This is a genomic window from Paenibacillus ilasis, assembly GCF_043195395.1.
Lineage (GTDB): Bacteria > Bacillota > Bacilli > Paenibacillales > Paenibacillaceae > Paenibacillus_AQ > Paenibacillus_AQ lautus.
Genome location: NZ_JBHDJG010000001.1, coordinates 2349684 through 2465026, shown reverse-complemented (window position 1 = coordinate 2465026; position 115343 = coordinate 2349684). Strand labels below are relative to the sequence as shown.

At 47.3% G+C, this 115343-nt stretch carries 99 protein-coding genes and 2 pseudogenes (2 of these 101 cut by a window edge); 24 read left to right on the top strand and 77 right to left on the bottom strand.

The genetic code is table 11. The features are described 5' to 3' along the window. The 6 genes from ACETK5_RS11410 to ACETK5_RS11385 all read left to right on the top strand — a co-directional run. Positions 1-90, top strand: partial view of a helix-turn-helix transcriptional regulator gene (locus tag ACETK5_RS11410; protein WP_394055699.1) — the end only. 759 nt of this gene lie to the left of the window's left edge; 90 of the gene's 849 nt are visible here — the last part of the coding sequence; its start codon lies off the left edge, out of view; its stop codon occupies positions 88-90. 106 nt (positions 91-196) lie between these two features. Continuing rightward, positions 197-1579 (top strand): ADP-ribosylglycohydrolase family protein, encoded by a 1383-nt coding sequence (locus tag ACETK5_RS11405; RefSeq protein WP_394055697.1) that lies wholly within the window; start codon positions 197-199, stop codon positions 1577-1579. Between the two features lie 298 nt (positions 1580-1877). Continuing rightward, complete coding sequence (locus tag ACETK5_RS11400; protein WP_100537300.1) at positions 1878-2336, top strand: LytTR family DNA-binding domain-containing protein; 459 nt, start codon at positions 1878-1880, stop codon at positions 2334-2336. Then, positions 2333-2743, top strand: coding sequence for a DUF3021 domain-containing protein (locus ACETK5_RS11395; RefSeq protein ID WP_394055695.1), 411 nt, complete (start codon positions 2333-2335; stop codon positions 2741-2743). Before ACETK5_RS11400 ends, ACETK5_RS11395 begins: the two co-directional genes overlap by 4 nt. Before the next feature lie 17 nt (positions 2744-2760). Beyond that, the gene (locus ACETK5_RS11390) at positions 2761-3672 is read left to right on the top strand and encodes an ABC transporter ATP-binding protein (RefSeq protein ID WP_394055693.1); all 912 of its coding nucleotides are present in this window, start codon (positions 2761-2763) and stop codon (positions 3670-3672) included. Further along, a complete protein-coding gene (locus ACETK5_RS11385; protein WP_394055691.1) occupies positions 3669-4409 on the top strand; it encodes an ABC transporter permease in 741 nt (246 codons plus the stop codon). Before ACETK5_RS11390 ends, ACETK5_RS11385 begins: the two co-directional genes overlap by 4 nt. 299 nt (positions 4410-4708) lie before the next feature. Here the strand turns inward: ACETK5_RS11385 and ACETK5_RS11380 are convergent, their stop codons facing one another. Further along, a complete protein-coding gene (locus ACETK5_RS11380; RefSeq protein ID WP_394055689.1) occupies positions 4709-5638 on the bottom strand; it encodes a poly(ethylene terephthalate) hydrolase family protein in 930 nt (309 codons plus the stop codon). Positions 5639-5764: 126 nt separating this feature from the next. Then, on the bottom strand, positions 5765-6655 hold the full coding sequence (locus ACETK5_RS11375) for a helix-turn-helix domain-containing protein (protein ID WP_394055688.1): 891 nt from the start codon (positions 6653-6655) through the stop codon (positions 5765-5767). Between the two features lie 153 nt (positions 6656-6808). On the opposite strand from ACETK5_RS11375, the gene ACETK5_RS11370 reads away from it, so the two are divergent. Both ACETK5_RS11370 and csaA read left to right on the top strand, forming a co-directional pair. Then, a complete protein-coding gene (locus ACETK5_RS11370; protein WP_394055686.1) occupies positions 6809-7732 on the top strand; it encodes a DMT family transporter in 924 nt (307 codons plus the stop codon). Between the two features lie 34 nt (positions 7733-7766). Continuing rightward, positions 7767-8098, top strand: a pseudogene (csaA, locus tag ACETK5_RS11365) (chaperone CsaA). A 255-nt stretch (positions 8099-8353) separates the two neighbouring features. On the opposite strand, the gene ACETK5_RS11360 reads toward csaA, so the two are convergent. From ACETK5_RS11360 to ACETK5_RS11350, 3 genes are all read right to left on the bottom strand, one after another. Next, the gene (locus ACETK5_RS11360; protein WP_326113575.1) at positions 8354-8497 is read right to left on the bottom strand and encodes a hypothetical protein; all 144 of its coding nucleotides are present in this window, start codon (positions 8495-8497) and stop codon (positions 8354-8356) included. Between the two features lie 448 nt (positions 8498-8945). Then, on the bottom strand, positions 8946-10256 hold the full coding sequence (locus ACETK5_RS11355; protein WP_326113573.1) for an alkaline phosphatase: 1311 nt from the start codon (positions 10254-10256) through the stop codon (positions 8946-8948). Positions 10257-10542: 286 nt separating this feature from the next. After that, entirely contained in the window at positions 10543-11139 is a 597-nt protein-coding gene (locus tag ACETK5_RS11350; RefSeq protein ID WP_326113572.1) for a TetR/AcrR family transcriptional regulator, read from the bottom strand. A gap of 323 nt (positions 11140-11462) precedes the next feature. On the opposite strand from ACETK5_RS11350, the gene ACETK5_RS11345 reads away from it, so the two are divergent. Continuing rightward, the gene (locus ACETK5_RS11345) at positions 11463-12344 is read left to right on the top strand and encodes an ABC transporter ATP-binding protein (protein ID WP_394055683.1); all 882 of its coding nucleotides are present in this window, start codon (positions 11463-11465) and stop codon (positions 12342-12344) included. A 23-nt stretch (positions 12345-12367) separates the two neighbouring features. Continuing rightward, positions 12368-13981: an ABC transporter permease gene (locus ACETK5_RS11340; protein ID WP_394055682.1), complete on the top strand. Its 1614-nt coding sequence runs from the start codon at positions 12368-12370 to the stop codon at positions 13979-13981. Between the two features lie 518 nt (positions 13982-14499). Here the strand turns inward: ACETK5_RS11340 and ACETK5_RS11335 are convergent. Continuing rightward, the gene (locus tag ACETK5_RS11335; RefSeq protein ID WP_394055680.1) at positions 14500-15924 is read right to left on the bottom strand and encodes a response regulator; all 1425 of its coding nucleotides are present in this window, start codon (positions 15922-15924) and stop codon (positions 14500-14502) included. 5 nt (positions 15925-15929) lie between these two features. Beyond that, positions 15930-17666: a sensor histidine kinase gene (locus ACETK5_RS11330; protein WP_394055678.1), complete on the bottom strand. Its 1737-nt coding sequence runs from the start codon at positions 17664-17666 to the stop codon at positions 15930-15932. Between the two features lie 616 nt (positions 17667-18282). Here ACETK5_RS11330 and ACETK5_RS11325 point away from each other — a divergent pair. The 3 genes from ACETK5_RS11325 (at position 18283) to ACETK5_RS11315 (ending at position 21927) form a co-directional block, all read left to right on the top strand. Then, positions 18283-19983, top strand: coding sequence for an extracellular solute-binding protein (locus ACETK5_RS11325; protein WP_394055676.1), 1701 nt, complete (start codon positions 18283-18285; stop codon positions 19981-19983). Between the two features lie 97 nt (positions 19984-20080). Beyond that, the gene (locus ACETK5_RS11320) at positions 20081-20971 is read left to right on the top strand and encodes an ABC transporter permease (protein WP_394055674.1); all 891 of its coding nucleotides are present in this window, start codon (positions 20081-20083) and stop codon (positions 20969-20971) included. Between the two features lie 65 nt (positions 20972-21036). Continuing rightward, the gene (locus ACETK5_RS11315) at positions 21037-21927 is read left to right on the top strand and encodes a carbohydrate ABC transporter permease (protein ID WP_100537313.1); all 891 of its coding nucleotides are present in this window, start codon (positions 21037-21039) and stop codon (positions 21925-21927) included. A 215-nt stretch (positions 21928-22142) separates the two neighbouring features. On the opposite strand, the gene ACETK5_RS11310 is transcribed toward ACETK5_RS11315, so the two are convergent. The 4 genes from ACETK5_RS11310 to ACETK5_RS11295 form a co-directional block, all read right to left on the bottom strand. Beyond that, positions 22143-22574, bottom strand: a complete 432-nt coding sequence (locus ACETK5_RS11310; protein WP_394055672.1) for a universal stress protein — start codon at positions 22572-22574, stop codon at positions 22143-22145. 5 nt (positions 22575-22579) lie between these two features. Beyond that, the gene (locus tag ACETK5_RS11305) at positions 22580-23812 is read right to left on the bottom strand and encodes a CynX/NimT family MFS transporter (protein ID WP_243390699.1); all 1233 of its coding nucleotides are present in this window, start codon (positions 23810-23812) and stop codon (positions 22580-22582) included. Positions 23813-24021: 209 nt separating this feature from the next. Further along, a complete protein-coding gene (locus ACETK5_RS11300; RefSeq protein WP_100537316.1) occupies positions 24022-24582 on the bottom strand; it encodes a helix-turn-helix domain-containing protein in 561 nt (186 codons plus the stop codon). A 668-nt stretch (positions 24583-25250) separates the two neighbouring features. Further along, complete coding sequence (locus ACETK5_RS11295) at positions 25251-26384, bottom strand: UDP-N-acetylmuramoyl-tripeptide--D-alanyl-D-alanine ligase (protein ID WP_326120830.1); 1134 nt, start codon at positions 26382-26384, stop codon at positions 25251-25253. 390 nt (positions 26385-26774) lie between these two features. On the opposite strand from ACETK5_RS11295, the gene ACETK5_RS11290 reads away from it, so the two are divergent. Continuing rightward, positions 26775-27089, top strand: coding sequence for a hypothetical protein (locus tag ACETK5_RS11290; RefSeq protein WP_326113564.1), 315 nt, complete (start codon positions 26775-26777; stop codon positions 27087-27089). A gap of 253 nt (positions 27090-27342) precedes the next feature. Here ACETK5_RS11290 and ACETK5_RS11285 read toward each other — a convergent pair whose 3' ends face one another. The 3 genes from ACETK5_RS11285 to ACETK5_RS11275 all read right to left on the bottom strand — a co-directional run bounded on the left by ACETK5_RS11285 (position 27343) and on the right by ACETK5_RS11275 (position 29843). Next, positions 27343-28215, bottom strand: coding sequence for a tetratricopeptide repeat protein (locus ACETK5_RS11285; RefSeq protein ID WP_326120831.1), 873 nt, complete (start codon positions 28213-28215; stop codon positions 27343-27345). A 23-nt stretch (positions 28216-28238) separates the two neighbouring features. Further along, positions 28239-29198, bottom strand: coding sequence for an ATP-binding protein (locus ACETK5_RS11280; protein WP_100537319.1), 960 nt, complete (start codon positions 29196-29198; stop codon positions 28239-28241). A 159-nt stretch (positions 29199-29357) separates the two neighbouring features. Continuing rightward, positions 29358-29843, bottom strand: coding sequence for a DinB family protein (locus ACETK5_RS11275; protein WP_394055668.1), 486 nt, complete (start codon positions 29841-29843; stop codon positions 29358-29360). 417 nt (positions 29844-30260) lie between these two features. On the opposite strand from ACETK5_RS11275, the gene ACETK5_RS11270 reads away from it, so the two are divergent. Then, the gene (locus ACETK5_RS11270; protein WP_394055666.1) at positions 30261-30719 is read left to right on the top strand and encodes a DinB family protein; all 459 of its coding nucleotides are present in this window, start codon (positions 30261-30263) and stop codon (positions 30717-30719) included. A gap of 113 nt (positions 30720-30832) precedes the next feature. Here the strand turns inward: ACETK5_RS11270 and ACETK5_RS11265 are convergent, their stop codons facing one another. The 10 genes from ACETK5_RS11265 to ACETK5_RS11220 all read right to left on the bottom strand — a co-directional run bounded on the left by ACETK5_RS11265 (position 30833) and on the right by ACETK5_RS11220 (position 39278). Next, complete coding sequence (locus ACETK5_RS11265) at positions 30833-31816, bottom strand: alpha/beta fold hydrolase (RefSeq protein ID WP_394055664.1); 984 nt, start codon at positions 31814-31816, stop codon at positions 30833-30835. Positions 31817-32009: 193 nt separating this feature from the next. Further along, positions 32010-32756 carry a MerR family transcriptional regulator gene (locus ACETK5_RS11260; protein WP_394055663.1) on the bottom strand — a complete coding sequence of 249 codons (747 nt, stop codon included), beginning with the start codon at positions 32754-32756 and terminating at the stop codon, positions 32010-32012. Beyond that, complete coding sequence (locus ACETK5_RS11255; RefSeq protein ID WP_394055661.1) at positions 32731-33657, bottom strand: DUF2268 domain-containing putative Zn-dependent protease; 927 nt, start codon at positions 33655-33657, stop codon at positions 32731-32733. Before ACETK5_RS11255 ends, ACETK5_RS11260 begins: the two co-directional genes overlap by 26 nt. Positions 33658-34124: 467 nt before the next feature. Then, positions 34125-34583 carry a DUF2269 family protein gene (locus tag ACETK5_RS11250; RefSeq protein ID WP_326113757.1) on the bottom strand — a complete coding sequence of 153 codons (459 nt, stop codon included), beginning with the start codon at positions 34581-34583 and terminating at the stop codon, positions 34125-34127. Continuing rightward, positions 34580-35326 (bottom strand): NAD(P)-dependent oxidoreductase, encoded by a 747-nt coding sequence (locus tag ACETK5_RS11245; RefSeq protein WP_394055659.1) that lies wholly within the window; start codon positions 35324-35326, stop codon positions 34580-34582. Before ACETK5_RS11245 ends, ACETK5_RS11250 begins: the two co-directional genes overlap by 4 nt. Positions 35327-35672: 346 nt before the next feature. Further along, the gene (locus ACETK5_RS11240) at positions 35673-36005 is read right to left on the bottom strand and encodes a winged helix-turn-helix transcriptional regulator (RefSeq protein WP_100537327.1); all 333 of its coding nucleotides are present in this window, start codon (positions 36003-36005) and stop codon (positions 35673-35675) included. Between the two features lie 218 nt (positions 36006-36223). Continuing rightward, a complete protein-coding gene (locus ACETK5_RS11235; RefSeq protein ID WP_394055657.1) occupies positions 36224-37234 on the bottom strand; it encodes a phytanoyl-CoA dioxygenase family protein in 1011 nt (336 codons plus the stop codon). Between the two features lie 103 nt (positions 37235-37337). Beyond that, complete coding sequence (locus ACETK5_RS11230; RefSeq protein WP_394055655.1) at positions 37338-38255, bottom strand: helix-turn-helix domain-containing protein; 918 nt, start codon at positions 38253-38255, stop codon at positions 37338-37340. Positions 38256-38553: 298 nt separating this feature from the next. Next, positions 38554-38727 carry a hypothetical protein gene (locus ACETK5_RS11225; protein WP_394055653.1) on the bottom strand — a complete coding sequence of 58 codons (174 nt, stop codon included), beginning with the start codon at positions 38725-38727 and terminating at the stop codon, positions 38554-38556. Between the two features lie 179 nt (positions 38728-38906). Continuing rightward, positions 38907-39278, bottom strand: a complete 372-nt coding sequence (locus ACETK5_RS11220; protein WP_394055651.1) for a winged helix-turn-helix transcriptional regulator — start codon at positions 39276-39278, stop codon at positions 38907-38909. A 248-nt stretch (positions 39279-39526) separates the two neighbouring features. On the opposite strand from ACETK5_RS11220, the gene ACETK5_RS11215 reads away from it, so the two are divergent. Beyond that, positions 39527-40105, top strand: a complete 579-nt coding sequence (locus ACETK5_RS11215; RefSeq protein WP_394057398.1) for an NAD(P)H oxidoreductase — start codon at positions 39527-39529, stop codon at positions 40103-40105. Positions 40106-40347: 242 nt separating this feature from the next. Here ACETK5_RS11215 and ACETK5_RS11210 read toward each other — a convergent pair whose 3' ends face one another. From ACETK5_RS11210 to ACETK5_RS11100, 23 genes and pseudogenes are all read right to left on the bottom strand, one after another. Then, positions 40348-40572 (bottom strand): hypothetical protein, encoded by a 225-nt coding sequence (locus ACETK5_RS11210; RefSeq protein WP_326120879.1) that lies wholly within the window; start codon positions 40570-40572, stop codon positions 40348-40350. 396 nt (positions 40573-40968) lie between these two features. Then, the gene (locus ACETK5_RS11205) at positions 40969-41292 is read right to left on the bottom strand and encodes a DUF1048 domain-containing protein (RefSeq protein ID WP_100537334.1); all 324 of its coding nucleotides are present in this window, start codon (positions 41290-41292) and stop codon (positions 40969-40971) included. A 9-nt stretch (positions 41293-41301) separates the two neighbouring features. Next, the gene (locus ACETK5_RS11200) at positions 41302-41649 is read right to left on the bottom strand and encodes a DUF1048 domain-containing protein (RefSeq protein WP_326113551.1); all 348 of its coding nucleotides are present in this window, start codon (positions 41647-41649) and stop codon (positions 41302-41304) included. After that, positions 41649-41972: pseudogene (locus ACETK5_RS11195) on the bottom strand (PadR family transcriptional regulator). The gene ACETK5_RS11200 and the pseudogene ACETK5_RS11195 overlap by 1 nt, the downstream one beginning before the upstream one ends. A 465-nt stretch (positions 41973-42437) precedes the next feature. Then, positions 42438-43712, bottom strand: a complete 1275-nt coding sequence (locus ACETK5_RS11190; RefSeq protein ID WP_394055648.1) for an FG-GAP-like repeat-containing protein — start codon at positions 43710-43712, stop codon at positions 42438-42440. Positions 43713-43740: 28 nt separating this feature from the next. After that, a complete protein-coding gene (locus ACETK5_RS11185; RefSeq protein ID WP_394055646.1) occupies positions 43741-44538 on the bottom strand; it encodes a polysaccharide deacetylase family protein in 798 nt (265 codons plus the stop codon). 191 nt (positions 44539-44729) lie between these two features. Next, positions 44730-46997, bottom strand: a complete 2268-nt coding sequence (locus tag ACETK5_RS11180; RefSeq protein ID WP_394055644.1) for a rhamnogalacturonan lyase — start codon at positions 46995-46997, stop codon at positions 44730-44732. 57 nt (positions 46998-47054) lie between these two features. Next, entirely contained in the window at positions 47055-47789 is a 735-nt protein-coding gene (locus ACETK5_RS11175; RefSeq protein WP_394057396.1) for a DUF1961 family protein, read from the bottom strand. A 74-nt stretch (positions 47790-47863) separates the two neighbouring features. After that, positions 47864-50464, bottom strand: a complete 2601-nt coding sequence (locus ACETK5_RS11170) for an exo-rhamnogalacturonan lyase family protein (RefSeq protein WP_394055642.1) — start codon at positions 50462-50464, stop codon at positions 47864-47866. Between the two features lie 269 nt (positions 50465-50733). Continuing rightward, entirely contained in the window at positions 50734-53058 is a 2325-nt protein-coding gene (locus ACETK5_RS11165; protein WP_394055641.1) for an AraC family transcriptional regulator, read from the bottom strand. Between the two features lie 323 nt (positions 53059-53381). Further along, a complete protein-coding gene (locus ACETK5_RS11160; protein WP_394055639.1) occupies positions 53382-54977 on the bottom strand; it encodes an extracellular solute-binding protein in 1596 nt (531 codons plus the stop codon). Positions 54978-55101: 124 nt separating this feature from the next. Beyond that, entirely contained in the window at positions 55102-55986 is an 885-nt protein-coding gene (locus ACETK5_RS11155; RefSeq protein WP_009595429.1) for a carbohydrate ABC transporter permease, read from the bottom strand. A gap of 24 nt (positions 55987-56010) precedes the next feature. Then, positions 56011-56973 (bottom strand): ABC transporter permease, encoded by a 963-nt coding sequence (locus tag ACETK5_RS11150; protein WP_394055636.1) that lies wholly within the window; start codon positions 56971-56973, stop codon positions 56011-56013. Between the two features lie 47 nt (positions 56974-57020). Beyond that, positions 57021-57305, bottom strand: a complete 285-nt coding sequence (locus ACETK5_RS11145) for a hypothetical protein (RefSeq protein ID WP_394055634.1) — start codon at positions 57303-57305, stop codon at positions 57021-57023. 182 nt (positions 57306-57487) lie between these two features. Further along, the gene (locus ACETK5_RS11140; protein WP_207797461.1) at positions 57488-58795 is read right to left on the bottom strand and encodes an MFS transporter; all 1308 of its coding nucleotides are present in this window, start codon (positions 58793-58795) and stop codon (positions 57488-57490) included. Positions 58796-58819: 24 nt separating this feature from the next. Next, positions 58820-59791, bottom strand: a complete 972-nt coding sequence (locus tag ACETK5_RS11135; RefSeq protein WP_009595427.1) for a zinc-binding dehydrogenase — start codon at positions 59789-59791, stop codon at positions 58820-58822. Next, positions 59782-60903, bottom strand: coding sequence for a flavin monoamine oxidase family protein (locus tag ACETK5_RS11130; protein WP_394055632.1), 1122 nt, complete (start codon positions 60901-60903; stop codon positions 59782-59784). The genes ACETK5_RS11135 and ACETK5_RS11130 overlap by 10 nt, the downstream gene beginning before the upstream one ends. 119 nt (positions 60904-61022) lie before the next feature. After that, positions 61023-62411 (bottom strand): aminotransferase-like domain-containing protein, encoded by a 1389-nt coding sequence (locus ACETK5_RS11125; protein WP_394055630.1) that lies wholly within the window; start codon positions 62409-62411, stop codon positions 61023-61025. Between the two features lie 289 nt (positions 62412-62700). Next, positions 62701-63507: a class I SAM-dependent methyltransferase gene (locus ACETK5_RS11120; protein WP_394055628.1), complete on the bottom strand. Its 807-nt coding sequence runs from the start codon at positions 63505-63507 to the stop codon at positions 62701-62703. Positions 63508-63684: 177 nt separating this feature from the next. Beyond that, positions 63685-64833 (bottom strand): enolase C-terminal domain-like protein, encoded by a 1149-nt coding sequence (locus tag ACETK5_RS11115; RefSeq protein WP_394055626.1) that lies wholly within the window; start codon positions 64831-64833, stop codon positions 63685-63687. Positions 64834-65377: 544 nt separating this feature from the next. Further along, a complete protein-coding gene (locus ACETK5_RS11110; RefSeq protein ID WP_100537346.1) occupies positions 65378-66952 on the bottom strand; it encodes a type 2 periplasmic-binding domain-containing protein in 1575 nt (524 codons plus the stop codon). Between the two features lie 21 nt (positions 66953-66973). Then, positions 66974-67864 (bottom strand): carbohydrate ABC transporter permease, encoded by an 891-nt coding sequence (locus tag ACETK5_RS11105; RefSeq protein WP_326113531.1) that lies wholly within the window; start codon positions 67862-67864, stop codon positions 66974-66976. A 14-nt stretch (positions 67865-67878) separates the two neighbouring features. Beyond that, complete coding sequence (locus ACETK5_RS11100; protein ID WP_394055623.1) at positions 67879-68817, bottom strand: ABC transporter permease; 939 nt, start codon at positions 68815-68817, stop codon at positions 67879-67881. Positions 68818-69003: 186 nt separating this feature from the next. Here ACETK5_RS11100 and ACETK5_RS11095 point away from each other — a divergent pair, with 186 nt between their 5' ends. Further along, positions 69004-69990 (top strand): LacI family DNA-binding transcriptional regulator, encoded by a 987-nt coding sequence (locus ACETK5_RS11095; protein WP_165789644.1) that lies wholly within the window; start codon positions 69004-69006, stop codon positions 69988-69990. 192 nt (positions 69991-70182) lie between these two features. Then, positions 70183-72789 carry a GH116 family glycosyl-hydrolase gene (locus ACETK5_RS11090; RefSeq protein ID WP_394055621.1) on the top strand — a complete coding sequence of 869 codons (2607 nt, stop codon included), beginning with the start codon at positions 70183-70185 and terminating at the stop codon, positions 72787-72789. Positions 72790-72883: 94 nt separating this feature from the next. Here the strand turns inward: ACETK5_RS11090 and ACETK5_RS11085 are convergent, their stop codons facing one another. Continuing rightward, positions 72884-74125 carry a YbfB/YjiJ family MFS transporter gene (locus ACETK5_RS11085; protein WP_394055619.1) on the bottom strand — a complete coding sequence of 414 codons (1242 nt, stop codon included), beginning with the start codon at positions 74123-74125 and terminating at the stop codon, positions 72884-72886. Positions 74126-74249: 124 nt separating this feature from the next. Then, positions 74250-75341, bottom strand: coding sequence for a polysaccharide deacetylase family protein (locus ACETK5_RS11080; protein WP_394055617.1), 1092 nt, complete (start codon positions 75339-75341; stop codon positions 74250-74252). 130 nt (positions 75342-75471) lie between these two features. On the opposite strand from ACETK5_RS11080, the gene ACETK5_RS11075 reads away from it, so the two are divergent. Then, positions 75472-76401, top strand: a complete 930-nt coding sequence (locus tag ACETK5_RS11075) for a LysR family transcriptional regulator (RefSeq protein ID WP_394055615.1) — start codon at positions 75472-75474, stop codon at positions 76399-76401. 189 nt (positions 76402-76590) lie between these two features. Next, a complete protein-coding gene (locus ACETK5_RS11070) occupies positions 76591-78915 on the top strand; it encodes a helix-turn-helix domain-containing protein (protein WP_394055613.1) in 2325 nt (774 codons plus the stop codon). 67 nt (positions 78916-78982) lie between these two features. On the opposite strand, the gene ACETK5_RS11065 is transcribed toward ACETK5_RS11070, so the two are convergent. From ACETK5_RS11065 to ACETK5_RS11050, 4 genes are all read right to left on the bottom strand, one after another. Beyond that, the gene (locus ACETK5_RS11065; RefSeq protein WP_394055611.1) at positions 78983-79999 is read right to left on the bottom strand and encodes a glycoside hydrolase family 130 protein; all 1017 of its coding nucleotides are present in this window, start codon (positions 79997-79999) and stop codon (positions 78983-78985) included. A 172-nt stretch (positions 80000-80171) separates the two neighbouring features. Then, on the bottom strand, positions 80172-81788 hold the full coding sequence (locus ACETK5_RS11060) for an extracellular solute-binding protein (RefSeq protein WP_326113523.1): 1617 nt from the start codon (positions 81786-81788) through the stop codon (positions 80172-80174). 51 nt (positions 81789-81839) lie between these two features. Beyond that, positions 81840-82751, bottom strand: coding sequence for a carbohydrate ABC transporter permease (locus tag ACETK5_RS11055; RefSeq protein ID WP_100537356.1), 912 nt, complete (start codon positions 82749-82751; stop codon positions 81840-81842). 16 nt (positions 82752-82767) lie between these two features. Further along, positions 82768-83757: an ABC transporter permease gene (locus ACETK5_RS11050; RefSeq protein WP_394055608.1), complete on the bottom strand. Its 990-nt coding sequence runs from the start codon at positions 83755-83757 to the stop codon at positions 82768-82770. 537 nt (positions 83758-84294) lie between these two features. On the opposite strand from ACETK5_RS11050, the gene ACETK5_RS11045 reads away from it, so the two are divergent. After that, positions 84295-84810, top strand: a complete 516-nt coding sequence (locus ACETK5_RS11045; protein ID WP_127592891.1) for a hypothetical protein — start codon at positions 84295-84297, stop codon at positions 84808-84810. A 295-nt stretch (positions 84811-85105) separates the two neighbouring features. Here ACETK5_RS11045 and ACETK5_RS11040 read toward each other — a convergent pair whose 3' ends face one another. The 19 genes from ACETK5_RS11040 to ACETK5_RS10950 form a co-directional block, all read right to left on the bottom strand. Then, a complete protein-coding gene (locus ACETK5_RS11040; protein ID WP_100537359.1) occupies positions 85106-85468 on the bottom strand; it encodes a hypothetical protein in 363 nt (120 codons plus the stop codon). A gap of 383 nt (positions 85469-85851) precedes the next feature. Beyond that, entirely contained in the window at positions 85852-86277 is a 426-nt protein-coding gene (locus ACETK5_RS11035; RefSeq protein ID WP_394055606.1) for a DoxX family protein, read from the bottom strand. After that, positions 86270-86758, bottom strand: a complete 489-nt coding sequence (locus tag ACETK5_RS11030) for a phage tail protein (protein ID WP_100537361.1) — start codon at positions 86756-86758, stop codon at positions 86270-86272. Before ACETK5_RS11030 ends, ACETK5_RS11035 begins: the two co-directional genes overlap by 8 nt. A 12-nt stretch (positions 86759-86770) precedes the next feature. After that, positions 86771-87250: a GyrI-like domain-containing protein gene (locus tag ACETK5_RS11025; RefSeq protein ID WP_394057394.1), complete on the bottom strand. Its 480-nt coding sequence runs from the start codon at positions 87248-87250 to the stop codon at positions 86771-86773. A 419-nt stretch (positions 87251-87669) separates the two neighbouring features. After that, positions 87670-88269, bottom strand: a complete 600-nt coding sequence (rplD, locus tag ACETK5_RS11020; protein WP_394057392.1) for a 50S ribosomal protein L4 — start codon at positions 88267-88269, stop codon at positions 87670-87672. A 443-nt stretch (positions 88270-88712) separates the two neighbouring features. Next, positions 88713-88976, bottom strand: a complete 264-nt coding sequence (locus tag ACETK5_RS11015; RefSeq protein ID WP_100537364.1) for a CD3324 family protein — start codon at positions 88974-88976, stop codon at positions 88713-88715. 173 nt (positions 88977-89149) lie between these two features. Further along, the gene (locus ACETK5_RS11010) at positions 89150-90181 is read right to left on the bottom strand and encodes a Cfr family 23S rRNA (adenine(2503)-C(8))-methyltransferase (RefSeq protein WP_394055603.1); all 1032 of its coding nucleotides are present in this window, start codon (positions 90179-90181) and stop codon (positions 89150-89152) included. A gap of 387 nt (positions 90182-90568) precedes the next feature. Further along, positions 90569-91837: a cytosine deaminase gene (locus ACETK5_RS11005; protein WP_394055601.1), complete on the bottom strand. Its 1269-nt coding sequence runs from the start codon at positions 91835-91837 to the stop codon at positions 90569-90571. Beyond that, positions 91806-93083 (bottom strand): cytosine permease, encoded by a 1278-nt coding sequence (codB, locus tag ACETK5_RS11000; protein WP_100537367.1) that lies wholly within the window; start codon positions 93081-93083, stop codon positions 91806-91808. Before codB ends, ACETK5_RS11005 begins: the two co-directional genes overlap by 32 nt. A 295-nt stretch (positions 93084-93378) precedes the next feature. Continuing rightward, positions 93379-93732: a cupin domain-containing protein gene (locus ACETK5_RS10995; RefSeq protein WP_394055599.1), complete on the bottom strand. Its 354-nt coding sequence runs from the start codon at positions 93730-93732 to the stop codon at positions 93379-93381. Between the two features lie 56 nt (positions 93733-93788). After that, positions 93789-95015 (bottom strand): copper amine oxidase N-terminal domain-containing protein, encoded by a 1227-nt coding sequence (locus ACETK5_RS10990; RefSeq protein WP_394055597.1) that lies wholly within the window; start codon positions 95013-95015, stop codon positions 93789-93791. A gap of 287 nt (positions 95016-95302) precedes the next feature. Beyond that, a complete protein-coding gene (locus tag ACETK5_RS10985; protein WP_394055595.1) occupies positions 95303-96310 on the bottom strand; it encodes an SGNH/GDSL hydrolase family protein in 1008 nt (335 codons plus the stop codon). Continuing rightward, positions 96307-97683, bottom strand: a complete 1377-nt coding sequence (locus tag ACETK5_RS10980) for an FAD-dependent oxidoreductase (RefSeq protein WP_394055593.1) — start codon at positions 97681-97683, stop codon at positions 96307-96309. Before ACETK5_RS10980 ends, ACETK5_RS10985 begins: the two co-directional genes overlap by 4 nt. 39 nt (positions 97684-97722) lie before the next feature. Beyond that, complete coding sequence (locus ACETK5_RS10975) at positions 97723-98736, bottom strand: glycoside hydrolase family 130 protein (RefSeq protein ID WP_394055591.1); 1014 nt, start codon at positions 98734-98736, stop codon at positions 97723-97725. 34 nt (positions 98737-98770) lie between these two features. After that, positions 98771-99673, bottom strand: a complete 903-nt coding sequence (locus tag ACETK5_RS10970; RefSeq protein ID WP_394055589.1) for a carbohydrate ABC transporter permease — start codon at positions 99671-99673, stop codon at positions 98771-98773. A gap of 153 nt (positions 99674-99826) precedes the next feature. Further along, positions 99827-100726: a carbohydrate ABC transporter permease gene (locus tag ACETK5_RS10965; RefSeq protein ID WP_394055587.1), complete on the bottom strand. Its 900-nt coding sequence runs from the start codon at positions 100724-100726 to the stop codon at positions 99827-99829. Between the two features lie 72 nt (positions 100727-100798). Next, positions 100799-102202 carry an ABC transporter substrate-binding protein gene (locus tag ACETK5_RS10960; protein WP_394055585.1) on the bottom strand — a complete coding sequence of 468 codons (1404 nt, stop codon included), beginning with the start codon at positions 102200-102202 and terminating at the stop codon, positions 100799-100801. 130 nt (positions 102203-102332) lie between these two features. Continuing rightward, complete coding sequence (locus ACETK5_RS10955) at positions 102333-103958, bottom strand: helix-turn-helix domain-containing protein (protein ID WP_394055583.1); 1626 nt, start codon at positions 103956-103958, stop codon at positions 102333-102335. Next, positions 103945-105708 (bottom strand): cache domain-containing sensor histidine kinase, encoded by a 1764-nt coding sequence (locus tag ACETK5_RS10950; RefSeq protein WP_394055581.1) that lies wholly within the window; start codon positions 105706-105708, stop codon positions 103945-103947. The genes ACETK5_RS10955 and ACETK5_RS10950 overlap by 14 nt, the downstream gene beginning before the upstream one ends. Positions 105709-105883: 175 nt before the next feature. Between ACETK5_RS10950 and ACETK5_RS10945 the strand changes: the two genes are divergently transcribed. Next, the gene (locus tag ACETK5_RS10945) at positions 105884-107335 is read left to right on the top strand and encodes an RNA-guided endonuclease InsQ/TnpB family protein (protein ID WP_326113503.1); all 1452 of its coding nucleotides are present in this window, start codon (positions 105884-105886) and stop codon (positions 107333-107335) included. Between the two features lie 222 nt (positions 107336-107557). Here ACETK5_RS10945 and ACETK5_RS10940 read toward each other — a convergent pair whose 3' ends face one another. Both ACETK5_RS10940 and ACETK5_RS10935 read right to left on the bottom strand, forming a co-directional pair. Next, positions 107558-110623 (bottom strand): 3-keto-alpha-glucoside-1,2-lyase-like domain-containing protein, encoded by a 3066-nt coding sequence (locus ACETK5_RS10940; protein WP_394055579.1) that lies wholly within the window; start codon positions 110621-110623, stop codon positions 107558-107560. A gap of 335 nt (positions 110624-110958) precedes the next feature. Continuing rightward, the gene (locus ACETK5_RS10935; RefSeq protein WP_326120563.1) at positions 110959-111780 is read right to left on the bottom strand and encodes an isocitrate lyase/PEP mutase family protein; all 822 of its coding nucleotides are present in this window, start codon (positions 111778-111780) and stop codon (positions 110959-110961) included. A 181-nt stretch (positions 111781-111961) separates the two neighbouring features. Between ACETK5_RS10935 and ACETK5_RS10930 the strand changes: the two genes are divergently transcribed. Then, the gene (locus ACETK5_RS10930; RefSeq protein ID WP_394055576.1) at positions 111962-112459 is read left to right on the top strand and encodes an SMI1/KNR4 family protein; all 498 of its coding nucleotides are present in this window, start codon (positions 111962-111964) and stop codon (positions 112457-112459) included. 74 nt (positions 112460-112533) lie between these two features. On the opposite strand, the gene ACETK5_RS10925 is transcribed toward ACETK5_RS10930, so the two are convergent. Both ACETK5_RS10925 and ACETK5_RS10920 read right to left on the bottom strand, forming a co-directional pair. Continuing rightward, entirely contained in the window at positions 112534-113103 is a 570-nt protein-coding gene (locus ACETK5_RS10925; RefSeq protein ID WP_394055574.1) for a YdeI/OmpD-associated family protein, read from the bottom strand. Positions 113104-113181: 78 nt separating this feature from the next. Continuing rightward, complete coding sequence (locus ACETK5_RS10920) at positions 113182-113646, bottom strand: VOC family protein (protein WP_009595424.1); 465 nt, start codon at positions 113644-113646, stop codon at positions 113182-113184. 98 nt (positions 113647-113744) lie between these two features. Between ACETK5_RS10920 and ACETK5_RS10915 the strand changes: the two genes are divergently transcribed. Beyond that, the gene (locus ACETK5_RS10915) at positions 113745-114653 is read left to right on the top strand and encodes a helix-turn-helix transcriptional regulator (RefSeq protein ID WP_326113498.1); all 909 of its coding nucleotides are present in this window, start codon (positions 113745-113747) and stop codon (positions 114651-114653) included. 141 nt (positions 114654-114794) lie between these two features. On the opposite strand, the gene ACETK5_RS10910 is transcribed toward ACETK5_RS10915, so the two are convergent. Next, positions 114795-115343: the 3' portion of an extracellular solute-binding protein gene (locus tag ACETK5_RS10910; protein ID WP_326120558.1), read on the bottom strand. Its footprint extends 903 nt past the window's final position; the window shows 549 of its 1452 coding nt (coding positions 904-1452); its start codon lies beyond the right edge, outside the window; the stop codon is at positions 114795-114797.

Genomic DNA, 115343 nt, shown 5'->3' with positions numbered 1-115343 from the left:
CAAAGCCTTCCGACCTTTTACCGTGTTTTTAAAGAGACTGTCGGCCTGTCTCCGATCCGTTATCGGCAATCTAGAGGGATGACGGAATGAGCAAATAATGAGAATAATGCTTTCCTAATTTGAGAAGCCATTGTCGTCATGGCTGGTTATAATCAAGGCATATTTTGATTACATGGATTTCAGGAGGGCAACCTTGATGACGAAATGGATTGGACTGAGGGAATTAGTTCGGGATGAAATCAAACAGCGCGGAGAAGAAGGCTGTCATGTAGAGGGGATGGCTGAGCGTCTGGAAGCAGCTGGCACAGACGAAGCAAAGCTAATGGAAGTATACCAGGCTTTAATGGCTCTTGAACCACATGCGGATTTCAAGTATTTTGAGCCGTCGGAATTGGAAGCCATTCGCGCCGAACGTCCGGATGGACCGAGATTCCTGTCCGGAAACTGGGATGAGCTTAAATGGCAGGATAAATTTCATGGTGCATGGCTCGGCCGTTCGGCTGGCTGCGCGCTCGGAAAACCTCTCGAAGCTCCTGCTTTCATGCAAGGCTCGGGCGGAAGACCCGGCTGGCACAATATTAAGTTGTGGTTCGAAGGCGCAGGGCAATGGCCGATTCGCCACTATACACCGGGCGATTCAACTGCAGAAGCCGAGTACGGTATCGAGATCGCAAGGTGGAGCAGCTTGGCCAGCTGCCGGGAAAACATACGCTATATGGAAACAGACGATGATGTTCGATATACCGTTCTCGGTCTGCTCATGCTCGAGGAACACGGGCTTGATTTCAACTCTTGGGATGTGGGCAAGCTTTGGCATCGTCATTTGTCATTCGGGCAGGTATTCACGGCTGAAGCGCAGTCCTATCTTAATTTCGCTCGTGTCACTTCACATATTAGCGGCGATCAGCCAGACGACTGGGAGAAACATATCCACTGGGGACGTTCTTATCTAAATCCCTACCGCGAATGGATCGGCGCCCAAATCCGTGTAGACGGCTATGCATATGGTGCTGCCGGCCAGCCCCAGCTTGCAGCTGAGCTTGCTTGGCGGGACGCTTCCTTCTCCCACGTGAAGAATGGTATTTACGGCGCCATGTTTTGCTCGGCTATGATTGCCGCCGCATTCGTTGAAAGTGACATGAAGCGAATTGTTGAGATCGGATTGAGTGAAATTCCGAAACACAGCCGTCTTGCAGAAGATATCGCATTAGCGGTCAACATTGCTGAGGAAACGGAAGACACATTAGAATTGGTGAGTAAAATATGGGAAGCGTTTAAGCACTATCACCCTGTTCATACCAACAATAATGCTGCATTATGCGCGGCTGCGCTCATTCATTCCGGAGGCGATTTCGAGAAAGGCATTACGACAGCCGTGCTCGGCGGCTGGGACACCGATTGCAATGGCGCCACCGTCGGTTCCATTCTTGGCGCATCGCTTGGAGCGGCTGTGCTTCCCGAGAAGTGGATCTCGCCGCTAAACGATACGTTGTTTGCCGATGTCAGTGGCTTCCACCCCATTGCCATCTCCGAATCCGCGCAAAGAAGCTATCGTGTCTTCCGACAATTGCAGCATTAAAATGATTAGAGATGAATCGAGTTTAATGTGATGTCAAGTTCAACTAACATGTCTGTTAACTTATAAAGGCAGCTGATCGCTCTGACCAGCTGTCTTCTTTTCTTTATTCAACTATCGTTCTATACCTCCATCAGGTTCATTTGATTAGGGATGGTTACCCTTTTATCCTGCAGGACGGACGCATATACATGCATCTTACGGTCCGCGTCCTACGGGTCGCCTTTGTTTTGATGACAATTGAAAAGTCGCCATCTATACTAAACTTATAAAGCGTACGGAATGGAGGAGCCGTCTTTACATGAAAATTTTACTCGACATCGACCCGCGCAACGAAGAAACCACGGTGACGATTCACTGCAAAGAATTGACCCCAGCCATCCAGGAGATCCTCGACTACCTCAATAAGAATGACACGGATTTGATCGTCGGAAAAGATGGAGAGAACCAGCACTTAATTAAGCACGAGGAAGTACACTACTTTCGTACAGAAGGCGATGTGGTCACAGCCGCCACCTCAGAAGGAATCTTTAAAGTAAAAGAAAAATTGTATGAGCTCGAAAACTCCCTTCCCTCCCACCGGTTTATCAGGATCTCAAAGTCCGTCATTGCAAACCTTTATGCAATGAGCCATTTCGAACCATCATTTAACGGGACCCTTTGCGTTCACTTTAAATCAGGTGAGAAAGAATATGTTTCGCGTCATTACATTGGTCGAATTAAAGAAGTTTTAAAAATGAACAGGAGGGAAACGAAATGAATGCATTTTTTTTCAGAAGTTTGATCGGTATATTCTTCGGCGCCTTTATTGCTGTAATGACTACAAGTGCGCTTATTTATTTTGGAGGTCAATCGGCAATAGACGGACTGAGTTTTATTAAAAATGCATTTGGCTATATATTCTGCGGTTGGTTGTTTACTGTCACCCCCCTCTATTTTGAAATCCGCTCACTTGCCCTGCCCATGCAGACCGCTCTGCACTTTCTAACCGTCACCATCGTCTACTTTATTTTAAGCCTATGGGTTGGCTGGATCCCGTTTGCTGTAAAGAACTTTTTGTTATACCTGGCAATCTCTATTTTCGTTTACGCCATCGGATGGATTGGGTTTTATCTTTATTTTAAGAAGGAATCGAAAAAGCTGAATAACGACCTTCGAAGGCATTGAATCAAAGGAGGATACGCATGGAGAGTGTCATTACAATTAACAATCTATCGAAAAACTTTGGAGGGACCAAGGCAGTAAAGAATCTTTCTTTTGATGTTTACAAAGGAGAAATCTTCGGGATTATCGGGCCGAACGGCGCTGGGAAAACGACCACCCTTGAAATTCTGGAAGGCATCTCTGATCCAAGCGAGGGAGCGGTTGAAGTCCTTGGACTTGTTCCCAATAAGCAGCTCCGGGAACTAAATAAGAGAATTGGTGTCCAGTTTCAAGCCACTTCGATCCAGAAGAAAATGAAAGTAAAAGAAGCGCTGGATCTCTTTTCTTCATTTTACGATAACGCCACGCAAAAAGATTATTTAATAGAATTGCTTGGCTTAAGCGAAAAGCTGAACGTAAAATTCGATGACTTATCCGGCGGATGGAAACAGCGGGTAACTCTTGCTTTAGCTACTCTGCATGAGCCTGAAATCTTATTTCTTGATGAGCCGAGCATGGGGCTGGATCCCTCAACTAGGCGGGAAATGTGGTCATTGATTCAGCTGTTACGGGACCGTGGAAGTACCATTGTGGTAACCACGCATTATATGGAAGAAGCTGAGCAGCTGTGCGACAGGGTGGCGATGATGTACGGCGGCCAATTAAAAGCTTTAAATTCTCCTCGTGAATTATTAAACGAAGTTGCTGCCGGCTGTCTTGCCTTTGTCAGTGAAGAGCTTGGCCCCGAATATTTAAGCTCGCTTCCCGGAGTGGAGCGCGTTGAAAAGAATCAAGACGAATTCAAGGTGTTTTGTGATGACCAACAGACAACGGCTTATCACATTTTCAGCTACTGCCAGGAAAAAAGCATCCCATTGTCCAGCTTCAGGTTTGAGAAAGGCTCTCTCGATGATTTATTTATCCAGTACCTGGAAAAGGAGAAAATCGGATGAAGGCAATCGTAAAACTCGCCAGTTTAGAAACGAAAATGTTCTTTAGAGACCGTTTAAGCATGTTTTGGACATTCCTCTTTCCCGTTGTGATGATTGGACTGTTTGGATCCATGTTTGTTGGAGATAACATGAGCCAAAAGGCTTTTGCGGAATATTTTGTTCCTTCGTGGATTGGCGTCAATATCGTAACCACTTCCTTTTTTACACTGGGAACTGTTTTAACCAATTACCGGGAAACGGGCGTATTAAGAAGATATCAATCAACACCGCTCCAGCCATGGAAAATCCTCGCCGCCCATACCTTTCAAGGGACCGTCATCTTTGCTATATCCGCCATGCTACTTATGGTTTTTGGCATGCTGCTCTATGGCTTAACCCTGCCTGCCTATATCGGAAGCACCCTGATTTCATTGCTTATTAGCATCCTGGCCTTTTTCCCGTTTGCCTTATTTCTGACTTCCTTAGCAAAAAACACTCAGACTGCTTCCGCAATCAGTTCATTATTTCTAAACCTGATGCTGTTCCTGTCAGGGGCGACATTTCCGCTCGAGATGATGCCGACGGTTCTTCAATATGCAGCGAAAATACTCCCGCTTTATTACGTCATTCAGTTGCTTCGTGGGACGTGGACAGAAGCGCCCATTACGGAATATGGCTTTGAAGCTGCTGTTTTGATTGGCATTGCGATTGTATCTGTTGTGCTTGCTACGCGGTTCTTCCGGTGGAGCTGGAAGTAGGAATATTATTAGGAGATTATTTTCAAGGTGAAGGCCCTCTGACCAGCTGCCTTCTGTCTCTATTAGACTATCGTCTCCAGTTAGTTCAATAACAATTGCTTATTGCATACTTGTTGTGCTCAAAATCTATCTTCCAATATATACGAACTCTCATACCAATGTTAACACGACGAGAGCTCTGTTCTTTTCCGCTTGTTTTCGGTAACGAAACATATACACAATTCTCGTCCCATGCTATTTGACCCTGATTACAGGCATCTGTGGATGAGTCCCACGAGGGGATATAACCAACATGTATGTTATGGATGTACGAAATCATTATCATCCATATTAGCTTGTTCAACGTCCACCCAATTTGTATTATGCATCATCTCGGAAGAATCCCCATGAAATGCCTTCATGGCTTCCTGATCATCAAGCAGCCGATATCTCATCCAAGCCGTCAAGTACCCCCTATGATTGCCACCATCACCTTCAATCGCGGTATGAGCCGCACCTTTTGCCATCCCCATCATAACAGGCGTGCCCGCGTTAGTGCTATGTAATGCTAATTGATTCGTTGATACCGGTGAGATTAGAAAATCTCGTGTACCTCCCATAATGAGAAAAGGAACGGTAATACGTGCTGTATCGTACACATCTTCTGGATCACAATGCTTCAAATCCGGGAGAGCGATGGATACAACCGTCTTAATCAACGATCCACTTTTATAGTTGGTATGAGCATTAATAACCCCTGTTGACCCTTGAGAGTGTCCAGCTGCACCAATATGTTCCATTTGTATTTTTTGATAAAACAAGCTGTTTGCTTGTTCGTTTTCATTTGTCAAATAATCAATGGCCTCTAGAATTTCTTTGCCTGTTCCTGTTGTTTTACTATAGGAATCGATTACAATGAATCCCCAGCTTGCTAGATGAGTTAAGAGCTCATCATAACGATCTGGCGTGGCATCTGTTCCATTCCCCCATGAAATAATAGGATAGGATTCGTCTCCTTGAAATGCTGGGTAGTATATTCTAAATAAAGCCTCCCCGCTCATACTCTTAACTTCTTCTACCTTTACATGATGGCTTCCTTTCTGTGCATACCGCTGCTCAATGCTTCCTTCTGCAAGCTCTGGTACATTAGAATGAATGATAATTTGCATGAAAATTGTTATTGGAACTGCAACGATAAGGACAAAAGCTGACAACCATATCATCCACTTTCGTTTTCTCAAAACTGACATACACGTGACCTCACGATAGCCTATCAATTTCTCTATCGTTTCTCTGTTAAAGTATGAAACTGAATGGATATACGTAAAAGATGTCGTTAGGTTTCGTGACAAGCCAAGTTGGCGTTAAACTTTGGACTATTTCATCTCAACTCTATGCTTTCGAAAATCTTTGGGTGTTCTTTCGTGGTACTTTTTAAAAGACTGAATAAAATGATTCACATGATTGAAGCCTACCCTGCCGGCTATCTCGGTTATAGTATCGTCTGTTGATATTAATAATTCGCTGCTTTTCTTTATCCGGTATTTGATCAGGTACTCGTAGGGAGTCATATGAACCGTTTTTTTAAAACACCGGGTGCACTCCGAGATGCTCAGATGCGCAACATCGGCTATTTCTTGCAGCGTTACAGGAAACGAGTAGTTTTGATGTATGAAGCTAAGCATGAATTGCAGTCTCTCCTGTTGCCGCTTCACGTGTTTCGGTCCTTCCTCGGGAGAGACCGACATATTGGAAATCAAGACGAACCATAGCTGTACGGTTTGAATCGAAATCTCATACTCCCATCCCCAGCTTTTTTTTATATTGAACTTCTTTCTCATTTCCCAAAGCATCTCCAATACCTGCTTCTCCCACTCCGCGCCTCCTTTGATCACCAGCGAAACGAAAGAAGAATTGGTAAAAGGGAACACATAATTCTTTTCCATGGCACTGTCCGTGTAGAAGGCGAGCAGTTTTTCAGGAAAATTGAAGCTCACATATTGCCCGTCATGCGTTAGCTGCGTCGTCACATGAAGAACTCCCTTGTTTATCAAAATTGCCTGGCCGGTTTCCAGCTCATGATCAACCCCATTTACTTGAATACTCAGTTTCCCTTTCGTCACCAAAGTGATCTGCAGTTCTTCGTGCCAGTGCAGATCGTTGAATCCTCTGCCTTCGGGAATACTTTTATGAATCGTATGCGTGTACATGATATAAGGAAACGAATCGTCGGGATACGAAATAGTCTCATGCAGCGGCTTAGCCATTCCAAGAAGCTCCTTTCTATGACGATATATCTATATTAATGAAAGATATAATTGCACAAAAAAATAAATTGCGATGATATTATTATATCATGAATTTGGCTTATCACTAGCCTGTGCACAGTCGATCGGATAGGCCCTCTTGGAGGGTTATAATTGAAAAGATATAAATCATCGCTACCGCTTCATCCTTATATACTGCTGTTTATCGCTATTCTGTCGGTATCCGTATCTTCGATCATGATCAAATCTTCGGATACACCAACAGCTGTTGCCGGTATGTACAGACTTTTTCTATCGGCCATCATCATGCTTCCATTTGTCCCTTGGACAACGCTCCGCTCCTCGAAACTGGACTCAAAGGATTGGAGAAACGTTATATTAGCCGGCCTGCTTCTGGGACTGTATTTCCTGTTTTGGATGGAGTCACTGGTATATACCTCCGTGGCGAGTTCCATGGTAATCCTGGCGCTACAGCCTATGTTTGTGATGATCGGCTCGTACTATATGTTCAGGGAACGAGCCAGTATGCTGACCGTTCTCTGCTTGGTTGCCGCCCTGTTTGGCTCGATCATTATCGCTTGGGGAGATATTGGAGTTTCAAGAGAGGCTTTGATCGGGGACGGTTTGTCTCTGATAGGAACCATACTGGTGTCAGCTTATATGCTCGTCGGACAAAAAGTGAGCCAAAAAATCAATGCAAACCTATACAGTGTTGTCGTCTTCTTTATTGGTGGGAGTGTCCTGCTCGTCTACAGTTTGTTGAATAACTTTTCTTTGACCAATTACAACGCTTCAGATTGGACATACTTCCTTCTGCTTGCGATCATTCCCACGATCTTTGGCCAATATGTTTTCAACCTGCTGCTCAAGTCCATTGGCGCAACAACGGTTTCCGTTGGCATTATCGGCGAGCCCGTTTTGGCCATTATGCTGGCTTATCTGTTTTTGGGAGAAACGATCTCCGCATTTCAATTTGTGGGTGGAATGATTACACTGCTGGGTATGCTGACCTATTTTTGGCTGCAGACCTTAAAGTATTCAGCTGCCCAATATACTTCGCATGGATCGGTGCAGTAAATTTAGAAAAATGATGAATGAGGTGAATGTTGAAATGGCAACTTTCGACGATTTTTTGAAACTGGATTTCCGTATCGGCACAATTACCAAAGCTGAGTTTTTTGCAAAAGCCAAAATACCTGCCATCAAGCTGGAGATAGATTTTGGACCGGATATCGGAATTAAAACATCCAGCGCGCAAATTACGAAAAGGTACACGGCTGAGGATATTGTTGGGAAACAGATCATAGGGTAGTTAATTTTCCTACACGCCGTATAGCGGGATTCAATTCGGAGGTTTTAGTTCTTGGCGGCCTGCCAGAACATGGAGATGTTGTTCTATTAAAGCCTGATTTTGAATTGCCCGAAGGTACGCCGATCGGATAAAAACCAAATTAAACCCACCGCTCAAGGCAGACCGCTTTCGGTGGGTTTTGTTTTAAGCGGCTGCCCCCGCTATTGCGGTTCGATTTCCAGTAATGCTGGAATCTTACAATAGGACGAAGTTTACCTGTGTGTGCTATAAATAAGAAACAAGCTACCGATAAACGATAGCTTGTTTTCTTTTATGAACCTTTTTCTATCACTGGAACCCATCCTTATGTCCGCCAAACTGGAAGCCGAACTGACCACTATAACCGCCTAAATGGCCACCGGCATCGAAGCCAAAACCATGTCCCCCACCAAGATGTGCACCGGTATAACCGCCGATACCATATTTTCCACCAAGATATCCACCTGCATGAACTCCCATCCCATGACCACCACCGAGTTGGCCGCCAGCATGAACTCCTACTCCATAGTCACCACCGAGATGGCTGCCAGCATGAACTCCTATTCCATGGCCGCTCCCGAGATGACCACCGACAAAAATACCTGCTCCATAATCACCCCCAAGCTGACCGTCAGCATGAACACCAATGCCATGTCCGAAATGATTAACATTAGGCGAATTTGATCAATCGATTCCCTCAAGAACTCTGATTCCTGCTAATACACCAAGCTGCTTATTAAAAGTATAATAACTATAGCTAAACCAAGACCAAACCACTTTAAAATATCAAAAAAGAAAACGATCCCGGGTTCATTGAAACCAAGAATCGTTCATTTAAAAATATTATTCGTGTACGATTTCAATCTCGCTAAGTGTATCGATAATTACCGTTTGATTTTTGAAATTCGTTACAAAACTTTTTTGACTTCCGCAGCGCCGCATACTATCACCCGATCGATTTTATTTTCCCGGTGTAAAGTTAATTTTCATAGCTTGGGCCATTAACACAGGTAAATCTGTATTTTGATGCAGACCTCTAAAGAGATCAGCGCCCGGACCAAATGCGTAGAGCGGAATATCTACACCTGTGTGATTATAGCTTGTCCATCCTATATTAGCCCGTTCCGAGATCACTTCGTTAATGGCGATATCCGGTTTTTCTGCGGATTTAATTTTTTGAACCTCTGCATCGGTAAGATCAAAGGTTGTATATTGCTTCACTACCTCTTTTAAGTTACTACGGGTTGCATTCAGCTTCGTTACCATAAAATCGCCGGTAGCCGTTACGTTGCGAAGGACTTCTAGTTTCACATCTCCCTGACCATAGCCACCAACTGCCATACCGCCTGTATCATGGTCGCCTGCTACAACAATCAAGGTGTTTTTATCCTTCTTTGCAAATTCCAATGCTGCTTCCAATGCCTGCTCGAATGCTTCCGAATCTTTCATTGCCCAGGCTGCATCATGATCATGGCCTGCCCAATCAATTTGGCTTCCTTCAACCATTAGGAAGAAACCATCTTTATCCTTGTTAAGAACCTCCAATGCCGTTTCCGTCATTTCTCTTAGGCTTGGCTGATTGGTTGTATCACGATCCAATTCCGGTGCCATGGCATCTTCAGCAAACAAACCAATTAGTTTATCAAATTCTTCAGCTTTACCTAAGTCATTTTTGCTCGAAATATACTGGTAGCCCTTTTCTCCCGCCTGCTTTAGAAGCGATTCAGGGAAATACTTTTTTCCTCCGCCCAGGATGACATCCACATCATTATCTATAAGTTGGGGTGCGATACCCGCCTCATCCGCACGGGTAGCCACGTGTGACGCGAACACAGCCGGTGTCGCATGTGTAATCGTTGAAGTTGCAACTAATCCAGACGCTTTACCTTCTTCTTCAGCGGTTTCAAGAATCGTTTTCAGCTCTTTACCTTCAGGGGAAGTGCTGATCATTCCATTATTTGTTTTTACTCCGGCCGCAAATGCTGTACCAGCAGCGGCTGAATCGGTGATCTCAGAGTTTGCAGAATAGGTACGGTGCATACCCACCAGCATGGAGTCCAAAAGGGTTTCTTCACCCTTAAACCAACGGTAATTGGTTGCATAGGAAGCGGAAAAACCATCGGGAACCATGAAGATAACATTCTTAGCTTTGCCTTTATCATTTGAGTTGGCTTTCGCATGTGATAACGGCAAATGGGTCCCGGCAAAAGTTCCTACCGCGATGACAGAAGCTGCCGCGATCATTACTACATTTTTTTTGAATTTGTTCACTATTTACCCTCCCTAAATGTTATTTCCAATTTAATATAACTCTTAAATATAAACTCAGTATTCTTGGAGTGTAAATTATCCTGGGTACTTAAAATAAAAAAAAGCCGCTGATATAGCGACTTTCAATGGGGATATGTCTTTGGCCTCAGGAAACGAATGTCCCCCGTGCAGTCAGTTCCGGGGAATTGCACTAGGGACACCACGGGAGTTTGGCAAGCACCATGTAGATTTTCAATGGTTTGGTCGTTGGACGAAAGCTCCTTTCATGCGGGAATTTTTAAGTCCTTTATTTGCTTGGTGCAACACCTTTTATCAGCAACTCCGTCCATTGGGCGGTGTAAGGGAGAATCTTCGGGTAGATATGGGGGCTGGAGATTCCTTCAACCAGGGCTTGGAAATAAATCAGAAGAAATTCATCCGAATATTTTAGATCAACCTTGCCTTCTTTACGCCCGCGGTGAAATAAATCCAACATTAGACTGTAGCTTTCCTTGACGTATTGCTGCATCATCAGTGATAATCCGTCATCGTCCTTCTTCGTAAAATAATCCATTAAATCCAAATAAAACTGTTTGTTGATTTTTTCCAGATAATTAATTTTGTTCTGGCTCATGGCAATGATCGTTTCTTCGAAAGGTTTATTCTTGGCCATGATTTCTCGGGCCGTTTCCCCCATTTGAGTTAAAAAATACTTAAAAACCTCCTGGATCAGGTTCTCTTTACTCCCAAAATACTTAAAAATCGTCGTTTTACCGACATTGGAATATCTAGCAATCTCATCCACCGTTACATTTTCGATGCCCGCATTGGTATTTATCAAGTTAAAAGTTGCTTCTAGCACTTGATTTTTCTTCTCTTGCGTCCTTCTTTCAAAACCATTCATTCCTTATTCCTGCTTTCTGGCTATTATGACTAAAAAATATTTTAAGGAGGATTTAGTTCGTATTTTTCCTTCCTATTTATTATATCGCGAAATAATGAATTATCAAACGAATCAGAGTTCTTAATTTAGTTTTATTTGCATTGACTATGACCATAATCGGGTGTATAACTGAAACTGTAAATGAACTTTGGTTTAAAACAAAGCAAATAATATAAATATACGAACTTATCATCAATTAATAGTTCGTTTTTTTATTGAAATGAAGCTTTGGTTTAAACTGGAAAGCACGTTACTAAAACTGGATAAGAAGGAGTTTTAGTGCTATGTCAAAAATTGTAAAAGTGCAAGGCTTGCAAAAAAGATTCGGGAAATTCAAAGCGTTGCATGACGTGTCATTTACGGTAAATGCCGGGGAAGTTGTCGGCTTTATCGGGCCGAACGGCGCGGGGAAATCCACAACGATTCGCACCTTGCTCGGTATCATTCATCGGGATGCCGGGGATGCGAAGATCTTTGGCAAGGATGTATGGAAAGACAGCCTTGAGATTCATAAACGAATTTCTTATGTTCCTGGGGACGTGTCTCTATGGGGCAGCTTAACAGGCGGCGAAATCATTGATTTATTTATGAAATTGCATGGCGGCGGAGACAAGAATAAACGCGACCATTTGATTAAACGGTTTGAATTGGATCCTAAGAAGAAAGCCAAAAGCTATTCCAAAGGAAATCGGCAAAAAGTCGGCTTGATTGCGGCTTTATCCGTTAGCTCCGATTTGTATATTTTCGACGAACCGACTTCCGGCCTTGATCCGCTGATGGAAGCCGTCTTCCAGGATGAAGTCGAAAAAATCAAGCTTGCGGGAAAAGCCATCTTGCTGTCCTCTCATATTTTGAGCGAAGTGGAACGACTGGCCGATAAAGTGGTTATCATTCGCCAAGGCAAAGTGGTTGAAACCGGGACTTTGGATGAGTTGCGTCACTTAACCCGTTCTACAGTAACGATGGTAACGCAAGGCAATGTGACTATAATGGCATCCGTTAAGGGTGTCCATGATTTCAAGCAATCCGGCAATCAAGCGACATTCTCCGCGGATAACGAATGTATCAATGATATTTTGTCCGAAGCGGCAAAATTGGGGGTCATGAAGTTCGTGTCCGTGCCGCCTACGCTGGAAGACTTATTCATGCGTCATTATGAAGTCTAAGAGCGGAAACGGAGGAGACTAGGATGCAAGAAAAATTTGCACGTTCGAGTGTACTATTCGTCCAATATCTGAAACGTGATTGGAAAAAAAACATCATCTGGATTTTAGGTTTAAGCTTGTTTTCGGCCGCTTTTGTTCCTGCTTTTGAAGAAATCGGCAAGGGGCAAGGTTTGGAGGGAATGTATGAAACCTTGCAAAATCCTGCCATGATTTCCATGGTTGGTCCGACACCGGTTGAGACCGCAGCGGATTATACTTTGGGTGCAATGTATGCGCACGAAATGTTGTTATTCTGCGGTTTGTTTGCGATGATTATCGCTGCTTTACATGTGGTAAGCCATACTCGCAAAGAAGAAGATCTCGGGCTCACTGAACTTGTCCGCTCTTTTCAAGTAGGCCGTCAAGCCAATTCGCTTGCGGTAATTGCCGAGGTCGTCATGATCAATATTCTATTAGCGCTCGTGATTGGCGGAATGATGACTAGCTATGGCGTAGATACGATTTCGGCCGAAGGATCCTTTTTGTTTGGTGCATCCATCGGGATGGCCGGGATTTTGGGAGCGGCAATTGCCTTAGTCATGGCGCAAATTATGCCGACTTCATCCGGTGCAACCGGTTCATCGCTCGGAATTGTAGGCTTGCTTTATATTTTCCGCGCCGGAACAGATGTGTCGAATGTTGACTTCTCCATGATCAATCCGATGGGGTGGACTTATCTGACTTATCCATTTACTGAAAATAATGGGGCTCCCCTGATGTTGGCTATAGTATTCAGCATCATTGTCGTGATCATTGCTTTTGCCCTTGAAGGCAGTCGGGATATGGGTGCCGGTTATTTGCCTGAAAGAGAAGGCCGGGAATCGGCAAAAAAATCATTGCTGTCCGTACCTGGCCTGTTTACCAAGCTGAACAAAGGCATAATGGTCAGCTGGTTGATTGCTTTCGTCATCATGGGAGCTGCCTATGGTTCGATTTATGGAGATATGCAGACGTTCCTTGAGAGCAATGAAATTATGAGTCAAATGTTTACGATATCCGGCGTTTCCATCGAAGAAGCCTTTACCGGGACCGTTATGATGGTCATGATTGGATTGGTTTCCATTTTGCCGATTGCGATCGTAAACAAACTGTTCACGGAAGAAACACGGCTGCATTTAAGCCAGCTTTATGCTACCAAAGTGACCCGAGCTCAGCTCTATTGGACGAGTGTCATTTTGGCCATTGTTGCTGGATTCGTTGGCATTTTGCTCGCATCAAGCGGACTTGGCGGGACGGCCATTTCTGCCCTGGGTGACGGCTCGCCCATGAATATGTGGGATTTTTTCATTGCTGGCTATAACTTCCTTCCTTCCGTGTTGTTCTTTACCGGACTTGCCGCATTGGCTTTAGGTTGGGCACCAAGACTAGGCAAAGCCGTATATGCGTATCTTGGCTATTCTTTTGCATTAAACTACTTTGGCGGCATTTTGGATTTGCCCGAATGGTTCTCGAAAACAGCCGTTCAAAGTTGGATTCCGCGGATGCCGGTAGATCCTTTTGATGCTGCAACCTTTATGACGATCACAGCGATCAGTATTGCTTTGATGGTCATGGGCTATATTGGATATCGCAAGCGGGATATGGTTGAAGGAGCTTAGCAGGAAAATATATTCATCATTACTTTATCCTTGAAACAAAAATCGAGCAAAAAACGGGCAGAAACGTGAATTTTCGGCCCGTTTTTTTGCATTTTATAGATGGTCACAAGACCGGTTCGCTCTTTATATAGGTCGCAGCCAAACATTCAATACAGGGTTCCACAGCACCCTCATTCCTTCAAGGGCATTAACCAGTGTTTTAAATACTCGCCTCAAATATGAGTTGTAATTACATTGGATTCTCCCGTTTCTTAACAGAATAAAGCAGCCGATTACATTACTAATGACAACCAGTTCATCTTGATTAAATGTTGTGAGTTCTGGGATTAAATTTTGAATTCGCCTCCCCAACTCTCTTGTTAGGGCATCGGTTACTGATTTAATCTCATTTTCAGAAAGCTGTTCACATGAGATATGATTGTTGTCATCATTTTAGTTATACTATTCATACGATTTCCAGCTGCTTGCTGAGCCGATCCAGACATGGCTGCCCATCCCTCCTTATTAAAGCTCTTATTCTACCTCGACTTATACCGCTGTCTATATTCGCTCGGCAGCATGCCTGTCTGTTCTCGAAAAGTTCTGCTGAAATATTTCTCGTCCTCGTATCCGGTTTGCTTGGCAATCCAGACAATGGGCCTGGCCGTCTGCTCCAGATATTCCCGCGCTTTATCGATCCGTACCTTGCGCAGATATTCATTGAAGGAATAGCCTACGATTTCTTTGAAACATTGATAGAAGTAGCTTCGGCTCAGATTGACCCGCTTCGCAACATCGATAGCGAATAACGGAAACTCAAGTTCGTCGTGCACGATCTTGACCGCGGACATAATGCTGCCGCTCACTTCCGGGCTCAGCTGCAGGCTGCCTGAGCGCGTTATCCCATTTTCCCTGAATTGTTTCATCCAGTCCGCAAACTCCCGCCAGCAGGTAAATGTGTCAGGCAGCTTGATATCATCCGGTTGTATCGCTCTATATAGCCGGTTCCAGTCAACCATAAATCCGTAGATCCATTGCATTAGTTTGGAGACGGGGATACGCAGCTCTTTTAATCGACTACAAAGCTTATCAAAGGCCTCATCGTCATGAACCCATGTGAAGCCATGCAGTAATTCCTTCACAGTGTCCGTCTCTTCTTCTCCCGGTTCCGGATGTTCCACCAGCAGCTCCATGACAGACTTCTCAATCGGATAGGTCTCATTGCCGTCGCAGTCGTAGAAAAAATCTCTTCTCCTGTAGACCCGTATCCGTTGATGCAGATCGGATGGAGATAAATCGGCTGTATGCCGCAGCCGCACCATATGCCATCCGGTGCTGCGCGTTCCGTTTGGAAGCGGCGGCAACGGGTCTTCTTTGTCATTGCCTTGAGGCTGAGCCTCCTTGGCAAGATCCGTCAACCACAACAGAATAGAGCCTTCCGCTTCGGCTATCCAGCCCAAGGAAACGCAATCCGCAACCATTCTGCTTGTTAATGGCTCATCCGGGAACTTCAGCAGCGCATAGGCCGTATCGCAAGAGCAAGCCTCTACTATCGAATCCGACTCAATTTTGTGCTTCTGCTTCTCTTCCACAATGCGCGAGTGAATACGCCGAAACACTTCTTCGAACTGTTCTTTTTCAAGCTCTACCTTGGCGATGTAATCAATGGCACCCAGTCGCAGCGCTTCCTGGATGTATTCAAAATCCTGATGAAGCGTCAGCACGGCGATCGCGATATTCGGATATTGCTTGCGTACAACCCGAATTAATTCGATGCCCGACATCACCGGCATGGCTAAATCGGTCATTAACAAATCCACCCGTTTCGCCTTCAGAAACTCGAGCGCCTTCTCCCCGTTAGCGGCTTCGCCTACAACTCTCATTCCGAACGATTCCCAGGGCAAAAAGGACATCAATCCCTTACGTACAAGCTTGTCGTCGTCTACGATGAGAACATGGATCATTTCGTTTAATTCCCCTCCCCGATTTGAATCGAAATGATGATCCGGGTACCTATGCCAAGCTCGCTTGTTACCGTAAGACTCGCTTTCCCTTCGTAATGAAATTCTAACATTCGTTTGACATAATTCAGTCCGATTCCCATTCCCACTCGATGGTGTTCAGCCTGTTCCTGCTCAAGCAATGCCTCAATCGTATCCTTAGAGATCCCCCCACCGTTATCTCGAATTTCGATCTCTAGTCTATCACTCTTTCTAACCTCCACCTCGATCCTGCCGTTGTCATCTAGTCCGTGATACAGCGAATTTTCAACCAACGGCTGCAGAATGAATCTAGGAACTGTCTCTTCGAGCAATGCGTCATCCACGTGAATATGGACATCGAACTGAAAATTGTATCGAATCTGCTGAAGAATGAGATATTGTTTCAATGAGTCAATCTCATCCCTGATCGTCGCGACACTGTTGTCTTTGCGGAGATTGTAGTAAAGCAGTTTGTTCAACGAAGTGACAAGCCTGTCGATCTCCTCTTGACCGTTCATAACGGCAAGCCAGTGTGCGGTATCCAGCGTATTCATTAGAAAATGCGGATTAATCTGATACTGCAGCTTCTCGATCTCCAGATCCGCTCTGCGCTTCTCCTTGGCCTTGACTTCAGAATACAGCTGCGTAATCTGAACCTTCATATGTTGAAATTGATTTAACAACATCTCAAATTCCGGGATGCGCGAATGGGTGGCAGCCGCATTAAAATTGCTGCCCGCAATCGATTTGATCTCCTTATTGAAGTGTGACAGCGGCCGGTACACCATTTTCCATAACAGCCCGCCAATCGTCAGACTGACTACAGCGAACAGCAGCGCCAGCCCCAGCATCTGCATCATCCAGCGATTTTTCTCGCGGTTGTAGTCGGATTGCGCAATAAGTGAGACCACACTCCAGCCCTGATTGCTGACTTGTCGATACCAATAATAGTCGGAAGTAATACCTGTTACCAGCGAAGGCTCTGGTGAGTCCGAAAAAAATGAATTTTCAGGAAAGATATCTTGAAGTTCGCTGTATGAAATTCTTCCGTTGTTGTCCAGAATTAAATGATTGGTATGCTTGCTGACTTCATCCAAATCCAGAATGCTCTGCGTCAGCTTGAAACCGGACTCAATGTAGACATAGGCATCTTCCCTCTCCGGCAAATCAACCTTACGCAAGGCGGAAAGCACATATTGATTGTTGAATCGATCATTACTGATATGCGGTCCAAAATAGGTGATGCCATAATACTCTGCTATGATTGGAAGGTTATCGATATCGAATGGTTGTTTCATGCCTGTATTCTCAAAAAGAGTGGTCTGATCGTCGCGTAAATAATACAGCGTTAACCCGACATTGGGATTCGTGAATGTAATGAGATTCAGCTGATTTTTGATTTCATCCGTCAGATAACTCCGGTCATAGGGCTGCTTCGCCATCAAAAACATCTCAAGCTGCCTACCGACATTCCCCTTAAAGGTCAGTTGTTGGGAAACGTGATTCAGATTGTCCAGCGTGTTCTCAAGCGACAATCTGACCTGCTTTAAATTGCTTTGAATGCCGGATTGCAGCTTCGTATTCAGAATGGATGTAATGGTGTTGTATGAAAGATAACAGGTGCAGATGAAAGGGATCAATGTGGCTGCGGCGAACAGTAAAAGAATTCTATTTTTCAAGGTCAATCGCTTCAGGCGGGATTTCCAATCCTTTTCCGGTTTCATCGTTTCATCCCCATCGATTACTTAATAAAGTGTCTGTAAACTCGAGCGCCCCCCTATGTTGTTTCCCAGGGCCCTGAATCTCATCATCATTACCGCAAAAACGGTGTCATGTCGGGCAAATCGTAACCGCTTCCAATCACTTGTGAAGGTAACTTTTCTGAATTGCATAGCCGCTAATTTCTCTTCCACCGTTTTACGGTAATCCGGAAATTTTGGATCGCGAGACAGGGTCCTGCTCTCATTCTATCTGATCATTCAAAATCTCCTATGAAATGGGCTCCTCCTCTCTTTGAATGATAGGGTCTACGACGTGCATAAATAGAAACAGGTGAAAATTCTTTTTAGAATATAACATAAATAAAGAATGATTATTGAGCAAAGATTTCAATACATCAGGTGCCTAAACTGTTATCCTTCAAATGAAAATCATGGGTAGACATATGTCTGCTCCTTAGTGGGTGAAATGTCCAACAACCCGGAACAGCCGTAAATTTTTGTACATATGACCCCCTCATTTAGAAACCACCTTCTATCCTTGAAGACGGTTTCATTGTGTTACAGTTAAATGGTCCATGAGGATAGTAATTCCATTCAATCTGAAAGAAGGGGTGTAATTATGAAAAACAAGTCCAATATGTTTGCGCTTATACTGGCCTCTTTTCTCGTACTAGGTGCTTGCAGCAATACAACGAATAACACGCCGGCTGCACCGGAGAAAAGCGCGGAGTCAAGCGAACCCGCTGATCCATTTGGCCGCTACGAAGAACCTGTCCAGATCAGCATCAGTATTGAAATCGATCCCACCGATAATGAATTGCCGCCTGGCGACACGCCGCTGGACAATCAATACACTCGTCAGATTAAGGAAGCGCTTAATGTGGACGTCGATCATCAATTTGCTGCCTCTGGCCAGAATCTTCGTCAGAGAATTAGTCTCGCCATTGCAAGTAACGATTTGCCGGATGCTATGGTCGTCAATGCCGTTGAGCTGCGCCAAATGGTCGAAGCCGACCAAATTGCCGATTTAACTGAGGTGTATAAGCAATATGCTTCCCCGGATATAAAGACAATCATTGAAAATACCAACGGTGCTGCCTTGGATGCAGTAACATTCGATGGTAAAATGATGGCCCTTCCGGGTGTGCAAGCCAATGCCGATGGCATTCACCTCATGTGGATTCGACAAGACTGGCTGGATAAGCTGAAACTTGAACCGCCAACTACGATGGCTGAGCTTGAGGCCGTCGCCCGTGCTTTCGTCGAAGATGATCCAGATGGAAACGGTCAGCGCGATACGATTGGGATCACCGGACCGGAGAGTGGTGGCAAGCTGTACGCGAACTTCCTTGAGTCCAAGAACAATTTATACGGTTTTGACGCCATTTTCTCCGCGCATGACTCGTTCCCTGGATACTGGCTCGAGGGCGAGGATGGCAGCCCTGTATACGGCTCGATCCTGCCGGAGACTCGTGAGGCGTTAGCTAGTTTAAGAGATTTGTATTCCAAGGGACTGATCGATCCCGAGATGGGGGTTCGAAACAAAGCGGATGAGCCCATTATCGCCGGAAAATCCGGTATGTTCTTCGCGCCATGGTGGATGGCTTACGGCCCGCTAACCAATGCTGTAAAAAATGATCCTGAAGCCAACTGGCAAGCTTATGCTCTGCCATTAAATGAAAATGGCGAATTTAGACCACATGCTGCTACCCCTTCTACTGAGTTTGTAGTGGTTCGGAAAGATTACGAGCATCCAGAAGTTCCTATGAAATTACTTAACAATTTGTTTAAAAACGAGCAAGAGAACACCTTTGACCCGAGCAAAGGCGGTCCCGGTTACTATCCGCTCCGCGTGGTACACGCTCCATCCGATGAAATTGAATTTACAGTCAAAGCCCTCCGTGATGTGCTGGCCGGCAATAAAACCGCAGAGGATTTTGCGGATGACAAAGCCTACAAACTGCTGCCTTCGGACATCGCCAGTATCAAGACAATCAAAAAAGAGCCTTATGATTCTATGGATCTTTCAACATGGAACCCTGAAGCGAACTGGGGGGCATGGACTCGAGCGTACTCCATCATGGTAGGCGGCAGGCCGCTGGTTGATACCGAGTTTGTGGAGGTAACCAGTCTTCTGTATGAGCAGACGCCGTTAATGGAGAGCCGTTGGGTAAATCTGCGCAAGTTAGAGGATGAGACCTTCCTGCGCATCATCATGGGTGCGGCTCCGCTGGAGACATTCGACTCCTTCGTCGAGAACTGGAAGCGTCAAGGCGGGGACCAGATTACTCAGGAGGTTGCGGACGCGCTGGCAAAGTAAATCTTAAGGCATATAACGAACCATATAGCCAGAGCTCCGGGCACCTGACAGGAGCTCTGGAACATTCGATGTAGGATTCAGGGAAAGGAGTGCTGTCATGCGAATGAAAGGTTTCGCCAAACATTATTATCTGATGCTGATCCCGGGATTTCTATGGCTGTTCGTCTTCAGCATCGTTCCGATGTTCGGCATCGTCATTTCGTTCCAATATTTTAATCCTGGCAAAGGTATACTGGGCTCGGATTGGGCGGGGCTTGAGCACTTCAAGTATATGTTATTGCTGAAGGATACACAGGAAGTCTTTATCAATACGCTTGTCATCGCGTCCATGAAGATTGTCGCTAATCTGATTGCGCCTCTGCTGTTTGCACTCATGCTCAATGAGCTGCGTCTGATGATTCTCAGACGTTGGATTCAGACCATTGTTTATCTGCCTCACTTTTTATCCTGGGTTATTCTGGGGGGCATTGTACTTGATCTGTTCTCCTACAACGGCCCCGTCAATCAATTGACTGCTTTGTTCGGATTCCAGCCCAAGCTGTTCTTTGCCGATTCCCAGCTGTTCCCGTTCCTCGTTGTCGGCAGTGACGTTTGGAAGGAATTCGGTTTTGGTACCATTATCTATCTTGCGGCGCTGACCGGAATTAACCCGGCACTGTACGAAGCCGCCAACATCGATGGCGCGGGACGCTGGAGAAGTCTCTGGCATATCACGCTGCCCGGGATTCGCACGACAGCCGTATTGCTTACGGTACTCAGCTTGGGTAATGTGCTTAACGCGGGTTTCGACCAGATCTTCAACCTGTACAACCCGCTCATCTATTCTACAGGTGATATTATTGATACCTGGGTCTATCGAACAGGTTTGCTCAACCTGCAATATGAACTTGCGACCGCCGTCGGCCTGCTGAAGTCCGTTGTGGGCTTCCTGCTGATATCCGTCTCGTATTATCTGGCATACCGTTTTGTTAACTATCGCATATTCTAAGAATTCATCCGGATGCAAAGCTATTTAAACTCATCCCATTCCAACTAGAGTAGGAGGTGCTGACCTTGGTCAGAGATCGGACGTTCGGCAACCGAGTGACTGATATTATACTGATTGTAGTCCTGATTGGCATTACTTTGTCATGCATCCTGCCGATCTGGTACACGTTCTCCCTTTCGCTTAGCTCCAACTCTGCCGCTGCGGCCGGTAAGGTCTGGCTATGGCCGGTCGATTTCAATCTTAACGCATATGCCCAGATTCTCAATGACAATCAGTTCTTCCGGTCCTTCTGGACCTCGACCCAGCGAGTTCTGCTGGGGGTTATGCTCAATTTTATCACGGTTGTGCTTATGTCTTACCCGCTCTCGCGGACAGCGAGAGAGTTCAAGGGGCGCAATGTGTTCATGTGGATTCTCATTTTCACGATGTTATTTAACGGCGGTCTGATCCCGTTGTATCTGACGGTCAAAGAACTCAACATGCTGAACAGCATCTGGGCACTTGTCCTGGTTGGAGGCGCGCAGACACTCGTCTTCAACGTCATCCTCACGATGAACTTCTTCCGCAACCTGCCCAAGGAGCTGGATGAAGCCGCCCTTGTCGACGGCGCGGGACCCTGGTACATCCTGTTCAAAATCTACATCCCGCTGGCCGTGCCGGTGCTGGCGACCGTCTCGCTGTTCAGTATCGTGTATCACTGGAATGAATTCTTGTACGGTCTGATCTTCATGTCCCGTGAGCAATTCTATCCACTCCAGACGTATATCCAGCAGCTCGTCGTCTCGGTCGATCCATCGACGATGTCCGAGGACCAGTACCGTCGCTTGTCTGAGTTGTCCAACCGGACACTCGATGCCGCCAAGATCTTCATCGCGATGCTGCCCGTCCTCATCGTTTATCCGTTCCTCCAGCGCTTCTTCATCCACGGGATTACGCTGGGTTCGGTTAAAGAGTAGCCGAGTGCGCCCGAATGGCGGTGATCGTTGTGGAACACCGTGTAGTGACTGGCCCTCCCTCCTGTCATCTTCAACGTCAGCATTTGAACAGCTAAAGGGAGATAAAAACAGCGGCATGGTAGGACACAAATATCCTAGAATGCCGCTGTATGTTTCATACTATAACGTCCCTCCGTTAGTATAACTATTCATCATCTCTGCAGTTCCCCAAGGAGTTAATGTACAATGAGGACTGGGCAACTTGATAGCTGTGAAACCTTGTGGCTGACACTTCCAAGCATCATTTCTTTTATGCCCCTTAGCCCACGGCTCCCAATAATAATAAGTTGCTGCTCGGTATCCCTTGAAAAATTCAATATTTCATGTGCAGGATCTCCCTTAAGATGAACTATTTCCGGTTTAATTCCCGCAGATTCTAACTTAGATTTCGCTTGTTGCAACTGTTCCAAACTCGCTTTCTCCATTTCGTTTAATATTTCCTCCAAGAAATTCTCTGGTACATATATCATGCCATTTGATACATATTCCTGGCTGACATTAACTAAGGTAACTTGAGTTTGTTTGTTTTGTGCTATTTCAATGGTTGCATCGAGGAGTTTGTTCGTTATTTCAGCTTTATCAATGGCCACCATAATTTTGTCAAACATATTTATCATCCTTTCCGAGGCAACTCGTAATGATTTCGGCTACCTACAAAACGGTTTCTTGCTGCTCCTATGCCGACTAAAAAGAGTGAGACCGAAGCGCCAAGCAGAATGAAAAGTGGCAGGTTCCAACTATTTGTTGCATCATGCAGATATCCTATAAGGGCAGGACCAATTGCGGCAAGCAGATATCCGATCGATTGCGCCATGCCAGACAGTTCCGCTGCTTGATGCGCATTTTCAGTACGTAACCCGAAAAACATCATGGACAAACTAAAGGCGAAGCCTCCACCAATTCCGAGTATGATGATCCACAACAGAATGATATTGGAGCTTCCATAAAGAAGTCCGAGCGTTCCCGTCAAAAACAAAATGGTTGTGATGACCACTAACAAACGTTGGCTAGACATGCGCCCAGCAATAACGGGAACAATAAAGGTAAATGGAAGCATAGCTAACTGCATGATCGAGAGGTACCATCCTGATTGGCTGGAGTCAATTCCTTGCTCCTTTAAAATTTCAGGCAACCATGCGATCAACACATAGAAAACCATGGACTGTATACCCATAAACAAGGTTACTTGCCAGGCAAGCGGGGAACGCCAAACATTCACATCGTTGCTGGCCATCTGTTGACTCGTCGTGGCTGTTTGCTTCGTTTGATTTCTTAATTGGGGCAACCAACAGAGGATCGATACAAAGCTTAGAATCCCCCACATTCCCAATGCTCCCTGCCATTTTAGCCCTGCGTTTACGGCTAGCGGTACACTGATTCCCGATGCGATTGCTGCACATAAATTCATTGAAATCGAGTAAACACCTGTCATGGAGCCAATTTTATTTGGGAAATCCCGTTTGATTATACTGGGCAATAATACATTACAAACGGCAATTGCAAATCCAAGAACTGCTGTCCCAATAAACAGATTAACTGCGCCAGATAAAGATCGTATTACAATACCAACAGTCAGAAAGATTAGGGCAATCAAAATGATACGCTCAACCCCATACCTTCGTCCTAATTTTGGGACTAGAGGCGATAATAAAGAAAAGGCAAGCAAGGGTACCGTTGTGATCAGGCCTGCTAATGTATTTGTAATATGAACGTCATCCCTTATAAGGCTCACTAAAGGACCAACTGAGGTTAAGGGAGTACGTAAATTAGCTGCAATAACAATAATGCCGAGAATGATTAGCCCTACAGAGGATGGCACGGATTTTTTATTTTGTTTTTTCGGCATCTCTTCATTTCTCCTTCCTGAATTCATACACATTATTTTTTTCTATATGATATTAACATCCGCGCGAACAACAAAAGTATATTATAATATATTTAAATTAACAAGTAATATTTTATAATATACCTTATCTCATCTAAACAACAAAAATACAACTCTGAATTCCCACCATGAATTCGGAGTTGTATTTAATAAGTAGAATTTATCGACTTTTAGAAACCATACTTTAAGGATATATGGAGCACTGTTTCGCTATCCGTATGGTTAGTATAAGAGTGAGGACAATCTGCACGAAAACTGATCGTATCATATTGATTCAATGTATAAATCTCTCCATTGATTTGAATTTCAATGGAGCCCGTCATTACTGTCGCAATTTCAGTTGTATTCACATGATGACCTTCAGGGTGATACGAGCTATTTGGCTGTAAGTAAGCCCGACACATTTCAATATCGTTGCTTTTAAAGACTGGCTCAATGATCCAATTCTTTTGATCATTAGAAAACCGTAGCCCTTCGCCTGCTCGATACAAACTAACAGGGTTTTCTGATTTGAACAAAGCCAATAGCGGTAAAGATATGCCTTTTGAAATTTTCCATATAATTGCCAAAGTTGGATTTGTATCACCACGTTCGATATTCCCCAGTGTAAGTTTGCTTACGCCCGTAATTTCCGCTAAATCGTCTAAACTCATATTTTTTTCTTTTCTATACTTTTTCAAGGCACCGCCCATTTGTAATACAATTTGTTTTGTTTCATCGACTTCATCCATTTGATATTCACCTCAACCTTTAACTTTATAGCTAGTATATTGTTTATCTAGACTCTTTTCCATACGATTAATATTTGATGGTGGACTACACACCTATGCAAATAAATTATGATTTCTATGTAAAATAATCTGCCCGTTCATCGCGCTCGTTTCTGGATTGTCGTAGATCTAAGGCGTAGAACAGTTTATCGTATCGGGCATTGCCGACGGCTTTTTCAATATTGGCATGAGGACTGTGCTGCTTTTTGTACAAACGATAAATTTTCCATGTTTGCTACATCTAAGATACGAAACAACACAGCGTCCGCCATATTATCAACTTCCTCTTACCCTGTAATTCTAACATAACGCAATATTTTCATTTCAGTCGGCATCGTAACGTAAAATTCTAAATTTCTCTTTATCGCCAGTTTTCACGCCATTCGCACACGCGATATCCCCAGTAGCTCGCCTTTATCGACTCAGGCCTGCTTCGATGCGGCAAGGCAAATCCCTTTATAATATGTTGTTATGAGATGTTATAGCTTGATGAATTAGAGCCAGTGATAGTTCGTTTTAGAAAGGCAGCCGATCACTTTGTTCGGCTGCCTTTTTGTTTTTATGAACTATCGTTTCCCGCTAGTTTATATTCTTGTATTCGGGAGCTTACGGCTTACACAGTCTGCCTTTTATCGCTTCTTTCCTGCTTCATTTTTTCTTTCTGCCCGTCTTCTTGTATCTGTCCGGTTTCTGCTCCCTACCTCATTACTAATGTACTTTACAGTTTGGTTCATTCTCATTTTATGCGAGCCTTTGACGAGAATCGTCGTGCTCGGTGTAGTCAATCTGTACAAAGCCGCGTGCAGCGCTCTCCTGTCGTTAAAATGTCTGGCCTGGACGGACGATAACCCTGAACTTACAGCTGCGTTTCGAGCATGTCGGGAGGCTCTGCCGTAGGTTAGAAGATGATGGACCTTATTCCTTGCCGCATAAGCTCCAACGATTTGGTGCCCCTTCTCGGAGTAACGTCCGAGTTCCAGCATATCTCCCAGAACGAAGATCCGTTTCCCCTTGCCGATCTGTGCCAGGACATCGACCGCCGCCTGCGCTGCTTGCGGATTGGCGCTGAAGGTGTCGTCGATCACTTTGACATCTTTTCTAAGCCGGTAGACGACTAGCCGCCGGTCCGGCTTTTGATAGCTCTCCAGCCCTTTTCTTATCGTGTCGACCGAAATGCCGAGCTGCCGTGCAACCCCAATGGCAAAAAGCGCATTGTAGATATTATGCTTGCCGAATGCAGGGATGTGGAAGCGGATCTGTTTTCGGTTAATTTCAACACTGAACGACATCCCGGTTTCCGTGAAGGCGATCCGACTCGCCCGGTACTCCGCTTTTTGATAAAGCGAAACCGTGAATACCTTTCCTCGAAAATCTTTGGTGGTCAAATACCTCGAATTTCGGTCATCCGCATTGAGAAACAGCATTCCGGATTGATTCATGCCTCTGATAAGCTCCGATTTTGCTTGGGCCACTCTTCTGATGCTTCCCCCGAAATTGCCGATATGCGCGGCTCCTACCATGGTGACGACACCGATGTTCGGTTTAATCAGCTGACAGCTTTTTCGGATATGGCCCGCCTTTGACATCCCGTACTCCAGGACGACTGCTCTATGCTTGGACGAAATTTCTTTACTTTGCTTATCAATGTAAGCGGGGAGATTCATATTATCTTTGGTTTTATAGACTTTCCATTTTCTTTCCAAAATCGATGCGATCATTTCCTTGGTCGTCGTTTTTCCGGCGCTACCCGTGACGGCAATCACCGGACGATATTTGGAGCCCAGAATATCATCCCCTTTGCAATCATTCGTACCAAAACATTGTATGTGGCATATGCGGAGCCGTATGGGCCAACTTCCTACCGATTCAGCCCATTTTATGGAAGAGGGATTATGATCGGATTCCGAATCTATGAACTTTTCATAACCTTATTTACCCCACCCGCATTTAAGGTTACTAGAGGGACTTTGGCTCCCGTTTGTCAAACTGGGGTTCGACATGCGAATTTTATTGTATTTGGCATCCGTGGAGATGATTAGGCAGCTTGTCGGATCGCTTCTGTCCAAATTGAGGGGCCTTGGACCTTTAACTCATTCCAATACGATTATGAAATCATATACTGTTTTAACCGCTAGAAAGGAAGTGTTGGATGCATGCAGGAAATTGGCAGAGTTCATTTTCGGGTGGATCATAACGGGGTAGTTAAAGAATTGATATTGTTACAAAATAGAAATGGAAGTATAAACTATATTCCGCTTGAGAAAGAGAGGCACTATTTGAATGCAATAAAGAATCGGGACGTAACAAAAATTTTGACCATTGAACAGATTGGCGATAAATATTATACGAATTACAAAACGCTTCCGGGAAGGCACAGATATACTAAAAAAGATTTGAAGATGATAACCGCTTCGATGTTGAAGCGATTGGAGGGTACGGGCCGACAAAAGATCATCATTCTTTTTTAATGAATGGTTAAAAAAGAATAGTTCGACATGGGAGCCGAAGTATTCAGGGATTAGGATTGTACGATGTGGCCTTTGTATTCGTCTGGAAAACTTTTTCCCACGCGGCTATTCGAAATGAGTCTATAAATTGAAACAGCGACAGCTAAGGACGAGAAATAATGTCCTAGACTGTCGCTGTTTTATTGAACTAACGATCCCGTTAGGTTAAAGGACATCCCAGGTTCTCGAAATCCAAGACTCGGGTATACCATTCCTATACTCCTCTGCGTCTCCACCCAAAGACTTTGACGTGCACGATGGCTTTGGTTACCCAATGCGAGAGCACATACAACACGATGAACAGGATTAGCAAAGGCCTAAATATTAGCACGGCCACAGCCCAGGAAAGCAGAATCTGCCAATTCTTCATTTTTCTCAAAAATTTGCCTGGCCACAAAAATATTTTAAATAACATTTCGTTATGCTGAAGCGCCTCTAGAAATTCATCCTGGTACTGTTTGTCTTCTGGATCTAAGCGAACGGCATTCCGCATATACGTCTCTTTCAGCTTGTATTCCCCACGCTGGCCAGCCGCCAAGCCGAGAAAAAAATATACTTCTGACGATTCCATATTGTTTTTGAGGGCGAGTCTTTCCAACCTAGCAGAATCCTCATAGTTTCTCAGCAACGCTTCCGTATAGCTTAACACAGCCAAATATAATGGTGATTCCGGACGCAGTTCAAGTGCATGCGAAAGTGCCGTCTTCGCTTGGTTTGATTTGCCCTTCTTGTTCAACATATTTGCTTGTAGATAATAATAATAAGGCTCATAGGGATCGATTCGTAAGGCTTCCTGCAGAGCTTCTTCGAAAGCCCGATCCTTATCCGTAGCGTAGTAAACGCTGACCCGCACATACCAGGCCAGCTCCTGCTGCGGCTCCCGGCTAAGCGCCTGGTTCGACCAATGCAGTGCTTTGTCATATTCGTTCATAAATAGGTGAATCTTCGAGATTAGCGCAAAGACATCCGGGTCCTCCGGTTCCTGTCTTATTAGCTGCTCAGCTTCCTTTAATGCTTCTTTATACCGCCTCCATTCAATAAGCTGCTGCGCCTTAGCATAAGCGGCATAATTATGTATGTTCTCCACCTGCGCTATCCCCCCTTATACAATTATGACTTGACACCATGCTTCTTAATGTAATCCAACACGATTTGATAATCACGGTTTACATCACTGAATGTCGCATAATTCTTTGCTGTAGCAAACCAATCCAGCGTCGTTGCCTTGCGGCCTTTTGCCGATCTCTTTAAATCGTCCTGAGTAATAGGCTGGATCTCACCCTTCTCAAAGGTTCGCTCCATGGCTGATTCTACGGCATCCTTGACTAGCTGCTCTAAATCGGCTCCGGAATAAAGCTTCGTCTCTGCAGCAATCTTGGACAGGTTCAGCGAACCCAGCGGCTTGCCGGATAGCTTTAGTTCCAGAATGATTTGCCGCTCTGCCTCTTCAGGCGGCGGTACAAAAACAAGATGGTTAAAGCGCCCGGGACGTCTCAATGCGGAATCAAGGTACCAAGGCGTATTGGTTGCCCCGATGACAAACACGTTATCGTTCTCCGCCTGCAGACCGTCAAGCTCCAGCAATAATTGGTTAACAAGCATGCGGTCATGATGCTGGCGCATTTGATGACGGCTGCCTCCGAGGGCGTCGATTTCATCAATGAAAATAACGCACGGCTTGCTTTCCCGCGCTTTTTCGAATATATCGTGTAAGTTATGCTCGCTCTGGCCAGCATACATGGAAAGAATAGACTGAAGCTCGACATGAAGAAAATTAGCATCGATCTCGCCTGCCACCGCACGTGCCAAAAATGTTTTGCCGCATCCGGGAGGCCCAAACAAGAGCAAGCTCCCTCCAGCTTGTTTGCCGTATGCGGCAAATACTTCCGGCTGCTTCAGAGGCAGTATAAAATTCATTCTGATTTTTTTCTTAACCTCTTCCAGGCCTCCGACGTCGGCAAACGTCTCCTTTGGTTTCTCTGACTCGACAAGCGATTGATCCTCTTTGCTGAAATGAATGAGCTTTAAATTTTTGCGCCTATGCTCTGCTAGTTCATCATGGTCCGACATCCTGCTCTCTCCCCTGTCATATTTTCTCTTAAGAATATCATATTCCCATAAATTAGGGAGTAACTAAACAAAAAAAGACTACTCACAAGAGCAGCCTTTACAGTTAGCTGAACTACTTCCGATAATGATAAACATGAGATACTCATCTAAAAGATGGTTTTATTCTTTAAAATCGAATAATCCTCTGTAAATCAAGTTTGCAGAAACCGGCTTCTTTCCGATTTCTCGTGACCATATAGACAATTGACCGATATGGTGAATTTCGTGGGCGATCACGTGCCGTATCACTTCACCGAATCTAAAGCTTTCCTGCTCCCCGTCTTGGTTTGTATCAAACATGACATGGTCTTCCAAGCTACCATTCCAAGCGTAGACGAAAGGTGCAATTTCCGCATGGCTTCGGGCCGAATAATCTCGTAATCCTTGCACGCTGGCACAATCTTCGAACGAAGGGATATTCAGCTCTCTCCCTTGCAAATCCCCGCACAACCAGGCATATTCGACTGTCACGATGTGATGTAGTGTGTAAAGAATGCTTCCTATGCCGCCGGTGCGCCTTTTCAACAGCTCTTCCTCGCTCACCGTTTCGCACCAGTCAAACCAGTCATTGCGAACTTGCCAGTTATACTCGAATAGTTTCAACATGTCGCCGCCTCCTGAAATAATCAACTTTGTTACTCCTACCATGATTCGCGATATAATCCTGTTATCCTCCGTTTATCGCATAAAGATCTGCAGTGCCCCAACCCAAAATGTTACCGTAACAATCTCATTCACGTTCCCCACCCTCTGCCGGAAGCTGAAACCGTGTCACCTTTGTTAACTGGGATTATTCCTGACTCCTCCACTCGTTAAAAAAATCACTTCAATTATAGGATTGAAACACTGACAGCATAATGTCAGTCTTTAAATGTCCCCGTTAGTTGAAGCTTCTTATGATACAATTACTGTTCAAGACCTTCAAAATTGCGTCGCCAATCAGAACGTCATAACTCTAAAAATAAGTTACAATGACATTTGGTTGTAAGTACCTGTGCCAATCTATATTTCTAGGAGGAATTCATGAAACTCGCTGCCTTTTTTCCTTATCGAAATGATGTAAGAAAGATATTGATCCCTTATTTAAATCAATTGACTGAAGTACAGTGGTATGCATTGCATCCGGATCACCCGAATTCCATCGCTTGGATCGTTGAGCACATCGCTCGCAGCGAAGACGAATGGATTAACGTGATCGTTCTTAAGGAAAAGCAACGCCTGCAACGAGTCTTGGATCACCCTCAGCAAATTTTGCAGGCATATATCGACATTCGGGAGCATACAGACCTTAAACTCAACTCTATGGAATACGATGAACATGAGCCTGCAGTACAGCTACCTCGTTTTTCAGACGGTTGGGAACCGCCTTCACCGCCGACGCTGCGATGGATTTTCCATCATGTTTTTGATCATGAGTCGTATCATGTCGGTCAAATCGGCGTCATCGCACGTTTGAACGGATTCGCCGGCCCCCTCTTCTGAACGTATAGAAGATTTCGTTTTCTTAACAGGAAAGGTGGAGCCCCTGTTGACTCGTGTTTTAGCGACTTATATATTCTTTCTCACGACATCATCAACTAAGAATTGTTATATAATTATTTTAATCCTCTTGTAAAATCCCTTATTTTTTCAGAGATTTCTTTTGGATGGGAACGATATAAATAATGTCCCGCGTCCAACAAGACCATTTCTCCATGTACAGACTCCTCTATTTGCTTCTCATGTTCGGGGATCCATCGGTCCGTCACAGGGTGATTCGCTTGGACAAAGAAAAGGACTGGTAAGTTGGTAGGAAAAGTAAGCTGCTCTGCTGCTTCAAAGTTGGAATACATGCTCACCGCCTCATTTAATTGAGTGCTGTTATACATGTTTTTGCGTATCAACATGTTCAATTGTTCTTTGGTTTGTTGATCATACGGCAGTCCTTCATAAGGGTCAGCGCTTAGTTTCAATTGTAAACGGGCGAAGCCCAAATTGCGGAACCATTTAACCGGTTCTGTGTCTGACGAATCAATCTTCTGTTCACTCAGCGTGGGAACACTGCTATCCAGCCCGATAAACGCTCTCACTTCGTTTGGATATTGGTTTACATAATCCAGACTATAGATCCCCGAAATAGAATGACCCATAAGAATATAACGATTGATATGGAGACTTTGTAACGCTTCATGAATTTCGCTTACGATATTTTCTGTACTGCGCTCCTTCTGGGTTTGATCGCTCAAACCGTAACCAAAAGGTTCAATCACGACGACTTTATAATAAGGGATTAACTCTGATAGAAGTGGCTTAAAATCAAGTGCAGGTGCTGCTGTTCCATAACCAGGAAGAATCACTATGGTTTCTTCACCTTGACCTTGAATGAAAACATTCATCTGTTTTCCATCTACGGATACATGCTGACCGTATTGTTCCATTCTTTTTTGTTCTGTAAGACCGCTGATTTTATTTACGGTATAGACGATTGCGATAAAAAGTAGGATGGCTACAACTACTGCGACGATTACTTTAAGCAAAATATGTAGTACTCTCTTTGTTTTTGTACTATACCTTACTTCCTTTCCTGCTGCTTGTGTCAAACTCTTCAGCTCCTCTTGTTATTGTTATCTGTACAATGCCCTTGTGGTCCACTCATCCAAGTCTAGCCAACCAAGATGTCCTCTCAATGAATGCAATATGAACGGAGCATGAACAAAGTTTTTCGGCAATCGGCAGAAGAAATTTGTACCGATAAAACAAAAAAGCCGCTAAAATAGCGACTTTAATGGGTTATTACCGATTGATATTATGCATAATTGCACTGTACAGAAAATCTGCGAAATCCTCATGACTATATGAATTAAAATAGTTTCTGAAACGTGTATCGAATTTGTAGGTATTAGCCATGCAAGTCAGTAATTCTGCGTCGCAAGTCATGAATTGCATTAGATTTTTTTTCCACTCCTCGATTAATCGCTGAACTTCATTGGAAGAAGGATCCTGATCGACTAAAGACGCGATTTGTTTGAATATTCCTTCCATGGACCGAAAACGTTCCTCTTTTTCATCGAGTGATATTGTATCCAACGTTTCATTAAACTTTTGATACGCCTCTGTTTCACCATAAATGAATTTGGCTTCATTTGCATATTGCTCTTTCAATGGCAGAACGGAAGAATTGTTGAAGATTTGCAAATGACTAATATCATTACCCGAAACATATTCCTCGAGAGCGACCATGATGGTTTCTATTCTTTGTTTTCTTGATTGTAAGGTTTGTCTCTGATTCTTTACTATTTGTTTTTGTTCTTGTCGGGTCAGTTTTAAAATGTCCGCAATTTCTTTCAAGGAAAAATCCAGTTCCTTTAAGAATAAAATGGTCTGAAGTTTTTCCAAACTGCTTCGTTCATATAAGCGATACCCTTTTTCCGTCAGGTGTGTCGGTTTGAACAAATGAATACGGTCGTAATAATGCAGGGTGCGAGCGGTAATGCCGGTAATCTGGACGATATCTTTAACTGCTAATAATGGTTTCTTCATTCCAATACTCTTCTACTTCGTCTAGTATTTGAGCGGCAGGCGTTATCGTAGCCTCGAAAATCGTTTTCCCTGTTTTTCGTAAATAATATTGGATTAAATGATATCCGCAAGCGTATCCGGCACTATAAGGCATGTTGACGGGTTTTGAATTTTGAAGTTTTGCGATCTCGTCACCGTAAAGATACGGAGCAATTTGATCGAACCCTGTTAATTGCAGATGCTCTCTAAGCACTGGCTTTATGCGCCTGTTAAGCGTTTCTGCGTTTGTTTTCGTTACCCAAGGACCGAGCAATTCTTCTCCAAACATGAACGTAGCATAGTTTTCGGCCAAGCCTTCACTTACAATGAGCTCGCCCAAGTTAACGGTGTGATCCCACTGAATAAATTGATATCGCACATTATGGTTGCACTCGTGCGCCAGGGCAGCCTTCATTCGAGGAATCGTGTACTCATTTGGCAAGATTGTACCCCAAATAAACCCGGGAATGCCCCCAAAACCGCTATATCCTTCGTTTATGGTTAAGGCACGGCTTTCCGGATTTCCTAGTTGAATGGTAAACAAATATTCGGAAACGGGGAGGTTAATTTCATGCTCTACAAATAGATGTAGGCTTTTCTTTACAGCATGCTCGCACGCTAACCAAAATGATTCGGACGATATCAGCTCGATCTCTGCCGAAATCTGAGAGGTAATTTGATCAGGAGATCGATGCATCATACTATTGAACGTAATAACGTCAAAACCGTTGTCCTCTTCAGCTTTAAAAGGAATCTGTTGAATTTGCCATTGTTTCTTAAAGGGAGCCATCATTTCGTTTCTGAACAATTCAAGCTTTTCCTCGGGCGAAGCTTGGGCCACTTTTTGATAAATATGATCTGATCGCAGTGATTTAATCTTCATTTCTCTCACTCCTAGTTATGGATTCATTGAGAAATTATGCACTATGACCTAACGTCATAGTCAAGAACTTTTATCCCGACTTTGGGTACATCTTCCGCTGATCGAAAGAAGACCTTAACACATCATCATCATATTTGAAAAAAAGAAACCGATGAAAGGTCGACTTTAGATATATTCATTTATTATATCTCCTCAGCGCGTAACAAAAAAAATAAAACCTCCATGATCCAGAAGTTTTATTTTGTAGAATAATCCTTATTCAACTAAAATTCCCGCCATATATACATCATCAATTTTATCTTTGCTAACATCGCTTACAATAAAACCATGATGGTCAAGACCATAACCCGATTTTAAAATCCTATTTCAATCGCCGCCTTATTTCTTACCCCAGCATTTTCCTAATTATATCACCAAAAAAACATCTGGCCTAAAAAGTGAGTTAAGACGCTCCCATCGGCTTTTTTTCAAAATGGCTTAACGACCATAAGCACCAATATGGCAATCATCAGCAGCTGCGCTGCCGTCTCGACGGGTGTGATCTTTTTTATGAGCAGTCCGAACTCGGCGGGTATTTCATTACCCTGATCTTGACTTTCCGATATGATCTTTATGACCTTTTTTATACGCGGTTCGATCCATCCGTCGATGAGGACGATCATGAGGAGCGATAAAAGGATGGATACATTCAGCCACATTTGGGATAACCCCATCTTGGTTATGATCATAAGCCAAACCCCGGTTACAATAAGTACACTTCCGCCAATTTTAGGCATGATGGCAAGCTTGGTCGTTATACCAAAAGTAAAGTGCAGCTGGCCGACGGTTCTAGCGAATCTACGAATGATGGGCATCACGAAAGCCGGGCCAATGATGGCAATCGAAGCCAATATATGCAAAACGAGCAGTAATCCAAACAAACCTATGCTCCCCCTTCTTCTAAGTGCACCGTAATATTGTTTTGATAGGCTAGACCGACCCTTTTTCTTTTAAACGCTCCCCCGAGCTCAATATGGTCCAGCATACATCTTGCGACATCGTCATAAGTAACATTCAGCTCTTGAAATCGGCTGAACAAGTGACCGGCGATATCTGCCTCGGAATATTCCTTGATCGCCTCTGGAATCGGAACAGGCAAGGTTTCCGTTGTTACATGCAGATGAACCGGCTCTGAATGCTCACTCGAATCCATCATGGTCCCCGGACACATAACGGACCAATCGAGCCCAGTCTGTTGCAGCCTTTCGTAATTCCGATTGTGATTTTTATACTCAGGCGGGAAGCCGGGTAAATGGTTGCCGATAAGATCGGTATATGGAATATCCAGCAGTCCCGCTCCTCCCATCATCCATACCCGCCCAGAGAAACTAGGCTCTAATTCACATTGGCTTATAATGGTATCGACGATACGAACAAACTCTTCTCCCTGGCCCGCATGGCCGGCTGCAATAATAGCGGCGTTTTGATGCGCGAGCGCCTCACCGATGCTGACCGGGTCCATCATATCGTCCACGATCACCTTCACGTGCTTTGCGGAATGCATACCTAGCTGATCATAAAGCTTCTCAGCATTTCGCACATAGGCGGTCATTTCATGCCCCATTTTTATCCCTTGTACCAGCACTCTTTTCCCTGTATTCCCCGTCGCTCCGAAAACAATAATTTTCATTGTTCTTTCCTCCTCATTCATGGCCCCTAATATTTGGTTAACTCAAGCTTAGCATCGCTTCAAAATGATGTTAAGAACCCACTTTAAAGTAGGGTGCTTACTTAAAAGTAAGCATGACGGAAAGGGATGCCCTAAGAATACGCAAGAGCTCGGGAGGTCGGGACGTCGGGAATATTCTAAAGACAGATTGGCGACAATCCCACACTATAAGAAGTTTTATGATCTCAAACCCGATAATTAATTCAGATCAGAAGTGCGACTGCAGGCAAACAAAAGCTGCCCGGAATCCCGTGGCAGCTTTTGTTTTGAGTTGATTGAATTCGTGTACAAGTTCATTGAACCAGCTTTATGACGCTGACTCTTGATATTTCCGCTTATTATGATTTTCTCCCCAAGCACACATGACTTCTGCTACAGGAATCAATGTTCTGCCGTATTCACTAAGAGAATATTCTACTTTTGGAGGGACAGTCGGGTAGACCGTTCGATCGACTATGCCTTCTTGTTCCAAATCTCGGAGATGTTGTGAAAGCATTTTTTGTGAAACATCAGGTATAAGCTTTTCCAGATCGTTGAATCGCTTTTTGGATTCAATCAGATGCCATAAAATCATCGGCTTCCATTTGCCACCTAAAACATGAATGAGTGTCTCAACTGGACATTCACGCTGATGAATCATTGATAAATCATCCCCTTACTTTTAAGTAAGTGCATTACCTAAAATTAACATAACGGTAGCTTTACAATCAAGTCAATATTGAAAGTAAAAAGCTACAAGACATTCACGAATGCAGTACTCACCTCCGCCCTACTATCCGTGGAGAATGAGATCAAGTTCTTGACTATATCATACACAGGTATAGAGAAATGGTTTGGTGGGCTTTTAAATTTCTACCTCTAGTCCTGTTCTTTTTTCTCCTGTACGACTGGCATCATCATACCGTCATCCATTCCCATCAACGTCACGCTGGATGATTCGGGAATCTCATCATGCTGCGTAATATCCACCGGGGTATCGAATATCGGTTCCGCATAAGCAAGATGCGTCCGGCCTCGCGCCAAAATCTGGCGGTAGTTCCCGCTTTCGCCCTCATAACCGTCATGGTCCCACGGAACGAACGACCGCGCGTTACAATAATGGCACACATAGGAGCGGCGATAACGGTCCTTCGTTCGGTTCCGATATGAACGGTGGAACAAATGGGAATCAAAGAATAGCACATCCCCAGGCTTCATTCGCACAGGAATCGGAGCCGGATATTTTGACACCACTTTGGATAGCGTGTTGACCTCATCGTCCAGATGACTGACATTCTCAACGGAGTGGAGATCGGTAAAGGCTTCTTTAGCATGAATACTGCCGCTGTTATCCCCTGGCGGTGGGTAGATCGGCTCGTGATTGGAACCGGGGACGACCCACAAACACCCATTCTCTTCATCGGCATCCTCCAGGGCAATCCATGCCCCGATTAGCGTGTCGGGGTGGGTCTTGATGTAATAAGCATCCTGATGCCAACCTTGCCCGCCCTTTCCCGGCGGATTAAAGAACATCATCGATTGCAAAGCATATACGTCGGGCCCAATAAGTGCCTCAAGCACATCCAGAATCCGGGGATGAAGCATCAGCTGCTCCCCTTCCGGATGGACGCGGGAGATCATATGAACCCTCGTCTTCTCGGCAAACTCCGATTTGAGAGGGTCCTTATCTTCCTTAGATGCCTGTTCACGTTTCCCCTCATTTTCAATACGCAGTCTCTCTGCCCACGCTGCGTATTGTTCTGTTTCTTTCGGATCCAACAGTCCTTCAACAATGAGGAAACCATCTCGGTGATAGTGCTTGTATTGCTCTACCGTTACATAAAAACGGCCTTCTCTTAGTTTGACCTTAGGTACATAAGTCTGCCCCATACTGATCCCTCCACATCCATTGATTACCTTCAGTGTGAAGGATTCCGAAAGCGTTCTCAATGGAGAGGACACGGAAAACAGTGGACGGATTTGATATCCGTTATCATGTCCGCTCCTGATTCAGAGCGACAAAATGCCGGTTCAGGGGATAAGCGGACTCCTCCTCTTCGATCATGGCCAAATGACGAAATAACGGATCCGCATAGCGATCGCGGAATTCAAGTGCAGTAACACCCCGGGTACGTTTGAACATGCGGGAGAAGTAGTGCTCATCGGCAAATCCGACATCGTAAGCGATTTGTTTGATCGTTCGCTCCGCTTGGATTAATAGCTGTTCCGCTCTCCGTAGACGGCGTTCCAGCAGCGCCTTCTGGGGAGGGATTCCAATCCAGCGGACAAACATCCGGGTAAAGTGCTCATGAGTCCAGCCGGAACTGGCAGCAATTTCTTCAATGGTAATCTGGCGGTGAAGATGTTGTTCCAAATAATCCAATGCCTTGATAATCGGGGCAGGCAGGGTCGAGGAAGAGCGCGAATCGTCTTCATCAATCGCCCGCCATTCCTCTAGGACGCTCAGTAGCAAGATAGCTCCTCTTCTCTGCCAGCCGCCGGGTTTTACATGCACGATCTTGAGCATTTGTTTCAACAGTGAGGGAACAAGACTTCCCCCGGCAATCACCGACCAGTCCTGACATTCCCCTCGGCTATTGCCCTGTTCGCGGAAGGTTTCCCGGAATGCAGCGTATTCGAAGTGGACATATAAATGCCTGGTGGGAACGAACGGATCAAACCGGTACCTATGCGGCTCCCCGGGACAAGTGAATATTATGCCGGGGCGATCCAGCAGAAACTCGCCCCGGTCGTTTTCATAAACGGTCCTGGACCCCGTCGGAAAGAATACCAATTCGAAATCATCGATCGTTCGCATCCCCAGAACGGATCCCTTGTTGACGGTGATATCCCCCATGACATGAAGTGCGGGTAGCGTAAGCGACAACGGATAACCCTCCATTCCTTTCATACACCGTAATGTTAGTTATTTTCATAGTTTCCTGCATAAAGACGGCGCTGCTCTTTGTTGCTCGGTTCTTGTCTAGACATTAGCACAAATGGCCAACAACCAACTAATGAATTTTCGTAGAAAGCCATTAGATTTATCTTTTTCCCCTTCCCTTCCGTTTCCCTTCTAGACATCTAATGTCATACGCACCCTGTTTATACCATGCAAAATGAGTTGAACATACTTGATCTAATTATGCGGCTTCGTTCTCCCATTCAGCTATAAAATCTTCAACCATACAGAACATCGTCATATCCCCTTATTTTTGTTCCATTAAAAAATCATTAACCGCCTGATAATAACCGTTTAAATCGTCGGAGTGGACGCCGTGGCCGCATTCTTCGAACACGATCAGCTTTGGTGTTAGGCCTTTTAGCTTCCATCCGTCTCGCTTGTTCGGTACCAAGAATGAAACTTTTCCCGCCGTGAGCATGTCGCATAGGCTTGATCAAAGACATGTCTCCGAAAAAGTGGTCGTCGTTTATGGGGGGAATAAACTTATTGTGCGGCGGCAAGTCACAATAAGGAGAAATATAGGGTCTAATCCGTAATCGCACCATCTTCGTATCATTACGGCGAGAAAACAAAAAAAGCCGCTAATATAGCGACTTTCTAAAACTCTTCCAAAACCTTGGATTTGTCACCATAAACCTTTTCCAGGTGATCCTCTCCCCAATAGCATAAATGGTCTAGCGCGGGCTTTAATCCCCAGCCGTAAGCCGTTAACTCATACTCCACCTTAGGTGGAATCTCTTTATAAACCTTTCGTGCAACAATCTCATCCTTTTCCAGGCTTCTTAGTTGGGTGGTCAGCATCTTTTGCGTAATGCCGGGCATTAACCGTCGAAGCTCAGACGTCCGTTTCCGCCCTGTCATCAAATGATAGATGATTAAAGGCTTCCACTTTCCCCCCATTACTTCTAATGCCACCTCCACCCCAACTTTATACTTCTTTTGAACGTTATTTTCCCTATTTTCAGTCATCTCTTATTCCTCCGTTAAAAGGCTGTGTTTTTGCTAGGAACATTAAGATCGATTCATTTCAGATTGATTCATTTCAGTCCGTTTTTCAGGTAATTCTCTAGGGCACTTCCATGTTTCTATGGCACCCGTATCATCCTATAGAACTTGAAAGTGCGTACTTCCAGGTTATTTTATTACTGTTTATAATAGCATCAGCCATTGATCGTGGCTACAATTTAGCTGTTGAGAAAGGCAGTGAAGATACAAGTATGAGAGTATTAAGCGTTGTTTCGCACCCAAGAAAAGATTCCCTGACCTTTAAGGTTGCCGATCGTTTCGTAAAAGGTCTTGCCGAGGCTGGCCATGACTATGAGATATTGGATTTACACGGTATTGGCTTTGATCCTGTTTTAAAAGGAGTAGATGAACCGGATTGGTCAGCTGAGAAACAGTCCTTTTCCCCTGAGGTAGAAATGGAAATAAGGCGAATGAAGGAGCATGATGCCTTGGCATTTATTTTTCCAATTTGGTGGTGGCATTTGCCAGCCATGCTAAAAGGTTATATTGACCGTGTATGGAACAATGGGTTTGCGTACGGTTCGAACCAGCTTCATCATCAGCATATCTTGTGGATTGGTTTGGCGGGTGTTTCGAAAGAACAGATGAACAAGCGTAACTATGATGAAATGATGACTCATCTGCTCAATGTGGGAATTGCAGATTATTGCGGTGTATCCAATTCCAAGGTTGAATTTTTATACGAGACTTTGGATTCTAATCCCAAGCATTATGAGATGCTGCTTAACCAAGCTCATCACTTAGGCTTGAATTATGCCAAGGAGCTGTAACCTCTAAGTTAAGTCTCTACGATCTGATTTGCGTTATTATGCGTTTACGCTGCATGAAACCTCAAACAAACCTCCTGCCCTCTGATAAGAGGGTTGGAGGTTTGTTTGCAGTCGTTAATAGATTTTTGTTATAGCACTGCATTTCATATCATTCTCGGAAATAGAGAGAACTTAATGGTGAAAAATAAATTTTGACGGAGGAGCATTATTCCTGCAGCCTCTTGTTTATCGTTGTTGAGCTCTTAATCCTCAGATGGATCCTCATCCATGCCGACGGCAGAATCAAATACACTGTCCTGTGGAACACTTGTTAGATCCAGCTTTTGCTTCACCTGGTAGTTGATATTCCCATACCAGGCCTCAAAGGAGTCATCCAACTGCTCTTCACGATTACGATCTTCGTTCACATCCGAATCCACTTCGATTTTATTGCCTAATACCCCATAATCGTCTTTGGGATGGATCATACTCTGCTTCAGCTCCTTTGTATACGGATACTTTAAAATTCCCTGTAAAACCAATTTTATACAGTTTTTGATCAATATTTATTGTTCAAAATCTTGTTAGCAGCAAGATGATTAATTTGTATTCTCTCTTGCTTCAACCACTTCCGGTAATTTCCAGTTGGTCTAATACTATATTTTCAGTCTTGTAACCCGTTGGACGAGAACTAATTATCGATCCAGATTGGGTTGAAAAAGTTACTTTGGGTAAAGAAAACGAAATTCGTACGGCGTCAACTTTAAGTGATCAAACATCCTTAACATTGGGTTAGCGCGCCTAAGGCGCGCTTTTTTAAATCTCATTTTTGACACTTCTTGACTTTCACTTTCTACACGACTTCGTTTTATCCGAAACCTTTTTCATGCCTTGTTACCTTTTTGGTCTACAGATTCTTGATAGATGTCAGCGTAAGTTTTTGAATCTTTGATTAGATCATCGCAAAAAGCCGCTACGTCACTGCCTGTCACTTCGAGCACGCCTTTTTCCAATGCCGCGCCCTCTTCAAAAAGATCGATAATTCCCGAGAGCAAACCCGTCCCGCTGGTTAACTCAACAGGGCCGACCTTAAAGAGATATTTTTGAATCTCTTTATAAACAATCTGATAATCTTGCGGGAGTGCTTTGACACGCGCCACATGCGCTCGCCACTCTCTTTTGCCTTCAATGATATCTTGTATTCTCATTTTATCCTCCTATTTACCTAATTTTTTAGCGATATTATTGTTGAGCTGCTTACGCCACTTGTCACGAAAAGACTTTGCCCCTTCTTCGCCGGCCAGCGCTGAACAGAACCCTTTGATATCATCACCCAAAACCTCTTGGACACTCTGACCGTCCGCCGCCGTTTCTTCGAGCAGGCCAAGTACACCGTCAAGAATTGGCATGAGATTGCGACCGGTGAAATCGGAGTGCGGCCAAAGATTGGCATTAATTTTTTCCCATGCCGCTTGATAATCAGCCGGCAGCTTTTGGGCTCGCGCTTGAAAACTTTTCATTTCTTTAGTCATGTCACTGCCGGTGATTTTTTCCCAAAAATTCATTATTTTTTCTCCTTTAACTCGTTAATTTTTGATGAAACAAATTCCCATTTTTTCCCAGAACCTACGCAGCACCTCGCTCCCCACGTCGTTGATCGCGAAAAACTTTCGCGGCGGTCCCATATTAAAAGGCTTCTTGGTGATTTTCACCAACTTGTTTCTGTAAGCCGGATCAGGATGGTGCACACCGTTCCCTCCACAACAACTGTGAAGCCGAGGGCGTTCAGCAAGCCGCGTGATTTCGCAGCCGTAGATTTCTATGCGGTATATAAAAATTCAAGGACACAGCACTCAAAGCACCCATTGCTATTCTGTAACACTGGTATAAAGTGTTACTTACTACAGCTATAAAGTAACACGTAGTAGATGGATTGTCAATAGCGTTTCTTTTGACACGGATTTTATGTTTTCAACTACCCGTTTAGAAAAAGTTTTTCGCCTACCATCATTACGACTCTATTCGTAATCTTCCATGGATACGTCAATGCTGGAACTGGGGTCGGCTTCGGAAACGGTGTAATTTGCCGCCCCTCCCCTGTATCCGTATTGCCGGACATACTTATAACAAAAAAGCCGCATATCATGCGACTTTCAAAGTAATCAAGTTGTTGTCGTCCGACACAAGTTCTACTTGCCCTCATCGTCGCCGTTAACACTTATGATGTGTCACATTCTGTTTTGCCCTGGTTGGCCCCCTTCGCGCCGACGCTGCGATGGATTTTCCATCATGTTTTCGGTCATGCGTCGTATGATGTCGGTCCGCTCTATTCTGTTAGGTAATAGCTTGCAAATTAGAACATGGGAACTTCCCCGCCCGGATACAATGTCGAGTTGGACAAGCGTTTCGGCTGCGGCAGTGGGATACCTGAAGGGAACTCGCTCAGATCCGCAGGTTTGCTTGAATATATGGACGCTGTTTCGCTGTTGTAAATAATGACTTGCTCCGTACCGCTGCCCCATAGGTCGGCATGGACGGCATAACCCTCGGAAGGAAACTCCACGACGGCGTTCATATGACCGTCATACAATGTTGGGAAGATGCCCCCACCGCGACGGTATGCCAAAATATAGTCTGGGGCGCCTTCCGCCCACCCGCTCAAGGGCTCGATAATCGTAAGCCAGCCGGGTGTTTTGCGGTCTTCTTTCCACACCTCTTGTCCGCTGCTGTCCAGCAGGAATAAGGCGTCTTTGCCAATGAAGCCCTTGCTGTCGTCTTCTCTCACGAGCCGATCCAATCCGGCAATTTGCATTCCCGGCAAGTCGCTTCGGAAGCGCCCGAGCGCTATATGTTGTGACTCGACTGAGCCTTCGTATCGCCATAATTCCGTGCCGTTACGGTCATACATGACCGTAACGCTGCCTCCGATCACAAGCTCCGGCTCTCCGTCGCCGTTTACATCACCGATCCAAATGCAATCGGCGTGATCGTCCAATTCGCGGCAGCTCCATAACGGCGTGCCGTCATGGTCCAGCAGCGTATAACCGGCCATCACTTCGTCGTATCCATCGCCATCCAAATCGTATGCCCAAGGGAAATGGCCCGGGTTGCCCTCGTGCGTCCAGAGTAAATTGAAGTTCCGGTCCATTGCCCACATGCGGTGATAACGATCCTTTAGAATGAAATCTCGTCCATGCGGGCTGCCCGTCAAATTCGCAATGATTATGCAGTCGTGCGCCTCAGGGTCCGGGAGCTCATGGGAAGACCTAACGCTTCCGTCGTGCCCGTTAATGACGATGAGCCGGCTGTCCATAACACACAGCACCTCCAAACGGCCGTCTCCGTCGATATCGACAATTTGTGCGGGATAATCCGAGCCTTGACTGCCTGCTCCTGGATCCGGCTTTCCCGTCTGCCAGAGCAGATTTCCCTCCAGATCGAACGCAGTGAGGCACTGCACCTGATGGGGAATATAACGAACGTCCTGGCGGTTGTCGGGCTGCACGAGCAGCATCTCCATCCGGCCATCTCCGTTTAAGTCGCCGAGCAGCATTTTACAGCGTGGACCTGCCGCCCGTATATCCAGCATGCCGATGAGCAAAGGTTCTTTTGTCATCACTTGGTTCATCCGATATCCCTCCATTCCTCTCTTCTCATTACAACTTGATTTGCTTGCCGCCTTTCACTTCGACGATCTCTCCGTCCACGTTCAACCAAACGCTTAACGCTGAAGGGTTGTAGACGAAATCCAAGTCAGCTGCAAACTTCAGTCCTTCGAATGCCTTGGCGTAATCAACAAACTCAATGTTCGTACAATACCAAATATCCGGATGGCCTCCCATATAGGTGCCGAACTGTTCCATAAGCTCCCAATTGTTATCATTATCGAATTCGTAGCTGTGGCCCCATACGTACATCAGATACAGGTATTGCTTTTTGTGCAAGCTGACGAAGGTTTCCGCATGCTTCATCAGCTCACGATTATGATGGCATGTCGGCTGCCATTCCAGAAAATCGTCCGGCATTCCGAAATGCCCTGAACCGGCAACGACTCTTGCATATTCTATGCCGAGACCCGGCAGCATCTTTTTGATTCTGCGATTGTAAGAGCCGTTGGGATACGACATCCCTCGCACCGCATAGCCCACGATACGTTCCAGATGACGCCGATCTTCCATGATTTCGTGCACGATTTGCTCGTTCGGGCAGCGAGCGATCGTCGGATGGGTCAGCGTATGCGCCGACACCTCATGACCATCATAGAGCGTTTTGACCTCATCTGCCCCCACCCTATCCGGCGTTCCGAGTAGTCCGGAATTGATATGAAAAGATCCTTTAAGCCCATACCGGTTAAATATGTCTACCAGCCGCCGATCGGCGAAGCGGCCGTCGTCGTAACTCATCGTTAACGCTTTGTGCCGCCCTTCCGGAAAGCACATCAAAATGTTCGGCATCCTCTTTCCTCCTTTGCGTATATGCTCCACTGCAGGCATACTTCTGCAAATTTCCGTATTCGGATATGAGCGGAGCCAGCAGACGGATAACCTGGTTTCAGTGAGAAACGGCCCGAGTTCGAATCGTCTACCCTCTAGCTATACGAACCAAAGCATTTACATCAAAAAACATGGATGACCCTCACGGGTCGTTAGTTGCAATTACGTTCGCATACACGGGGTAGATATAGACTTGGGATTGGAACCTTCGCCCAATCGATGTCGGATGCAAAATAAAAGCTTGCGTAGCAGGGCTGGTTATATACGACATTCTGCCATGCGATACCGGTTCTGTACTGCGCATCATGCATTAACGTATATAATTTGCGGTTTGTTACCTCGGTGCTCAGGTAGATCCGAATCGCCGAGCTATCCGTTGTTCGGACCAGCAGCTCTTCTCTCCAATCTCCGAAAACGTCAGCGACAAGGCAAGGATTTCCCTTCGTTCCGTTATTGGAAACCGCACCTTCTGCTGTAAGCAGCCTGCCTTGTTTCCAATCGTCGATCGTAACAGGCTCGTCAAATCTGCCGTTAATGATCTGGGTTGTCATGTTGGCTGACCACTTGATACTCATGTTCGTGCCCGGAATCTGTTTTGCAATTTGGTCTCCTTTACATGTTCTCAATCCGAAGGCTTCATCGCTTTCATAACCCTCGCTGCACCATGTTTGAAGTCCCCTATGGTTCGGATCAACCTCTCCGATCATCCCGCGCCCCACATCATCGATTGCGAAGCCGCCGTACAATACCTCGCCAGTAGCCGCATCACGCAGCGTGTATCCGTAAGGTCCCGAGTCGCCGCTTTCATGCACCATGAAAATCTCCAATCCCTGCCGGTCTGGATCAACGTTCGCTACATGAAGGGCGTCGCCATGACCAAGCTTGGCGATTTTACCAGGTGCCTTGCTTTCCGGTGGCATTATGCCCCGGGAGCTGTATAAAATGGATCCGTCATGGTCAATGGTAGCGGCTCCGTAAATAATTTCGTGGCAGCCGTCACCATCCACATCTGCAATGCTTAAGGAATGCGCCCCTTGTTTAGCGAGGCTGCCAAAATTCTCATTTCGGCCGTCTTCCTGACGAAGCGTATCATGAAAAGGATTATTCATCGAAACCCAGCCGCTGTCAACGAACCAGCTCTCCTTCAAGCGTGTTCCATCCCAAGCGTAGGCTGCAACAGCAGCTCGAGTATAATAGCCGCGAGCAAAGATCGCAAACGGTTGTTTACCGTCCAAATAGGCTACGCCTGCTAGAAATCGATCCACACGATTGCCTGGCTCAATGCGATTCCACGAGTAATCCCCCCACATCAGGCCATCGTCATGCCGTCCCGGTTTATAGTGGATCGTCTCCAATTCTTCGCCTGTTTGTCCATGAAACACGGTTAAATACTCTGGCCCATCAAGAATGAATCCCTCAAATGACCTCAAGTTGTTGCGCCCGCTCCGACGGGGAGCATACACGTCGAGGAAGTAATCGGCAAGCTGCTCCGCATCCTCCCTCGACAATGGATAATTGTAACGACGCTCGATCCCAAAGCACTCTTCAAGCGTGGAGGGCCATCGCTTCGCCACGACCTCCTCATGCGAGTGCCAGCGCATGAACATTTGGACAATATGCTTATAGTAGTCCATACTGCTCATTCGATAGTCGTCCTGATGACTGTACCCGGCAGCTATATCCTCCGGAGGCATGGTTATATAGGTTTCGGAGGATACTCTTCCTTCCTGATCGTACCTTATGACCTTTGTACCGGGTGCTGTCTTAAACATCAGCTCGGCTTTCCCGTCTCCGTCAAAATCATAGACCAGAAACTGTGTATAGTGAGCACCCGCCCGAATGTTCACACCAAGCTCAATCCGGTAGAGCAGCGTTCCGTCCAGCTTATAGCAGTCGATGTATACCGGACCGGTGTAGCCGGAATGCGATACATCCTTTGCATTGGACGGATCCCATTTCACAAAGTACTCATATTCACCGTCGCCATCTACATCACCGACGCTCATATCATTTGCCGCATAGGTGTAGATTTGGCCAGTCGGCGTGACTCCGTCAGCCGGTTTTCGCAAAGGTAATTCATAGTATGCACCCACCCAGGGAGTGACGTCGGCACAACGGTCAACTTCCCGTCCATCCACAACTGCACAAACATAATAAACCGATGTTAGCGTCCCGCCGGGGTCCAAATAGTTGGTACTGTCGTGGATAGCTGCGATACAGGCGCCATTGCGATACAGGTTAAAATGGGTGCCGATCATTCCGTTACCGCTATAGCCGGTCACTTCATTCCCGAGCAATCTCCAGCTGAGAAATATTCCTTCCGTTGTCGCAGCTGCAACCAACCCCCGGTTCAGATATTCCAGCTGAATCCCGGATAACTTCTTTGCATCATACTCGTGCTGCTCATGGACGGTTTTCATAAATAGACACCCCTCCTTAATGGGCTTTGGCAGTAATTATGGAGATCGCTGTGAAAATTACGGTTTGCTTTCGGCATAAACGGTCAAATTCGCATATTCTCCAATCATAGGCGCCATCTGGCGGAAACCAAGCTTTCCGCCAGCGATCGGAAGCCCGTACGTCTCGCCGTCGTCTTCCCACGAGAAAACCGGAAGGTTGTTAATGGCAAACGTAATGCGGTGGCCGTCCTTGACGATGAGCATCTTATATGGCCCGACAGCGTCCATGACGCTTGGAATCGGGTCGGCACCTTGCGCGACCAGGTGGAAACCGTAGCTTTTACGCAAATTGCATGTTTGAAAATTTCGCTCCTCCGCCCACTTCCTCCGGAAGTAAGAAACATGGAAGGCATTCATTTCGCCGTGATGATACTGGACGTATTCTCCTGTCCGTGGCTTGATTGAAGAATCGAACAAATCCCTGCCTTCCGTGCCGCTTGCGCTAAAAAACATAATCGCCAGGCCCGGCTCGCGGACCGGCCAAAAATCCCATGAGATAGCAGCGTCCGCCGGAAAATCCTCCGGGCACCACAGCACGAAATTGGCGCGCTGTCCCTCCGCCTCGTCGCGGACGCTTTCGAGCCGCATCCGTCCCAAAGGAAACGTAACGGCTGCTTCTCCCTCCATCCGAAAATCCGCGACATGCTCGGGCTTGGCGAACGGGTTTGCATATATCGCACGCCAACTTTCGGGAATAAGCGGGCTTTCAGCAGCATGCATGGCCCCTGTTTCGGTTGGTTGACCCGTTGTCATCGTATTCATGCTCCTTTCTTCCCAGGTCTGGGTTATCGCACTTCAGCGACGAGACGAGCGGTAACCGCGCTGCGTTAGACATTAGCTTCCTGGCGGGCCAAGCCTGTATGGTCAGGCAATGCATCGGGGATCAGTTCCAGGCTAATGATCGTGTTCAGCGACCATTGCGACGCCTCGTTCGTGTTCATCCAGTCAATCTCCTTCAGCTCGTCAACGTACGTAACATCAGCTGCGTCCTTCTTGAGGTCGGTCGTGGCAAAAGGATGTTTCAGCAGCGTCGACCAGACAAAATCGGCTGTACGTTTATCCTTACGGTACCAAGCGCCGTAAGCGACGAGGGCCAGCGTCAGGACGGGATGCTCAAACCGTTTCGTGCTGATCGCACCGCCCGTGATCCGATCCTTTTCTTCCTGCGAGAGATTATAGAAAACACCGAAATCGGCCATCATTTCATCCCACTGCTTATCCTTCAGCATGCCGGACAGCTCGAACCACACCTGCGGCGCGCCCATGCATAACGCCAGATGGCGGCCCCAATTGTCGTCGCCCATCGACGTGAGCAAGCCGGTATTCGGGTCATAACCGTAAGTCGGACCGGAGATCAGACCGAAATTCGCCTGTTTAATGCATTGAATGCCGGCAAGCAGTTTGTCGCGGTAAAACGTATCCTCTTTGCGCTCCCAACGGGTCATCCAGTTGGAGCTGAATGCCGCCCAATCCGGACCGACCCGGATATGCGTCTTATGCTCGTCCTTCGGAAAATAGGCGCGCATCGGGTCGATATGAACGGTCGTATAATCAGCGTCCTTCGCTTCGTCCATCATGTCACCGATCCGCTCGTCTCCCGTCAAATAATAATAGTATCGGTGCAGGCCGGCCATGCCGATCCGGGCTTCCTTGCAGCCGCAGCCCCAATGGACGACGTTATGCCGGGAGCCGAGCCCGGCGTATTCACCGAAATGATAGACGTCGACCTCGCTCGTATGGCGCGTCATCGCCTCCGCCATCCGGAAAATATCTTCGCGTCCGGAGCGCAAAAACATCAGCCACAGCCACATGTTCGGAACCAGCTCGGTATTCTGCCATGCACAGCCGCCGAGGTCGTAATTCCAGACGTGACGGGCCGGATCGTAGCTGTGCATGAAATCGCCGTAATCCCAGAACCCGTACCAGCGCCGCTGCTCGACCTCCCGTTGATAGAAGGCGATGATGCCGTCCAGCTTCTCTTCAAGGCAAGCCTTGGTGGGCGCTCCCCGGTCCGGCAAGCTCCAGATGCCGAATGCGCCCTGGCTTCGTAAATAAGCAGGCTCGCATACAAGCTGCGGCGGCGATTCGTTATAGCTCGCATATGCCTCTAACTCAACCGGCGACGGCGTCGACGTCCGGAACCAGATCGTCAGCTCGCTCGTATTGCCGATGCCGTAAGGTGTTGCACGCAATTCTTCTGCACCTTCGTAAGAAGACTCAACATGCGTATCCGTATCGTAATGGCGCATGTCCATGGCCGGCGCTTCCGGCGACCAGAACCAAGCGGTCAGCTGCGCCTCGTCCTCTGTAAGGCCGTGTGCCTCCAAGCCGGAAGGATGCTTTTGCCAGAAATTACGGATCGCAAGAGCCAAACCACCGCCTGGTCCGCCGACGTACGCGACCCCGCGTGATCTGCGGCCTTCGGCGGCTTTGAGCCAGCTGCAGCCTGCCTTGGTCCGCTTGGCCATCAGGTAATGGTCGGCTGAGAACTGTGTCGCCTTAAAGCCGTCCCAGCATGCGGAGTCGCCTAGCAGGCTCATGAAGGATTCGTCGTCCATGTCTTCGTCGGTCAGCGTTTCCCCGTTGAGCTGACGCTTGAACAGCTCCAAATATTTGCCTGTTGTGCGCCGCGAATGGAGCGTTTTCGGCGATTCGCTTAAAAAACCGGTATCACCTGCGAACCGAATGTGGCGGTTGTACAGCGGCCCACGCATCGGCAGCCTGAAACGGATACCGAGTCCCTTCACGAAATCTTGATTCGGATTGCCGTCATAAAAAAACGTATGCACGATCCGGATCGACTCCAGACCGGCGTAAGCGTACAGGCGAAGCGAAAAAGGAAGCCATTCACCGGTTCCGTTTACGGCCCGGTGTCGGCCCGTCAGCTTGACGACCGCTCGTACCGGACCTGCCTGCTCCACCTTCGCCTCGTAGATTTGGGAATGATATCGTTCTTCCCGGATCGTTCGGCTGCCGGTCAGCTCGCTTATGCTTTCCTTGATGGCAATCAACTCGCCGCATGAGCTGATGCTGACGCCATTACGGTGAACATCCGCGATCATTTGGCTGCCCTTTTTCGGTACCCGAAAGGAAAGAACGCCCGTGTCGATGGTAAAGCCATCCTCCGTCTCACGTACGGACAACGAAGCCGCTGCCTTGAAAAGTTCGGGATATCCCTTCACGATGGAGTATCCCTGTGGTGCACCAGCCTGAAAAGCAGCTGCATGCGCCGTCCATTTGACGCTGCCGTCCGGCCAATAAGCAGTCGGCCAGCTTTGCAGTGCGGGGGCGGTGCCTTCCTCCATGTGCAGCGACAAGCGATCGTCCCGCGAAAGCTCTCCCTCCTTCCACGGCATTCCCCATGTCACCCCAGCCGGAATATCTGCGGCTGCCTTTAACCAACGCAGTGTGACTCGCGTGTCGTTCATGGAATCATCTCCTAAACGTTTTGTTGGTTTCCGTCTTGCTGCAACGCCCTCATTGTAGAGAGCCGCAGCTTTCCCGGCAATGGCACTTTCTTGATGACATCCGCCGGCCTATATTGCACGTTTTCGTGAGAATTGCACTTTATTGCACGATAGGGTTCTTCTAGTGCCCTGGTGCTTCGCGGTCTTGCGCATCACAACAAAGCCGGCAGCGGTCGTATCAAGAACCTGCTGCCGGCTGCTCCTCCGATTTTATTTCTGCAATACACTTCCTACTCCGCCCGGCTTAGTTCACGGTAACGGGTGGGCGTCATGCCCTCGAGCTTTTTAAAGATCCGATTAAAATAGCTGTGCCGATATCCGACTTGTTCGGCGACCGTGTTAATTTTCATCTCCGATTCCCGAAGAAGCTCCTTCGCTTTATCCATGCGCAGCTCGGTCAAATAATCGATAAAGTTTTTGCCCGTTACCTGTTTGAATGATTTGCTCAGGAAAAACGGGTTCGTGCCGATGTGTTCAGCGCAATTGTCGAGCGAAATGTCACGCATATAGTTTTGCTGCAAATAAATCATGGCTTGCTCGATCAGCCGTTTCACCTGGCCATCCGTCCTGCTCGTCAGCTCCTTCATGAAGGGGGCGATCACCTTCACTTGGAACCATTCCCTTGCACCTGCAGGCTCTTTGACCTGGGAAAGCTGCTCATACAGATTGGCGCCCTTGAACAGGCGATTCGGCTGAATGCCGGATACGAGAATCGCATGCTGAACGGAACCTAGCAAATGAAGCATTCCCTGCTGAACGTCTATCGCTTTAGCCCCTTTAGCGGACAGCGCTTTCTGGAACTCGACGAGCAAGGCATGGGCGTCCGCTTCCTGCCCGGTCCGAAGCGCCTGAAGAAATTCTCTTTCCAACGTAAACGGATACTGCGGTTCGGACGAATCCTCAAAATTCAGCTGTTCCATTTCGATGATCTGGTTGTCGTTATCGAATTTGCGGAAGCTGGCTGCGTGCTTCACACCCTCAAATGCGAGCGGGATGTCGCTCACACGAGTGGTACCCCTGCTGATCGCCACCGTTACCACCATGTTCAGCAATCGATTAACCGTCTGTGCCAGCTCTTCGCTGAACGATTTGATTGCTTCCGCATATGGCTCCCCTTCCGGCAAGATCAGCAGCACTCCCGATCCAAGATCATGGAAGTTGATCGTGCTGCTTTGCTCGAAATACGAATCCGCCAGCTCTTCGATCATGTTGACGGACGCAAAGGTGACCAGTCCCTCGTCGCCAAACTTGAATTTCCCTTCCATGCTCGCAATTCCGGTAAGCTGTACGTACAGCACGACAAACTGCTTGCCGCATACCTGCCATTTATAACGCTCCATCCTTGACCGCAGATCCTCCTCCGTATAGGCGTACAAATAGCCGTGCAGCAGTTGATGGAGAAAGCTTTCCTTCACGTGCGGCAGCTGCTCGAGCAGCTTTGCGTTCAGCTCTCGACTCTCCCTGTTTAAATGCTGCCATTGCCGCTCAATTAGCGTGAACTCGTCCTCCCGGCCTCCTCCCGCCAAGGAGGCACTCGGCAGCAAATCCATCATCAGCCGTTTGACGGGCAAGTACATGCGGATCGATGCAAGCCAAGCAAGCAGCATTGCCAGCAAGAGAGCGCTCAAGCTAACCGTCAAAATGACTTTGGAGATAAAAACGACCGGGGCCGTAATATTGGTGATCGGCGAAGCCGACACGTACAGCCAGTTATCCATGATCCGTGCGAAATAACCGTACGTGACCGCATAGGTTTTGTCGTTCCATTCATAAAGAAACGAACCTTCCGTGTTCCCGTTTGACTCGACCTCGCTCCTGACTGCCTTTACAAACATCGAGTCGATCGAGCTCCCGTTAGCGGATACGTATAGATCTCCACCCGGCTCCATGAGAAAGTTTTCGCCGTCGGCATAAGGTGTAATGGTCTGCAGCGCCTCCGCAACTTGTTCGTTGTCCAAGCGAACGATCAAAGCCCCCATCGGTTTTTGGCTGCCGCCGGGAACAAGATGTACAAACGTCAATTCCCGTTTTCCAGGCTGATCGGGATCAAGCGTTAACTGTGTCCAATACGTCGTTTTTCCCGCGTCGAGCAGACGGTCGTATAGCGATATGACTCTTGCGTCATTCAAAGCGGAATACTCCGGATAAAACAATACTGGCTGGCTTCCGTGCAAATAGAGGCTGACGTTACGAATCATCGTATTGGAGCCTTGCATGACGAGCAGCGTATTCGTAATATCGCGGGTCTTCTCGAAATCGCGCACGAAGTCGCGATCGCTGAGCGAATAATCGAAACTCGTATCGAATGCCCAATGCGCCAGCATCATTTCGAGATTGGACAGCTGTTTATTCAGGTTCTGCGACCGCTGCTCAATCTGGTTATTATGGAGCTTCAACAGTTCCTTTTCCAGCTTACCACCCGCCATCGAATAAACGAGAACCCCCGTTATGATGCCGGGAATACCGGCAACGAACAGGAACATGATGAAGCTTTTCCTATAGAAGCTGCCGGATCTGCCGGATAAGCGGGCCAATAACGTCTTCCATCCATTCATCGTCTGCTCACCAACCATATCTAAAATTAGTTTTGCCTTCCTCCAGGCGGTTCTTCGCCCTTTCAGATATGTAAGCGTATTCATAAAACTAAAAAAACCGACTTCCTTAATAAGGATAACGCGGTCCTATCCATAAAACCTGCATATTTTCAGAGTACATTGTTCAAAAAACAGAGGAATCCAAATCAACACCATAAGGCGTGTCTTGGCTGCTTATCGGATACATTCACTTTGCTGGCCCCCTGGAAAGATAATTTTTATAGAGAAAAAAGAGGCACCAGGCCTCTTTTTCCTCTGAACGAAACTGCTTAGAATGACTTCACCTAGGATTTGGATGCTGCGTACAGCTCGTTGATTTCCTTAACGTAATCGTCCCCGCCTGATTTTTTCCACAATTCAATTGCATCGCGCCAGCCTTGCTCGTCGATTTGGCCGACGATGAATTTAATGCGGGCGTCGTTAATAATATTGCCTAGCTGTTGTCCTTTTTGCGAGTACACCTCAGAAATAAACGGCTCCGCCGGATTGGTGACGATCGTTTCCCGGTTTTTCATTTGGACCTCTGTTTGCTTTAATCGAAGTGGCGTCTGAGCCACCTGCAGCCCTTTGCCTTCCGGAATGTAAGGTACCATTTGGTTTAGCCCTTCGACTTCCGACTCGAGGAGCACCGCATCCGTGCTTCTTTCCAGTGTTGTATCATCGATTTTTGTATAATGCACGCCTTCAAGGCCGAAGCTGGTCAGTGTCTGCAGGTCAGGCTCGTTCAGCTGGTCTAGAAATTTCAAAATACGATCGACCTCCTCCTCGGTCTTTACACTCGACTTCGGAATGGCCAATAGGCCAGCAAAACCGGAGGTAGGCAGCGTACGAATTTGTCCATCCGTACCGATTACGGCGCCGAACACGTCCATGTAATGCTCTCTTGAGTCTGTACCTGCTGCCACGTTCGCCGCCTTGATTTTGTCATCAACTCGAGCCGCTCCGTCCACGACGTCGATAATCACGCCGGCTTGTCCGTTAACGAGCGGATCCGTCCACTTCGCCGAGTCCATGACGGCAAAATCTTGGTTGACGAGTTTTTCGTCATACAGCTTTTTCATGAACTTGAGCGCTTCGAGATATTCGTCGTATTCAAACTCCGGTACGAGCTGGCCGTCCCTTTCACCCCATACATTAGGTGCACCGAACCACAGTTTGATCTGGTCGAAGCCCGCTCCCCAGCCGGCCGTCCATTTCACCATAACCAGTCCGTAGGTGTCGTCCTTGCCGTTGCCGTCCGGATCCTTCTCTTTGAACGCTTTCAGCATGTTGTAAAAATCATCGATCGTTTTCGGCTGCTCAAGGCCGACGTTCTCCAGCCAATCCTGACGGTAATAAACGCCGTTGCGGCCAAGCTCGCGTCCGCGATATACGCCGTACGTTCTGCCGTTAATCGAGGAATTGTTCAGGATGACTTCACTGGCCTGGCCGAGGTTTGGATAATTTTTGAGCTTGTCGGTCAAATCCCAGAACGCCCCCGATTTCACTGCGCTCACGAAGCTGGGACCCTTCGAGTCGGGTACGTAAATGATTTTCGGCAAATTGCCGGATGCGAGCGTAATGTTGAATTTGTCGGCATACGAAGCGTTAGGCACCCATTCGAAATGAATGTCCGTGCCCGTCAGCTTCTCGAGCTCGGCCGCTACGGGACTGTCGTCCTTCGGATAGTTCGTTTTAAAAATCGGGAGCATGATGTTCAGCTTAAACGCCTCTTGCGATCCTGCGGAAGCGCTTGCAGGCGGAGCCGCCGTCGAATTGTTGGAAGAGTCTGCGCCCCCGTTGTTATTGCCGGACGAGCAGCTTGCCAGCAATACGATGCAAACCGTGCCTAGAATTAGAAATGTGGAAGCACGCTTCGCCTTCATTGTCTTTTTCTTCATTAAATAGCCTCCCTTTATTATTAGAATCATATTGCAAAACCGCGCGAGCTCCAAGCAAAACAATCCGTGGGTCTCGGTATAAACAGCAGAGCCAGGCGGAATCACACACTTGGAAAAACAAGCTTTAGCCTTTCACCGAGCCAAGCAGGACGCCTTTGGCGAAATGCTTTTGCAGGAACGGATACACACACAGGATCGGAATCGTGCCGACGACGATCACGGCCATTTTGATCGATTGATCCGGCGGCTTCACAAAATTAGGGTCCATCGAGTTCAAATCGCCTGCGGCCGCTTGCGACAGCAGAACGATCTGGCGCAGCATCACCTGCAGCGGCCATTTTTCCGGATCGTTAATATACAGCAGTGCCGCAAAGAAGTCGTTCCAATGCCCGACGGCGTAAAACAACGTAAATGTAGCAAGGACAGGCATTGAAAGCGGCAGCACGATCCGCCCTAAGAGGCCAAGCTCGGAGCAGCCGTCGATCCGGCCAGCCTCCTCGATCTCCTTCGGAATTTCCTGGAAAAAGTTTTTGACGATGATCAGGTTAAATGCGCTGATCGCGCCAGGCAGCATGAGTGCCCAAAGCGAATCAAGCAGGTGCAGCTCCTTGACGACCAGATAAGTCGGTATCATCCCCCCACCGAACAGCATAGAGAAGATGACGAGATTCAACACCAGATTCCGGCCGTACAATCCTCTCTTGGCCAAGGAATAGGCCATCGTGACCGTGAAAAACAAGTTAACGAGCGTGCCGATGACCGTTATGTAGACGGAGACGCCGATGCTTTTCATGATCGTATCCGTCGAAAAAATAAACTCGTAAGCATTTAAAGTAAATGTTTTGGGTATGAAAAATACCGCTCTTGACGTTAACTCCGCGTCCGATGCAAAGGAGCCCGCAATCACGTAAATGAAAGGGAGCACGGCAGCCAGCCCGAACAACGTTAGCACGATATAATTGGCAGCGTCGAACGTGACACCGGCCGCAGTTCTGTAATGCTTGGCCATAGATTGATTCCCCTTTCTTGCTTATTAGTACAGCCCGGATTCGCCGAATTTTTTCGCCAGCCAGTTCGTGCCGAGCACAAGCGTGACGCCGACAACCGATTTAAACAGCCCGACAGCCGTGCTGTAGCTAAAAGCGCCTTGCGTGATACCCATCGCGTATACGTAGGTGTCGAACACTTCGCCTACCGAGCGATTGAGCGGATTCAGCATCAAATATATTTGTTCGAAGCCATTGTCCAACACGCTGCCCATCCGCAAAATCAAAAGAATCACGATAGTGCTGCGGATCGCCGGCAGTGTTATATGCCAGATTTGCCTCCACCGGTTTGCCCCGTCAATCGTCGCTGCCTCGTACTGCTCTACGTCAACGGCCGCCAGCGCCGCCAGGAATATAATCGTTCCCCAGCCGCATTCCTTCCAGATCGTCTGCAAAATAATAACGGGGCGGAACCATGACGGATCGGACAGAAATTGGATTTTGTTCCCCGTATATTGGAAAAGCAGCTCGTTGACGGTGCCGCCTTCCGTGGTTAGGAACACGTACGTTAGGCTTGCCACGATTACCATCGAAATAAAATGCGGAACGTAAATCATCGTTTGAATCGTGCGCTTGAAGAAGGAAAGCCTCACCTCGTTTAACAGGAGTGCCAATATAATCGGAGCGGGAAAAAAGAAGATGAGATTATAAAATGATAACAACAGCGTATTGCGCAGAAGCATCAAAAACTCGGGATTGTTAAAAAACAGGCGAAAATGCTCAAAGCCCACCCATTCGCTTTTCAAAAATCCGGTAAACGGCTGATAGTTTTGAAATGCCAGCATGACCCCCCACATCGGCACATATTTAAAAACCAAAAAATAAAGCAAGCCGGGGAGCAGCAACAGGTATAGCCATTTGTCCCTGCGAAGCCTTGCCGCGAAGCTTGTGCGGTGATCCGCCCGCTTGAACGGTTGCGGGAAATCCCTTCGAGCCGTAACTTGCTTCATCAGTCTCCACCTCCATATGTCGTTCATCGCCTCGCGAGCGGTGTGGCCTAATTATGCAGCAGCGCTTTCTTTTCCGGCAATGAGACATTTTTGAAGAGTAAAAAAGCCTTGGTATTCGGCATTTTTAAAGAAAGTGCAAAGTCGGCAAACGAGTGGTAAGACGTGGATAGCTCGGTATAAAACGGTTGGATGGCGTCCATTCGGGTCAACCGTGGTTCGAACATCGGCCCCTCTTCGAGCAGTTGATATTCACGCTGTGGTATTTTAGTCTTGTCCTCAGCTCGGAAGCTCTTATCACTTAAAACAAAAAAGCCGCCTGATGGCGACTTCATATGCTAGTCCACGATGGACTCTATAATTTGCTTTTTATGATAGAGATGCCCGTTTGGAACATGTGTATCTGATGCGTTTGGTTACATTTGGCCGCGCTCTGCGTCGGCATGCCGGGCTATTTTAATAATAAGCGTTCCATTTTATTGACGTTTCAACGCATACAGCTTTTGAATCTCTGTCATCACTCTTTTCTCCGGGACCACAAGACAACTGGAATAAGAAGCAGGGATAGAAATCCTCCGGCCAAGGAGAGTGTCGAATAACTGGACTGAGCTACAACCATGCCCGACAAAGCACCTCCGGATGCACCAGCCAGAGCGATAAGCACGTCCACAGTTCCTTGAGTCTTCGCACGTATTTGCGGAGGCGTGGCATCGACTATCGCTGCTGTCCCGCTAATTAAGCCAAAGTTCCACCCCAATCCGAGAAGCGCAAGCGCAAGAATGAGCAGTACCATAGAGTCTCCGGGTGCAAATGCAGCTAGTAAACCCGCCAAAAGCAGAGTAATGCCGGAGGCATAGGACATTGGCAATCTTCCGTACTTATCAACGAGAACACCCGTTAGCAGCGATGGTAGATACATGGCTGCAACATGGATTCCGATCACAATGCCAACCTCCCCTAGTCCGTGTCCGTGATGCTTCATGTGAACCGGTGTCATGGTCATAATGCCAATCATAACAACCTGGGTTAGGACCATCACCGACGCACCAACGATGATCCCCCGTTTATTAACACTCGCCTCCAAAGTATGCGATGGTTGAGCGTTATTCTGAATATCTTTGGCAATTTGAACCTCTGTGATGGCTTTGGCCACGATTAAAGGATCAGGCCGCAAAAAAATGAGCAGTACTAATCCTGCTACAATATACGCGATAGCTGCCAGCATAAATGGACCGGATAACGCAGGAGCGCCAAGAGAAGTCGCTATCCGGCCTGTCATATTTACAAGATTCGGCCCGGCAACCGCACCAAAGGTCGTGAAGACCATCGCCGTACTAATGGCTTGGGCCCGTCTTGTCGGGAGTGCCAGATCCGTACCGGCGTATCTTGCCTGCAGGTTGGTTGCCGTCCCTGCTCCATAAACCAGCAGCGAAAGAAAGAGCAGCGCTATATTATGGAGGACGGCTGCCAAGACAACGCCTGCAGCACCCAGTCCGCCTGTTAAGAAGCCGGCAGCCAGCCCCGCACGACGCCCTAAGCGTTGGGACAAGCGACCGACGATTAGGGCCGCGGCAGCAGAGCCTAATGTAAACAATGCGGTCGGAACGCCGGCATAGCTGTCCGTTCCGAGCATATCCTGTGCAAGCAGCGCCCCTACCGTGATGCCCGCAGCCAATCCCGCCCCGCCAAAAATTTGAGAGACAATTACGATAATCATCGTTCTTTTGTGCAACTGACGCTGCTTCTCGGGGGAATCCACATAGGGCCTCAGTGATTCTCCCATGCTTTCTATTTTTTCTGTAACGGAAGCCGTCTGGATCGACATGTATGAACTCCACCTCTACTGTTTCTATAAATTGCTTTCATAAATATGGAGAACGGCTCGAAACCGGGTGGATGCCGACATCATTTTGTCATAGGCCTCGCTTGCGCGTTCTAGCGAAAAGCATTCGACTATAGGCCGTACATTCGTAAGCATGCTAAAGTTAACGGCTTCCTGAATTTCTTGAGCATGTCCAGTAAAGGAGCCTCTAACCGTCATCTGCCCTTTTAAGAAATCACTTGCCGAAAATCCCAGTTGCTCACCCGAGCCAGCTACAATAATGAGCTCACTATCCGATCCAAGCCCGCTGATTAGAGAAGAGATCGCTTTGGCGTTTGGCGCAGTCGCAAGAATGACTTTGGCTCCTCCTAAAGCCTGCAGCACCAAAGCTGGATCTTCCATCTCTGAATTAATGTAGTGATGCGCTCCAAGTTGACGTACCCGTTCTTCTTTGTCACTTCCGCGCGAAATCGCGACCGTTCGGAACCCCGCTTTCTGGGCGTACTGAACCGCCAGATGCCCTAGTCCGCCAATGCCTTGAATAGCTACAAGATCGCCAGGTCGAGCTTTACTATTCCTAAGTGCACTAAATGTTGTTTCACCTGCACACATAAGCGGTGCTGCTTCTACTGCGGACCATTCATCCGGGATGCTTGTCAAACTATCCTCATAGGCAACCATATACTCAGCGTAACCGCCGTTGATGGTCAGGCCTGTTACGTGGTTGTCCCCACCATGCCATCCAATGCCCACACGGTCACCCATGTTCCACTTCGTCGAACCGGCGCCAAACTGCACAATTCTACCAATGACTTCATGGCCTGGAATGCGGGGATATTCTGGGGAAGCCCCTCTAATCGCGACCGAATCTCCATGACATACTCCGCACGCTTCTACTCGGAGCAGTACTTGCCCATCACCAGGCTGTGGCACTGGGATCTTCACTAATCTCATTTTTTCCCCTTTGGACGGAATTTGTATGGCATTCATCACGTCCATCGTTCATTACCTCCTATCCATTTGGAAATCTCTGAAACCGCCTTTTCAGCTGACCGAAGTGCTCCTTCCAAATGCCCGCCGAATTGCGAATTCGTCTCTGTACCAGCAAAGAAGACTTTCTTCTCCCATCCCCCAGCTACCGACGGTTGACCGTATTCCGGATAATTTAAAAGCGGATTGAAGTCTTCTTCAACAGCGGTTTCGTCATCTTCTGACCAATCCTTGTAAAGAAAATCGCTTACTTGATGAGCCGAGGGTCCAAACATCCGAACCAATTGGCCAACGACTCGTTTTTTCAACTCCTCCTGCCCCAGCTCATGGCGTACTTTTGCTGGTATTCCGAAGAAACCGAATAGCGCTCCAGCGGAGCCTCTATCAGGAGAAGCATCATGGATTTCCTGCAAGGGTCCGACCCGGCTCGATGCGAAACCGGAGAGCCCCAGTTCTCTCCAAAACGGACGATCGTAGATGACAACTGCCTTGGCCTGTCCTGCCATCCACGTAGGTTTGTTGACAAGATCAGTAATCAGTTCTGGAGGAAGTGGCGGCGAGAATTCCATATGTCGCGCTACAATCCGAGGCGGCAGGGCTAGGATCACCGCGCTTGCTGAAATTTGTCTTCTCTCTCCATCTGCAAGCTCTGCTTCAATCGTGATTGCACCACCTTTATCGAGCCCCAAAGCTCTAACTCGTGTTCCTAACTCGATTGTCCCGGGAGGTATCGCATTCGCTAATGCATCAATAAGTGATTGCATGCCTCCTGTTAATCGGAACGAGCTTGCATTTCCGTTGTCTGGGAGCATATATCGCTCTGGTGTTTCGTTATGCAGCCGTTCCAGCAGCATCGCCCCATTGGTATACTGAATAAAGGTTCCTAAGTTTAGTTCTTTAATCAGATTGGTAATCTTGCTCTCATACTGCGGCCAGAACCATGTCGGTCCAAGGTCATACTTGCCCAGCTCCGGCCGATTTAGAACAGAAGTGCTCAAGACCCTGCCGCCAACCCGGTCTCTAGCCTCGAGCACCCTGCAAGAGATGCCATTCACATGAAGTAGAGAAGCAGCCCGAAGGCCGCTTAATCCAGCTCCAACAATAACCACTTGATTGTTCATATCGTGTCCTCTTTTCCTGCAAAAAGGGCTGTTCCCTACCCTGTAACTAGATTTGCCCCATCATAACACGCACAAAAAAACCACACAATATTATAATTGTATGGCAAACAATTTTTCTATTAAGTCAGCTCTTGAAGTAAACGTTGAAGAATCCTTAATCCTTCCTCTAGTTCTTCAAGTGTTTCTGGTGCACAGACAGCAATCCTTACAGCCCGCTCTGGGGAGCTATTCCCCACAACGAATCGATCAGCCGCATACACTTGTACCCCTTGCTGTGCTGCCAGCCTTTCGAACTCGGCGCCTGAGATCATGCCTGGTAACAGCAGCCAACGAAAGATACCTGTTTCAACCCCCAAGCACGTATAGTCTGCCAAATATCGGTTTACGACTTGGTTTCTGCGAATGGCTTGTTCCCGGTGCCCATGAATTAAGCTTTCGAATTGATTGGATACAATCGTACGGGCTGCCAGTTCAGCAAATAACGGCGAAACGGATACATTTAAATTATATAGCGCCTTCGAGATTGGCTCCTTAAAGGGATCCGGAACGGCTGCATAAGCTAGTCGCAACCCCGGTGCGATGGATTTGGATAAACTCGCAATATAGATGGCCCGCTCTGGCGCAAAGGACGCGACTGCTGGAAGCGGTTTTTCGCATTGGAGACTGTAAGCCGCATCCTCAATCACGAACTGATTATACTGTTTAGCAAGTGCTGCAATCCTTTTGCGATTCTCTACAGACATCGTGCTAGCTGTCGGATTATGATAATCTGGAATTAAGTAAATACCTTTAATATTGTCATTTTTACACGCATATTCCAAAGCGGTCGGACTCATTTCATTGTTCTCCGACTTTATCGGTACAATCTGGATACTGAGCATCGCTGCAGCTGTTTTTAAGCCAGGGTAAGTATGAGGATCGGCACCAATGCGGTCTCCAGGCTTGCATAGACTTGCTAGTGTGGCCGCTATCACGTTTTGACCACCATTAGCCAATAAAATACGATCAACTGTTGTTTCAAGGCCGCTTCTTCGGATTAACTTAATAGCTGCGTCCTTTTGCCAGAGGCTTTCGCCTGCCCGACCATAGCCAAACCACTTTGCATAATCCGTTTCTTGCAGCATGCTCTTCAGTTGAAGCAGCAACGGCTCGTATGAAGCATTATCTGGCAGCGTTGCTCCCATTTCGATTAAAAGTTTCGGCTTTGCGTCTTCGAGTAAATACGCATTCGATAACGCATCGTACGATACGAATGTTCCACTACCAACTGCTGCACTTAACAAGCCTTTCAACTCACACATCTTAAACGCTTTTGATATCGTGCTCAAATTCAAGTCTAAAAAATCGGCCAGTTCACGCTGCGAGGGAAGTCTTGTTCCTGGTAATAAAACTCCGTTTACAATATCCTGATACAATTGCCTTGCGAGTGCTTTATAAATGGGTTTTTGATTTTTATCAATCGTTGGTTTCCAGCTCATTGGATAGTTTTCAAACGAATTAATCGGCATGATCATCGGCATCCTTTTTCATATTTCGCTAGTTATAGAAACAAGGTATGTTTTATTATACCCTTGGGCCCTTTATTACACTACCTCCCCCGAAAAGAGAGACCTGGGATGTTATCAACAAATTTCTTTGTCATTATAGGCTTGCCTGCACCACAACCGCCATGTATCCAGTAAACTTTTTAATTGCTTTCGCCCTTTTCGGCAAAAGGAACAAAAAAAGCCACCATCTAGGTGACTTCTAATGCGACTATAATCTTGTCCCTCGACGGCTAAAGAAGCCAATAGTGTGTCAATCCTTTCGAAGGGCTACATGGAGAACAGCGCCCCAATGGCGGCGAACCGACTTTTCTGGACGGCTATTAAGGCGAATTCGGATTTCATTGAAGAGCTTGTCGCGTTTCCACTCCTCCATAAGGATGTGTCCGGAAAAAGTTTCGAGGAGTTTAATGTACTCATCAACATGATAAATGCGTTCCCAGTCGAAGTGTCTAACGTGAACAACCTCAAACAGCCCACTTTTCTCAATCTCATATCTTTGCTCGTGTAGTTCTCCTGGTCGCGGCCATTCGTTATGCTCTACTGATTTACCCTCGCCGATTTCATAGTACACGGTTTGAATTTCACGGAAGAATGGGTCCCCACCCTCTGGAAAAACGTGATCTGCGTTCCAAAATGCCAGATGTCCGCCTGGACGAAGGGCTTGCCATGCCTTGATGTATCGAACTTCGGGATCAACCCATTTCCAAGCCGTTGCAGCGAATACCAAATCAAACTCTCTCTCCATCTCTGGCTGCCAATCTTCGAAACTTCCCGTGATTATGTCGACGTCCATGCCGACAAGGTTTTGACGGGCAACTATAGCGAGCTCAGCACCAAGTTCTACACACGTGATTTTATATCCACGCCTGGCTAACGGAAGAGTTGCCTTACCTGTAGCACAGCCCACTTCCAACAAATGATCACCTGCATGCAAATTGGCCGCCTGAATTAATTCATCGAACAATTCTTCCGGGTAATCCGGACGCGCCCTTTGATAATAGCTCGCGGATTGCTCAAATGACTTGCGCAATATCTTGTCGTCCTTCTTCAGGTTCATTATATTCCTCCTTACTCGTTACTCATCATAATGCGACTTATAGAGTGTGCATGTTCTTGTCGTCCGACATATGCTGCCACACGAATAAGCGCTTTTGCATCGCAACAGCGCTTATCCATAAGATAATAGAAATTTGTAGTCCAGCATCATTATATTCTCTGGCTTATTAACGGCTTCTTAGGACCAGCCGGATCGCTTTACAAGGTTTGTTACAAGTTCATCGTCGAAGACGATTCCGAAACCAGGCGTGCCCGGAATATGAATCTCTCCGTTTTCGATACGATAGCCTGATACATCCATTCCTTCAATTGTAATGTCGTCATATTCCACAAATTCGAAGTTCCGCACTGCGGCTGACAAATGTCCTGACGCGTAAATACCATAAGCATTGCCGTAACAATGAGGCGCAGACCGCAAACCATGGGCATCCAACTTCTCGCCTAATTCCATCCAATGCGTGAAACCGGGCCAGATAATATCATACTGCAGCACATCGACACGGCCGCGGGTCGCCCACTCAATAAGATGGGGGGATGCAAGCCCTTCCCCATCCGCGATGAGCACATTCTGCCCACGTTGCCGGAGCCATTCCTTCAGGTCCTCGTACAAGGCTTCATCCTCATGGAACGCTTCTTCCAGCCAATACAGATTCACATCCGCCAAAGCCGCCAAGACCTCTTTGGTTAAGTTCAAATTATATGCATTATTCGCATCGATCATGATCTTGCCTGCGGGACCTGCCACTTCGGAGATCCCTTGAACGATTGCGATATCTCGTTTCGTCCCTTCCCAGAGTGGCATATGGCGTCCGCCTCGGCCAACCTTAATCTTAAAATGACGTTGGCCCTTCGCATAACCTTGCATCGCTTCTTCTTTCATCAACGCAACTGCGGTCTTCTCATCGGGCAAATGCAAATCGTCGAAGTATAAAGAGGTATCATAGCAGGGTACAACCAATGGGACTCCCTTTTCCAAATGGGCACCCGACACCAAATCATACACTGGTTTGCCTAGTCTCTTTCCTAACCAATCGAACACGGGATATTCCAATTGCAATCGATACGCTTCGCGTAGTCTGCCCCGATCATCGAATAAGTCAAGCAATCGGCGACCTATTAGATCTTCCGCCCATTCCGGTGTTATATGAATCGAGCTACCGTAACCTGTTTGTCCATCGATCGTAATTCTCGCGATATCCACTGTGCAGCCTTTGCCATGAATGCCGATTCGGCCATTGGCCCCGGCGCTTCTGGCTCGCTCTCCCGTTAACCTCGCGAATTCGATTTTTTCCACTTTCCAATCAGATTGCATACCCGTAATGTTCATAGGATCCTCCTTAACCGATTCGACGGTTTCATGTCCCGATTTGATTCGTAAGTAGAATACCATATTATAGAATTATACTGTTAGTGGATAAGAAAATTCCTCATCAATTGGAAATCTGTAATAAAAGTTGAATTGATCCACTTTTGCCAATATCAATTGCTGTTTCCCACTGTCCCCAACACAATCCGCCTCGTGTGCACGGTTAGTTAAATTTTCGATAATGTGTTGCTCTAGATTTGATCCATGAATCCGGCTTTTTGTGGTTCAAAACTCCGGAACTCGACTGTGTTAAAAACAAAAAAACCGCAACTTATGCGGCTTTCAATGTCTATATGCTCTTGTCGTCCGACAAACGCCGATTGTTTTGAACGGCTGCCATCGATCGTTCCTATTTAGTTATAAATTGTAAAGGATAATTTTTTCTTTACACTAGGAAGAACAAGATACGTCGTCTATGACCAGAACCAGTCCCCCACCAGAAGAAATCGGCACCCGGCTGTTCCGGAAGAAACAACCCTAGTTGATGCCACGGCTTGACTACTAACTATTTTGCTGCTGCTTCTTCTTCAAGAACACTTCCGCCTGCCGCTCTCCAGTTTGCAACAAATGTGTCGAAGTAGTCGATTGGTTTTTTCCCCGTAATCATATCTACATAGGCTTCTGACCTGATTTTGTCAATTTCCGCTTGATATTTTGAAGCGGATGGTAGCGGTAAGATGACTTCATTCATAATACCGTCACTTTGGAGAGTTCCAAGCGCCTTGCCCCAAGCGTATTCACGGTTAACCTTCTGAATGATGGACGGCAGCCAAATTGCATTATTGAACGTTGCTCCGCCGCCAATTTTAACGATTTCATTCCAATCAGAGTAAGGCGCGATCGCCTCAGGGTATCCATCTTTCATGTTGTAATGTACGCCCTCCTTGCCGTAACGAGTAAGCATATAACCTTCATAAGTAGATGAGGAGTAATCCAAAATACTTAAGATACGAGCCTGCTTATCCAGATCTTTCTCCACTTGCTTACCGAATACAATAAATCTGCCTTGGAGCGAATTTCTCATTTGAAGACCTTTCTTACCGTTCGGACCCGCGACAGGTTTGCCGTAGACAAGCTTGTCAACAGCATCCGGCATTGTTTTTCTCATTTCCATAATGTTAGAACCCTCTCGATCGCCGGCTGATTGTGCTGGTTTCCAGTACAGATAATCCGCATAGCTGGTTACACCGATAATACCGTTAACAAAATCAGTAGCGATCGACCAGTCTCCTCCCTTATTCTCGCCATTGATAAATTCTGGCGTAAGCACACCGTCCCTGTACCACTTTGCCAAAACTTTCAAGGCTTCTTTCATTTCAGGTTGAACAGCGCCGTAAACGAGCTTTCCATCTTTTCTTGTCCATGAAGTTGGAAGATAACCGTATGCGCCATAAACGGTTTGCATCATCGATTCAGACAAACCGTACGTATCTTTTTTTCCATTCTTATCGGGGTCATTGTTTGTGAATTTATACATGGCATCTTCAAACTCAGATAATGATTCTGGAACCTTTGTGATGCCTACATTTTCAAGCCAATCACCTCTCCAAACAACAAGCGGCCTAAAGTTCCCGCTTTCTGGATTAGGTACAACGAGTCCATAGTTTTTGTCACCCATCTTCGTCAAATCCATATAGGTTGGTACTTCCGTTTGATAAGCTTGGTATAAATTCGGGGCATATTTTTCAATTGACTCATATGGAATTTCACCTACAATTTCATCATCAATGAATTTTTGGTATTTTGAGAAGTCAAGCGGAAAGACATCGGGAACTTCTCCAGCTGCGATTTTGACGTCAAATGCGGTTCCATCACTAGCATCTACCATGTGAATGTCAACGTTGAATTTTTCTTCAATTTCTTTGACAATTTCACCTTTGTCATGAACAGGACTGCTCCAGCCCACCCAAGAAATGTTTATTTTCTTATCAACGTTTGGAGTTGCGGATTCTGACGAATTTGATGCTTCTTCGTTTGCCCTTTTGTTTACTTCATTATTATTGCAAGCTGTGAACGATGCCAGCATTGCAGCACAAAGAATAAGTACCATGCTCTTTTTTAGCGCCACTAAATTATTCATACGTTTCACTCCCCTTAATTTTTATCCCTTTAAAGAACCAACCATAATCCCTTTAACAAAATACTTTTGTAAAAAAGGATAAATGGCGATTACGGGTAACGAAGTGATCATGATCGTAGCAGCCTTTATTGTTGTTGGATTAACGCTGCCAGAGAGCACTGTGGAGGTTGAACCGGCTTCTAAAGTTACATCCCCCTGTTGAATAATGTTTCGCATAACAACTTGTAATACTTGCTTCTCGGGAGACGTTGAATATAGAAGCGAGTCAAACCATGCATTCCAGTGTCCGACAATTGACCACAATGCAACGGTCGCAAGAATTGGAGTAATCATTGGCGCAATGATTTTATAAAGAATGGTAAATTCACTTGCACCGTCTATCTTTGCCGACTCCTCGATACTATCAGGAAGTGACATGATATAATTTCGAATCAGAATCATCGAGAAAGCGGGAATCAGATTGGGAAGAACTAACGCCCATATTGAGTTCATTAAATGCAGTTCTCTTATGAGAATATAGCTTGGAATTAGCCCCCCGCTAAAAAACATCGTAAATACAATGATTCCGGTCCATGAATTCCTCAAGGGAAGATATTTTTTTGCAAGCGGGTAAGCCGTAAGTAAACAAAAAAACAGTTCTAACGCTGTTCCAAGAACAACACGCATAACCGAATTCATAAAACCCGTTTTTATATATCCATAGCTTAAAACGCTTTCATAATTTGCAAGCGAAAACTCTGGAGGGAACAAGTGGATTTTCGTTAATGAGATGTTCCCACTGCTTAAGGATAGAGAGAGCAGATACAAGAATGGATAAATTGTAGTAAAACACAATAACATCATGAATACGACATTGAGAGAATCAAAAACATGCTCTCCGATGCTCTTCTTTATTCGGTTAGAACTGTTCATTTTGCCCACTTCCTTTACCAAATTCCGTATTCGCTGAATTTTTTCGCAAAATAATTAGCAGCGAAAAGCATGATCAAAGATACAATATTGGTAAACAGCCCCACTGCCGTTGCAAAACTATAATCCATGCCTTCGATTCCATTTCGATAGGTGTAGGTACCAAGCACATCGCCAACTTTATATACAGCTGGAGAATAGAGGTTGAAAATCTGATCAAAATCGTCTGCAACGATGCCGCCAACAGCAAAAATGAACATAATGGTAACGATCGGCATGATGGCTGGGATTGTTATATACCTGGCAAGTTGAAAACGGTTGCAACCATCAAGACTACCTGCTTCATACAGTTCGGAGTTGGTCCCCGCAATAGCCGCAAGGTAAACGATCGAGCTCCAGCCAATGCTTTTCCAAATGCTTGTAACAACCAACGTGCTCACAAACCATCCATTATCCCCTAAGAAATATATAGGCTTCATCCCCAATTCCTTGAGCAATATATTTAGAGGACCTGTAGTTGGTGAAAGTAACTGTAGGAATAGACCGCCAAGGATTACCCATGAAACGAAGTGTGGAAGATAACTGATGGTTTGAACTGCTTTTTTGAATTTAACCAATCTGAGTTCATTTAAGAGTAAGGCGAAAATAATGGGAGCAGGAAATCCGAAAATAAGTTTAAGCGTACTTATTTGTAGCGTGTTAACAAAAACTTCTTTGAAGCTCGGGCGCGCGAATAAGTCGTAAAAATGCTGCAGCCCTACCCATGTACTTCCTGTAATACCTTTGTTGAACTTAAAATCTCTGAACGCAATTTGTATTCCGTACATTGGCGCATACTTAAAGATTAAAAAGAAGAGTATACCGGGCAAAATCATAAATAAAAGATTTCTGTGCTTGATGCAATCGGCAAGCAGTCCTTTCTTTTTGTGATGAAGACCTGCATTAACAAGTTTCAAGCCTATCGCCCACCTTCCTAATAACCACCGTTCACGTGAACGATATCAGTCTAACATGACATTCCATTTTGGTAAATACTTTTTTCGTTCACGTGAACGACTCCTTTTTTCTTTTACTTTGGATACGGAATAATGGTATAGTAACATGCAGAAAGAAATACATTTTTATGTTCAAAGGTGAATGGGATGAATATTACAAGCAAAGAAATTGCAGAGATATGCGGCGTTTCCAGAGGGACCGTCGACCGAGCGCTGAATAACCGGCCGGGAGTGAATGAGGCTACAAAGCAAAAAATTCTGGAAACGGCCTCGCAGTTGGGCTACCGGCCTCATTTTCTAGCCCAAAGCCTCGTCAAAGGCAAAACGATGTCGATCGGGACGGTCATTTTCGATATCAATAATCAGCTGTTTCCGCAGCTTATCAATGCCGTCGAATCGCGGGCAAGGGAAGCGGGCTACTTCCTTAATCTGACGCTCACGAGCAAAAATCCGGACATCGAACAGGAATGCCTGAATCATTTGGCGGACCGGAAGGTGGACGGCATTATTCTATTATCGGTCAACACGGGTGCGGCCTTCGAGCAATTTATTCAGCGATTGAATATTCCAGTCGTCACATTTGGCAACCGGGTCTCCAAGACTGTGCCGTACGTATGGATCGACGACCGGAAGGCCGTCCGCGACGCGATTGCAATGCTCACCGCCAAAGGCTATGAGGAAATCATTTATGTCAGTCCCCCCTTGTCTCTTCGCGGAATTACGAACGTTTATGCCGTGGAACAACGATTCGCGGGCTTTCAGGATGCACTGAAAAAGGCTGGCCATCTCAAGTCCCATGTCATCGGCCATAAAGGATATATCGAAGAGATCGACAAGCTCCTTGCGCAGGGCGGCAAACGTAAAGCCATTTTCTGCACAAGCGACAAATACGCGCTGAAAATTTGGCTCCACTTGAAGCAAAACGGGGTTCGCGTGCCAGAGGATGTCGGACTGATGGGATTCGACAATATCGAAACGCTCAAATATATTTCCCCTGCCTTATCAACGATATCGTACTCCTTGGAAACCATCGGCAACCGGATCATCGACTGTCTGATCGGACAAATTGAAGGCCGGCAAGTGCCGCTGACTACGCTCGTTGAGCATCAAATTATCGAGGGCGAATCGTGTTGATCCCCTCGATTCACCAATAAAGCTGCTATGGACTGCCGCAACCTAGACTCTCAAAAGTGAGGCTCAGTGAGCATAGCAATTCCGTGCACGTGAACGAATAACAGTTCACAAGGTTATTTGCCTATGCTAAGATAGAGTCGTTCACGTGAACGGAACAAACCATTTCCTGTTCAAAAAAGGAGATATGCGGCGATGAGCAGATTTATTTATGAAGGCTCCAAAACAAAAGAAATTTCGTTTCCGCTTGGAGGCATTGGAACAGGCTGCATCGGTCTTGCCGGAAACGGCCGTTTGATCGACTGGGAAATTTTCAACCGGCCGAACAAGCAAAGCGAGAACGGGTTCAGCTTTTTTGCGGTGAAAGCTGAAGCGGACGGCGAACTTCTCGACGCCCGTGTGCTGAACGGCGATCTGTTGCCTTCTTACACCGGCAACATCCAAACGAGAAAACACGGCGGTTACGGCTTCGGGCCCAACCAGGCGACGCTGGCGGGTGTCCCCCATTTTCAGCATACACGCTTTATCGGCGAGTTTCCGTTTGCCCGTCTTCAGGCAGCCGACGATTGTTTCCCGGGCACGGTGGAGCTGACGGCTTTTAATCCGTTCATTCCGCTTAACGACAAAGATTCGAGCATTCCCGGTGCGTTTTTTGACATCGCGCTGCATAATACGACTGACCGGACGGTTACATATACGGTCAATCTTTCGCTGACGAATCCGATGCAAGATCATAAACGTTATCACCGTTATGCGAGGAATGGCAGTATTCAGCTGATCAAACTGTCGTCCCGCGGCCCTGATTTCAGCGCCCCCGAATTCGGCGACCTGTCCATTGCAACGGATGCGGAAGTAGTCAGCTATCAGGAGTATTGGTATCGCGGCGGCTGGTTCGATAATCTGGAGATGTTCTGGAGGGACTTCACCGAGGCGGCCCGATTTACGAACCGTACTTACGACCCGGCCGCGACAAAAGGTAAAGGTGGTGACGTCTGCTCCCTCGCCGCGCACTTCGTGCTGAAGCCAGGGGAAAAGAATAACGTCCGCTTCGTGATCACCTGGAGCTTCCCGAACTGCCACAATTATTGGCATCCGGAATCTTGCGGCTGCAGCGACGACGATTGCAAGCCATCGCAACCCGCAACGTGGAAAAATTATTACGAAACGCTATTTTCTGATTCCACCAAAAGCGCGGCCTACGCGCTCGAGCATTGGGAGCGGTTGTACGGCGAAACGAAGCTGTTCAAGGATGCGTTGTACTCGTCCAGTCTCCCTCCCGCCGCGCTCGACGCCGTTTCGGCCAACATTTCGATCCTGAAATCGCCGACCTGCCTGCGGCTACCGGACGGATCGTTTTACGGCTTCGAAGGCTGCATCTGCAACGAGGGCTGCTGCGAAGGCTCCTGTACCCACGTGTGGAATTACGCCTATGCCCTGCCGTTTCTTTTTCCGAAGTTGGAGCGATCCATGCGCGATCTGGATTTCAAGTACAACATCCGAGAAGACGGCAAAATGGCCTTCCGACTGCAGCTTCCGCTAGGCAGATCGACATCGGACTTCCGGGCGTGTGCTGACGGCCAGTTCGGCGGCGTGATCAAAGCGTACCGCGACTGGAAGATTTCCGGCGATACGGCATGGCTGAAATCGATATGGCCGGCCGTCAAAAAGTCGATCGAATTTGCTTGGGCCGATACGAACGAGGACGGCTGGGACGCCGACCGGGACGGCGTGCTGGAGGGCAGGCAGCATCATACTCTCGATATGGAACTGTACGGACCAAACGCCTGGCTGAACGGTTTTTATCTCACCGCGCTTAAGGCAGGCGCTGAAATGGCCCGTCATTTGGGAGAAACGGACGCGGCCGAACAATACTTGGCGCTTTTTTCCAAGGGGAAAACATGGACGGACGAACATTTATTTAACGGCCATTATTATGTCCAAACCGTCGATTTGAAGGATCGGTCCGTACTGGAGAAATACGACGAAAGCGCTGTGCGGGATTATTGGAACGACGAAGCGAAGGAAATCAAGTATCAGGTGGCGGACGGCTGCGTTATCGACCAGGTGCTGGCCCAGTGGCACGCCAACCTGTGCGGTTTGGGTGAGATTTTCGATCCGGAACAGACCCGGAAGTCCCTCGCATCCATCTACCGCCACAACTTCAAAAAAAGCATGCGAAACGTATTCAACCCATGGCGCTTGTACAGCTTGAACGACGAGGCAGGCTTAATGATTTGTACATGGCCGGAAGGCACTGTGAAACCGACCGTTCCACTCACCTACTCGACGGAAACGATGAACGGCTTCGAATATCAGGCGGCCATTCATATGATTCAGGAAGGAATGGTCGCCGAAGGCATGGAGATCGTTGAAGCGATCCGCGACCGGTACGATGGTGAACGACGGAATCCGTGGAACGAGTTCGAATGCGGAAGCAACTATGCCCGATCGATGGCCAGCTATGCGCTGCTGCTCGCTTTCAGCGGATTCGAATACGACATGACGGAGAAAAGGATCGGCTTTCAGCCCATAACCGGGGAAGTATATTTCCGCTGCTTCTGGTCGCTGGATTCAGGCTGGGGAACATTCATGCGGAAGAACGACCGAATCGAACTGAGCCTGCTTTACGGGGAACTGGAGATACGTTGCCTGAACTTGCCGTTTATGAAAGGGCAGAATGTAAACGGGATTTCATTAGACGGCACGGAAGTCCTTGACTGCAACTGGGACGAAGGAGTGTTCGTTTTCTTTTCAACCGTTCGGATAAATGCCGGGCATTCGTTGGTTATTAAGCTCGGATAGACAGACGAGTGACTATCAGTTAAAGCGGTCTGGTACTAGGTGAATAGGAGGAGGGGCTCCCCCTCCTCCTCTAGCTTGTCATTACTTATTTTTTTCAACCACGAATAGGCAAATCACGGATCTCAAGCTTTCGTTGCTGTTGTCCATACAAACCAGCGAGCACAGCGGCAATCGCCATAAAGATTGCGCTGGATGCCACGCCGAATTGCAAGCCGAACTGTTCGACCCCCACGCCTCCAACGATAGGACCGATAATCTGTCCAGCGGCAAAAAAGGCAGTGGCTATGCTAAGGCAAGACGCATACGCATGGTGAGGGACATGACGACGAAGAAGTGCAGTTGTCATCAGCGGCGGGGTAATAAAGGAAACCAGCCCGATCGTGGTGGCTCCAAGCACAGTAAATAACATATTATTAGTGGTTACCCCACTCACACCGATTGTCCCCAAGGCTAATCCCGACGCAAGCGTGTACCCGCTCGGCCATCGGTCAATGGCTCTGCCTCCGATCCATCCGTTAAACAAACCCGCAAATCCGATTCCAGACCAGATCAGCCCGGCATAGAGAGACGGAATGCCTTTGCTCACCAGATAGGGAATCAAATACGTAAAATAGATGATGTATCCTGAGCCGAAGAAGAAATAAGAAGCAATTAGGAACAGGAGCTTGTTTGGGTTCAACAGGAGACGATATACATTTTCGCTTTTTTGCTCCCGTGGCTCCGAATCGGTCGGTGCGGGTATTTTTTCGGTTCGCCTCTCTCTGGTAACAACGAACTCGAAACCCACTGCGGCAATTACACCGAATACGCCCATGATCACCCATGCATATCGCCACCCCTGCAAGTGTGAAGGATCTATGGTATAGGGGGCGAATAAACCCGTCACTAAAATGCCGGCAGATCCGCCCAGCCATATAAGGCCCGATGCCACTCCTCGTTCCGCCGGTCGAACGGCATCCATTGCAATGGACAGGACTAACACGGTAGCGAAGGCTGATAACAATCCACTGGCGAACCGCCAAAGCCCAAGCCCGATAAAATGATCACTAAATGCCGAGCCGATCAAAGTTAGTCCGAGCCATAAACACGTCATCCGATTCATGACATGCTTGTGGTCTGGAAACCGCGAGATCAAAGGAGAAAGACACAATGTCCCGACAAAATAACCGATAAAGTTGACGGTGCCGAGTATACCCAACTGTCCGTAGCTCCCCCCGATGACCCTCTGGATTCCAGGCAAAAACATGCCGTAGGAGAGCCTGGAAAAACCGAGTATGACAACAAACAATAACGATGCCCATAGAGTAATCCAATTAAATGCAGATTTTGTACCCATATACCCCATCTTCCCCCAAAATAATAAGGCGGTCCATTTATATAGCTCACTAACCATTTACGGGATCTTTGTTAAACCTGAGTCATATCATTGTGGTTGTATTTTTAGCTTTACTGGACATATGTTAGCCGCTGCTTTCCTGCAAAACAATCTCCGCTTCGATCCCCAGCTGTTCACACAGCTTGTGAATACGGCGCATGTCCTGAGTGCTGGTAACCCATTCGCAACCCAAGGTTGATGCCTCGTGAGCCGCCCATTGCAGGATATATGTCAACGCATCCGCATGGGCTTCCTTCGTAGCGAAGTCCTCCAGCACAAGCACACCGCCGCGGACCGAAGCACGCACATATGCCCAGTGCTGGTCGGCAAAGCTGCGGGCGACAAAACGTGTTTCGCCATCCGACTGGACCTGCATGGAGAGCGCTTGCAGCCATTTGCTATAGGCGCCGGACCCTGTCGGGGCTTTCGGGTTCCCCCATTCAAGTGAATCGGCAGCCAGCTTCCGCAATTCATCTTCCCCGTCTACCCGCTTCCACTGCTCACTATGGAAAGAATTTTGGAGAGTCGGTTTGAAGCGGACTTGCCAGCTGCGTTCGCCTGCCCTGATGCCATCAGCATGAAGTAGTTCGGATACCGTAACCATATCAAGACCTTTGGCGTGAGTATGGTGTACAAGCGATTTAACGGCCTGCGGCGTCTCTTTGGCGATTTCATTGGCATGAAACATTAAAATGGACCCATGATCCAGCTTAGGTATCACCCGTTCCACAAGCTGCCCGCTTGGCGGTCCCGACCAGTCGACGGTGTCCTCCCCCTCGATGACCAGATAGCTCCACTCCCGGAGCCATTCCAAATTCTCTTCCCGATAAGAGGCATATGGAAAACGCATGAAGGTCGGAACCGGCCTTCCCGTTGCTTCTTGATAAGCGAGCTCAGCCAACTTCAGCTCTTCGAAGAATACGGCTTTGGTCACATCTGCCATTCTGCGGTGATGGTAGGTATGCGTTGTAAGCTCATGGCCCCTGGCTATCATTTCTCTTGCTTTCGCCGGGAACCTATCGAACCATTCTCCTGTTAGAAAAAACGTCCCGTAGGCGCCTCCCTGCTCCAAGGCATCCAGCCATGCATCAACAGGAATCCGCATAGGACCGTCATCAAACGTAAAGGCACAGTGAGAAACCGCCGGATTGCCGCGGGTAATGACCAAATTTGACATTGTAAAACTCCCTTCTGTGATATCTTTCCACCATGATACCACTTGAACCTATTGTAAAATCCCGGTAATGTTTTGTAAAATTGAATAATATGAATAAATGGTTCGAATAACTTAAACAAAGGTGATGACAATGGATCTTCGAGCTTTAAAGACCTTCGAGGCTTGCGTGCGTCTTGGACATTTTCTGAAAGCAGCAGAGGAACTCCAATATGCTCCCTCTACGGTAACCCTTCAAATTCAACGTCTAGAAGCTGATCTTGGGGTTTCTTTATTCGTGCGCGACGGAAAACGTGTGATGGTGACCGAAGCCGGCCGATGGCTCCATCATGAGGCAGCGGTTTTACTGAAATCCATCGAAGCCATAAGGCAGACCGTCTCGGATATTGCTTCGGGGGATAACGGCTCGGTGCGTTTTGCCGCTATTGAGCCCGTCGCAAGCCAGCAGCTAGCGACCGTTGTTGCTGATTTTTACAAGACTCGACCGAAAGTGGAGTTAACGATGGAAGTAGGCGGCAGCAGATCCATAGCGGAGAGGGTTCGGGCCGGCGAATTGGATTTCGGTGTTTGCTCGGCACCCCCTTCGAAGCTCATGCTGGAGTTTGAGCCGCTGATCGAGGAAAGATTAGGAATCATGTTACATACGAATCACCCATTAGCCGATCGAGATAGTATCTCGGCGAGCGACCTCGCGGGGCATACCATTCTAGTCAAAGAACCGACTTGTATCTATCGAGAGCTTTGGGAAACGGCGATTTGTGAGTCGGGGCAAAACCTGTTTTCTTGTATGGAGGTTGGAAGCTTCTTTGTCATTCAACAAATGGTTAAGGCAGAGCTCGGCATCGGGATTGTTCCGATTTACAGCGGTCTGGAACAGGAAGGCTCCATGGACATAAGACCTATAACCGATTTGAATCCTGTCATCACGATAGGCATCGCTTATAAAGACAAAAACCTCCTAGGCAAGGCAGCATTATGGTTAATGGAAGCAATTAGGGGCATCCGTGAACCCAACACGCTACAAAATTCGACAGGGCCTGAAGGGAAAAAGACGGGGACTTAACATCTATGATAAAGAATAGCAGAAAAATGTATTATGGATTTATGGAGGTCCTTTTGGATCTCTATTTATTTTTAATATTTCACGGAATTAAATCATTATAATGATATAATGTTTTAGTCGGCAAATCGTTGTTGTTGATGAAATCGGATTTTCGCATGACATGAAAGCATACAATGGAGGATTTACCAAATGACAATTCACAAGCTCAAATCATTCATCGTATCCACTTTCCAAATAAACTGGAATCACTTTAAGTCGAAACTGCTCTTAAGATACGTGCTGTCTTATATTCTGATCTTCCTGATTCCCCTGACGGGGGTAACGATTTTTGTTTATGATAGCGCTGTCAACGGGCTTCGTTCCGAGATTGAACAATCCAACATTAATCAATTGAACCAGATGAAAATGACCATCGACTCTCGTATCGCAGAGCTTCGGGAGATTTCCGGCCGAATCGCTTATGACAGACGTTTAACCCCTTATATGGTTCGTGATTCTTATTATAGAGTTGAAGCCATTCAAGCTTTGGCTAATTATAAGGCAAACAGCAGCATCATTGAAGACATCTTTTTATACTATCATAACGACCCAGTTGTCTATTCTTACCGCGGTCTGACAAATGTTAACGTGGCGTTCGATTCCTATTATCGTTATGAGAATTGGAGTTTGGAGGATGTCATCCTTGCTCTGAACGAAACAAATCAGATGGTAATACGCCCTGCTGAGAATGTTACGATCAACAGCTCTAGACAGGAGGCGATGCTGACCGTAATCGTACCCATTAAGCCAAATGCCCCCTATCCTTACGGAAGTGTCATATATATGGTGAAAGAGTCCAATCTTACCGGGGTCATGGATTCCATTCTTAGCGATTTCACCGGGAGCAGCTATATTTTCAATCAAAAGGATGAAGTGCTAACAGCCAACAATCACGGCGTATCCCTGTCTCAAGAGCATCTCGGGACATTGGCTGCGCTTGATGCCGGCATACACAATCTCTCCCTGAACAATGACAAGTATTCCGTCGTATCCGTCAAATCCCGGGAGAATGGATGGAACTACATGACCATCATGCCAAGCTACCAGTTCTTCGGCCGGGTCGCTCATGTACAGACGCTCATTCTGCTGGTGTTTGGCATCGCAGTCATAACCGGAGTGCTCGCCGCCTTTGTGCTGGCTAAACGCCAGTATCACCCGATTAAGGATTTGATGGAATTCGCCAAGCTCAGAGTCAATGATACCCCAGAGCCAAAAACGCGCAATGAATGGGAATGGATTCGTCAGACCCTTCACGATTACAGTGCCCGAATCGATATGCAGGAGCCCTTCGTGCGCAACCAGTGCATGCTGCTTCTACTGAAGCACGGCAAGCCGGATGATCCCGAAATCGAGCAAATGATCGCCGGAGTTGGACTGGAACCTCCCCAAGAACAAGTCATTTATTTCTGTGTGATTCTGTCCTGGGAAGAAAACGATGCGGCCGAGGAAGTCCAGCATGATCGTCAACAGGTGCATGAAATTCTCAGCTATGCTGAGCCATCAGGGCTTCAAGCAAATATTTATGGCGTTGAATTTTCAGCCGATAATCAATTTGCGCTGATTGTATCCCTTCCTGACTCTGGTCAAGATTTGCTGAAGATCCGGATGGAGCAGATTATTCATGCGGTCCAGGCATTGATCACTGAGAACACTCGGCTCGATCCGAGCATGGGTGTAGGTACGCCTTACCGGGATTTGGGGCAACTGAACCAATCCTTCATCGAAGCCGCAACCGCTCTGGAGCACCGAATGGTTGGCAGCAGCCGTATCACCTATTTCGACCAGTTGGCTGAGCAGAATTATCCTGTCGCCAAAGGCGTGTGGCTTCCAAGAAAGTCGCTGCTCAAGCTGGAGCAAAGCCTAAAGCAAGGCAACGAGTCGGTGGCTGTGCAGATGATCGCCGAGATGATGGAGACCATCCGGAGCGAACCGCTGCAGATTCATCTGCTGCGCTGCATTTGCTTCGATCTGCTGAACGCACTGCTTCGGTCCGCCTCTGAGGTCGGAATGAACGAAGTTTTCAGCAACATCTCGGACTATACGTCGTTTGAAACGCTGGAGGAATTTGAGGATAAGCTGTTGTCGCTGACGGCAGAGGTTTGCGAGAAGGTTGAGCGTAACCATGAGCAAGCAGCGCCTAAACTGATCGATGATATCGTACATTATGTGAATCAGCAGTTTGCCGACTATACGCTCAGCCTGGAGCATGTTGCCCTTAAATTTTCCGTCTCTACCTCTTACTTGAGCCGCAGCTTTAAAGAGAAGACCGGGATCAGTTTCTCCCAGTATATCTGGAAGAGGCGTACGGAGGAAGTCATTCGGCTGCTTGTGACGACAAGCGCTCCCCTGAAGGAAATCATCGAACAGGTGGGCTACCTGGATGCACCCAATTTCATCCGCAAATTCAAGAAAGAAACCGGGCTTACGCCCGGTCAGTACCGCAAACAACATCACTCGAACAGGCTGGATATCTAACAGAAAGGCCCTTTAGGAGACTATGTCTCAAAAGGGCCCTTCTGTTTCTACTTCACTCACGCTTCACTCACTGTGGTTCGTTCAAGATATGCTCTACCAGCTCATCGACCGGCACGGTAGCCAGTGCAATTGCAGTGTCGGTGACACCATAATAGATATAGAGCAGGCCGTCTTTGACCACGTTTCCTGTCGGGAACACCACATTCGGAATTTGATAACCGAATTTCTCATAATAGGTTTCCGGTTCCATAATGAAAGTCTTCGTTCTTGCTATGACCTTCTCAGGGTTGTTCAGGTCAAGAAGCATCGCCCCAACACGGTAAACGACCTGATCATCAACGCCGTGGTAAAGGACCAGCCAGCCTTTATCGGTTCGCACAGGTGGCGTTGCTCCGCCGATTTTCCTGGATTCCCAAGAAGGATTCTCGGCCTTGGCCAGAAGCTTCGGCTCTTCCCAATGAACCAGATCCTCGGAGTACGTAATCCATATCGCAGCGCTGTCCGTTCTGTAAGCAGCACCCACGTATTCCTCCGGACGGCGCAGCAATACATATTTTCCGTTAATCTTCTCAGGGAACAAAATGTTGTCACGGTCATTGATGTTGAGCGGTGTCGTATCGGCAACGAATTCCCAGTCGATCAGATTGTCTGACTTTAGAATCGAAGAGCGAGTGAGCCAGTGGCCTTCCTCCTCCCCCCAGCCGTCCGGATATTTCGGAATCGACCGCTCCGGTATGCCCGCTCCTGTCGGATAGTAACTCATGGCGCATGGCCTAAGGGCATAGTTTAAATAGTACGTGCCGTCCATTTTGACGATCCGCGGGTCCTGGACGCTTCCATATGGAAAGCCCAGCATGTCAGGCGTCACGATCGGCTCGTCTTTCACGTGCGTAAAATTCACTCCGTCTTCACTCTCGAGCAGTCCCAAAACATTCTTACAAGGCGTTAGCGAGCCTGCGGTACGTTCGATCATGTAAAACTTGCCGTTGTCTATAATAACCGCAGGATTGAATACGGTGACTTTACGCCAGTCGTATTTTCCCGGAACGACGATCGGATTGCTCGGATGTCTCGTAATTTTCATTGGCTATGCCTCCACATTTGCATGATCTTCAGGATTGAATCAGGCCTTCTTGCATTCATAGGTACGCCTGAAGCAGGCATCCCACCTCTCCAGGCCACCTTTTCCTTAAAAGCTTCTGTCATCTCAAGTGCTTCAGTTTGTAGGCACCTTTCGGTTAAACACAATTTTATGTTTAGCTCGACTTCCAGCGGTCATATGCACCTTGATAGATTTCGACGACCCGGTCAGCACCCATTTTCTTCATTGTGTTCAGGTAGTTGTCCCAATTGGACAATGGTTCTGCTCCAGTAACGAATTTGGCCTCCATCTGTTGTACATACGTGCTCAGATCCGAGTTCAGACTGTTGATCTCGGTTTGCTCTTCAACGGTAAGGAACAAGGCAGGGAACGGGGGTCTGGCTCCGCGATCAAGCAGCTTTTCCTTCGTTTCTTTTTCAACCCACAGATCAAAGTCGGTCTTTAATCCTTTATTGATATCGTCCGTGTTGATGGTAGGAGCCGGAATGCCGTAGTTTGGCGTCAAAGTCGCACGGTAATCCTCCATTTCCATGCCGTCCGGAACAGGCAGATAGCGCTTCACACGATTGGCTTCATCCGTGTACTCCCACAGCATGCCTTCTGGTCCTTTGTTGAAAAAGAGCGATCCTTCATAAGAGTAAAGGTAGTCCACCCAACGCATCGATGCTTCAGGGGCGGGATTGGTAACCGAGATGGCAAAAGCCCCTGTCGTAATCCCTCTGTTCTTGGCGATGGCCGGCTTGTCTACCAAATCGCTCTTCACCGGAGCAAACATCGGATCTTGGGTGGACGGTTCCCCGCCTTTGGTCATGTAGGCATGCCAGTCGGAGAACAGGGCCACCTGATTGTTCTGTGCCTTGGCCTTTTTCTGTTCTGCGGTTTGCGAATAGCTTTCGTGGTCGAGCAGATCCTCTTTCCATAGACGGTTCATATAGACCAGATACTCTCGGAAGCCCTCTTCTATCGGGGTATAATGAACAACATCCTCATCGTCTACATAAATTTCGTCTTCATAGACACCGAAAGCGCCAAGAAGCCAAGTACGAATATCCCGAGCATTGGTCGTCGCCGTCGATACGGAAGAGATCGGGATTTCATCGGCAACTCCATTGCCGTTCGGATCCTCTTCTTTTACCCGCTTCAGGAAGGTATAGAGCTCCTCGGTCGTCTCCGGAAGGTTATCAATATTCAGGGCCTCCAGGAAATCACCGTTGTACCACAGCGGGTTCCGATACCAATGCTGGCTTAAATCGACCGCAGGCAAGGAGTAGATATGTCCATCCGGAGCCGTAATGGATTTACGGATCTCCGGAATTTCATCCATCAGCGCCTTGAAGTTCGGAGCATATTCCTCGATAAGCTCCTCCAGCGGAATCAGAATTCCCTGCTCGCCATAGTTCATCTGTTCGGCCGCAGTCAAACCTGCAGCATAGAAGACATCCGGGTAATCGCCGCTGGCAAATACGAGGTTCTTCTTCGTATCAAAGCTATCCTTCGGTGCATTCAAGTATCGGAATGAAATGCCCGTCTTTTCCTCCATCTGCTGCAGCACGACCATATCCTTCCAGTTCTGAACACCGACATCAGGTGCCATCATGGTCAGCGTAATCGGTTCATTCATAATCGGGAAGCCCTCTTTATTCACAGCGGCTGCTTCTGTTGACTTCGTTCCGGTAGAATTCGTATCGCTGGCCGAACTGCATCCGGCGAGCAGGGACAGGACTGTCATGCCCGTCAACACCAGCTTCCACGGTTTGCTTGTCATCTTCATTCATGTTTCCTCCCTTTGAATACACAAACTCTTTTTGATAAAACGCTTACATTATCCTTTTACAGAACCGATCATGACCCCTTGAACAAAGTAACGCTGTAAAAAAGGATAGAGAGCCACAATCGGCAGCGTCGATACGACGATAACCCCGTATTTGATCAGGGATGCGGTTTCGGCTTTGGAATTCATTGCCCTGGCCGCATCCCCGCTGATTCCGGCACCAGTCGTTTCCGCCGTCATTTCCTGAAGAACCAAAATTTGCCGTAGTACCATCTGCAGAGGATACTTGCTCTCATCGTTGAGATAGATCAGAGCCGGAAAATAGCTGTTCCAGTGACTGACTCCATAAAACAATGCCATGACTGCAATAATCGGCGCGGACAGCGGCAGAATAATGCGGGCGAACAGCTTCAGGTTGGTACAGCCGTCCATATATGCCGCTTCCTGCAGTTCCTTCGGGATCGTCGACTGGAAGAATGTCCGGGCAACGATGATATTCCATACCGATGCTGCTACGGGAAGAATGAGCGCCCCCATCGAGTTGATCAGCCCCAAATTCCGGACGACGAGATACGTTGGCACAAGCCCCCCGGTAAAAAACATCGTGAACAGAATAAATCCCAAGAACAGTTGACGACCGACCAAATCTGACCTGCTGAGTGCATAGGCTGCAGGCAGTGTCACGGCCAGGTTCAACAGCGTACCTATCCCAGTATAAACGATCGTGTTCAGATATCCGTTCCAAATCTTCGGGTTTTCGAAGACCAGCTGGTATCCGGCCCAGGTAATCTCTTTGGGAAACAGCCACATCGCACCGGAATTCACCTGCTGCGGGCTGCTGATCGATGCGCTGAGAATATAAATGAGCGGATACAGAACAACAATCAGAGCAATGGATAAATAGACATAGACGCTGCCAAGAAAAATCTTGTCCCACTTCGATTCCTTCATTGCGGTAACCAATGTACTTCCCTCCTTTCTACCATAGGCTGTTCTCGCTGGTGCGTCTAGCAATCCGGTTGACCGTTACCAGTAGAATGACGTTGATAACGGAGTTGAACAGGCCAACGGCTGTCGAGAAGCTGTACTGCGCATCTACCAGACCGGTTCGGTAAACATAAGTTGAAATGACATCGGAAGACTCCATATTCAGTGAGTTTTGCAGCAGCAGTATTTTTTCGAAGCCAATCGTAAGAATATTGCCCATGTTCAAAATCAACAAAATGGTGATCGTCGGGAGTATGGCCGGCAGGTTGATGTGCAACAATCGTTTGAAACGACTCGCTCCATCCACTATCGCGGCTTCATGCTGCTGGGGATCGACACCGGACAGCGCAGCCAGATAGATAATGGTCCCCCATCCAGTGCTTTGCCAGACCCCGGACAGAACGTATACGGTCTTGAACCAAGCCGGATCCGACAGAAAGTTTGGCGCATCGATGCCCATCCATTTGATAAATTGGATCAGTATGCCTGTGGACGGCGATAAAAAGGTAATAATCATACCCGCCATGACAACAACGGATATAAAATGAGGCGCATACGTAACGGTCTGGACGATTTTCTTGAAAGGACCCGTCCGGATTTCGTTAAAAGCGAGCGCCAGGATGATCGGCAGCGGAAACCCGATTAACAGCTCGTAGAAGCTGAGGCTGAACGTATTCCAGAGCAGATCCCAGAAATAGTAGGAATTGAAGAAACGTTCGAAATGATCGAAGCCCACCCATGGGCTGTCCATGATTCCTTTGCTGGGGATAAAGTTCTTAAAGGCAATCTGGATACCATACATCGGCGCATAGTGAAATACAAGGAAATACAGTAAGGCCGGCACCAAGAACAGATAGAGTTCCCAGTTCACCCTGATTCTTTTACCAAGGGACGTTTGGTTTACATCTGGATAAGGCGGCTTCGTTTCGCGATGGATGGAACGTCTTCCGGATATCACAGCAAGTAGTCTTCTTCCCCTCATGTTTCCCCCTCCTCTCTTACCTATCGATTCATGTCAGGTTATCTGGTTCACTCACGTACATCACGTTTCAGTGAATAACAGGTAACGCTTACATTCCAAAGTGTAGAGAAGACAGCATGATATCGTAAATGTGTAAGATGTGCATTGTCATCCGTCTGTCCGGCGAAATCCCGCTGCTATCATTTTTTTCTCATCCAAATTGTCGCGATCCATGCTCATATACGATCTGGAAAATATGTAACATATGAACCTATTATCAAGTTTCATAAGTTACATATTGCGCTCCATCTAGCTGCCCGAGCCAATAGGATAATTCTAATGAACCTGCCAGATCGAACGATGTATAGATCCTAGGTGGTGTCACGTCAACCATGTGCTGAGTCATCAGACCATGCATAGAGAGACCAAAGACTTAGACATATAGTTGCATTTTTTTATAATTAAATCATTTTTAGTAATTTTTGGTTGTTATGACATTCTAGGTGTGTTACATTATCTCTGATTTTATACATTGAAATAATAAGGAGGACGATGAATGTGAAGGATCGAAAAAAAATGGGTGTCGGTTGGTTGCGCGTTATGTTGGCCACCCTGACGCTTATAGTCGCGGCTCCCGTCTCCACGATGTTTGCCGACGAACCCGAATTGGAATCCAGAGCTGTGGAAGGAACTGTTGAATCTACCCCTAACATCACGATTATTCGTGCCAACGGGGATGTCGTCACCCCGATGGGAGCAGGCGAGTGGGATTACCTCGGTAAACTCTCAACGGTTTCCTCACAAAACCCTGCAAACTACGTTCACTCTGGCGGCGGTGATTTCAAGTTCCAGGTTGAGAGCGGTCCGGGCGGCGGGGCCTGGTATCAGCTGCGGGAATATGATCCGGGCAGCAATACCGACGAAATTGTGACTGGCTATGAATACTTTCTGTACCCTGGCGACACACTGATCTATCGGGGAATTAGCAACTATGTCGACGGGGACAACAAGAAGGCAGAATTTTACGTTTATGAAAGCTTCAGTGGATCCGGTTCTGTGAAGTTTTGGGATTAAACAACCGGGATTGAAATGATAACTAAGTCATTGTGAATACTCTCATTAGCATATTAAAAGACCAACTTATCATTAGAGTTGGTCTTTTAATATGCTTTAATTAAATGACTCCACATCATAATCTTAATAGGGATACCTCTGTACAACATCTAGGTACGGTTTGAACCTATTCATCTCATTCATGTCGTCTGACACCGCCATCCCGAAGCCCAGCTACCTTTAATTCACATTTTCGAACCCCCCTCACGGCTACATTAGGCGGTGTATTTCTACTAGCCAGAATTTCTCATAAAATTTATTGGGTGTGGGCATCAAGAGCTTCTATAGCTGCTTCAATAGAAGCAATGCGTCTTTCAAGTAACGTTTTTTGAGGACTACCTTCTTTAGCGTGACCATACTGTTTTTCAACAGATGGAAGGATATCAACTATGACATTTCGGGCTTCAAGGATGTTTTCCTTCTCGTATGAAAATTCTGTTCCATACCAAGCATTTTCTAGACTATCTAAGGCGATTTTCACTGCATCCAGCCGTTTCTTAGCGAGGGTTGCATTTGATCCTTTCTCAATCATATTCTTATAGGTTTTTTCGAGTTTGCTTAAAGTGGACTGCATCGATTTTATCAACAATGTTTGGCGTTCTGGGCTAACAGCTTTCATTTTTTCAAACCTCACTTGTTATGTATTTGTACTGAACGTAAGTGCGAAATCCAAAGGCCGCTGCACCCACTCCTGAGCTTTCGTTTCCAATATAAGTGTACAACATGTATGCAAGTGCAAAGATAAAGCGGGCATACCCTTGATTTCCCTAATATCAATATAAAAAGATTATCGTTGTACTTTAATGTTTTCTCTTAAGATGGTTGGTCATGACTCAATGACAAAAACTTATCTACTCAAAACAAAAAAACCGCAACTTATGCGGCTTTCATTGTTTATATCTTTGGTTGTTCTCGCTCATAGCCCCCCCGACCAATAGATCTTTTGGGACAAGACAAATTGTTGATAGTACGAAGGGATCGCCGTGAACGTTCTCCATCTCCTTATTGTAAGCGGCTCTTCGGTGGCCGCAGCGCCCACGAGAAGATATTTAGTGCAGCGTATGAAAGTGGGAGGATCAGATTAAACCCGTAATCACCATAATCGTTAGCAAATGCATGGGATAATACCGCACCCGTCATTAAAAAGAAGATACCAGCGTGAACCCATTCTTTGAGTCGAGGTAAACCTGGCACGACAAGAGCGATGGCTCCAAGCACTTTCCAAATCCCGAGAATGGTCAGGACGTATAATGGGTAGCCCAGATTCGTCACCAACTCGAGGTTTCCTCCAAATTGCATCAGTTGTCCGATACCACTTAACATCATAGCTGCTGCGAGTAGCACTGTGACTGTCCAATAAGTTACCATTTTTCCGAGCGGACGGGCATTTACTTTCATCGTTGTTTCCACACCGATCATCTTATTCATTAGTTTCCACCTCATCAATATAAGTTCTCTTCATTACAAAGAACGAGCCCCGAATGGTTCCGGCTAATTTCGACTTCTGCCTGGCAAACTTAAACTTCCCTTCTAACTCCTCTGGTACCTCCATCCCCTCCGAAAGCTTAAAACCAACGGCCCGCTTCTTCGGGTCATCCACCGTATACATGACATTGAGTCCTAAACCATTCTCATAAAAGACATAGGCAAATTGGATGTTATCCACTTGAAAGCGCGACGTTTCTAACGGTTTAGCCGCAAACTCAAGATGTCGTTCTTCTTTCAATATTCGGTTCACATATTCAAGGGTCTCCTGACTCTCGCTGGCGGGTACAACCGTAAATTCATGCTTATATTTGTTCATAAAGTAACGGGATTCATTCGCTCGTAACCCAGCAAGCGCATCTGCTACGGGTGAAGATTCTAAACCAACCGTAGACACATTTTTAAAATCAACGATATTCGACATGTTCATCCCTCCTTATTTCCTGACAACGGGAATCCACATTTCCCCAAATGCGAGGCCGTTTCGCTGCCCCATCTCAACCGTTGCATTTGGCCCGCCGACATAGGCGAAATTCTTGGCTTCCGGCAATACTTGACCAAAGGCAATGCCAGCAAGTTTATTACTCAACTCATCAGCCGACTTCCCTTCCCCTTTTACAACGAGGTATTCCCCTTTAGGAAATTGGATAACGCGGGTTGCTTCGGGTACCGATTCCTCTGTCACAACCCCAGCGTAGTACATCATCTTGTTATTCACCGCTTCGTTTACGGCAAAAATGTAGTCATTTGCAGCGATGGCCTTTAACGTGTCCAGCCTTCCATCTTGTTTCACGGCCTCCCAAAAGTCGGCCTTCTCCTTGCTTATGCCAGCATAGTCTGTATAATCGCTCTGAAGCTCCGTTCCAATTCCTAATAGGATAAAGCTGTCTTTTTCCTCAAGCGTATAATTTGTCATATTCAATCCCTGCCTCTTCTTTAGATTTCTTTTTACTTGATGGGTTTATCATATTCTTAAATCGTGTCAAAAAGTGATACTGTTTATGGAGTCGATGAAAAAAGGTCATACGGATCAATATCATCATGCGGTATATCGAGAACCATGCGCCAATCTAGACCATCATCTAATGGGCTAAGTAATCGATGTCTTCCGTATTCCACCCATGAAAAATCCCCTTCAAGTAAACCTAATGCGCATTTTACACATTGTCTACTTAAAGGGGATTATCTGCGACTTGATGTTTTCATCATCAAGAAAGTTCACCCAGTGGCTTCCTTTTCATATGACCAGACTGAATAAGTTTTTCGTTGCTCTGCGACTTAAATGTTCACTTATGTTCTTTTGCTTTTCGTGATCACCTCATTTCCGTTTGTTTTTTAGATATATATTTCTGTAACTATTTTTATAGCATCCTTAGCTATAATGAACGTATCACAATTAAGAATATCATATACATTCAGCGAGTTTGCTTCAGTTGTCTGCACCTCAGGAATGTTATTTGCGCTTTTATACACAAGGTGATCCACCTCAGGAGTTACGAGAAGCACTTTCTTATTGGCATCAAGAGCTTTAAGCATGGCGACGATCGATTTTGTCCTGTAGCTTTCAAGTGTAATACGGTCAACTACAATGAGTTCGTTATCTTGTACTTTGGCGGATAGAGCTGATTTGATCGCAAGACGTTTAACCTTTTTATTGAGACGATATCCATAGTCACGAGGTTTGGGACCGAAGGCAATACCTCCGTGACGCCAGTGCGGCATACGAATGGAACCCGCTCTAGATTTATTAATTTTATTTTGTTTATAGGGTTTTCTGCCACCACCTCTAACTTCGCCACGAGTTAAAGTCGAGTGTGTCCCGCTACGCTTGTTCGCAAGATAGTTCACAACAGCTTCATGCAGAACCGATTCATTGGGGATAATGCCGAAGATGGATTCTTCAAGTTCCATTTCACCCATAATTTTACCTTCCATATTATAAATAGAGACGTTTAACAATCTTAGCTACCTCCTGATTATCATCATAAAAAGTGGATTTTATATAGGAACGTATAGCTCAAAAGTGAGCAGAAATCATGATAATCAGTTGTTTTATTAGATTTAGAAAATCAACCTTTTCTTCCTACTCACTTATATTGCAATCGAAGTATGTACGATAACATCCATCACTTCGACCCCCTCCTGGTGCAAATTTAAATGGGTTATATCCCATGTTCCCTACATCTACACGATAGCAGATTGAAAAATCATGATCTATATACAAAACGATGCTGTAGTATTTTATATTAGTTAACATATATCTGTTGCTAATTAACTTATAAGTGGATACTCAGTGTTCCGAAACTCTTCTTTTTATTATAAAAAACCCCTTCAAGAATCGTGCTCGATTTAGCACATTTGAAGGGGAACGTTGGTATCTATTTCTGATATATTATTTTTCGGATAGCATAGGTTGATAAAAAGAATGATTCTGAGAGCTCCTCGACGGAAGCGCCAGATAAATAGGCATTCAGAATATCATCATTTCTTTTGTTAATCTCTTTTCGTGCGCCAGACAGCTCTCCCCAGACTTTATATTCATTTTTTCTAGCTGGTATATAGAGGTATTCACCTTGAACATATTCCTGTAATTTTTCAACTAATTCCTCCGGCAAGACGACAGAAGCATTAATATATCTCACGAGCGACTCACTCCTTGAAAATTATAGTTCAAGTAGCAAAGCCAGTTTAAATGCTATTGGCTACTCCATGCAAATACCCAAAACCGGCTCTGCATGGAGTAACACATGTGTTATAGATGTATTTTTATGGAATATTGTTATTCCCTCCTAGCAGCTATAATTTTTCCATAAACTTATTTTGATCCATATAGTTGACCGCATGCCGCGTTGATGTCCGATCCAAATTGGGTTCTGACGGTGACATGGATTCCTTTTGACTTCAAGATTTTAAGGAACGTATTTATACGGTTCTGATCCGACTCTACAAAACTTTGTGGTGTGGCATCAGTGGAATTGTAAGGGATTAGATTAACATGATATAAATGTTCCCATGACCCTCTTCCACGCAACAAATCAGCAACAGCTTCAGCATGTTTAGTGGAATCGTTTATTCCCCTTAGAAGTATATAAGCAATGTAGACCTTTCGCTTCGTTTGTTGAATATGCTCATCCAACACGGTCATAACTTCTTCTAATGGAAAATGACTGTTAATTGGCATTAACTCACTTCTCTGATCATTAAATGGTGAATGCAGGGAGAACGTTAAATTAATCTGTGGAAATTCCTTCGTCAACTTTTTTACTCCAGGTAATAAACCTATTGTAGAAACCGTAATTCTTCGATGCCCTAAACCGAAATGCTGAGGATCCGTAAACACATGCAATGCATCAAACACGTATGGGTTTGCAAGTGCCTCCCCCATCCCCATAAAGGACACACTGTCCAATGGATAGCCATTCAAAGTAAAGTAAAGAAGTTGATCCGTTATTTCATCCGTTGTGAGATTCCTTTTCAAACCAAGTGTTCCCGTAGCGCAAAATGTACAACCAAATCCGCAACCACACTGCGAAGAGATACAATACGATTCCCATCCCGTTTTATAACTTAATCTTACGGACTCAATGTATTCATTACCAGGAATGGCAAACAGAATTTTACTAACTTGATTGGATTTCTGCTCCATTTTTGGTGTGATGCTTAACACTTCGTTTCCAAGCTCTTTGATTAATTCATTTCTTAATGGCTTTGGCAAGTTGTTCATTGCTTCAAAATTTCCAATCTTGTTCTTGAAAATTGCCTCTGTTATTTGCGAATATCTATAATTAGGTTGTTTTAGAGCCGATAAGATTTTACGAATTTTCTCATACTTTGATAAATGCTTCATATCTATCTCCCTTTTAACGGAGAAAACGCAAAAAAGCACCAGCTTACCGGTGCTTTTTTGCGTACATTAACCTAACTATACTTATACAAAAGTAAGAGACTAACTATACATGAGTCACGAATTGTATATATGCATAGAAGGATAAAGTTCCGGTATCTGATTTGTTATTTTGTGAACCTTGTCAAACATCGCTTTAAAAGACAGGTTCACATTTACATCTACAATTTCAGAAGCAGTCATCACTTTATCCCTCCCATCATTATTCATCATTATCACATGAAAAACTTAACACAATAACTATATTACGGTCAAGAAGAGTCATTTACAGGTATAGAACTCTTTAGTTGTTCTAAGTATTGATATAGATCCGCGAAAAAGTCTTAGATGTCATTTATTGAAAGTGACCTTCTCCGAACCGCCTTCAAGAATGATCGACGTGTCCCGCGGCTTCGTTTCCGCGATTTTACGGCCGCCTCTGAACGAATAAAGCACTCCGGCCTGTTTGCGTATAGCCTCATATTCGTTCTCTGCTTCAAGGACGATGAAGTTGGCAGGCTTACCTTCTTCAATACCGTACACATCTTCGATATGCAACGTTCTTGCGCTGTTTTTCGTAATGAGATCGATCGAATTCACGATCTGATCGTATCCGAGCAGCTGCGAAGCATGGATGCCCATGTGCAGCACCTGAAGCATGTTGCCCGTGCCTAGCGGATACCATGGATCAAAGATGTCATCGTGACCGAAGCACACATTAAGACCCGCTTCCTGCAGCTCTTTGACGCGAGTCAGCCCTCTTCTTTTCGGATACGTATCGAAGCGTCCCTGCAGGTGGATGTTAACCAGAGGATTGGAGACGAAATTTAGGTCAGCCATCTTCAGCAATCTAAACAATTTGTACGTATATGCATCATTGTATGACCCCATCGCTGTCGTGTGGCTTGCCGTTGTACGCGAGCCCAGCCCGCGTTCGTAGGCTTCTTTGGCAACGACTTCCACGAAGCGGGATTGTTCGTCATCGATTTCGTCGCAATGGATGTCGATCAGACGGTCGTATTTTTCGGCGAGGTCAAACGCAACCTTCATGGAATCGACGCCATATTCCCTCGTGAATTCGAAGTGCGGTATGCCGCCGACCACGTCAACGCCCATTTTCAGGGACTCTTCCAGCAATTCCACGCCGTTCGGGTAAGAGTGAATGCCTTCCTGGGGAAAAGCAACGAGCTGGATGTCGATGTATGGAGCCATTTCTTCTTTCACTTCAAGCATCGCTTTAACTGCGGTCAGGCTGGGATCGGTGACGTCCACATGCGTCCGTACATGCTGGATGCCCTGCGCCATCTGCCACTTCAGTGCCGTTTTGGAGCGTGTTTTGACGTCTTCATGCGTCAGGAATGCTTTGCGTACTGACCAACGCTGTATGCCTTCGAACAGTGTACCGCTCAAATTCCATTCCGGTTCGCCCGCCGTTAATGTGGTGTCCAGATGAATATGAGGTTCAATGAACGGCGGCAGCACAAGTGAGCCGTTGACGTCAATGACTTCCTCATTCCCTGTCGCTTCCAGCGCCTGCGTTATTTTTACAAACTTCCCGTCGTTCACGACGATATTCCATAAACCTTCTTTACCCCGCAATTTTGCGTTCTGTATAATCATTGTTTTTCCCCTTTTCTTTGGATTCTTTGGCAGGAACGATCAGCATTAACACGATGTAGGCCACCGCCGTACCAATTAGTGCGTTCAATGGCGTTATTCCTGGGGCAAGCTGGGCGAACGCTACGCCGATAGCCCAAGCCACCATCGCTATCCAGTTTACCTTCTTGAAAGTCATGTCGGCAAACGGCTTATAGTTTCTGCGCTTCACGAAGAAGTAATCCGCGATGATGATGGCCCCGATGGACGGTACCGCCGCACCCAGCACATTCAGAAAACCGACGAAATTATTGTACATCCACATGGCCAATACGGTACCCACAATGCCGTTTACAATAACGAAGAATTTTTTCGAAATTTTTGTGATGTTGGCAAATCCCAGTCCGGAAGCGTAAAGGGCGTTATCGTTGGTCGTCCAGATATTCAGCCCTAGTACGATGATCGCGGGAAGGATCAACCCTTGCAGGAACATGACCTCCGAGATATCTGCCAGGTTATAGGCCATTGCGCCGACAGCGCCGAACAGGAACATGAGTGAATTCCCCAGGAAGAACGCAATGACCGTAGCGGTAACTGCCTGCCGGGAAGTCCGGGAGAACCGTGCAAAATCGGGCGTCAGCGTTCCGCCGCTAATGAATGAACCGATGCAAATGGTCAATGCCGCTGCCGTGGTGAGTGTCTGTGTCGGCGTGTAATCGAGCAACCCTTGAAGTCCGCCCAGCGTATCTGCGCCCTCGAACATGGAGTAACCACCGAGAATGGTAATAGCTGGAACCGCGATATAACCCAAAATGACGAGCGACTTCATGCCGAAGATGGCCGATGCCGTCATGGCGAGACCAAACAAGAAGATCAACAGGTACACGTTCCAATCCATCGCTTTGGCGACCGGGATCGCAAACATCGCCACGCCGACGCCGAACCATCCGACCTGCGTAAAGCCGAGCAGGAACGAAGGCAGGTACGACCCTTTCTCACCGAACGCATATTTTGCCAGCAAATGCGTGGAAAGGCCCGTTTTGGCAGCAATATGTGCCAGCGCTCCCGTATAGATGCCGAGCGCCAAATTGCCCGCCAGCACGACGCCGATGAACTCCATGAACGTCAAACTGACGCCCAATGTCCCCCCTGCCAGCATGCTTGCCGAAAAGAAAGTGAACCCTAACATAACGGATAACGTCTTCCAAAAATGGTTTCTCTGCGTTTTCGGCACCTCTTGCCACGAAAACTCTTGATCTTGTTTGCTCATCAGAATACCTCCAGGTTAAAGTGTTCTGATACCAAAGAAGCAGAAAAAAGAGGCTACTCGTCAAGTCTTAAACTGACAAGTAGCCTCTTTTTAGTACATCATAACCCGCGCGAAGACGCAGAGCATCCCTGACGGAATACTCGCTCATACACGCGTGATTATAAAAATCCGCTGCCCTTGCCAGCCTCTCTGGACTGAATTAAAGGTACCAGTATTCAATTACATTCTATTATTTTGGAAAAACCTACGATTGTCAATGTTATAATTATCCAATGGTGTTTATTTTGCGTCCCTTTTAAATAGCTGCTCTCCCATATACTTCATCCGAGACAGGTTCCAACCATTCCGGCTTACCCGCCGTGATCGCAATGTGTTCAAACCAGCTGTCTTTGGCGGCACCATGCCAATGTTTCACACCACCATGAGTGACGATCACATCACCAGCCGTTAAGAATTGAGCCGGTTTTCCTTCTTCTTGGTACCACCCTTCGCCTCCAGTGACTAATAAAATTTGGAATCCATCCCGATGGATATGCCAGTTGTTTCGACATCCCGGTTCAAAGGTTACATTCCCCACACCAACATTCACTTTAGGGTCGGCGATCAAGGTTTTAAGATAACTTTGCCCCACAAAAAATTGCGCAAACAAGGTTCAGTTTCGGCGGGATATACCCGAGTTGCCTGCCTATTTATACAATTTGTCCTCTATTTCATGTCCTGCCAGCTGTTGAAATCGTGAATGGCGAAGCCGGCATAGCTTGCGTAGTGCGCCAATTGATTATGGGCGGACTGCAGCTCTTTTTCCATCACTTCGCTGCTCATGGAATAGAATGAGACCCTCGGACCCTCTTTGCTTATGAGCGTTTCTACAGCAACAACAACTTTCTTCTTCAGCGTGGAGGCCTCTCTCAGCATGGCCTGCGCATTTTCCACAATTCCATTGCTGCCTAACGCATGATTCCGATAATTCATGATGACGAGGCAATCGAACTTCTCCAGCATCCATGCGCTCATACTGTAATCCTTCCCCGGTACATTAATCGTATTTAGCCAAAATGGAACGTCGATCGCAATTTTCAAGCCGCTTCCTTTGGTTTCTTTCTCGATCAGTCTCATATTGTCCATCCAGCTTTCAAGAATCGTCGTATTGTCCTTCGTCCATTCACTTAGCGCATAAGGTTCAATATCGAAATGCAATCCCGAAAAGCTTGCTTCCGGACCGACAGAGGAGTTATAGGCTTTGACCCAGGCTATAAATTTTTGAATCTCCTCCTGCTTAGACTTATAGGCCCATTCGGGACGACCCTCAAGTGCTTCTACTTGAATTCCTGTGCTCTTCGTTTTTCGAATAAAGCCCTCATAAATTGCAAGATCTATATCTCTATCAACCTGAAGGTAAATAGATGTCACACCTTTCATTTTTGCGAAGCTTATAATGATATCTTGATCTTGTTTGATGATGTTACTGTCCCATATCCATGTTCCTTTCGGAACACTAGCAACTGAGGACATAATGTTCACCCGATTGTGCGCGGGCTGCCATTCCACAATTGCATGCAAGGTTTCACTAATAAAGCGCAGCGGAACCATCGTGCGACCGTTTTTGAGCACCGCCGACCCTTCAAAGTCAACTCTTTTTCCATTCACCAGTGCATGATTTTGGCCAATCACCAAAATAATGATGTCACGGTTAAGCGAGATCGTGATTTGTTTTAATTTTCCGTTCCATTTCGCAGTAGCTCCGAGCTTGTCGGATACAAAAGCAAGTGGAACCATCGTAAGGTTGGATCTCTGATCAACGTATGGGTGCTCATCTGGGAATTGTACTTCACGCCCATCCACGGATACTCGGACTTCAGAAGCGTAAATAGCGGGGGGAAACGCAGTTAAACTTAGCATGATAGCTAATGCGCATACTAGCAATTTTTTCATAGGTGACTTCCTCATCTTTTTTGAATTTGTTCTTATCCTTACTGTGCACGCATTGTCGCACAATGAGATTATAAGGTATGTAATAATTGGTAACAAGATCAACAGGCTTGATCGTCTTCTGATATACAAAAATAAAACCCGTTGGACTTATCAAGATCATCAACGGGTTTTATAAATTTAATATTTTAACATAAAGATAGATCAACCGATTTTTATATTCGATATTCTCTTCATCTGGGTTGCTATGATGATTTCCCATGGGTCATACCGAATATAGTAGAAACTCATCACTCCGTGTTTCGATGTACAGCCCGGAACGCAAATTCATGAAGATCATGGAAACGCCGGCCCAGCAGCTCATACCCCTCGGCTCCAGGGTGCAGACCATCCGTCAGAAAGGCTTCATCCTCCGGACCGAACCAGTTCAAGCCATCCTGATAGAACAACTGGCGATCGCCTCGAGCCCTTAGCAGCTCCACGGTCTCGCGGATGAATTCCCGCATAATGGGCAGGGTGAAACCCAACGAATTGAGCTGCGTTTCGCGGACGGTGCCATAAATCGGAGAAATGACAAGCAGCGGGATATCCCTGTGTTTGTCGCGTATCGTCTCCAGCAGTCCAATCAGCAGCGGCTTGAACATACGTGGGCTTAAGGTGCCCCCGCCATAGATGTTCACGCCTGCACATATCGAGATGAAATCGGCCGGCAAGTCGCGAATCAGGCGCCCGATCATCGGTTCCATGTGGCAGTTGCCGGAAAAGCCGAGATTGGTCAAGCTGAAGCCGCAGGCTTCGGCGGCAATGGCAGGCCAAACGCGGGAAGGGCTGGAAGCCCCGACGCACTGGGTAATGGAACTCCCGTACGTAATCCAGCGGGGCCGGGTGTCCGGCAGCGGGACTCCGACAGCATGGGCGCTGATCCGCAGGCCGTTGACCGTTATTCCTATATTTTGCGGGAGCCAAATCTCCAAATCCTTGATTCCGCCCTCAAGTCCACTGAACAAAGCTTCTGTTGCCCCGACGGCCAGGCTAAGCGTCTGATATAATTCTCCTCCTGATACGCAATCCATAACGGCGGCATCCGCAAGCGGCGCGAAAGATACTGCCACCTCGGTGGAGTCCGTACGCAGCCGCAGGCGAACACCGGCACATATCTCGGCTTTGCCATCGATTCCCGCAGGCGGATACAGCTCGTAATCCATGTAAGGAATACGCCACGGCTTGATACCCTCCTCCCGGTGCTCGAGCGAAACGGCACCGTGGAACCACTCATCCGTTAATGGAAGCTGCTTCACGGCGCATTCCCTTCCTTCTGCTTCTCAGCCGGAATGAAATCTTCTCCTAGCCATACATCCTGCTCCAGCAGCCGCTGCTGAAGCTCGGCTACGGAAATGCCGCGCGAGCCGGTGCCGTCCCGCAGCGCCAATGCAGCCGCCGTACCCGAGGCCTGGCCCATGGAGAAGCAGTTCGGCATCACCCGGAGGGAGCCTTGCACTGCCCGGTCCGAGGATACGCAGCGTCCGGCAACCCAAAGGTTGTCGATGCCAACCGGCAGCATAATCCGGTATGGGACGCCGTGTGAAACACCCGGCGGCAGGTGGTTAAAGGTCATTTCACTTATGCTGTTGGCGAGATGGATATCGATGTAGTATGCGTTGCGGGCAATGTCGTCCGGGAAGGAACGCGCAGCAAGGAAGTCATCGACCGTCAAGATATAGTCCCCTTCGATCCGCCGCGTCTCCCGGATGCCGAGCTGCTCCCCGCTCGCCACCATATGGGCGTGTTCAAAACCCGGCACGTAGCGGCGGAAGAACTGCAGCTGACGTTCCGCCGTGCGACGCCCTTCAATCGCCCCCCGCGTCAAATCCTCGGCAAGGGTGCCGTCAACGCCGAATACATGGCCAAAGTTGACGCCAACCAAATAGTCGCTGACCCAAGCAAGGCCGGAGATCGACTTGCGGCCCTCCGGCAGCGCACCGTCCTCGATCGCCAGCTCCACCGTCTTGTGAAGTTGGCCCGTATCCCCGCTCTCCTCCAGGTACCGTCTGAACCGTGGACGGTCCACATTCGCAAGCAGATAGCACATGCTGCCGGGCTGAAGCTCGCCCGCTTCCCCGCCCTTCTGAAAAGGAACTCCCGCCAGAGCGGCAATATCCCCATCTCCCGAGCAATCGATAATATACCTGCAGGGGATGAAAGACCGTCCTGTTTTGTTAACGACAACGACACCTTCAACCTTCCGGCGGTCCTCAGACCGGACAACATCGTAAACAAAGGTGTGATACAGCGGCGTCACACCGCTTTCCAGAATGGCATCATCATAAACCCGCTTCAGCACTTCGGGATCGATCGGCACCCAATCCAGCATCTCTTGATATTCCTCGCGGTACTGAGGATCGCATGCCTGCTTCATCCGTTCCATCAATTGAAGGCCGAGACCGCGGATAATCGGCTTCCGCTTATCCGTAAAGGGACAAAAAGCCGGAACGAGCGCAACCGTGCCCATACCGCCAAGGAACCCTCGCTGCTCCACCAGCATCGTTTGCGCCCCCCCTTTCGCAGCGGCAATGGCGGCGGCGATGCCAGAAGCGCCTCCGCCGATGACAAGCACATCCACCTCGCGGGCAACCGGAATGCTGGCGGATGGCAACGTAATATGTCCTTTCATAGAAACCTCCCCATTCTGTATAGCTTTAACATGTCAACATTACTTATGGACTGTGCCTTTCAGACAGAGATCCAGCAAATCATCTACATGCGCAGTTGCCAGGCATTCTACCGTATCGGCGGCGCCGTAGTAGATTTTGACTTCCCCGGTTTCTTCCAGAATCATGCCTCCCGGAAAAATAACATGATTGCGGAAGCCCCCATCGGTCTCGTAATCGGCTTCCGGGGCAAGCAGCGGCGTCTCCGCCATGCCGATGATCCGGCTGGGATCGGCAAGATCCAGAAGTAAAATGCCGGATGTATAGCGCTTCTTCCAGCTGTCCTCCCAGCCGTTCTTGCCCCTGCTGGGATCGATGTCCACGGCATGGAACAGGGTCAGCCAGCCTTTGTTCGTTTTGACGGGCGGAGCGCCGGGGCCAACCTTGTCATTGGCATAAGCTACATCTTCAACCGCCAGCAGCAGCTTGGAGTTTCCCCAGTATTTCAGGTCAGGCGAGTCGCTCATCCACATGTCGAAGCGGTCTATCCCGCCCCGGCTGTATACAGGCATCGGACGCTCCAGCCGGACGTACTTGCCCCCGATCCGTTCCGGGAACAATACCATGTTGCGGTTGTCCGGCAGCGACAGGCTCAGCACCTCGAAGGATCGGAAATCCTCGGTGACGGCGATGCCGCCGCGCAGCCCGTGCTTGGTATCGACCGCAAAGCACATATAACATTGTTCGCCGATTACCGTTAGACGCGGGTCATACACGCGGATGACCTCTTCATCATGCCAAGACCAGCACGGTTCCGGCTGCACATCCCACTTTATGCCGTCATCGCTGAAGGCCAGCCCAAGATTCGTCGTATGATGAGGGGCAACAATTCCTTGATGTTCATCACCGTAGTCATTGCGGAAAACCATCACATATTTGCCTTTAAATTTGGTAACCCCGGCATTAAAGACCAACGCCGGACCGTAGGGCACATCCCCCGGTGTCAGAATCGGATTCGCCGAATGCCGGGTAATGACCGGGCTGGAAAACAAAGGTCCTATTTTAAAATCACTCATGTGCATCAAACTCCTTGTATATGGAATTATGAAATTAACCTTTGACTGAACCCGCAGTCACTTGAATAAAGGATTTGTTCGCCACAATATAAGCGAGAAGCATCGGCAGAATCGACAGGCATGCTCCCGCCATCATCAAATGGATCTGCATGGCTGCGGAAGAACCGTAACGGAGATTCGCCAGCCCGACGGTGAGCGTCTGCAGCTGCGGATTCGTCATCGTGAACACCAGCGGCAGAATGTATTCGTTCCAGGCATGACGGAAAGCAAACAGTCCAGCCACGCCAAGCCCTGGTGTCAGGAGCGGGAGAATAATCCGGAAGAAGGTTCGGACAAAGCCGGAGCCGTCCACCATGGCCGCTTCGTCAAGCTCGCGGGGAATCGCTTTGAAGAAACCCAGCAGCATAAAAAAGGTGCTGGAATGGGCGCTGATCAGAATCAGGATCACGCCCCACAGCGTGGTATTCAGGTTTAGCGCGACCATCAAATCAAATTGCGGGCGCAGCACGATCGCACCGACGGATATAAACATCATCGACGCCTGCGTCGTCACATACAGGGATTTGCCGGGAAATTGGCGACGGTCCACCACATAAGCCGCCATGGCAGCTACCAGCAGGGTGCCAGCGGTAACCATAATGCTGATAAAAGCGCTGTTCCAGGTATAGCGGGCAAAATTAGCCTGCTTCCAGGCTTCGGCGTAGTTGATGAACTGCAGCTTGGCCGGCAGCAGGCTGCCGCCGGTCATCATTTCGGCGCCGGTCTTAAGCGAACCGGACAATGTCATCAACAGTGGAAATAATGTCAGTATCGCCGTAATCAATAAGAACAGCCACATCACCGTACGGCCCACCATTCTGCCTGTGGGACCGGAAGGCGGGCGGGCGGCGATTTTGCCGCGCGCATCCGGTTGTTGGGGTAATACCTGTTCGTTCATTTGCTGATCCTCCTGCACGCCTGCAGCCGTTCATGATCAACCGATACTGCGGCGTTGTTGTCAAATCGTAAGGGCCTTCGCTAAATTTGGCATCTATTGTTGCATATAGTGCATGTTCGAAAATCATGTTAAGTGAGCTTTTTAAAAGAAACTTTAATACAACTTGTTCATTTTCCGGCTCAATAAGAAATACAAGCCCGTGATCGCTCCCACAATAACAGCGGTTGCGAAGCCTACGGCGCTGCCGTATCCAAGCTGCTGCTCCACAGGCGATCCCGTGGAAACCGGAAACAACAGTTTATACAGATAGAGATACATGACCTCGGTTTTGCCGATCGGTCCGCCTTCCGTGATGAGCATAATGCTCTCATAGCCTTTCAGGGATGCGATAATCGCGAGCATAATGACCAACTGGGCAACCGGAGCCAGCATCGGAAGCGTAATGCTCCAGAACCGTCTTCCCGCATTCGCGCCGTCCATGGCCGCACTTTCGTACAAATCCTGCGGTATGCTCTGCAATCCAGCCAGAAACAGCAGCATATAGTTACCGACCGCGCCCCATACCGCCACAAGAATGACCGTAAGCATCGCATGCTTCGGCCCGAGCCAGTCGATGGGCTGCGAGACTAAATGCAGCTTCATCAATACGGTGTTAACCATCCCGTTATAGGAATTGAAGATCGTATAGAACACCACGGAGATAACTGCGGTGCTGATGATTGTCGGCATAAAATAGATCCCTCGCAGCAGTTTTCCGCCTCGCAGCTTGCCGTTCAGGATGACCGCGAGCAGCAGGGACAATGGCAGCGTCAGCAGCAGCTTGCCTCCGGCGTAGACAAAGGTATTGCCAACCGATTCCCAGAACAGCGAGTCGCGCATCAGCCGACGAAAATTATCCAGCCCAACAAACAGCGCTTCGCCATACCCGGCATAGTCATAAAACATATAACGCAGCATCCATATCAAGGGGTAGATGCCCAGGGCAGCCGTCAAAATGATGCTCGGCGATAGAAAAAGAGCATTCTCCCCTAGCCGTTTCCATTTCATACTCACGATGGGTTCCTCCTTCGGGGAAAGAAAAGGGGCATCCGCCAAAAATGCGTGCGGCAGCCCCATCCTCGCCTGTTATTCTCCCTGCGGTTTGGTTGGATCAAAGGCAGGGTTTGGCGTTACGTTGACCTCGCCTTTCTCCACCGCTTTGGACAATGCGGCGTTGTATCTTGTGTTTAAATCCTCCGTAATCGCTTTCAGGTCTTCATCGGTAAGGATATATTTGAAGAAAGCGTCCGCATAGGTGGATCCCTCCGGAGTAACGTTTGGCGAAGCAGGCCAGAGCGAGTCGTGTTCCCCGACCAGGAAGCCTTCCATGCCATTGATCTCCGGATCTTTTGCCTGTTCTACAATGCTCGGTACAATGGCAATCCCGAAGCCTTTTTCGTGATAGGTCTTCAGAACCTCATCGCCGTACATATACTGCATGAATGTCCAAGCCGCTTCCTTATTGGCCGATTGGGCGCTGATGCCGAGCCACGTTCCGGCGGACACGATTTCGGAAGTTCCCTTGATCTGACCGTCCAGCGTTGGAGCCAATGCGCCCCCCCAGTTGATTTCGGTCGGGAATTGATCCATGTACACGCCGGGCTCCGTCGAGAAGGATAGATACATCCCGATTTTGCCTGCGGCGAATTGGGCGCGCAGCGGGTCGATGTCCAGCGCTTCCGCGCCAGGCAGAATGCTTCCGTCTTTATGCATTTGCTTGAAATATTCAATGACCTGCGAGTAAGGCTCGAAATCGAATTGGCCTGTTTTCAGATCAAAGCCAAGTCCCTGATAACCGCTCAAGGAAAGAATCTCCCGGACGGAACGGTCAAATGCTTGCTTCGGATTTTTGAAGTTCAGCGCAAAACCATAGATGCCCTCGGCTTTGCCGACTTCGGTAATTTTCTTGGCATCCTCCACCATTTCCTGCAGCGACTTCGGAGGATTCTCGATGCCCGCTTTGGCAAAGAGATCCTTGTTGTAGACCAGGCGCATGGTGAGGCCGGTATTGGCGAGCGAGTACACCTTGCCGTCAAAACGGTTGACATCGTCGATCAGCAGGCTGCCGAACTTCGCTTTCAAGTCATCGGTCAGATACTCGTCAATTGGGGCGAGATACCCTTTTTTGACGAATCCGGACGTATTGGCGCTCTTGAGACCCAGCACATCCGGCGCCTGGTTGCTGGAGAAGGCAATGTCGACGCTTTGCGCGTAATTCTCGGACATGACCGTAAGTTCCACCTGGATGTTATCTCCGTTAGTTTCATTGAACTTGTTGATCAATTCCTTGATATACTCCTGGTCATGACGGTCGTCAGTCCAGTATTTAAGCTGTACGGGTTGGCCCGTCTCGGTTGATGGTGCTGCCGTTCCGCCGTCAGACTTGCCATTCGTCGTGCCGCCGTTGCTGCTGTTGTCGTTCCCGCCGCAGCCTGCGATTCCGGCTGCCAGAATGAGGCTCAAGCCGAGACTTAACCATTTTTTTCGCATACATTCTACCCCTTTGATTAACGTTTGTATTGTGAGCTCGTTTTTTATTATAGAATCCCGTTCTCGGAAAAGGAGTGAGGCAAATTCACTCTCAAGGGATAGAATTCTATGGTCTCATGCAGCACTCGCCTCATGCCTCCGGCCGGTCCATGTGATAGCCCGCCCTGAATTCCGACGGTGTCTGGCCGGTGATCTTCTTGAACATCTCGCTGAAATATCTTCGCTCCTCATACCCTACCGCCGCAGCCACCTCCTGCACCTGCGCTCCCTCCACCAGCAGCTGTCTCGCTTTATGAATGCGTTCCGAGGTGATAAACTGCGTGACCGTCATCCCGGTCACTTGCTTGAATAAGCTGGAAAAGTAGCTGGCACTGAGATGCACATGGGCGGCACATTCGCCAACGGTAATATCCTCGGACAAGCGGCCCTTGATATAGCCTATGGCATTATAAATAACCTTCTGCCCTTCGGATAAGCTGTTTCGGCGAACCAGCTCAGCTCCCTCCGTGCACAAGGCATGCAGTTGACGCTGCAAAGAGGCCAGCGGCAGTCCCGCCGTCCCTTGTATCGTTCTGAATTTCTGAATCATCGGCTGTATCTCCGAATATGGAACCATTTCGTAAAGTGTCCGGATTGCTGAAGCGGCCAGTTCATCGTACAAGCTGAGGAGATAATCCGCATTTTGCCTGGAGATCCGTTTCTGCAGCGCTTCCGAAATCGCGGACAGAATCGCGTCCGTCCGGACGGCATTCCCGGAACGAAGGGCCAGCAGGAGCTCGTCCTTGTATTCCAGTGCCAGCGGCTCCTGGCTTCCGCTTTGGGGGATATCGTCATACATAATGGCGGCATTGCCTTCAGTGAATAAGTGATGGGAGAGAGCCCGATGAGCCTGGCGATAAGAATCCGGGAGCCCGCTGATCTCCTCCACTCTGCCGCCGACCCCGACCGAGACCGTAAACTTGGTGAATCGTTCAATGTTCCGGCAGCACTGCTCGGCAATTTCGATCGGACTGGACGGTCCTGAATCGTTCAGTACGGCCAGGTACTGATCATGACGGGCACGGAAAAGAACGCTGTGCGCATAATGGGCAAGCGTCTCCTGCATAATATTCAACAGCGAGAACCGGATCAGCTCCATCTCCTTCACGGACTGCTCGGCAACCTGCTCCCGGAAACGATCAATTTCAATCAGCATTACCACGAATCCGCGCGGCTCCAGCTCAATATTCAGAAACTCCCACCGTTCCGAGGCCTCTTCCCATGAAGTGCGGTGGCTTATGAGCAGCGCAAAGTATTCCTGTCGCAGCGCCGGCATGCTCTCGCGAAGCTTGTTCTCCATATCCCTCAAACTTAACCGTTTGGACCTCTCATCCATAACCTCTGCTTTGGCTCGCAGCACAGCCGACATCATATCTTCTTCTGTGAAGGGCTTCACCACAAAATCAAACGCCCCCAGCTGTACCGCCTGCTGCGCATATTCAAAATCGGCATAGCCGCTGATCAGAATGACCTTGCAGCCGGGGTTCTCTTCCAGCACCAAACGCAGCATGCTCAACCCGTCCATGATCGGCATTCGGATATCGGTAATTACCAGATCCGGACACAGCCCGTTGATCAGCGTAAGCCCCTCTTCCCCATTGCTCGATACACCTGCGACCCGAATCCCCTGCTCTTCCCAGTTCATCGCGGTCAGTCCGTCCACCACGCTTTTAATATCGTCGATAATGCAGAGACTGATCGCCTCAGGATTGCTCATCCAAATGCTCCCCTTTCTTGGGCAATGAAATCCGTATTTCGGTTCCGCGCTTCGGCGCACTGTCTACGTGAAATTCCGCACCGTCCCCATAATAGAGCCGGAGCCGCCGGATCAGATTGGACACCGCATATCCCTTCTTCGACTCCTGCAAAAAGAGTTCGCGCACTTGGGTCTGGTCCATTCCCCTTCCGTTATCACGTACGGCAATCGTCCAGCGTTTCTCATCCCCGGTAATCTCGATTTCGATCAGGCCGCCGTTCTTCAGGTCGCGAAAACCGTGCAAAATGCTGTTCTCCACCAGCGGCTGCAAAATGATGCGCGGAATCGAAAGCGATGGCGCCTCCGGTTCGCGTACATGGATCTCATAAGAGAATAAGCCTTCGTAGCAGCTTAACTGCAGTTCCAGATACTGGCGCACATGCTCCAGTTCTTTCGACAGTGTCGTAATTTCCTGGCCATTGTTCAGTCCGAGTTGGAACAGGCGTGAGAGCGACATGACCATTTGCTGTGACGGCTCGATTTGCTTCAATTTCAATTTCCAGTAGATGGTGTTGAGCGTGTTGTACAGAAAATGCGGGTCCATCTGCGCCGACAGCGCCTTGATCTCTGCAGATCGCTTATGCGTCTGCGCTTCCGTAACCTCATCAATCAACACCACAATCTGTTCCAGCATCCGGTTAAACCGAAATCCCACCTGAGCCAGTTCATCTCCGCTGCCGCTCTCAAAACGGGCGGTCAGATCATTGTTCTCGACCCGCTTCATCACCTTCAGCAGCCCTTGCAGCGGTTTTAGCAAATAGCGTGAAAATGCGCCCGAAATCAACGTGGTGACGGTAAAAGCAGCCAGCGTAACCCCGGCGATCAGCCATTTGACAAAAACCATGTCCTGGAGCACGTCGGCCCGGGAACGGATGGTGGTCATGGTCCAATCCGCAATGCCGAGACGGGCATAATTAAGCAGATAGGTCTGGCCTTCCATTTCAAAGGGCTGACTTCCCTCCGAGCGGCTCATCAAGCCACTCAAATTACCCGTCTCCACTGCCTGCCTGACCAGCGGTTCCTTCACGGGGTAAACCGCCTCTCCATCAGCGTTCAGCAAGAAGCTGGACGCCCCTTCCGCGATATTCCCCTGGACCAGCTTGCGGAAACCGTCCTCACGGATATTCACGACAATATAAACACCGCTGACCGGGGTGTCAAAGATCGGCTCCAGAATAAGCGAAATGACGCGTTCCTTGCCGGAGAAGAGCATATCCTCATGACCCTCCACCCACAGGTTCTTTTTCTCCTGCTCGATGCGCGCATACAGAACGGTATCCTCGAATTCGGTGAGCCGATTGCGGTTCATGGACGAAGGATAAAATTCGCCAATCGGCGTAAATACGTAGATCGATTGGATAAGCGGTTCGGCGATCCGCGCCTGCGAGAAAACGTTATCAAGATCGTTCAGATGCGTGTAATATCTGCTGGCATCCCCGGAGGCGGCATCCTTCAGCATGTCGTAGAATGGCTGGCTGATCATAAACGTCATCATAATCAGCATCAGTTTGTTCAGCTTCTCATCCACGATCTGCGCGGATCTGACCACCGTATCCTGCGTGAGCTTCAGCGCATTCTTTTCCAGCGTGGCAGCCGAGATATAATAAGACAACCCTCCGGTCATCAGGACAGAAAGCACGATGACAGCCAGAAAAGCGACCTTGAGTTTGTTGCGGAACGATTGCCTGCGGAGATACTCCAAGCTTTTCACGCCTTCCGTTAAATTCTATCTACCCATGCCGAGAGTACTCCCACTTCTGCAAGTGGAGAGGTGAATCGGCGATTTCTTGTCCGGGCCAACAAGATGTTCTTTCTTTTCTTCCAATGTAGCGGTATAATAAACAGGAACATACATTCGTATTCCGGAAGTGAAAAGAGGTGAAATCTTGTCCGTTCCAGCACTCGGGTATAGAACCTATCAAGTATGGATCAAGCCGGGGCATCGGTTGTTCGCCTATCTGGATGCATTGGGTCAGTGTGCAAAAAACCTGTACAATACGGCTAACTTTTATATCCGGCAAGTGTTTACCGCAAAGGGACAGCTATCGGCTTGTCAGCCGTTGCAACAACAAGTGATGAACACCCTGTCCGCACATCTGGATGCGATGAACGAGCGAAGAAGCGTGAAAAATCGTTCCCGGCCCTTTACGTTGCCTTCGCCAGAGCAGCCCTTCCTGTCTTATTCTTTCTTGGATGCCTTGTTCAAAGTGATGGAGCAACCCGATTATCGCTCCCTCCCGGCCCAAAGCAGCCAAGGCATTCTGAAGGTCGTCTTCCAGAACTGGGCGGCCTTTTTCGCCAGCATGAAGGCGTATCGTCAACATCCGGAGACCTTTACCGGCAAGCCGAAGATTCCGGGCTACGCCCGCAGCAAGGTGAAGGAAGTGGTGTTCTCGAATCAAGATTGCGTCATCAAAGACCGAAAGTTCCTGAAGTTCCCCCGAACCAAGCTGAGACTGAACATCGGCAAGCTAGGGCGTATCGACGGCAAGTTCATGCAGGCGCGTGTCGTACCTCGTCATGGGCACTATGTTATCGAACTCGTCTTCACGTGTCCAATGGAAGAGCAGAACACAGAGGGGGAACAAGTACCGGACGTCAACCATTCTAATTTCATCATGGCGATTGATTTGGGTGTAGACAATCTTGCAACCATGGTCACGACAACCGGCTTACAGCCGGTGATCGTGAAGGGCAGGATCGTCAAAGCGATCAATCAGTATTATAACAAGATGAAAGCGCACTACACGAGTATTCTTCGTCAGGGTAAAAACCCGCGTGAAGGCACACACACATCCAAACGATTGGAACGATTGCATCTGCAGCGCCACCGCCTGATCAAAGACCTGTTTCACAAAGCCAGTCATCATATCGTCAGACTGGCCGAAGAGCAGAGGATCGGTACGATCGTCATCGGTCATAATGCAGGATGGAAACAAGAATCCGCCATGGGACGGCGAAACAACCAGTCGTTCTGTCACCTCCCGCACAAGCAGCTCATTGCGATGATCCAGTATAAGGCAGCAGCAAAGGGAATCACGGTGATCCTGACGGAAGAAGCCTATACGTCAAAAGCGAGCTTCCTGGATAAAGATCCGTTGCCGCGTTTCGGTGAGGGAGGAACCTATCTCTTCTCCGGCAAGCGGATTTATCGCGGGCTGTATGCGAGCCAGGCGGGCGTGATTCATGCCGATGTGAACGGAGCAGCCAACATTATACGCAAAGTATTCCCAAACGTATCTGCTAAGCCTTCGGATGGGATAGAGGGGTTGGATGGTAACCAGTCCATCAACGTGTCAACTCCAAGGGTGTTAAGCATCCTGAAACCTTCAGGTTGAGACATCTGAAACCCGCACTTCAACCGAAGCGACTGCCTAGGTAAGTGGCGGGAGTATTCATTCTTTGATTATGTCACTGCATCCCCTGTACGACAATGCAAAAAAACGAAGCTGTCCCTGGCAGCCAATCATGGCGTTAGGGGCAGCTCCTTCGTATGATCCTCTTAACGCTGACCGACCTGTGGATCGGCTTTTATTGACACGGTACGGGATGCCTTCAAGTTAGATCGCATCAGGTGCCAGTACCACAGCATCATCAAAAGCTACGCCTGCCGAAGTGGTCCGAAATCCTATTTTTCCTGCTGTCAGTTCCGTATCGGGATTGGTCCATTCCACTTTTAATTCTCCATCCACATAACCTTTTATTGCGTTCCCTTCAATAGAAGCCTTCATCGTATACCACTGGTTCGCCTGAGCTGTAAACGGGGTACTGGATACAAGGGTCATGACGTTGTCCACGGATTTGTACAACTCCAGCTTTTGGGCTGCGGAATGGATTCGGAACATATAGAAATTACCCGCATCCTGTACCCTGAAGAGAATGCCTGCGTTGGCATTGGTGATGGGCATTTTCGCTTTGGCCTCATACGTATAATCCGTCCACGAATCGCCGGCAGCAATGACTGCAGTGGCAGCTTGATTCTGAATCAAGGCATTTGTGCCGTCAGTTATTACATCCCAAGAACCTGAACCAGACGTCCATCCTCCGGCATTTCCATCTTCGAAATCGTCGCTGAATACAATGACCGTAGGATCCGGATTCACGGGAGGTTCATTCACGTCCGTGACATGGATCGTAAAGTTCTTCTCAACGTACAGTCCTCCTGAATCTGTGCTCCTCACCCGGATGCTGTAGCTGTCCTTGGCTTCGTAATCAGGCGTTACGGCTAGGAACAACTTATTGTCCGAAATGGTGAAGCTGCCGTTGTCCTCATCCCCTGAACCTGCTATCAGCATATAAGAAAATGTTTCTTCCGCATCAGGGTCGCTGGTGGAAAAGGTTCCGACCATGCCTCCCGCCGTCGTGTTTTCAACAACACTGTTGTGTGAAAGGGCAATCTCCTCAGGCGCTTTATTGAGGAGACTAACCACGGCATCGTCAAAATGGACACCCGCCGAGGTGGTCCGGAATCCGATCCCCCCAGCCGTCAATTCGGTTACAGGATTGGTCCATTCCATCTTTAATTCTCCATCCACGTAACAGGAAATCGTGTTCCCTTGTATAACCGCCTTAACCTTATACCACTGTTTCTCAATGGCCGTGAACGGCATACTGTTTACAAGCGTCAGCTGTCCATTTACGGATTTGAACAACTCCAGCTGTTGATTCGATGAATGAATGCGATACATATAATAATTGTTTGCATCCTGCACCCTGAAGACCATGCCCGCGTTGGCATTGGTGATGGGCATTCTTAATCTGGCTTCATAAACGTAATCCGTCCATGAACCCCCGCTATTAGCGGTAATCAGGGAGGTGGTTGTCTGATTTCCGCTGGACAGCACGTGATTCGTGCCAACTGTCGGGACGGTCCAACCGCCGGACATCGACGTCCAACCCGCCGTATTTCCGTCTTCGAAATTGTCGCTGAATAGCGGAGGCTTGGAATTGGCAAAAACGATACCATATACATTGTTATTAACGGTAACATTCAAGTCGTCCAGGGTTGCTGCAAGTTTGCCTCCAACATAAACATCCGTGAACGTGACCCCGTTAACCCTTCCGCCTTTCGTGGCATTCCCGGAAATTCTGGATTTCTGGCTGCCGGTCTCGCGAACATTAATGTTCTTGACTACAACATTGCTTACATCGCCGGAAGTGCTGGTAGACACTCCAAGCCAATAGTTCCCGAATTGATTGATACCGACGCGTTCGATGTCGATATTCTCAAACGTAATATTTTGGGCGTAACCTTCCTCCGGGAGTGTATTCAGTTGGTATCCATGATCAATAAGCAATGCTCGGGCGCTTTGATAGACATACGAATTTCGGATGGTTACGCCGATTTGCGGCTGGGCTACGCCCATGCCAATCTTGAAAGCCGCGCATCTTGTCCATGCAAAAGCGTCATCAAAGACCACATTCTCCAAATGTTCAAGCTCGCCCGGCCAGTCTTTGGACATCCCCGTCTGCAGCCAGGTTTTAGTGGAATACGTGTCATCATCCGATATGGCAATCGAATGTTGAACTAGCACATTCTGACTCTCGTTGATATCGATAACGTCATTCTCGATTTTGTATAAATCCTGGAATCCCTTAAGATTGTTTATGGTCACATTGTCGGAACGAACCACCATGAACGACCAGAAACCGCCATCCCGCAATATTAGGCCGTCAAAAGTAAAATTGGATGTTGCGATCGGAACGAGCAGGTTATTGAGGAACCCTTCATTCTTATTCGGCGCCGGCATCTTTCGCTCTCGCATCGCAATGCCTTTTCCATCAATGGTTCCCCGTCCCCGAATCGTAATATTGCTGGAATCAACGGCAGTACGTATAAAATACGTTCCATCCGCGTTTCGTGAATCCTTGCGAAAATCAATCACGTAGTCTTCCCCCCTGCCCGTGCCGACAATGACGGCGCCGCCGGCCAGGTAAAAGGTTACGTTGCTTTTTAATGTCAGGTTCCCGCTCTTATAAACACCGGCCGGTATGAATACAACGCCGCCGCCGGCTTGATGGGCGTCATCGATCGCCTGCTGAATCGGACCCGATGCCAGCGACGTACCCGTGTTATCCGCATGGTATGGCGACTGCGTCACATTATAAATCCCGGCACCTGTGGACGGGGGAATATCCGTCTCCAAGGGATCTGCCGCGATAACAATCTTCTTCCTCTGGTCATTGATTTTCACGATGACATAGGTTGAGGATGAAAGATAGAACGTTAGCTTGTTCCCGTTGACCGTGCCTTCGATATTTTTAGCCTGAGGACTGATGGAGTATGATGTAATCGGCACATTGTTGGTAACTTCGATACGGACCGTGCCGGAAAAAGAAAATTGAGCATAATCATAATCAGCCAGATAACTGATTACAGGAATCGCTTCGTTATTCGCTTTCAACGAAAACACGCTGGATGCGGTATAGATGGATGGCATCGGGTAATTTTGTATCGTGGCCGGAGCAGCGGCGGTCTGTGCCAAAGATGCCGGAGCAGCGGCATCCGTCATATCCATTGAAGAAATTGAATAGCTATCGATTTCTACAGCATCCGCAGCTCGGGGTGAGAATCCAGTGATTATTACGGCAAGCACTACCAACAGACTAACTGCTTTTCTTGTCATGGTAAGCATAAATACCTCCTCAAGATTATTCATCTGCCCCACGATAATAAGGCAGCGCAGCTTCTGTTCTCCCGGTTGTATTCTTGCTTGGTTTTTTCTGAATGCGCTAACATTTTATCGGAAGCAAGCAGCCCGCTCTCTGACGTTCACCCCCCCTCCATCCAAACTTTCCTCTGTCACCATGGATTATATTCCCTGCCCATAAAAAAAGGAGTGGGGCAAGCCCACTCTCCAGGGACACATTTTAACTGTTCTCGCCTGCCGATGCACTGACAGCCATTTCGTTGCGGGAATGAAGATCTACACAGACGCTGTCTCCATTGATTGCACCAAGGCTACTTTTCCGATAAATCGTCGTAAGAAAGGACTCTCGAAGTCATGTGCTCAAAAGTTCCCTTCTCCAACATTTCTTGGCCCATGCGATGCAGCAGCGATATTGCGGCGCGAAAAGGTCCTGAGCCGGTGCTGATGCGCTGAATCCCTAGCGCTTCAAGTTCCTTTGCGGAAGGCATTCCCGGTCCGGCCAATACATTGATCGGACAGCTTATTTCATGGCGCAGTGTCTGGATGTCGGAGATTTCCTGGATTCCGGGAACAAAAATACAATCTGCCCCGGCTTCCTGGTAGGCATGGGCCCGCTTGATCGTCTCTTCAAGCCTCCCAGCAGGCGGCATAGACTTGATCCAGTAAGCATCGATCCTGGCATTGATAAAGAGAGGATAACCCATGGCATTCCCCAGCGCCCGGATCACGGCTAATTTGTTTTGCTGGAGTAAAATGTCATGCAGCGGCGCTTGCCGATCCATGCCGCTGTCTTCAATGTTTATCCCCGCCGCGCCTGCCTTGATCACCTGCTTAACCGACTCGGCGACTTCATCAGGTGTTTGTCCATACCCGTCTTCCATATCCACGGTAACCGGAATATCCACGGTTTGCACGATCCTGCGGACCGTATCCAACATCCGATCGAAGGGCATATTCCGATCCGCATACCCATGGGAAACCGCTATGCCGGCACTTGTCGTGCCGATTGCCTTGAAGCCGCACTTCTCAAAAGTGTTCGCGCTCGCAGCATCCCATGCATTGGGCAAAATAAAGAACTTAGAGTGCATTTTTTTAAAGGCGGCAAGCTTTTCAAGCTGTTTTGTCATGTCCATACTATACCTCTCCCCATCTATGACTGGCGTACTTTTGTATATAGTATAAACCGAGTACTATTCGATACCTATCGAAATATGGAATGCACTTGGAGTTCCAGAAGGATATGGAAATGTCTGACTAGAATAATAATCAGAGCCTATAAGAAATTGGAGTGAATACGGTGGGAGAAGGTAGACCATGAATGACAAAATAAATGAATTTATGATTTGGGCAGAAGAAAACGGTTGGACGATAACTAAGAATGAGGATCATCAGTTACATTTAGCTGGCAGCTTGTTATCAAGATATAAGGAAATTCCTAATGATTATTTGGAATTTTTAAGTGTTGTAAAACGATGCATCACACCTGATGAGAAGTCCTGGTTTCTTTGCGAGGATGAATACAATAATCGCTCCGATACTGAATTTAAATGGAATGAATTTGAAATGCTCAGTTTGGAGGCAGCAATGGGCGATGAACTATGGAAATCAGAAATAACTGCGTGGTGGGATTCTTACCTGCCGATCGTGATATCAGTCGATGGTGGGTATTCCTTCTATGCGATTGATTTAACCAATGACGTTGGTGCTATCGTGCGCGGATATGAACCTGAATTTGAAGAAGTTGAAAAAGCGTCCCATAATCTAGAAGGGTTTTTGGAATTGATTATGTCGAACACTATAGAGTTCCAATGATAAATAGGCAATGCATACAACCTTAGTTCGGTACTCAACCAAACTAAGGTTGTTGGCCTTCGACCCAGGGAGTATTAATATTCAAGTAGACGGCCATGATCGTTCCATTGACCGTACATTTTGTTTTCTCTCGTGTTGGTTATGAATTTGTCTAATCTGCTCTTAAATAATTCCGGTTGATTCTTATAGCTTTGTATCGTGTCGATCCGAACTCTTTTATAAAGATCCGGAAATGCCATGAAATTCTCATATACTTGCTTTTCCTCTTTTAGCCTTTGTTCTATGACCTCATCGATTCTGAAAGAAGCAGGATCCATGTCAGGAAGAACCCTCCTGCCTTCGTCACTCATGAACCCCAACTTTTCGAGGCGGCGAGCACGTTCTTTATTCAATTCGGTCCATGAGCTTTTTTTACTTCTAGGAGACAGTCTCTGGGCCAACTCGGTTTCGTACATTTTCTTTTTAATGCCATCAATCCATCCAAAGCATAAGGCCTCCTCAACGACGTCCAAATATAACAACATATCAGGGGTTGGCGTCATACTAACCAAGACCCAGCAAGACTTCTCGGTCGTGCCATGGTTCTGCAGCCAAAGCCTTAAATCCTCTCTTGTTTTTGCTGGAATGACATGCTCGATTATCATAGCTAAAACCCATCCTCCTCCTTTCTAAAGAGAATATCAAAACATGGCCTTTCATTGGAAGGCCATGTTTTGAATGCGTTACTGTTTGTTTGAAATGACTTTATCCAGAAACCGATCTGCGTCACGATTAAATTTCCAGGCAACTCCGAACTGATCAACCAGCATTCCAAAGCACGAAGACCAAGGGGTATTGGATAACGGCATCACAACATGACCGCCAACAGACAATCGGTAAAAGTAGTCTTCCAATGTTTGTTTATCATCCATGACTACACTAATAAGTACGTTATTTCCTCTCATCAACTCACCCGTTACCGCCTTCATGGAAGGCAAAATATCCGACATCATGATTTTCCCGCCTGCAAATTCTACCGAAGACTCCATGATCATATTTAATTCATGTTCTGGCAATGGATAGTTTGGATCCTGCGGAAAATCCTTAAATTTCACTTTTTTTACCTCGTTCGCATGTAGAGCCTCCGAATAAAATTCAATCGCTTCTTCGGCGATTCCATCAAAGTTCAAATAGGCAATGGCTGACATAAAGTTGTACCTCCTTCTTTTGATAGATGAAGTATAATTTATTAGTGGTGACAGACGCATGTCACCATTTAAAAATTTGTACCAAAAGAGGGGCCGTTATGGAGAAGGTTGAGAGATTAATATCCATTATCATGATATTGCTGAAAAAAGATATCGTTTCAACAAAAGAATTCGCACAATTATTCAACGTTTCCAAGAGAACGATTCTTCGCGATATGGAAACACTGAGCTTATCCAACATTCCCATCTATTCTGTTCATGGAATTCATGGCGGATACGGTATTATGGATGAATACAAGGTGGATAAGCGACTTTTAAACAGCTCCGACTTAGAAAATATACTGACTGCCCTCGGCGGATTGGAACAAATTCTAATTAGCGAGGAAGTTGAAATCACGATTAAAAAAATGGAGGCCATGGTTCACCCCATGTCACTGAAAGGTTCAGTCCGTCTATCATTTTATGATTGGGAGGGTCGGTCCGAAATTCTTCAAACCTTAAAGACATGCCAAGAATCGATCATAGGGAAAAAGTTAATTTCATTTGATTATATTGATAAAAATGGCATGATAACGAATCGTATCGTCGAGCCGTATCAGCTTCATTATAGCGAAACGAGTTGGTACTTGAAGGGATTCTGTTTACATCGTCAGAGCTATAGAACATTTAAATTATCCAGGATCGATAATCTAAAAATGAATGAAGAAACCTTTAACCCGAGAGATTATGCATTAGAACAAGGAGCAGCCAGTTACCAGCCGCAACTCGTCACCATTAAAGCGTTAATTGCGCCCGGCATAAAAGATCAGTTTATTGAAAGGTACGGTCGAAAGAGTATTGAAAGCTATAGTTCTGAATATTTCCTGGCTACCATCCATATTCCTCAAGACCCTTTTGGATTTCAATTTTTAGCAAGTTTCGGTACAAATTTAGAAATCGTTGAACCTAAATCATACGTGGAGGATTTTCGCAATTATTTGCTTAAAATGGTCGAGAAATATTCTTAAAAGGTCCCTTTTTACATTAACATGTTAGCGTCTTCTAACAGATAGCTGACTCTTTCTCCCAACACAAAAACACCTTCAAGACCGCCTCCATATCTTACGACATAGCAACGTTCTCCTGAAGGTGCTTTTCTTACCGATTCATCACTTCTCCATTCCGGTACCGGCGCCCTTCAAGCCCAGCTGGGAGTTGAAGAGCTGCTCGATCCGGGTGCAGGTATCCGCCGGGGTCTCCATGCCAGCCCACAACAGATTCAGTTCATCCAGCAGCGTCAATATTTCTGATTGGTTCATGTTGAGGATATGCAGCGGATAAGCATGCGGCAGCACCTCGAGATAACGGTTATAGTGCTGCGGATGAATGTCCGGATTCAGCAGGCTGTCATCCTCGGCCACGGACCGCAAAACCGGAATGGTGCATCCGTACTGTTTAAGCAGTTTCTGAGCTTCCTCGCCTGTCATAAAATCCACGAGTTTTTCGGCGATATTCCGATGACTGCTCGCAGCGTTGATCGACAGACCCCCACCTAACAGTATAGTGGCGGGTTTAGCCCCTTTCGGCAAGGTCATCACATCCCAGTCGATGGAATGGTCGCGGAATTCATTCATGAAATAATAAGTGGACATGATCATCGCGACCCGTTCCTTCATAAACAGGCTTTCGGCTAAATGGCTGCTGCCATGGGAAAAGAT

Bases quoted from the DNA above. Each gene is read 5' to 3' on its own strand.
- ACETK5_RS11040 (WP_100537359.1), bottom strand. From the start codon at position 85,468: ATGAAAGCTGTTAGCCCAGAACGCCAAACATTGTTGATAAAATCGATG.
- ACETK5_RS11240 (WP_100537327.1), bottom strand. From the start codon at position 36,005: ATGATTCATCAGCGTGAATGTCCAGTTGAGACACTCATTCATGTTTTA.
- ACETK5_RS11050 (WP_394055608.1), bottom strand. From the start codon at position 83,757: ATGAGGGGAAGAAGACTACTTGCTGTGATATCCGGAAGACGTTCCATC.
- ACETK5_RS11335 (WP_394055680.1), bottom strand. From the start codon at position 15,924: ATGATCCATGTTCTCATCGTAGACGACGACAAGCTTGTACGTAAGGGA.
- ACETK5_RS11385 (WP_394055691.1), top strand. From the start codon at position 3,669: ATGAAGGCAATCGTAAAACTCGCCAGTTTAGAAACGAAAATGTTCTTT.
- ACETK5_RS11205 (WP_100537334.1), bottom strand. From the start codon at position 41,292: ATGAGAATACAAGATATCATTGAAGGCAAAAGAGAGTGGCGAGCGCAT.
- ACETK5_RS11145 (WP_394055634.1), bottom strand. From the start codon at position 57,305: ATGAAGTCGCCATCAGGCGGCTTTTTTGTTTTAAGTGATAAGAGCTTC.
- ACETK5_RS11270 (WP_394055666.1), top strand. From the start codon at position 30,261: ATGAAACTCGCTGCCTTTTTTCCTTATCGAAATGATGTAAGAAAGATA.
- ACETK5_RS11115 (WP_394055626.1), bottom strand. From the start codon at position 64,833: ATGAACATTACGGGTATGCAATCTGATTGGAAAGTGGAAAAAATCGAA.
- ACETK5_RS10940 (WP_394055579.1), bottom strand. From the start codon at position 110,623: ATGACAAGAAAAGCAGTTAGTCTGTTGGTAGTGCTTGCCGTAATAATC.
- ACETK5_RS11360 (WP_326113575.1), bottom strand. From the start codon at position 8,497: ATGCTGGCGGCCAACTCGGTGGTGGTCATGGGATGGGAGTTCATGCAG.
- ACETK5_RS11300 (WP_100537316.1), bottom strand. From the start codon at position 24,582: ATGGATGAAGTCGATGAAACAAAACAAATTGTATTACAAATGGGCGGT.
- ACETK5_RS10960 (WP_394055585.1), bottom strand. From the start codon at position 102,202: ATGCGAAAAAAATGGTTAAGTCTCGGCTTGAGCCTCATTCTGGCAGCC.
- ACETK5_RS11125 (WP_394055630.1), bottom strand. From the start codon at position 62,411: ATGCCGATTAATTCGTTTGAAAACTATCCAATGAGCTGGAAACCAACG.
- ACETK5_RS11280 (WP_100537319.1), bottom strand. From the start codon at position 29,198: ATGTCGGACCATGATGAACTAGCAGAGCATAGGCGCAAAAATTTAAAG.
- ACETK5_RS11170 (WP_394055642.1), bottom strand. From the start codon at position 50,464: ATGAACGACACGCGAGTCACACTGCGTTGGTTAAAGGCAGCCGCAGAT.
- ACETK5_RS11230 (WP_394055655.1), bottom strand. From the start codon at position 38,255: ATGAAAGGAATGGAGGGTTATCCGTTGTCGCTTACGCTACCCGCACTT.
- ACETK5_RS11350 (WP_326113572.1), bottom strand. From the start codon at position 11,139: ATGAATGGTTTTGAAAGAAGGACGCAAGAGAAGAAAAATCAAGTGCTA.
- ACETK5_RS11110 (WP_100537346.1), bottom strand. From the start codon at position 66,952: ATGAATAATTTAGTGGCGCTAAAAAAGAGCATGGTACTTATTCTTTGT.
- ACETK5_RS11155 (WP_009595429.1), bottom strand. From the start codon at position 55,986: ATGGCCAAGCATTACAGAACTGCGGCCGGTGTCACGTTCGACGCTGCC.
- ACETK5_RS11080 (WP_394055617.1), bottom strand. From the start codon at position 75,341: ATGTCAAATTTGGTCATTACCCGCGGCAATCCGGCGGTTTCTCACTGT.
- ACETK5_RS11180 (WP_394055644.1), bottom strand. From the start codon at position 46,997: ATGAAAACCGTCCATGAGCAGCACGAGTATGATGCAAAGAAGTTATCC.
- ACETK5_RS11225 (WP_394055653.1), bottom strand. From the start codon at position 38,727: ATGCTCACGGCGGGAAAAGTTTCATTCTTGGTACCGAACAAGCGAGAC.
- ACETK5_RS11380 (WP_394055689.1), bottom strand. From the start codon at position 5,638: ATGTCAGTTTTGAGAAAACGAAAGTGGATGATATGGTTGTCAGCTTTT.
- ACETK5_RS11210 (WP_326120879.1), bottom strand. From the start codon at position 40,572: ATGATCCATCCCAAAGACGATTATGGGGTATTAGGCAATAAAATCGAA.
- ACETK5_RS11140 (WP_207797461.1), bottom strand. From the start codon at position 58,795: ATGTCGATCCAGACGGCTTCCGTTACAGAAAAAATAGAAAGCATGGGA.
- ACETK5_RS10975 (WP_394055591.1), bottom strand. From the start codon at position 98,736: ATGAGTGATTTTAAAATAGGACCTTTGTTTTCCAGCCCGGTCATTACC.
- ACETK5_RS10920 (WP_009595424.1), bottom strand. From the start codon at position 113,646: ATGTCAGCCATTGCCTATTTGAACTTTGATGGAATCGCCGAAGAAGCG.
- ACETK5_RS10955 (WP_394055583.1), bottom strand. From the start codon at position 103,958: ATGAGCAATCCTGAGGCGATCAGTCTCTGCATTATCGACGATATTAAA.
- ACETK5_RS11320 (WP_394055674.1), top strand. From the start codon at position 20,081: ATGCGAATGAAAGGTTTCGCCAAACATTATTATCTGATGCTGATCCCG.
- ACETK5_RS11395 (WP_394055695.1), top strand. From the start codon at position 2,333: ATGAATGCATTTTTTTTCAGAAGTTTGATCGGTATATTCTTCGGCGCC.
- rplD (WP_394057392.1), bottom strand. From the start codon at position 88,269: ATGGAAGGTAAAATTATGGGTGAAATGGAACTTGAAGAATCCATCTTC.
- ACETK5_RS11165 (WP_394055641.1), bottom strand. From the start codon at position 53,058: ATGAATGGATGGAAGACGTTATTGGCCCGCTTATCCGGCAGATCCGGC.
- ACETK5_RS10935 (WP_326120563.1), bottom strand. From the start codon at position 111,780: ATGGACATGACAAAACAGCTTGAAAAGCTTGCCGCCTTTAAAAAAATG.
- ACETK5_RS11150 (WP_394055636.1), bottom strand. From the start codon at position 56,973: ATGAAGCAAGTTACGGCTCGAAGGGATTTCCCGCAACCGTTCAAGCGG.
- ACETK5_RS11340 (WP_394055682.1), top strand. From the start codon at position 12,368: ATGCAAGAAAAATTTGCACGTTCGAGTGTACTATTCGTCCAATATCTG.
- ACETK5_RS11260 (WP_394055663.1), bottom strand. From the start codon at position 32,756: ATGAAGAAACCATTATTAGCAGTTAAAGATATCGTCCAGATTACCGGC.
- ACETK5_RS11345 (WP_394055683.1), top strand. From the start codon at position 11,463: ATGTCAAAAATTGTAAAAGTGCAAGGCTTGCAAAAAAGATTCGGGAAA.
- ACETK5_RS11130 (WP_394055632.1), bottom strand. From the start codon at position 60,903: ATGAACAATCAAGTGGTTATTGTTGGAGCTGGATTAAGCGGCCTTCGG.
- ACETK5_RS11005 (WP_394055601.1), bottom strand. From the start codon at position 91,837: ATGATTATACAGAACGCAAAATTGCGGGGTAAAGAAGGTTTATGGAAT.
- ACETK5_RS11060 (WP_326113523.1), bottom strand. From the start codon at position 81,788: ATGAAGATGACAAGCAAACCGTGGAAGCTGGTGTTGACGGGCATGACA.
- ACETK5_RS11105 (WP_326113531.1), bottom strand. From the start codon at position 67,864: ATGAACAGTTCTAACCGAATAAAGAAGAGCATCGGAGAGCATGTTTTT.
- ACETK5_RS11090 (WP_394055621.1), top strand. From the start codon at position 70,183: ATGAGCAGATTTATTTATGAAGGCTCCAAAACAAAAGAAATTTCGTTT.
- ACETK5_RS11200 (WP_326113551.1), bottom strand. From the start codon at position 41,649: ATGAATTTTTGGGAAAAAATCACCGGCAGTGACATGACTAAAGAAATG.
- ACETK5_RS11010 (WP_394055603.1), bottom strand. From the start codon at position 90,181: ATGAAGCATTTATCAAAGTATGAGAAAATTCGTAAAATCTTATCGGCT.
- ACETK5_RS11190 (WP_394055648.1), bottom strand. From the start codon at position 43,712: ATGAACCAAGTGATGACAAAAGAACCTTTGCTCATCGGCATGCTGGAT.
- ACETK5_RS11120 (WP_394055628.1), bottom strand. From the start codon at position 63,507: ATGAACCTGAAGAAGGACGACAAGATATTGCGCAAGTCATTTGAGCAA.
- ACETK5_RS11030 (WP_100537361.1), bottom strand. From the start codon at position 86,758: ATGTCGAATATCGTTGATTTTAAAAATGTGTCTACGGTTGGTTTAGAA.
- ACETK5_RS11375 (WP_394055688.1), bottom strand. From the start codon at position 6,655: ATGGCTAAGCCGCTGCATGAGACTATTTCGTATCCCGACGATTCGTTT.
- ACETK5_RS10970 (WP_394055589.1), bottom strand. From the start codon at position 99,673: ATGAACGAACAGGTATTACCCCAACAACCGGATGCGCGCGGCAAAATC.
- ACETK5_RS11405 (WP_394055697.1), top strand. From the start codon at position 197: ATGACGAAATGGATTGGACTGAGGGAATTAGTTCGGGATGAAATCAAA.
- ACETK5_RS11305 (WP_243390699.1), bottom strand. From the start codon at position 23,812: ATGCCGAAAAAACAAAATAAAAAATCCGTGCCATCCTCTGTAGGGCTA.
- ACETK5_RS11070 (WP_394055613.1), top strand. From the start codon at position 76,591: ATGACAATTCACAAGCTCAAATCATTCATCGTATCCACTTTCCAAATA.
- ACETK5_RS11255 (WP_394055661.1), bottom strand. From the start codon at position 33,657: ATGAAGATTAAATCACTGCGATCAGATCATATTTATCAAAAAGTGGCC.
- ACETK5_RS11075 (WP_394055615.1), top strand. From the start codon at position 75,472: ATGGATCTTCGAGCTTTAAAGACCTTCGAGGCTTGCGTGCGTCTTGGA.
- ACETK5_RS10925 (WP_394055574.1), bottom strand. From the start codon at position 113,103: ATGATAATCGAGCATGTCATTCCAGCAAAAACAAGAGAGGATTTAAGG.
- ACETK5_RS11290 (WP_326113564.1), top strand. From the start codon at position 26,775: ATGCAGGAAATTGGCAGAGTTCATTTTCGGGTGGATCATAACGGGGTA.
- ACETK5_RS11160 (WP_394055639.1), bottom strand. From the start codon at position 54,977: ATGAAGAAAAAGACAATGAAGGCGAAGCGTGCTTCCACATTTCTAATT.
- codB (WP_100537367.1), bottom strand. From the start codon at position 93,083: ATGAGCAAACAAGATCAAGAGTTTTCGTGGCAAGAGGTGCCGAAAACG.
- ACETK5_RS11325 (WP_394055676.1), top strand. From the start codon at position 18,283: ATGAAAAACAAGTCCAATATGTTTGCGCTTATACTGGCCTCTTTTCTC.
- ACETK5_RS10915 (WP_326113498.1), top strand. From the start codon at position 113,745: ATGGAGAAGGTTGAGAGATTAATATCCATTATCATGATATTGCTGAAA.
- ACETK5_RS11135 (WP_009595427.1), bottom strand. From the start codon at position 59,791: ATGGACGTGATGAATGCCATACAAATTCCGTCCAAAGGGGAAAAAATG.
- ACETK5_RS11235 (WP_394055657.1), bottom strand. From the start codon at position 37,234: ATGGGGCAGACTTATGTACCTAAGGTCAAACTAAGAGAAGGCCGTTTT.
- ACETK5_RS11065 (WP_394055611.1), bottom strand. From the start codon at position 79,999: ATGAAAATTACGAGACATCCGAGCAATCCGATCGTCGTTCCGGGAAAA.
- ACETK5_RS11245 (WP_394055659.1), bottom strand. From the start codon at position 35,326: ATGAAAATTATTGTTTTCGGAGCGACGGGGAATACAGGGAAAAGAGTG.
- ACETK5_RS11220 (WP_394055651.1), bottom strand. From the start codon at position 39,278: ATGACTGAAAATAGGGAAAATAACGTTCAAAAGAAGTATAAAGTTGGG.
- ACETK5_RS11095 (WP_165789644.1), top strand. From the start codon at position 69,004: ATGAATATTACAAGCAAAGAAATTGCAGAGATATGCGGCGTTTCCAGA.
- ACETK5_RS11400 (WP_100537300.1), top strand. From the start codon at position 1,878: ATGAAAATTTTACTCGACATCGACCCGCGCAACGAAGAAACCACGGTG.
- ACETK5_RS11035 (WP_394055606.1), bottom strand. From the start codon at position 86,277: ATGAATAAGATGATCGGTGTGGAAACAACGATGAAAGTAAATGCCCGT.
- ACETK5_RS11025 (WP_394057394.1), bottom strand. From the start codon at position 87,250: ATGACAAATTATACGCTTGAGGAAAAAGACAGCTTTATCCTATTAGGA.
- ACETK5_RS11310 (WP_394055672.1), bottom strand. From the start codon at position 22,574: ATGTTTGACAAAATTATGGTGGCCATTGATAAAGCTGAAATAACGAAC.
- ACETK5_RS11185 (WP_394055646.1), bottom strand. From the start codon at position 44,538: ATGCCGAACATTTTGATGTGCTTTCCGGAAGGGCGGCACAAAGCGTTA.
- ACETK5_RS11330 (WP_394055678.1), bottom strand. From the start codon at position 17,666: ATGAAACCGGAAAAGGATTGGAAATCCCGCCTGAAGCGATTGACCTTG.
- ACETK5_RS11215 (WP_394057398.1), top strand. From the start codon at position 39,527: ATGAGAGTATTAAGCGTTGTTTCGCACCCAAGAAAAGATTCCCTGACC.
- ACETK5_RS11085 (WP_394055619.1), bottom strand. From the start codon at position 74,125: ATGGGTACAAAATCTGCATTTAATTGGATTACTCTATGGGCATCGTTA.
- ACETK5_RS10930 (WP_394055576.1), top strand. From the start codon at position 111,962: ATGAATGACAAAATAAATGAATTTATGATTTGGGCAGAAGAAAACGGT.
- ACETK5_RS11275 (WP_394055668.1), bottom strand. From the start codon at position 29,843: ATGTTGAAACTATTCGAGTATAACTGGCAAGTTCGCAATGACTGGTTT.
- ACETK5_RS11390 (WP_394055693.1), top strand. From the start codon at position 2,761: ATGGAGAGTGTCATTACAATTAACAATCTATCGAAAAACTTTGGAGGG.
- ACETK5_RS11175 (WP_394057396.1), bottom strand. From the start codon at position 47,789: ATGACAACGGGTCAACCAACCGAAACAGGGGCCATGCATGCTGCTGAA.
- ACETK5_RS10990 (WP_394055597.1), bottom strand. From the start codon at position 95,015: ATGAAAAAATTGCTAGTATGCGCATTAGCTATCATGCTAAGTTTAACT.
- ACETK5_RS10980 (WP_394055593.1), bottom strand. From the start codon at position 97,683: ATGAAAGGACATATTACGTTGCCATCCGCCAGCATTCCGGTTGCCCGC.